Origin of the sequence: Bacillus sp. EKM202B, from assembly GCF_011066025.1 — a bacterium.
In the GTDB taxonomy this organism is placed as follows: Bacteria; Bacillota; Bacilli; order Bacillales; family Bacillaceae_G; genus Bacillus_A; species Bacillus_A toyonensis.
Window position 1 is genome coordinate 1 of the sequence record NZ_JAAMNK010000002.1, and the last position, 115,343, is coordinate 115,343.

The 115,343-nt window shown below is 35.5% G+C and carries 126 protein-coding genes, 1 pseudogene, 4 riboswitches and 2 other annotated features (1 of these 133 running past the window's edge); of the genes and pseudogenes, 24 read left to right on the forward strand and 103 right to left on the reverse strand.

The genetic code is table 11. The features are described from left to right. Window positions 1-89 precede the first annotated feature (89 nt). The 28 genes from G9F74_RS03200 to G9F74_RS03335 all read right to left on the reverse strand — a co-directional run bounded on the left by G9F74_RS03200 (window position 90) and on the right by G9F74_RS03335 (window position 24,144). Complete coding sequence (locus G9F74_RS03200) at window positions 90-770, reverse strand: zinc metallopeptidase (RefSeq protein WP_000499539.1); 681 nt, start codon at window positions 768-770, stop codon at window positions 90-92. 255 nt (window positions 771-1,025) lie between these two features. Further along, the gene (gene ypjB, locus G9F74_RS03205; RefSeq protein ID WP_000831603.1) at window positions 1,026-1,814 is read right to left on the reverse strand and encodes a sporulation protein YpjB; all 789 of its coding nucleotides are present in this window, start codon (window positions 1,812-1,814) and stop codon (window positions 1,026-1,028) included. Window positions 1,815-1,921: 107 nt separating this feature from the next. Next, entirely contained in the window at window positions 1,922-2,605 is a 684-nt protein-coding gene (gene lit, locus G9F74_RS03210; protein ID WP_000830607.1) for a lipoprotein intramolecular transacylase Lit, read from the reverse strand. Between the two features lie 25 nt (window positions 2,606-2,630). Further along, window positions 2,631-3,221, reverse strand: a complete 591-nt coding sequence (gene lhaT, locus G9F74_RS03215) for a lipoprotein heptaprenylglyceryl N-acetyltransferase LhaT (protein ID WP_000262817.1) — start codon at window positions 3,219-3,221, stop codon at window positions 2,631-2,633. A 111-nt stretch (window positions 3,222-3,332) separates the two neighbouring features. Beyond that, the gene (gene qcrC / locus G9F74_RS03220) at window positions 3,333-4,100 is read right to left on the reverse strand and encodes a menaquinol-cytochrome c reductase cytochrome b/c subunit (RefSeq protein ID WP_000554601.1); all 768 of its coding nucleotides are present in this window, start codon (window positions 4,098-4,100) and stop codon (window positions 3,333-3,335) included. 43 nt (window positions 4,101-4,143) lie between these two features. Further along, window positions 4,144-4,818, reverse strand: coding sequence for a menaquinol-cytochrome c reductase cytochrome b subunit (gene qcrB / locus G9F74_RS03225; protein ID WP_000932700.1), 675 nt, complete (start codon window positions 4,816-4,818; stop codon window positions 4,144-4,146). Continuing rightward, window positions 4,819-5,331 (reverse strand): menaquinol-cytochrome c reductase iron-sulfur subunit, encoded by a 513-nt coding sequence (gene qcrA, locus G9F74_RS03230; protein WP_001290419.1) that lies wholly within the window; start codon window positions 5,329-5,331, stop codon window positions 4,819-4,821. A gap of 143 nt (window positions 5,332-5,474) precedes the next feature. Next, window positions 5,475-5,930 (reverse strand): YpiF family protein, encoded by a 456-nt coding sequence (locus tag G9F74_RS03235; protein ID WP_016108082.1) that lies wholly within the window; start codon window positions 5,928-5,930, stop codon window positions 5,475-5,477. A 153-nt stretch (window positions 5,931-6,083) separates the two neighbouring features. Continuing rightward, on the reverse strand, window positions 6,084-6,620 hold the full coding sequence (locus G9F74_RS03240) for a ReoY family proteolytic degradation factor (protein ID WP_001095919.1): 537 nt from the start codon (window positions 6,618-6,620) through the stop codon (window positions 6,084-6,086). Window positions 6,621-6,693: 73 nt separating this feature from the next. Then, window positions 6,694-7,956 carry a tetratricopeptide repeat protein gene (locus G9F74_RS03245; protein WP_001168690.1) on the reverse strand — a complete coding sequence of 421 codons (1,263 nt, stop codon included), beginning with the start codon at window positions 7,954-7,956 and terminating at the stop codon, window positions 6,694-6,696. 450 nt (window positions 7,957-8,406) lie between these two features. Further along, window positions 8,407-9,519 carry a histidinol-phosphate transaminase gene (gene hisC / locus G9F74_RS03250; protein WP_001264040.1) on the reverse strand — a complete coding sequence of 371 codons (1,113 nt, stop codon included), beginning with the start codon at window positions 9,517-9,519 and terminating at the stop codon, window positions 8,407-8,409. 133 nt (window positions 9,520-9,652) lie between these two features. Continuing rightward, window positions 9,653-10,738 (reverse strand): 3-dehydroquinate synthase, encoded by a 1,086-nt coding sequence (gene aroB, locus G9F74_RS03255; protein ID WP_016108081.1) that lies wholly within the window; start codon window positions 10,736-10,738, stop codon window positions 9,653-9,655. Further along, complete coding sequence (aroC, locus tag G9F74_RS03260) at window positions 10,738-11,910, reverse strand: chorismate synthase (protein ID WP_001269353.1); 1,173 nt, start codon at window positions 11,908-11,910, stop codon at window positions 10,738-10,740. Before aroC ends, aroB begins: the two co-directional genes overlap by 1 nt. Before the next feature lie 273 nt (window positions 11,911-12,183). Further along, window positions 12,184-12,630, reverse strand: a complete 447-nt coding sequence (gene ndk, locus G9F74_RS03265) for a nucleoside-diphosphate kinase (protein ID WP_000415890.1) — start codon at window positions 12,628-12,630, stop codon at window positions 12,184-12,186. A gap of 124 nt (window positions 12,631-12,754) precedes the next feature. Continuing rightward, window positions 12,755-13,717 (reverse strand): heptaprenyl diphosphate synthase component II, encoded by a 963-nt coding sequence (gene hepT / locus G9F74_RS03270; RefSeq protein WP_000776088.1) that lies wholly within the window; start codon window positions 13,715-13,717, stop codon window positions 12,755-12,757. A 31-nt stretch (window positions 13,718-13,748) separates the two neighbouring features. Beyond that, a complete protein-coding gene (gene menG / locus G9F74_RS03275; protein WP_001187664.1) occupies window positions 13,749-14,462 on the reverse strand; it encodes a 2-heptaprenyl-1,4-naphthoquinone methyltransferase in 714 nt (237 codons plus the stop codon). 29 nt (window positions 14,463-14,491) lie between these two features. Continuing rightward, window positions 14,492-15,241, reverse strand: coding sequence for a heptaprenyl diphosphate synthase component 1 (locus G9F74_RS03280; protein ID WP_000332836.1), 750 nt, complete (start codon window positions 15,239-15,241; stop codon window positions 14,492-14,494). Between the two features lie 183 nt (window positions 15,242-15,424). Next, a complete protein-coding gene (gene folE / locus G9F74_RS03285) occupies window positions 15,425-15,994 on the reverse strand; it encodes a GTP cyclohydrolase I FolE (RefSeq protein ID WP_001151479.1) in 570 nt (189 codons plus the stop codon). A gap of 120 nt (window positions 15,995-16,114) precedes the next feature. Beyond that, entirely contained in the window at window positions 16,115-16,387 is a 273-nt protein-coding gene (locus tag G9F74_RS03290) for an HU family DNA-binding protein (protein ID WP_001043860.1), read from the reverse strand. A 298-nt stretch (window positions 16,388-16,685) separates the two neighbouring features. Further along, window positions 16,686-18,164 (reverse strand): stage IV sporulation protein A, encoded by a 1,479-nt coding sequence (gene spoIVA, locus G9F74_RS03295; RefSeq protein ID WP_000416518.1) that lies wholly within the window; start codon window positions 18,162-18,164, stop codon window positions 16,686-16,688. Between the two features lie 243 nt (window positions 18,165-18,407). After that, a complete protein-coding gene (locus G9F74_RS03300) occupies window positions 18,408-19,121 on the reverse strand; it encodes a hypothetical protein (protein ID WP_016108080.1) in 714 nt (237 codons plus the stop codon). A gap of 64 nt (window positions 19,122-19,185) precedes the next feature. Further along, window positions 19,186-19,389 (reverse strand): DUF2768 domain-containing protein, encoded by a 204-nt coding sequence (locus G9F74_RS03305; RefSeq protein ID WP_001289001.1) that lies wholly within the window; start codon window positions 19,387-19,389, stop codon window positions 19,186-19,188. Between the two features lie 227 nt (window positions 19,390-19,616). Beyond that, window positions 19,617-19,868: a stage VI sporulation protein F gene (locus G9F74_RS03310; RefSeq protein WP_000369753.1), complete on the reverse strand. Its 252-nt coding sequence runs from the start codon at window positions 19,866-19,868 to the stop codon at window positions 19,617-19,619. A 120-nt stretch (window positions 19,869-19,988) separates the two neighbouring features. Beyond that, window positions 19,989-21,011: an NAD(P)H-dependent glycerol-3-phosphate dehydrogenase gene (locus tag G9F74_RS03315; protein ID WP_000161758.1), complete on the reverse strand. Its 1,023-nt coding sequence runs from the start codon at window positions 21,009-21,011 to the stop codon at window positions 19,989-19,991. An 18-nt stretch (window positions 21,012-21,029) separates the two neighbouring features. After that, complete coding sequence (gene der, locus G9F74_RS03320; RefSeq protein WP_001125887.1) at window positions 21,030-22,340, reverse strand: ribosome biogenesis GTPase Der; 1,311 nt, start codon at window positions 22,338-22,340, stop codon at window positions 21,030-21,032. Window positions 22,341-22,464: 124 nt separating this feature from the next. Next, entirely contained in the window at window positions 22,465-22,650 is a 186-nt protein-coding gene (locus G9F74_RS03325; RefSeq protein WP_000979055.1) for a capping complex subunit for YIEGIA, read from the reverse strand. Further along, window positions 22,647-23,540 (reverse strand): YIEGIA family protein, encoded by an 894-nt coding sequence (locus tag G9F74_RS03330; RefSeq protein WP_000141591.1) that lies wholly within the window; start codon window positions 23,538-23,540, stop codon window positions 22,647-22,649. Before G9F74_RS03330 ends, G9F74_RS03325 begins: the two co-directional genes overlap by 4 nt. Further along, window positions 23,533-24,144 (reverse strand): YphA family membrane protein, encoded by a 612-nt coding sequence (locus G9F74_RS03335; protein WP_000349114.1) that lies wholly within the window; start codon window positions 24,142-24,144, stop codon window positions 23,533-23,535. The genes G9F74_RS03330 and G9F74_RS03335 overlap by 8 nt, the downstream gene beginning before the upstream one ends. Before the next feature lie 117 nt (window positions 24,145-24,261). Here G9F74_RS03335 and G9F74_RS03340 point away from each other — a divergent pair, with 117 nt between their 5' ends. Next, a complete protein-coding gene (locus G9F74_RS03340; protein ID WP_000513901.1) occupies window positions 24,262-24,396 on the forward strand; it encodes a YpzI family protein in 135 nt (44 codons plus the stop codon). A gap of 351 nt (window positions 24,397-24,747) precedes the next feature. Here G9F74_RS03340 and G9F74_RS03345 read toward each other — a convergent pair whose 3' ends face one another. From G9F74_RS03345 to G9F74_RS03360, 4 genes are all read right to left on the reverse strand, one after another. Further along, window positions 24,748-25,797: a type 2 isopentenyl-diphosphate Delta-isomerase gene (locus G9F74_RS03345; protein ID WP_000251049.1), complete on the reverse strand. Its 1,050-nt coding sequence runs from the start codon at window positions 25,795-25,797 to the stop codon at window positions 24,748-24,750. 12 nt (window positions 25,798-25,809) lie between these two features. Beyond that, window positions 25,810-26,958: a 30S ribosomal protein S1 gene (gene rpsA, locus G9F74_RS03350; RefSeq protein ID WP_000229553.1), complete on the reverse strand. Its 1,149-nt coding sequence runs from the start codon at window positions 26,956-26,958 to the stop codon at window positions 25,810-25,812. A 334-nt stretch (window positions 26,959-27,292) separates the two neighbouring features. Next, window positions 27,293-27,970, reverse strand: coding sequence for a (d)CMP kinase (cmk, locus tag G9F74_RS03355; protein WP_000361259.1), 678 nt, complete (start codon window positions 27,968-27,970; stop codon window positions 27,293-27,295). Window positions 27,971-28,100: 130 nt separating this feature from the next. Beyond that, on the reverse strand, window positions 28,101-28,274 hold the full coding sequence (locus G9F74_RS03360; RefSeq protein WP_000754950.1) for a DUF5359 family protein: 174 nt from the start codon (window positions 28,272-28,274) through the stop codon (window positions 28,101-28,103). Window positions 28,275-28,454: 180 nt separating this feature from the next. On the opposite strand from G9F74_RS03360, the gene ansA reads away from it, so the two are divergent. Continuing rightward, window positions 28,455-29,429, forward strand: a complete 975-nt coding sequence (gene ansA / locus G9F74_RS03365) for an asparaginase (RefSeq protein ID WP_000822002.1) — start codon at window positions 28,455-28,457, stop codon at window positions 29,427-29,429. Between the two features lie 32 nt (window positions 29,430-29,461). On the opposite strand, the gene G9F74_RS03370 is transcribed toward ansA, so the two are convergent. The 12 genes from G9F74_RS03370 to G9F74_RS03425 all read right to left on the reverse strand — a co-directional run bounded on the left by G9F74_RS03370 (window position 29,462) and on the right by G9F74_RS03425 (window position 39,438). After that, entirely contained in the window at window positions 29,462-30,442 is a 981-nt protein-coding gene (locus tag G9F74_RS03370; RefSeq protein ID WP_001168501.1) for a YpdA family putative bacillithiol disulfide reductase, read from the reverse strand. Between the two features lie 109 nt (window positions 30,443-30,551). After that, window positions 30,552-31,082, reverse strand: a complete 531-nt coding sequence (locus G9F74_RS03375) for a peptidoglycan recognition protein family protein (RefSeq protein ID WP_001240651.1) — start codon at window positions 31,080-31,082, stop codon at window positions 30,552-30,554. A 79-nt stretch (window positions 31,083-31,161) separates the two neighbouring features. Continuing rightward, window positions 31,162-31,398, reverse strand: a complete 237-nt coding sequence (locus G9F74_RS03380) for a DUF3961 domain-containing protein (protein ID WP_002038314.1) — start codon at window positions 31,396-31,398, stop codon at window positions 31,162-31,164. A 93-nt stretch (window positions 31,399-31,491) separates the two neighbouring features. Then, a complete protein-coding gene (locus tag G9F74_RS03385) occupies window positions 31,492-31,701 on the reverse strand; it encodes a hypothetical protein (RefSeq protein WP_000426778.1) in 210 nt (69 codons plus the stop codon). A 78-nt stretch (window positions 31,702-31,779) separates the two neighbouring features. Beyond that, a complete protein-coding gene (gene gudB, locus G9F74_RS03390; protein ID WP_000225171.1) occupies window positions 31,780-33,066 on the reverse strand; it encodes an NAD-specific glutamate dehydrogenase in 1,287 nt (428 codons plus the stop codon). A gap of 321 nt (window positions 33,067-33,387) precedes the next feature. Beyond that, the gene (locus G9F74_RS03395) at window positions 33,388-33,996 is read right to left on the reverse strand and encodes a genetic competence negative regulator (protein WP_001235404.1); all 609 of its coding nucleotides are present in this window, start codon (window positions 33,994-33,996) and stop codon (window positions 33,388-33,390) included. Window positions 33,997-34,073: 77 nt separating this feature from the next. Next, entirely contained in the window at window positions 34,074-34,949 is an 876-nt protein-coding gene (locus G9F74_RS03400) for a MerR family transcriptional regulator (RefSeq protein WP_001142655.1), read from the reverse strand. Next, entirely contained in the window at window positions 34,949-35,725 is a 777-nt protein-coding gene (locus tag G9F74_RS03405) for a metallophosphoesterase (protein ID WP_000637912.1), read from the reverse strand. The genes G9F74_RS03400 and G9F74_RS03405 overlap by 1 nt, the downstream gene beginning before the upstream one ends. Window positions 35,726-35,792: 67 nt before the next feature. Continuing rightward, entirely contained in the window at window positions 35,793-36,272 is a 480-nt protein-coding gene (locus G9F74_RS03410; protein ID WP_001231536.1) for a LysM peptidoglycan-binding domain-containing protein, read from the reverse strand. 22 nt (window positions 36,273-36,294) lie between these two features. Then, the gene (locus tag G9F74_RS03415) at window positions 36,295-36,858 is read right to left on the reverse strand and encodes a CPBP family intramembrane glutamic endopeptidase (RefSeq protein WP_001025774.1); all 564 of its coding nucleotides are present in this window, start codon (window positions 36,856-36,858) and stop codon (window positions 36,295-36,297) included. Then, window positions 36,858-38,387 (reverse strand): RecQ family ATP-dependent DNA helicase, encoded by a 1,530-nt coding sequence (locus tag G9F74_RS03420; RefSeq protein WP_016108079.1) that lies wholly within the window; start codon window positions 38,385-38,387, stop codon window positions 36,858-36,860. The genes G9F74_RS03415 and G9F74_RS03420 overlap by 1 nt, the downstream gene beginning before the upstream one ends. Continuing rightward, window positions 38,377-39,438 carry a YpbB family protein gene (locus G9F74_RS03425; protein ID WP_001176982.1) on the reverse strand — a complete coding sequence of 354 codons (1,062 nt, stop codon included), beginning with the start codon at window positions 39,436-39,438 and terminating at the stop codon, window positions 38,377-38,379. The genes G9F74_RS03420 and G9F74_RS03425 overlap by 11 nt, the downstream gene beginning before the upstream one ends. Before the next feature lie 298 nt (window positions 39,439-39,736). Here G9F74_RS03425 and G9F74_RS03430 point away from each other — a divergent pair, with 298 nt between their 5' ends. After that, a complete protein-coding gene (locus tag G9F74_RS03430; protein WP_001151993.1) occupies window positions 39,737-39,985 on the forward strand; it encodes a ferredoxin in 249 nt (82 codons plus the stop codon). 123 nt (window positions 39,986-40,108) lie between these two features. On the opposite strand, the gene G9F74_RS03435 is transcribed toward G9F74_RS03430, so the two are convergent. Further along, the gene (locus tag G9F74_RS03435; RefSeq protein WP_000810844.1) at window positions 40,109-40,687 is read right to left on the reverse strand and encodes an ECF transporter S component; all 579 of its coding nucleotides are present in this window, start codon (window positions 40,685-40,687) and stop codon (window positions 40,109-40,111) included. A 162-nt stretch (window positions 40,688-40,849) separates the two neighbouring features. Next, a riboswitch (FMN riboswitch) is annotated at window positions 40,850-40,989 on the reverse strand. 248 nt (window positions 40,990-41,237) lie between these two features. Between G9F74_RS03435 and G9F74_RS03440 the strand changes: the two genes are divergently transcribed. Next, window positions 41,238-41,924, forward strand: coding sequence for a hypothetical protein (locus G9F74_RS03440; protein ID WP_000710843.1), 687 nt, complete (start codon window positions 41,238-41,240; stop codon window positions 41,922-41,924). A gap of 28 nt (window positions 41,925-41,952) precedes the next feature. Here the strand turns inward: G9F74_RS03440 and G9F74_RS03445 are convergent, their stop codons facing one another. The 14 genes from G9F74_RS03445 to G9F74_RS03510 form a co-directional block, all read right to left on the reverse strand. Next, entirely contained in the window at window positions 41,953-42,567 is a 615-nt protein-coding gene (locus G9F74_RS03445; RefSeq protein ID WP_000866135.1) for a peptidoglycan DD-metalloendopeptidase family protein, read from the reverse strand. Window positions 42,568-42,650: 83 nt separating this feature from the next. Beyond that, on the reverse strand, window positions 42,651-43,232 hold the full coding sequence (locus G9F74_RS03450; protein WP_000781257.1) for a cob(I)yrinic acid a,c-diamide adenosyltransferase: 582 nt from the start codon (window positions 43,230-43,232) through the stop codon (window positions 42,651-42,653). Between the two features lie 136 nt (window positions 43,233-43,368). Continuing rightward, a complete protein-coding gene (resE, locus tag G9F74_RS03455) occupies window positions 43,369-45,144 on the reverse strand; it encodes a sensor histidine kinase ResE (protein WP_000964658.1) in 1,776 nt (591 codons plus the stop codon). Continuing rightward, complete coding sequence (gene resD / locus G9F74_RS03460; protein ID WP_000426665.1) at window positions 45,144-45,860, reverse strand: DNA-binding response regulator ResD; 717 nt, start codon at window positions 45,858-45,860, stop codon at window positions 45,144-45,146. The genes resE and resD overlap by 1 nt, the downstream gene beginning before the upstream one ends. Before the next feature lie 303 nt (window positions 45,861-46,163). Beyond that, on the reverse strand, window positions 46,164-47,321 hold the full coding sequence (gene resC, locus G9F74_RS03465; protein WP_000250098.1) for a cytochrome c biogenesis protein ResC: 1,158 nt from the start codon (window positions 47,319-47,321) through the stop codon (window positions 46,164-46,166). Between the two features lie 14 nt (window positions 47,322-47,335). Further along, window positions 47,336-48,961, reverse strand: a complete 1,626-nt coding sequence (resB, locus tag G9F74_RS03470) for a cytochrome c biogenesis protein ResB (protein WP_000910514.1) — start codon at window positions 48,959-48,961, stop codon at window positions 47,336-47,338. A 121-nt stretch (window positions 48,962-49,082) separates the two neighbouring features. Continuing rightward, complete coding sequence (gene resA, locus G9F74_RS03475; RefSeq protein ID WP_000742208.1) at window positions 49,083-49,604, reverse strand: thiol-disulfide oxidoreductase ResA; 522 nt, start codon at window positions 49,602-49,604, stop codon at window positions 49,083-49,085. 106 nt (window positions 49,605-49,710) lie between these two features. Then, a complete protein-coding gene (gene rluB, locus G9F74_RS03480; protein ID WP_000440550.1) occupies window positions 49,711-50,439 on the reverse strand; it encodes a 23S rRNA pseudouridine(2605) synthase RluB in 729 nt (242 codons plus the stop codon). A 289-nt stretch (window positions 50,440-50,728) separates the two neighbouring features. Then, window positions 50,729-51,259: a spore maturation protein SpmB gene (gene spmB, locus G9F74_RS03485; RefSeq protein ID WP_000029515.1), complete on the reverse strand. Its 531-nt coding sequence runs from the start codon at window positions 51,257-51,259 to the stop codon at window positions 50,729-50,731. Next, complete coding sequence (gene spmA / locus G9F74_RS03490) at window positions 51,256-51,852, reverse strand: spore maturation protein SpmA (RefSeq protein WP_000247802.1); 597 nt, start codon at window positions 51,850-51,852, stop codon at window positions 51,256-51,258. The genes spmB and spmA overlap by 4 nt, the downstream gene beginning before the upstream one ends. After that, window positions 51,845-52,969: a D-alanyl-D-alanine carboxypeptidase DacB gene (gene dacB, locus G9F74_RS03495; RefSeq protein WP_001252633.1), complete on the reverse strand. Its 1,125-nt coding sequence runs from the start codon at window positions 52,967-52,969 to the stop codon at window positions 51,845-51,847. The genes spmA and dacB overlap by 8 nt, the downstream gene beginning before the upstream one ends. Before the next feature lie 112 nt (window positions 52,970-53,081). Beyond that, entirely contained in the window at window positions 53,082-53,993 is a 912-nt protein-coding gene (locus tag G9F74_RS03500; protein WP_000082676.1) for a superoxide dismutase, read from the reverse strand. A 105-nt stretch (window positions 53,994-54,098) separates the two neighbouring features. Continuing rightward, a complete protein-coding gene (locus tag G9F74_RS03505; protein WP_000067559.1) occupies window positions 54,099-54,590 on the reverse strand; it encodes a YpuI family protein in 492 nt (163 codons plus the stop codon). Window positions 54,591-54,612: 22 nt separating this feature from the next. Then, window positions 54,613-55,002, reverse strand: coding sequence for a hypothetical protein (locus G9F74_RS03510; RefSeq protein ID WP_000583780.1), 390 nt, complete (start codon window positions 55,000-55,002; stop codon window positions 54,613-54,615). A gap of 185 nt (window positions 55,003-55,187) precedes the next feature. Between G9F74_RS03510 and mprF the strand changes: the two genes are divergently transcribed. Further along, window positions 55,188-57,767 (forward strand): bifunctional lysylphosphatidylglycerol flippase/synthetase MprF, encoded by a 2,580-nt coding sequence (mprF, locus tag G9F74_RS03515; RefSeq protein WP_000010883.1) that lies wholly within the window; start codon window positions 55,188-55,190, stop codon window positions 57,765-57,767. A gap of 4 nt (window positions 57,768-57,771) precedes the next feature. Here mprF and G9F74_RS03520 read toward each other — a convergent pair whose 3' ends face one another. Further along, the gene (locus G9F74_RS03520; protein ID WP_000232581.1) at window positions 57,772-58,560 is read right to left on the reverse strand and encodes a hypothetical protein; all 789 of its coding nucleotides are present in this window, start codon (window positions 58,558-58,560) and stop codon (window positions 57,772-57,774) included. Window positions 58,561-58,736: 176 nt separating this feature from the next. On the opposite strand from G9F74_RS03520, the gene deoD reads away from it, so the two are divergent. From deoD to G9F74_RS03540, 4 genes are all read left to right on the forward strand, one after another. Beyond that, window positions 58,737-59,444, forward strand: a complete 708-nt coding sequence (gene deoD / locus G9F74_RS03525; protein ID WP_000110704.1) for a purine-nucleoside phosphorylase — start codon at window positions 58,737-58,739, stop codon at window positions 59,442-59,444. Window positions 59,445-59,602: 158 nt separating this feature from the next. Beyond that, on the forward strand, window positions 59,603-61,414 hold the full coding sequence (locus tag G9F74_RS03530; RefSeq protein WP_000797528.1) for a sensor histidine kinase: 1,812 nt from the start codon (window positions 59,603-59,605) through the stop codon (window positions 61,412-61,414). A 107-nt stretch (window positions 61,415-61,521) separates the two neighbouring features. Further along, window positions 61,522-62,052, forward strand: a complete 531-nt coding sequence (locus tag G9F74_RS03535) for a tyrosine-type recombinase/integrase (protein ID WP_000806240.1) — start codon at window positions 61,522-61,524, stop codon at window positions 62,050-62,052. 125 nt (window positions 62,053-62,177) lie between these two features. Next, complete coding sequence (locus tag G9F74_RS03540) at window positions 62,178-62,372, forward strand: DUF3924 domain-containing protein (protein WP_001094863.1); 195 nt, start codon at window positions 62,178-62,180, stop codon at window positions 62,370-62,372. A gap of 211 nt (window positions 62,373-62,583) precedes the next feature. Here the strand turns inward: G9F74_RS03540 and G9F74_RS03545 are convergent, their stop codons facing one another. Further along, on the reverse strand, window positions 62,584-63,432 hold the full coding sequence (locus G9F74_RS03545) for a DUF72 domain-containing protein (protein ID WP_000465099.1): 849 nt from the start codon (window positions 63,430-63,432) through the stop codon (window positions 62,584-62,586). Window positions 63,433-63,592: 160 nt separating this feature from the next. Here G9F74_RS03545 and G9F74_RS03550 point away from each other — a divergent pair, with 160 nt between their 5' ends. From G9F74_RS03550 to G9F74_RS03560, 4 genes are all read left to right on the forward strand, one after another. After that, on the forward strand, window positions 63,593-64,864 hold the full coding sequence (locus G9F74_RS03550; RefSeq protein WP_000938020.1) for an ATP-binding protein: 1,272 nt from the start codon (window positions 63,593-63,595) through the stop codon (window positions 64,862-64,864). 220 nt (window positions 64,865-65,084) lie between these two features. Next, window positions 65,085-65,459, forward strand: coding sequence for a collagen-like repeat preface domain-containing protein (locus G9F74_RS30510; RefSeq protein ID WP_002047645.1), 375 nt, complete (start codon window positions 65,085-65,087; stop codon window positions 65,457-65,459). An 88-nt stretch (window positions 65,460-65,547) separates the two neighbouring features. Then, window positions 65,548-66,033 (forward strand): Gly-Xaa-Xaa repeat protein, encoded by a 486-nt coding sequence (locus G9F74_RS30515; RefSeq protein WP_370114585.1) that lies wholly within the window; start codon window positions 65,548-65,550, stop codon window positions 66,031-66,033. A gap of 196 nt (window positions 66,034-66,229) precedes the next feature. Then, window positions 66,230-66,658 carry a hypothetical protein gene (locus G9F74_RS03560; protein WP_001265580.1) on the forward strand — a complete coding sequence of 143 codons (429 nt, stop codon included), beginning with the start codon at window positions 66,230-66,232 and terminating at the stop codon, window positions 66,656-66,658. A 123-nt stretch (window positions 66,659-66,781) separates the two neighbouring features. Here the strand turns inward: G9F74_RS03560 and G9F74_RS03565 are convergent, their stop codons facing one another. After that, window positions 66,782-68,824, reverse strand: a complete 2,043-nt coding sequence (locus tag G9F74_RS03565) for a transglycosylase domain-containing protein (protein WP_000769258.1) — start codon at window positions 68,822-68,824, stop codon at window positions 66,782-66,784. 312 nt (window positions 68,825-69,136) lie between these two features. Between G9F74_RS03565 and G9F74_RS03570 the strand changes: the two genes are divergently transcribed. The 3 genes from G9F74_RS03570 to G9F74_RS03580 all read left to right on the forward strand — a co-directional run bounded on the left by G9F74_RS03570 (window position 69,137) and on the right by G9F74_RS03580 (window position 71,685). Continuing rightward, window positions 69,137-69,757, forward strand: coding sequence for a DUF47 domain-containing protein (locus G9F74_RS03570; protein ID WP_000231444.1), 621 nt, complete (start codon window positions 69,137-69,139; stop codon window positions 69,755-69,757). A gap of 11 nt (window positions 69,758-69,768) precedes the next feature. Further along, on the forward strand, window positions 69,769-70,767 hold the full coding sequence (locus G9F74_RS03575; protein ID WP_000380277.1) for an inorganic phosphate transporter: 999 nt from the start codon (window positions 69,769-69,771) through the stop codon (window positions 70,765-70,767). A gap of 117 nt (window positions 70,768-70,884) precedes the next feature. Then, entirely contained in the window at window positions 70,885-71,685 is an 801-nt protein-coding gene (locus tag G9F74_RS03580; protein ID WP_000455752.1) for a sulfite exporter TauE/SafE family protein, read from the forward strand. A 291-nt stretch (window positions 71,686-71,976) separates the two neighbouring features. Here G9F74_RS03580 and G9F74_RS03585 read toward each other — a convergent pair whose 3' ends face one another. Further along, the gene (locus G9F74_RS03585) at window positions 71,977-72,204 is read right to left on the reverse strand and encodes a hypothetical protein (RefSeq protein WP_000883004.1); all 228 of its coding nucleotides are present in this window, start codon (window positions 72,202-72,204) and stop codon (window positions 71,977-71,979) included. 170 nt (window positions 72,205-72,374) lie between these two features. Here G9F74_RS03585 and G9F74_RS03590 point away from each other — a divergent pair, with 170 nt between their 5' ends. Further along, window positions 72,375-72,887, forward strand: coding sequence for a Crp/Fnr family transcriptional regulator (locus G9F74_RS03590; RefSeq protein WP_000600584.1), 513 nt, complete (start codon window positions 72,375-72,377; stop codon window positions 72,885-72,887). A gap of 30 nt (window positions 72,888-72,917) precedes the next feature. On the opposite strand, the gene hmpA is transcribed toward G9F74_RS03590, so the two are convergent. The 3 genes from hmpA to G9F74_RS03605 all read right to left on the reverse strand — a co-directional run bounded on the left by hmpA (window position 72,918) and on the right by G9F74_RS03605 (window position 76,017). Continuing rightward, a complete protein-coding gene (gene hmpA, locus G9F74_RS03595) occupies window positions 72,918-74,126 on the reverse strand; it encodes an NO-inducible flavohemoprotein (RefSeq protein ID WP_000947322.1) in 1,209 nt (402 codons plus the stop codon). A gap of 160 nt (window positions 74,127-74,286) precedes the next feature. Continuing rightward, window positions 74,287-74,805 (reverse strand): hypothetical protein, encoded by a 519-nt coding sequence (locus tag G9F74_RS03600; RefSeq protein ID WP_001228785.1) that lies wholly within the window; start codon window positions 74,803-74,805, stop codon window positions 74,287-74,289. A 114-nt stretch (window positions 74,806-74,919) separates the two neighbouring features. Continuing rightward, window positions 74,920-76,017: a site-2 protease family protein gene (locus tag G9F74_RS03605; protein WP_016108078.1), complete on the reverse strand. Its 1,098-nt coding sequence runs from the start codon at window positions 76,015-76,017 to the stop codon at window positions 74,920-74,922. A gap of 151 nt (window positions 76,018-76,168) precedes the next feature. Here G9F74_RS03605 and G9F74_RS03610 point away from each other — a divergent pair, with 151 nt between their 5' ends. After that, window positions 76,169-76,366 (forward strand): hypothetical protein, encoded by a 198-nt coding sequence (locus G9F74_RS03610; RefSeq protein ID WP_000776284.1) that lies wholly within the window; start codon window positions 76,169-76,171, stop codon window positions 76,364-76,366. Between the two features lie 70 nt (window positions 76,367-76,436). Here the strand turns inward: G9F74_RS03610 and G9F74_RS03615 are convergent, their stop codons facing one another. Continuing rightward, complete coding sequence (locus tag G9F74_RS03615) at window positions 76,437-77,288, reverse strand: YhfM domain-containing protein (RefSeq protein WP_000865656.1); 852 nt, start codon at window positions 77,286-77,288, stop codon at window positions 76,437-76,439. 108 nt (window positions 77,289-77,396) lie between these two features. Between G9F74_RS03615 and G9F74_RS03620 the strand changes: the two genes are divergently transcribed. Then, window positions 77,397-78,173, forward strand: coding sequence for a class I SAM-dependent methyltransferase (locus G9F74_RS03620; protein ID WP_000026266.1), 777 nt, complete (start codon window positions 77,397-77,399; stop codon window positions 78,171-78,173). A 39-nt stretch (window positions 78,174-78,212) separates the two neighbouring features. Here G9F74_RS03620 and G9F74_RS03625 read toward each other — a convergent pair whose 3' ends face one another. After that, window positions 78,213-78,422, reverse strand: a complete 210-nt coding sequence (locus G9F74_RS03625) for a hypothetical protein (RefSeq protein WP_000880630.1) — start codon at window positions 78,420-78,422, stop codon at window positions 78,213-78,215. 272 nt (window positions 78,423-78,694) lie between these two features. Beyond that, window positions 78,695-78,953: a binding site (T-box leader), on the forward strand. 59 nt (window positions 78,954-79,012) lie between these two features. On the opposite strand from G9F74_RS03625, the gene brnQ3 reads away from it, so the two are divergent. Beyond that, window positions 79,013-80,368, forward strand: a complete 1,356-nt coding sequence (brnQ3, locus tag G9F74_RS03630; protein ID WP_001099155.1) for a branched-chain amino acid transport system II carrier protein BrnQ3 — start codon at window positions 79,013-79,015, stop codon at window positions 80,366-80,368. 24 nt (window positions 80,369-80,392) lie between these two features. On the opposite strand, the gene G9F74_RS03635 is transcribed toward brnQ3, so the two are convergent. The 9 genes from G9F74_RS03635 to gltP all read right to left on the reverse strand — a co-directional run bounded on the left by G9F74_RS03635 (window position 80,393) and on the right by gltP (window position 88,300). After that, window positions 80,393-80,731, reverse strand: a complete 339-nt coding sequence (locus G9F74_RS03635; RefSeq protein ID WP_131202359.1) for a DUF3922 domain-containing protein — start codon at window positions 80,729-80,731, stop codon at window positions 80,393-80,395. 228 nt (window positions 80,732-80,959) lie between these two features. After that, window positions 80,960-81,592 carry a response regulator gene (locus G9F74_RS03640; RefSeq protein ID WP_000598709.1) on the reverse strand — a complete coding sequence of 211 codons (633 nt, stop codon included), beginning with the start codon at window positions 81,590-81,592 and terminating at the stop codon, window positions 80,960-80,962. Continuing rightward, entirely contained in the window at window positions 81,589-82,644 is a 1,056-nt protein-coding gene (locus G9F74_RS03645) for a sensor histidine kinase (protein WP_000744314.1), read from the reverse strand. The genes G9F74_RS03640 and G9F74_RS03645 overlap by 4 nt, the downstream gene beginning before the upstream one ends. After that, window positions 82,644-83,384 (reverse strand): cell wall-active antibiotics response protein LiaF, encoded by a 741-nt coding sequence (liaF, locus tag G9F74_RS03650; RefSeq protein WP_000745642.1) that lies wholly within the window; start codon window positions 83,382-83,384, stop codon window positions 82,644-82,646. Before liaF ends, G9F74_RS03645 begins: the two co-directional genes overlap by 1 nt. Window positions 83,385-83,490: 106 nt before the next feature. Continuing rightward, complete coding sequence (locus tag G9F74_RS03655; RefSeq protein ID WP_000814140.1) at window positions 83,491-84,153, reverse strand: PspA/IM30 family protein; 663 nt, start codon at window positions 84,151-84,153, stop codon at window positions 83,491-83,493. A 58-nt stretch (window positions 84,154-84,211) separates the two neighbouring features. Next, on the reverse strand, window positions 84,212-84,568 hold the full coding sequence (locus tag G9F74_RS03660; protein ID WP_000808637.1) for a lmo0954 family membrane protein: 357 nt from the start codon (window positions 84,566-84,568) through the stop codon (window positions 84,212-84,214). A 231-nt stretch (window positions 84,569-84,799) separates the two neighbouring features. Beyond that, a complete protein-coding gene (locus tag G9F74_RS03665; protein ID WP_000665472.1) occupies window positions 84,800-86,116 on the reverse strand; it encodes a Na+/H+ antiporter NhaC family protein in 1,317 nt (438 codons plus the stop codon). Between the two features lie 94 nt (window positions 86,117-86,210). Continuing rightward, window positions 86,211-86,316, reverse strand: a riboswitch (SAM riboswitch). A gap of 120 nt (window positions 86,317-86,436) precedes the next feature. Next, window positions 86,437-86,955: a ribonuclease FAU-1 family protein gene (locus G9F74_RS03670; RefSeq protein ID WP_000824639.1), complete on the reverse strand. Its 519-nt coding sequence runs from the start codon at window positions 86,953-86,955 to the stop codon at window positions 86,437-86,439. A gap of 70 nt (window positions 86,956-87,025) precedes the next feature. Continuing rightward, on the reverse strand, window positions 87,026-88,300 hold the full coding sequence (gene gltP / locus G9F74_RS03675) for a glutamate/aspartate:proton symporter GltP (protein ID WP_000821124.1): 1,275 nt from the start codon (window positions 88,298-88,300) through the stop codon (window positions 87,026-87,028). Between the two features lie 492 nt (window positions 88,301-88,792). On the opposite strand from gltP, the pseudogene G9F74_RS03680 reads away from it, so the two are divergent. Next, window positions 88,793-90,062 (forward strand): annotated as a pseudogene (locus G9F74_RS03680) (murein hydrolase activator EnvC family protein). Window positions 90,063-90,163: 101 nt separating this feature from the next. Then, on the forward strand, window positions 90,164-90,328 hold the full coding sequence (locus tag G9F74_RS03685) for a hypothetical protein (protein WP_000380940.1): 165 nt from the start codon (window positions 90,164-90,166) through the stop codon (window positions 90,326-90,328). A 27-nt stretch (window positions 90,329-90,355) separates the two neighbouring features. On the opposite strand, the gene G9F74_RS03690 is transcribed toward G9F74_RS03685, so the two are convergent. From G9F74_RS03690 to G9F74_RS03745, 12 genes are all read right to left on the reverse strand, one after another. Further along, the gene (locus G9F74_RS03690; RefSeq protein ID WP_016108077.1) at window positions 90,356-91,711 is read right to left on the reverse strand and encodes a sodium-dependent transporter; all 1,356 of its coding nucleotides are present in this window, start codon (window positions 91,709-91,711) and stop codon (window positions 90,356-90,358) included. Between the two features lie 111 nt (window positions 91,712-91,822). Beyond that, window positions 91,823-92,071: a binding site (T-box leader), on the reverse strand. Window positions 92,072-92,132: 61 nt separating this feature from the next. Next, complete coding sequence (locus tag G9F74_RS03695) at window positions 92,133-92,750, reverse strand: NAD(P)-binding protein (protein WP_000283324.1); 618 nt, start codon at window positions 92,748-92,750, stop codon at window positions 92,133-92,135. After that, the gene (locus G9F74_RS03700; protein WP_000644376.1) at window positions 92,725-93,477 is read right to left on the reverse strand and encodes a sirohydrochlorin chelatase; all 753 of its coding nucleotides are present in this window, start codon (window positions 93,475-93,477) and stop codon (window positions 92,725-92,727) included. Before G9F74_RS03700 ends, G9F74_RS03695 begins: the two co-directional genes overlap by 26 nt. Window position 93,478: 1 nt before the next feature. After that, window positions 93,479-94,255, reverse strand: coding sequence for a uroporphyrinogen-III C-methyltransferase (gene cobA / locus G9F74_RS03705; RefSeq protein ID WP_000521277.1), 777 nt, complete (start codon window positions 94,253-94,255; stop codon window positions 93,479-93,481). An 86-nt stretch (window positions 94,256-94,341) separates the two neighbouring features. Beyond that, on the reverse strand, window positions 94,342-94,542 hold the full coding sequence (locus tag G9F74_RS03710) for a DUF3906 family protein (protein WP_000424930.1): 201 nt from the start codon (window positions 94,540-94,542) through the stop codon (window positions 94,342-94,344). Between the two features lie 10 nt (window positions 94,543-94,552). Then, window positions 94,553-96,175: a nitrite/sulfite reductase gene (locus tag G9F74_RS03715; protein WP_016090952.1), complete on the reverse strand. Its 1,623-nt coding sequence runs from the start codon at window positions 96,173-96,175 to the stop codon at window positions 94,553-94,555. Between the two features lie 92 nt (window positions 96,176-96,267). Then, window positions 96,268-96,879: an adenylyl-sulfate kinase gene (gene cysC, locus G9F74_RS03720; protein ID WP_000380522.1), complete on the reverse strand. Its 612-nt coding sequence runs from the start codon at window positions 96,877-96,879 to the stop codon at window positions 96,268-96,270. A 12-nt stretch (window positions 96,880-96,891) separates the two neighbouring features. Beyond that, on the reverse strand, window positions 96,892-98,028 hold the full coding sequence (sat, locus tag G9F74_RS03725; RefSeq protein WP_000213327.1) for a sulfate adenylyltransferase: 1,137 nt from the start codon (window positions 98,026-98,028) through the stop codon (window positions 96,892-96,894). Between the two features lie 38 nt (window positions 98,029-98,066). Continuing rightward, a complete protein-coding gene (locus G9F74_RS03730) occupies window positions 98,067-98,771 on the reverse strand; it encodes a phosphoadenylyl-sulfate reductase (protein WP_000959007.1) in 705 nt (234 codons plus the stop codon). 86 nt (window positions 98,772-98,857) lie between these two features. After that, window positions 98,858-99,001, reverse strand: coding sequence for a YezD family protein (locus tag G9F74_RS03735; RefSeq protein WP_000116159.1), 144 nt, complete (start codon window positions 98,999-99,001; stop codon window positions 98,858-98,860). A 72-nt stretch (window positions 99,002-99,073) separates the two neighbouring features. Beyond that, window positions 99,074-99,182, reverse strand: a riboswitch (SAM riboswitch). A gap of 164 nt (window positions 99,183-99,346) precedes the next feature. After that, complete coding sequence (gene lysA / locus G9F74_RS03740; RefSeq protein WP_000280670.1) at window positions 99,347-100,663, reverse strand: diaminopimelate decarboxylase; 1,317 nt, start codon at window positions 100,661-100,663, stop codon at window positions 99,347-99,349. A gap of 180 nt (window positions 100,664-100,843) precedes the next feature. After that, window positions 100,844-101,025: riboswitch (Lysine riboswitch) on the reverse strand. Between the two features lie 89 nt (window positions 101,026-101,114). Continuing rightward, window positions 101,115-101,510, reverse strand: coding sequence for a DUF3888 domain-containing protein (locus tag G9F74_RS03745; RefSeq protein ID WP_001228518.1), 396 nt, complete (start codon window positions 101,508-101,510; stop codon window positions 101,115-101,117). Window positions 101,511-101,772: 262 nt separating this feature from the next. Here G9F74_RS03745 and G9F74_RS03750 point away from each other — a divergent pair, with 262 nt between their 5' ends. Then, the gene (locus tag G9F74_RS03750) at window positions 101,773-103,659 is read left to right on the forward strand and encodes an LTA synthase family protein (protein ID WP_016108076.1); all 1,887 of its coding nucleotides are present in this window, start codon (window positions 101,773-101,775) and stop codon (window positions 103,657-103,659) included. A 181-nt stretch (window positions 103,660-103,840) separates the two neighbouring features. After that, entirely contained in the window at window positions 103,841-104,542 is a 702-nt protein-coding gene (gene pssA, locus G9F74_RS03755; protein ID WP_000285424.1) for a CDP-diacylglycerol--serine O-phosphatidyltransferase, read from the forward strand. Between the two features lie 98 nt (window positions 104,543-104,640). Here the strand turns inward: pssA and G9F74_RS03760 are convergent, their stop codons facing one another. The 14 genes from G9F74_RS03760 to leuC all read right to left on the reverse strand — a co-directional run. Beyond that, window positions 104,641-105,612, reverse strand: a complete 972-nt coding sequence (locus tag G9F74_RS03760) for a 2-hydroxyacid dehydrogenase family protein (RefSeq protein ID WP_016108075.1) — start codon at window positions 105,610-105,612, stop codon at window positions 104,641-104,643. A gap of 144 nt (window positions 105,613-105,756) precedes the next feature. After that, window positions 105,757-105,924, reverse strand: a complete 168-nt coding sequence (locus G9F74_RS03765) for a YozQ family protein (protein WP_001118878.1) — start codon at window positions 105,922-105,924, stop codon at window positions 105,757-105,759. 67 nt (window positions 105,925-105,991) lie between these two features. Beyond that, complete coding sequence (locus G9F74_RS03770) at window positions 105,992-107,011, reverse strand: histidinol phosphate phosphatase domain-containing protein (protein WP_016108074.1); 1,020 nt, start codon at window positions 107,009-107,011, stop codon at window positions 105,992-105,994. Window positions 107,012-107,023: 12 nt separating this feature from the next. After that, window positions 107,024-107,347, reverse strand: coding sequence for a phosphoribosyl-ATP diphosphatase (gene hisE / locus G9F74_RS03775; protein WP_016108073.1), 324 nt, complete (start codon window positions 107,345-107,347; stop codon window positions 107,024-107,026). A gap of 10 nt (window positions 107,348-107,357) precedes the next feature. Then, a complete protein-coding gene (hisI, locus tag G9F74_RS03780) occupies window positions 107,358-107,663 on the reverse strand; it encodes a phosphoribosyl-AMP cyclohydrolase (RefSeq protein ID WP_000803970.1) in 306 nt (101 codons plus the stop codon). Next, the gene (gene hisF, locus G9F74_RS03785) at window positions 107,660-108,418 is read right to left on the reverse strand and encodes an imidazole glycerol phosphate synthase subunit HisF (RefSeq protein WP_016108072.1); all 759 of its coding nucleotides are present in this window, start codon (window positions 108,416-108,418) and stop codon (window positions 107,660-107,662) included. The genes hisI and hisF overlap by 4 nt, the downstream gene beginning before the upstream one ends. Further along, window positions 108,412-109,131 (reverse strand): 1-(5-phosphoribosyl)-5-[(5-phosphoribosylamino)methylideneamino]imidazole-4-carboxamide isomerase, encoded by a 720-nt coding sequence (gene hisA / locus G9F74_RS03790; RefSeq protein WP_016108071.1) that lies wholly within the window; start codon window positions 109,129-109,131, stop codon window positions 108,412-108,414. Before hisA ends, hisF begins: the two co-directional genes overlap by 7 nt. Continuing rightward, window positions 109,104-109,733 carry an imidazole glycerol phosphate synthase subunit HisH gene (gene hisH / locus G9F74_RS03795; RefSeq protein WP_016108070.1) on the reverse strand — a complete coding sequence of 210 codons (630 nt, stop codon included), beginning with the start codon at window positions 109,731-109,733 and terminating at the stop codon, window positions 109,104-109,106. The genes hisA and hisH overlap by 28 nt, the downstream gene beginning before the upstream one ends. Next, window positions 109,734-110,318 carry an imidazoleglycerol-phosphate dehydratase HisB gene (hisB, locus tag G9F74_RS03800; RefSeq protein WP_016108069.1) on the reverse strand — a complete coding sequence of 195 codons (585 nt, stop codon included), beginning with the start codon at window positions 110,316-110,318 and terminating at the stop codon, window positions 109,734-109,736. Further along, window positions 110,318-111,607, reverse strand: coding sequence for a histidinol dehydrogenase (gene hisD, locus G9F74_RS03805; protein WP_000402922.1), 1,290 nt, complete (start codon window positions 111,605-111,607; stop codon window positions 110,318-110,320). Before hisD ends, hisB begins: the two co-directional genes overlap by 1 nt. An 11-nt stretch (window positions 111,608-111,618) precedes the next feature. Beyond that, complete coding sequence (hisG, locus tag G9F74_RS03810; RefSeq protein ID WP_001244463.1) at window positions 111,619-112,254, reverse strand: ATP phosphoribosyltransferase; 636 nt, start codon at window positions 112,252-112,254, stop codon at window positions 111,619-111,621. Further along, window positions 112,230-113,492 carry an ATP phosphoribosyltransferase regulatory subunit gene (locus tag G9F74_RS03815; protein ID WP_016108068.1) on the reverse strand — a complete coding sequence of 421 codons (1,263 nt, stop codon included), beginning with the start codon at window positions 113,490-113,492 and terminating at the stop codon, window positions 112,230-112,232. The genes hisG and G9F74_RS03815 overlap by 25 nt, the downstream gene beginning before the upstream one ends. A gap of 308 nt (window positions 113,493-113,800) precedes the next feature. Then, window positions 113,801-114,382 (reverse strand): 3-isopropylmalate dehydratase small subunit, encoded by a 582-nt coding sequence (gene leuD, locus G9F74_RS03820; RefSeq protein WP_000433199.1) that lies wholly within the window; start codon window positions 114,380-114,382, stop codon window positions 113,801-113,803. Beyond that, on the reverse strand, window positions 114,360-115,343 hold the 3' portion of the coding sequence (leuC, locus tag G9F74_RS03825; protein ID WP_016108067.1) for a 3-isopropylmalate dehydratase large subunit. Its footprint extends 411 nt past the window's final position; the window shows 984 of its 1,395 coding nt (coding positions 412-1,395); the start codon falls outside the window, past its right edge — the gene reads right to left on this strand; the stop codon is at window positions 114,360-114,362. Before leuC ends, leuD begins: the two co-directional genes overlap by 23 nt.

Here is a 115,343-nt window from a genome sequence, read left to right on the forward strand (position 1 = left end):
TCTTTTGAAGAAAATTTAGCCATAAAAAATGCACCTCCAATTGTTAATTATGTGTCTAACAATTGGGGTGCACTTCAAATTGATAGTCTTTAGTCGTCGCTACGCTGCATACCAGTATATATTAATACAAGACGTAATAATTCAAATACAGCTACAGCTGCAGCTGCTACATATGTTAATGCTGCCGCATTTAATACTTTACGAGCTTGGCCGTACTCATCTGTCGATACGATACCAAGTGCTTCAATTTGTTGCATTGCGCGTTTTGATGCATCAAACTCAACTGGTAATGTAACAAGTTGAAAAACAACACCTGCTGCCATCAAAATAATTCCTAGCAACAATAAACCAGACATTTGTGCAAACACACCAATTAAGACGAAAACCCAAGACATATTCGAGCCAAAATTAGCAACTGGCACTAATGAATGACGAACACGCATGAAATTATAATCTTTTGCATCTTGAATCGCATGCCCTACTTCGTGTGCTGCTACTGCTGTACCAGCAACTGAATGGCCATAGTAGTTATCTGTTGATAATCGAACTGTTTTGGCAGTTGGATCATAATGGTCTGATAAATGACCTGGCGTTTCTTCTACAGCTACGTTGTATAATCCGTTTTCATCTAAAATTTTCCGAGCCACTTCTGCTCCTGTCATACCTGATGTTGAATAAACTTGTGAATACTTGCTATAGGCACTACGTACTTTTGACTGTGCATACAACGGTATGATCAAAATGATCGCGAAGTAAATTAAATAAAACATCATGAACCTCCATTGAAGTTTTAATTATAGTACTTCTCATTCTATTTTTTTCTGCCACCATTGTCAATGAATAAACCTTACAATCCGTATCTTTATTTATCCCGCTATTTGTAGACAGTTAGACTCCCACCTCAAAATTCTGCTGGAGCAAAGAACTTAAGCGGTATATCCACTGCCCGTAAACGCCCGATTGATGAGGGCTAATAATCAATGAGGTATGAACCTCCCCACTGATTAAAGTTTCACTTTATCGCATTATCTATTTTTAGAATGTACATTACTTTTTCTTTTCTCTCGCTCACCTTTATACTTTCTCCATCCAACATAAGTTAATGTGAATAAAATAAGTCCTCCAGTAATTGTCATAAACCAAATGAGAGAGGGGGCAATTTCATCTTTTTTTACTGTGTGAAATATCTTTTGCAAATCTCCTTTAATGATTCCTAATTGCATTTGCCCACCTTTCGTTTTTAACATAACGTTACGAAATTCATCCAAATAAGATAAATGAGCATTTACACGTTGCACCTCGTTTTCTGGCAAAGCAATCATTAGGCTTGGGTAAATAATATTAAATTCATTTAAGAATGTATTTAACGTTTGCTGAAACTGTCCAGTATCTTCTTTTTTCATCGCTTTTTCCATTTGAGAAAAAGCATCCATTACTTTCCCTTCTCTTTCCATCCAAAGCGGTTGATATTTCGATACTTGCGCATCAACAGCAAGTTGTAATGCTATCACATTATCAATTTTAACTTGCTTACCTAAATCTTCTTCCGAGAGAGATTGTTTCGCTTTGTCGTAAGCTAAAGAAATGACTCTAATTTGATCTGGTGTTACTTCTTGCTTCTTTTCATTCCCCTTCACTAAAAACTGCTCCGAGAAATATTGTAATACTTGTACTGCTTTTTCATCTTCATTACGCTTCACTAACTGTAACGAGTCGTCTAGCAACCCCGTTAGTTCACTCCACTCTTCAGCATATATACGTAACGGAAACATTATAATTAGAAATGCTATCAATCCAATTAATGTTCTCTTCATCCCGGTCCCCCCTATAACTACTAGTACAAAATATGTGGAATTGGACAAGAATAGAACAGAACTGCCCCGAAAAATATATTATCGTTTTACAAACAAAAAAATTCTCTTTAAGCAGAGAATTTTTCCTTTGAAATCCTTTTCTTTTTTACGAAATATCTATACAAGCTGTAACAAAGTATACTACCACCTAAAATGAATAATAAAATAGCACACGCCGCATGCATAAAAAATTCTTCTGGTAGCATTAAAATAATCGGATCCGATTCAATATCAAACATCCAATAATCGTTACTGAATAACAGCTTATGGAATAATACAAAACTCTTTTCAAAATTAATAGCGATTGGCAACACCAGTGCTATCGGAAATATAATTGTTACAATCGATCCATGCAGTAAAAATTTTTCGTTTTTTCTTTTTAATAAATAAACGCCGCCTATCACTACAATCATAATTGTCGCATACATCACATATTGAATCTTTACTATAATATTTTTAACATCTACAAAATGAATACGACCATTTGTAGACATATCTAATGTCGGTAAATGTAATGCTCCGTCATAAAACGGAGATAAATATGTAATTAGCACATCATAATTTCTCTTAATTTCATCTTTTGTCATATCCGCTAAATCTGGAATGTTTAAAAAATCAATTTCAAAATAATACAGCCATTTTCCATATATAACTGCCATTGTTGCAAGTGCAAAAATAGAAAATGCTATGCTATATGAAACAACTAACGTAATCAATCGATCCAATATTTTTCCACTCTTACTTCTCTTCATTTTCTCCCCCTAAATGTTCACACCATCATAAAGAAAACTGTTTTCGGCGCTCACGTAAGCAATAATAGTATGTGATGCACAGTACGACAATACTTAACCAAAATGTAAAATAACCAATTTTCTCTACAAACAAATGCATAATTCCGTATCTCGGCATTTGCCAAAATAAATAATCAATTGCGTCATTATGTAATGTCCATATACCTGCTACTACAAAATGCCATTTTTTTATACGGTAAAACGGAGCATATAACACTCCCTGCACTGCCATTGCAAAATGCGATAGCATTAACATATACCCCATCAAGCCAATAGGACCTTTTACATAAATCATAACCACATTTACAACAACAGCCCATATACCATATTTTATTAAAGTTACAATTGCCAGCGCCTCTATTAATCCCCAGTTTCGCTTTACCAAGAAAGCAATTAAAACAAAGACAAAAAAGAGAGTCGCCATAGGACTATCTGGTACAAACGGCCAAAATATAGGTGACGTTTCTTTTAATTGATTTCCATACCATATAAATCCGTAAATTGTACCTAGTATGTTAACAATCAATAAAAATAATAATACTGAGCGTTGTCTTAACATTGCATACAAGTAAACCAAGCTGTATGTCCAACACCTTTCATTCTTTCCTCAAACTCTACTCTATTATATAGTAAACTTTCTGTCATCAAAATAAAAAGCTGACCACAAAATTTGTAGTCAGCTTTTCTATTATTTTTTATTATACTTTGCAACGAATTCCGAAAGCTTTTTCAGTTCTTCATCCGTACCTTTAAATACACCTTTAGGCATGGAACCTTTTCCATCTTTCGCAATTTTAGCGATTTCTTCAGGTTTTAAAGTTAAGTTCTGCAAAGCTGGTGCTGCCGCCCCGCCTTGTAAATTATCACCATGACACGTTAAACAAGTATTTTTTTGCATTAACTTGTAGCCGTCATCATTTTTATCAACTGGTGCTGTTTTTACAATTGCGCCTTGTTTCTTTGCAGCTTCCCAGTCGTGGTGTGCTACAGATTCCCAAGTTAAAAAGATAATCGATGCAATTGCTAAAAGCATAAATCCAGTGGCTACAGGACGCTTCAACGGGCGTCTTTCTGGACCTCGATCGAGAAATGGAGCTAACAGCAATGCTCCGAACGCAATCCCTGGCATAATAAACGCTCCAATTACAGTAAATGAACCAGAAGCATAAGAATACTTTAGTAACTGATACAAAAATAAGAAATACCAATCTGGAAGTGGTATATATCCGGCATCTGTCGGATCCGCCATTCTCTCAAGCGGTGACGGATGTGCCACTGTTAAACATAAATAACCGATTAAAAAAACTGCACCAACCATCCATTCTTTTAACAAGAAGTTCGGCCAAAATGCTTCTGTTTTTCCTGGGTATTCAGAATAATCTTTTGGAATATTTGGTTTCCGAGCTACTGGTACTCGAGAATCTCCTACAAATTTCATTCCTTTGCCGCGATGCATAATCTCCCTCCTTTAGTTCTTTCCCCTTTAATTTAGCAATCTCTTATAGTGGACCGGAAATACCTTGTTTGCGAATCATGATGAAGTGGAAGGCCATTAAACCTAGAAGTGCTGCTGGTAAGAAGAAGACGTGAATAGCAAAGAAGCGAGTTAATGTTTGAGCGCCAACAATTTCGGAATGACCAGCGAGTAATGTTTTAATATAAGGACCAATGAGCGGCGTTTGCTCTGCGATTTGAATCCCTACTTTCGTAGCAAATAACGCTTTCATATCCCACGGTAATAAATATCCGGTAAAACCAAGACCTAACATAACAAAGAAAATAAGAACACCAACAATCCAGTTTAACTCACGAGGTTTTTTATACGCACCTTGGAAGAAAACTCTGAGTGTATGTAAAAACATCATTACAATTACGAGACTAGCACCCCAGTGGTGCATACCACGAACAATTTGCCCGTACGCAACTTCATTTTGTAAATAGTAAACAGATTCCCACGCATTTTTAATATCAGGCACATAATACATCGTCAAAAACATTCCAGATAAAATTTGAATTACAGTAACGAAAAAGGTAAGTCCTCCAAAGCAATAAACGAATGCAGAAAAGTGATGTGCCGGGTTTACATGTTCAGGTACTTCATGATCAGCGATATCGCGCCATATCGGTGTAATATCTAAACGTTCATCTACCCAATCATAAATTTTATTTAGCATCTACTTTGCACCCCCTTTTGGCTTCGCTTTTCCTAAATACAGCGTTCCATCTTTCACTTTAGACTCGTACACATCAAGCGGAGCAAGTGGCGGTGTGCCTTTAATGTTCATACCATCTTTTGTATAACGTCCTCCGTGACAAGGGCAAAAGAATTGATTCGGATGTGCTTTGTCCGAATTCCAGTTCACTGTACACCCTAAATGTTTACACACTGGAGAAAATGCAACGATGTCTCCGCTTTCATCTTTATGCACCCAAGCAGATTTTGGCTCTTCAGACTTGTACCATCCGTCAACCTGTTTCACCTTAAAGTCGAAACGCTTCGGCTCTGTTGTAATATCCTTTACTTGCGCAACAGCAACCATATCTGTTCCCGCTTCTTTTCTTAACACCGGATCAAGCGCAAATCGCGTCATCGGCATTAAAATACCCGCTGCCATAAAGCCTCCTACTCCTGTAAGTGTGTAATTTAAAAACTGTCTTCTTGACACACGATGTTCTTTCTCGCTCACGAAAATTTCCCCCCTCTATCAGAAATTGTCCCCTCGTGAAAAATAATATAAAAAATAAATACTAGGACACTATCATGATATAATACCCTCAAGCACAGGTCAATATCATACTACTCATAATAATAAGAACTTTCTGTTTATTACTATTTTCCCCATTTTTCTTCTAACATTACCATTATATTTTTTATATGAGCGTGAATGACTTCTCTCTTCGCTTGATCACTAAATTGTTCTAACGCTAATGAGGGTAACCAAAATAAATCCCCCTGTAACTCTTGCATATCTTCTTTCCATGAAAAATCACTTGTAACATAAGCAATATGTTTAAAGCCTTGACTTTGTAAATGATCTGTCCATTCTTGCAAACGAGCTTTTTCATTCTTTTGACTTTCTACTAAATACGTAAATGCAGGTAGTAAAAGCACTCTTCCTTTATATTCTCTTTCCAACTCCATACTCAACAATTCAATAAATTCACCTTGTTCTACTACCGTTTTCATTTCTTTTGCTGCTGAAATTGACAAAAGAGGTATTACCCCTGTATCTATATACTCCCTTGCTTGCTCAAACTGTTCCACGTCTTTTACAATCCATTTCACATTTCTTCCCTCCCTCCAGCTAAAATGACAGAACTTTCACTTTATATATATTAAACCATACTAAAAGGGGTAAAAAAAGAAAAACCACCCAAGATAGGTAGTTTTTCTTAAAAAAGTCCGAAATTTGTAAAAATTTAATAATTCAAATAAATCCTATAAAGTCTTTAACTCCGCCGTTAACCTATGAAACGCTTCCTTATCTTGCTTATCCAACGCTTCATCAATTTGTTTCAAAAGACGTTCTCTTCTAAATGAAAATACACTCTCTTCTAAAAATCTCTCTGCAAGTAAACGATCTTTTTCATTTACTTCAATATGCTTTGGTAAATATGGATTGTCTTCTAATACAGCTACATAGTTTGCGTTTTGGAACGATGATTTAAAGTTGAGTTGAATATAAATATCCTCATCTCGATTTAAACGAATATCATGAAACGATTTTTCAGCATCTGTTGTCATAACATTTTGTTTAAAAAAGTGAAACGGTGTGTCTTTCACGCAATTTGCTGACATCACTAAGCCACGCGGACAATATTTTGCATGCTCTACGAAGTGGACTTTATGCATTAATTGGTCGTGACTCATTAAATAATTCAAAATCCATACACATTCACGCTGTTTCAGTTGGTAATTATTCAAAAACCATTTCACAAAATCCTTCTTCTCGTTTACAGAAACAGGGGTATTCATAGCAATTAAGTCCCTCCTCTGTCTTTCTCTTTTCTTTTTAGATTCAAGAAGCGGCATTCAGTTTCCTTCCAACTTATGAAAAATCCTCTAAATTATATAACAACTCTTCAATATGAATTTGTGTCGGGTCTAGTTGTAATAACTGAGTAAACACTTCTTTGGCCTCTTTTCGCATTCCTTCTTCCAATAAGAAATAACCGTACTCTTCCAAGAAGTCTGGATGATTCTTAAAAGAAGTATATGCACTTTCATAGTGCTTTAATGCATCCGAATACATTTCTAATTGTTTTTTTGCAAACGCAAGATCCCAAAGTAGTTGTGTATCTGGCTCTCCGCTATCAATAGCACGCTCTACAACTGTGATTAACTCTTCATACTTTTCTTGTCCTTTTAAAATATATGCATATTTTAATATTGCACCTAAATGTCCTGGATCTAACTCAAGCGCTTTTTGAAGCACTTCCTCTGCCTCTGCTACTTTTCCTAATTTAGCTGCAATGCTCGCTAATTCTACATAAAACGGAACAGCAAGCTCATCTACTTTAATTCCTTCTTGAAGTGTTTCATAGCTTTCTTGCAGCATTCCTTCTTTTTCATAGCTTTTCGCTAAATACATGTATAGTGATGCGTACTCAGGATCTAATTCTTTTAGTTCTTGCCAAGCACCAATTGCTCTTTGATATTCTTCTCCTTGATATAATGTGAAAGCATATCCAAATAAGGAGTGAATATCTTTTTGCTCCTCTAAGCCTGCTTCATAGTAAGAGATCGCTTCTTCCCAGTTTCCAATTGCACTTAACGTTTCTGCGAGACGAAGTGCAATGACAACACCCCCCATTACTTTATGTTCCGCTAATAGCGACTCGTAATAAGTAATTGCCTTTTGTTCTTCACCTTTACTACTATATAATTCTGCTAATCCAAACGTAATAACAGGTTCGTCAGGCATCAATTCTTTCGCCTTTAATAGTTTTTGCTCTGCTACATCATCAAAACCTTGCATTTGGAATAAATCTGCAACAAGCAATAACGATTGAACATATAAATCATCATTTTCTGGAATATCATGAAGTACTTCAATCGCTTCATCTTCTTTATCTAAATCAATATATAATTCTGCTAAAAATACCGTAAATTCACTCTCTTCCGGATATAGCAAACGTAAATCTTCTGTTATTACTAGCGCCTCATCCGTAAACCCAAGTGTATGATAGTAGCGAGCGATATCATACTTCTCTTCATCATTCGCAACTTGTAATTGTTCTTTTAATAATTGTAATCCTTTTTCCGCTTCACCATTTTCAATATATGACACAGCTTGTTCAAACTTTTGCATAAACGTCTCCTTTAATTCTAAAAAATATTCTCTTCTGTTCATTTATCCCGCTATTAACGGGCAGTCAGACCCCCACCTCAAAATTCAGCTAAGGCAAAGAAGTTAGTTTGGGGATCAACTGCCCATAAAAGCCCGATTGGTTCAACTAATAATTAGCGGGGGATAAACATCCCCCACTGATTAAAGTTTCACTTTATCATAAGCAACGCACTATTATAACGCAACCTTTAGAATGGGCATGCTCCTTCTTGTACTTTTTCTTATAGCGTAGCTACTTGTTCAAAAAGTTCGGATGTGACACCGATCCCTCACTACTTTCTATTGTACCGTTTTCTTTCATGACCGTGCAAATAACTTCCCTTATTAATTATGAAGCAACACCAACCAAGCTTTTAGGAGCTGTTCATGCGGGATAAAAAAGACTCCTATAAAAGGAGCCTTCACAATTTCTTAAGAATAGGTTTCTTCTTTCTTAACTTGCTCATTTACAAGCTCTTTCAGTAATTCTATAATTTCATCATTTTCTTCTTTCAATCCGACGGTAATACGAATGCCATCATGTATTCCAAATGCAGCACCAGAACGAACAATATATCCTTTCTTCATTAATCGTTCGAAAGCTTCATTACCAGAAATACCAAGTTTTAAGAAAATGAAATTTGTTTGAGACGGATAATAGAATACGTTATATTCCTTACAAAATGCATAGTATTGATTTAACCCTTCAGCATTTTTTTGCACACAGTCTTGTAAAAATGTTTGATCTTCTAATGCAGCTATTGCTACAGCTTGGGCTACAGTCGATGTATTGAACGGTAACCTTGCTACTTCCAACTGCCCGATTAACTTCGCATCACCAATCGCATATCCAATTCGAAAAGCAGCTAAGCCATATGCTTTTGAAAATGTACGTAATACCATAAGATTTTCATATTTTTCAAGAAGTGGCAATGTTTGCGGATAGTCTTTTGCTTCCGCATATTCATAATATGCTTCATCCATAATAACGAGCGCTGACTTAGGTACTGATTCTAAAAATGAAAGTAATTTTTGTTTCTCTACATATGTACCTGTCGGGTTATTCGGATTACAAATCCACACAATCTTCGTTTTATCATCTACTTGTTGTAACATTGCATCTAAATCGTGAATGCCATCTTTAAGTGATACTTCACGAACTTCTGCCCCTTCAATAACAGCATGGTGATGGTATTGCGAGAATGTAGGATTCGCCATTACAACATTTGTTCCTTCATGTAGTAAGGCACGGCTAATCATTTGAATAACTTCATCTAACCCACTACCAAATAACAGTTGTTCCGCTTTTACACCTAAATGATCAGCTACTTTTGTCCGAAGTTCAAAAGCATATCCATCTGGATAAAGAGCGTATTGACTCACTAATGATGTTAACGCTTCTGTCACATTTGTAGAACAACCGAATGGATTTTCGTTCGATGCTAATTTCACAATTTTTGATAATCCATATTCTCTTTTTACTTCTTCAATATTTTTCCCAGGTACATATGCTCTCAAAGTTAACAATTGCTCTTTCACTCTCATTTTTCTTCCCCCAGTCATTTTATTGAATTCGATTACAGTAAGGGATTATAATCCCTTACTGTAATCTTTTATCATAACCGTCACTATTACGAAAACACCTCTAAATAAGCACTTCATAACTGTCCCTATATTTTTAAGCCATATCCTTTTGAAATGCTTCTAACGCAATATGAACAGTCTCATCAGGAATAGATACGACGTTCACCACCCCATATTCCTGCATAAGTACCATATGAATTGTTCCAGCATTCGCTTTCTTATCTTGTTTCATCAGTTGAACGAGGCGCTCTACATTCAAATCGCTTGGCATTTTTGGATAGCCGTATTGCAAGAACCACTGCTTTATCTCTTCATAAGCAAGATCAACTTTATACACTTGCTCACTTAAAAATAAAGCAAATAACATCCCAACTGCTACTCCGTCACCGTGAGTAATATTTCCATATCCAATCTCTTTTTCAAGAGCATGCCCTAGCGTATGTCCAAAGTTCAAATGAGCACGTACACCTTTTTCTGTTTCATCTTGTGATACAATATTTGCTTTTACAGGAATCGCCTTCATTAATATGTGAATTAACTTCTCATCACGAAGATCCGCCAATGTTTGCACTTCTTCTTTTAACCAATGACACAGTTCAACATCACCAATCAAAGCATGTTTTATCACTTCTGCAAAACCTGAACGCCATTCTTTTTCAGGAAGAGAGTATAAAAATGGTGTATGATATACAACCGCTTCTGGCTGATGGAATGCACCAATCATATTCTTCCCTAACGGATGGTTAATTGCTACTTTCCCGCCTACTGCACTATCGTGAGCTAATAAAGTCGTTGGAACTTGGACAAAGCGAATGCCACGCATAAACGACGCAGCAACAAAACCAGCCAAATCTCCAATCATTCCGCCTCCAAGTGCGATAATTAAAGAATTTCTATCTAATTTATTTTCAAGAGCTGACGTATGAGCCGCATAGAAATTTTCAAAAGACTTCTCTTTTTCACCACTCGGTACAACGAATGAAAATACTTCTTGCTCTACTTGCAATGCATTCACAACTGTCTGTAAATGTAAAGATGCAACAACTTCATCTGAAATGATCATTACGTTAGATACAACTGGCTGCATATTTTGAACAAATGTTGTCAAATGTAATAATGCCTCTTTCCCAACATGTACATCATATTCTTTTGATTTCGTTTGAATATGTATGTTTTCCATTAAAATCCCCTCGCATATTCATTATGTTTCTCCATATTTTCACGAATAAGATCCATACGATCTAATCCAAATTGTTCTATTAAAGCAGTCGCTAATTCCCAAGCCACAACAGCTTCTGCAACGACACTAGCTGCTGGTACAGCACAACTATCTGAACGTTCAATGCTTGCTGTAAAAGGTTCTTTCGTATCAATATCCACACTTTGAAGAGGTTTATATAGTGTAGGTATCGGTTTCATCACACCGCGCACAACAATTGGCATTCCAGTCGTCATACCGCCTTCTAATCCACCTGCATGATTCGTTCTTCGTGTATATCCACGTGCTTCATTCCACAGAATTTCATCATGAACTTCACTTCCGGGTCTATGCGCTGCTTCAAAACCAATTCCAATCTCAACACCTTTAAAGGCATTAATGCTCATAATCGCGGCTGCTAATTTCGCATCCAGTTTTCGATCATAATGCACATAACTTCCTACTCCAATTGGCATTCCTTCCACAATTACTTCAACGATGCCACCGATTGAATCACCATTTGCTTTCGCATCATCAATTGCTTTTATCATTTGGTTGCCAGCTTCTTCATCTAAACAACGTACAGGTGATGCTTCTGTAATACTTTTTAATTCTTCAATTGAACGATACGTAATCTCCTTAGCTTGTACACCGCCAATTTCAATTACATGGCCTGCCACTGTAATACCAAGTTCCGCTAACACTTTTTTAGCAACCGCACCAGCAGCAACACGCACTGTCGTTTCGCGTGCTGAAGAACGTTCAAGTACATTTCTCATATCTCTATGACCATATTTAATCGCACCATTTAAATCAGCATGTCCAGGTCTTGGTTTTGTTACTTTCCTCTTCATTTCTTTTTCTTCTTGTTCCGTTAACGACTCTGCACCCATAATTTTTGTCCAGTGTGCAAAATCACGATTTTCAACAACAAGTGCAATTGGAGAACCTAATGTCTCTCCATGTCTAACACCACTTGCAATTTGCACTTGATCTGTTTCAATTTGCATGCGTCTACCACGCCCATATCCCTTTTGCCTTCTAGCTAACTCTTCATTTATATCATCCGCTACTAAAGGCAGCCCTGCTGGAATACCTTCTATAATCGTTGTAAGTTGTGGACCATGAGATTCACCAGCTGTAATATATCGCATACGTTATTCCTCTTTTCGTATATGTATTTATCTCGCTATATTAAGCAATGATATTATCTTTCATTACTCTAAAAATATGAAAGAAATTATATGATTGATCAGCCATTCGCTTATTCTCCGATAGGCCTTTTACTTTACATATCAATATATCATAACCGCTCTAACTTCGTAACTAATCCAAATAAAAAAAGTGCAAGAAGAATACCCCTATTCTTCTTGCACTTTTTACTATTATCACAGTGATTAAAGCGTTTACAAATTATTTCAAAATAATTAGTAAATCCATTCATTCATTAATTTTGAGTAGTCTACCAATTCTTCTTCTTTAAAGAAAATAGCAATCTCGCGCTCTGCGCTTTCTAAAGAATCAGAACCGTGGATAATGTTTTTCGCAACAGTTACACCGAAATCTCCACGAATTGTTCCAGGAGCCGCTTCATGTGGTCTTGTTTTACCCATCATATTACGAGCTGTATCTACTACACCTTCACCTTGCCATACCATTGCAAATACAGGTCCAGATGTAATAAAGTCTACTAATTCACCAAAGAAAGGTTTTTCCTTATGCTCACCGTAGTGTTGTCCAGCAATTTCCGGAGTGACTTGCATTAATTTTGCACCAACTAATTGAAAGCCCTTTTTCTCAAAACGAGCTACAATTTCCCCAATGAAGGCACGTTGTACACCGTCTGGTTTTACCATTAGAAATGTTTTTTCCATAAAAAATCTCTCCACTTCTGAATTATGTATGTAATTGTATATCCCCACACACATATTAACACCCTTATCACAATTGTGCAATAGTTTTGAAATAGAGAGATTATTTTATTTTTTAGAATAAACACTAAAATTTTCGTTTTCCAATATACTTTGCAACATTTTGTAATGCATACTTTGCTTGCCCACGTGGGAGTGGTTTTATTATTTCCAATGCTTTATGTAAATAACGTTCGCTAAACGCAAATGCTTGATCAATAGCTGTACTATTTTTTACAGCATCAATAATTTCTTTCATTTCACTTGCTGTTGTATTTTCATGTACAGAAGTGATTTTCTTGCGGAGTATTGGATCTTCCATCGCATATAAAGCAGGCAGCGTAATATTTCCTTGTAGTAAGTCACCACCAGCAGGTTTTCCAAGTTTCTCTTCTGTTGAAACGAAATCTAAAATGTCATCAATAATTTGATAAGACATTCCTACGAAATACCCATACCAAAACAAACGATTTACCATATCACGATTAGCACCAGCAGCAATCGCCCCTAGCTGACAACTCGCAGCAATTAATAATGCTGTTTTTCGCTTTATCCTTCTTAAATACGTTCGTAAATTTTGGTCATAGTTATATTTATCTTTAATTTGTTCAATTTCACCTTTACATACTTCTAAAATTGTATGCGACAGTGCCTGATGCGCCTCTGGAATTTCGATATTTGTTACACATTCAAGAGACTTAGCAAACAGATAGTCTCCTGTATACATTGCAATACGATCTCCCCATTTCGCATTCACAGTCGCACTACCGCGTCGTAAAAACGCTGCATCAATAACGTCATCGTGAACGAGAGAAGCCATATGAATAAGTTCCAACGCAACAGCGACGTGCTTAATTGCGTCTAACTTATAATCCCCAAATTTCCCTGCAAGCAACACGAATACAGGACGAATTCGCTTCCCACCAGCTTCAATGAGTTGTAATGCCGCCTCTTCTACTAATGGCTGTTCAGAAGCAACTGTCTTTTTTAATTCTTTTTCTATTACATTAATATCCGATCGTAAAAAAGAGTACATAAGTTGTAACTTCATATTGTTCACCTTAACCTAAAACTTCTTTTTTCTATTTTGATTCTGGTTTCATACCTAAATGCATCGCTGCTACTCCAAAAGTAAATGGTTTCACTTGTACACGTTCAAGTCCAGCTTCCTCAAACATTTGAGCCAATTCTTTCATCCCTGGGAATGTACTAGCGGATTCTTGAAGCCATGAATATTCTTTATAGCTTTTCGCAAACATCTTTCCAAATAACGGCATGATATATTTAAAGTATAAAATATACCCTTGTCGAAAACCAATCATTGTTGGTTGCGATGTTTCTAGGCAGATTACTTTACCACCTGGTTTTACTACACGTGTCATTTCTTTTAATACGTGTAAATAATCTGGTACGTTACGCAAACCAAATCCAATCGTTACATAATCAAATGTATGATCTTCAAATGGAAGTTCCATTGCATTTCCATGTAGAAGTTCTACTTGTTTTAATTGTAACGCCTCTACCTTTTGTTTACCGACAGATAACATGTTTTCACTGAAGTCTAGGCCAACAACCTTCCCCTGCTCACCTACAGCTCCTGCTAGCGCAATTGTCCAATCCGCTGTCCCGCAGCACACATCAAGCGCTTTACTGCCAGGTTTTACATCCATAATACGCATCGTCTCTTTACGCCATGCTTTATGTCTTTGAAAACTAATTACAGAATTCATCACATCGTATTTATCTGAAATTTTCTCAAATACATCATGTACTCTTTCTTCTTTTGATTGTTGCATGCTCGTACCTTCTTCCAATGTAAAATTGCTTATGTCTTCGATTTATCTCTTAACACAGAATTTATTTCACTTATGTCTGTGTGATCTTCTAAAAATTGATCTTCTTTCTTTCGTAATTCCATCATCCATTCATTAATAACTGTTTCTGCATCAGCTTTATCCCCTAAAGCCTCTTGCACTGCTTGAAAAACAGGTGAATGTTGTTTATCAGCATACAGTTGACATTCTTTTTGGAGACGATTTTTCCCTAATACATACGTTATAAATGGTTTCCAATGTGATAAATGGAAATGATCACATGTTTTTTGAAGGAGCGCAGATTCAATCGTTACTACACTCTCCATTATGTTATCCATCTTGTCATGCGCTTTTTGGTATAGCATAATTTTATGTTCATTAATCTCTTTAATTCCTTCAGCAAGCGCGCGAATTAAAACAATATCACGATTCATAGACAATAAGTAATAATATAGCCCACTATAGTAATCACCTGCAAGTACTGTTAACTGGCGGCGTTTATGCGATTCAATCGCTTCTTCCCCCGCTTTGTTTGATACTCTTTCATGTGTATCAAGCGCAATTTGCACAAGCATAATCGTTACTACATAATGCTCAATTTGTTCTATATGTAAATTTTCACTTTTTAAAGCTCCATATAACAATGCTATTTTCTCTTCATCAATACATGGTTCTTCAATATAGTTTATGAAATAAGGATGGCGTAATTTCTCCATCAATTTCTCTTTTATACCCGCATACCCTCCGTAGATGTCACACACAAAAAATCACCCTTGTTTTCTAATTCATAAAACTTATTATAACACATACATTCTATTTTCTATAACCAAAACTTGGCTACACCTTCCATTGATGTAAGCAATCTTTCTATTCTCACTCTGCCCAACTAACACTATATCATTTATTTACTTGTAAAAAAAAGAAAAGCAGTTTCCCGCTTTTCTTTACTTCGTTTTAATAAAAGATAAAATTTCACTACGCGCTGCAGCATCATTTTCAAGCACACCACGTACTGCCGTCGTTATCGTTTTCGCACCTGGTTTTTTCACACCACGCATCGTCATACACATATGTTCTGCTTCTACTACTACCATTACACCATGCGGCTCTAGTACTTCCATGATAGAATTAGCCACTGTTGATGTAATACGTTCTTGTAGTTGTGGACGACGTGCAATTGTATCTACAGTACGAGCTAATTTACTTAACCCCGTCACCTTTCCGCCTTGCGGAATATATGCAACGTGAGCAACTCCATAGAATGGAACTAGATGATGCTCACACATCGAATAAAATGGTATATCTTTTACTAGTACAAGCTCTTCGTGATCTTCTCCGAATACTTTATGCAAATGCTCTTTTGGATCTTCATGCATCCCCGAGAACACTTCTGCGTACATTTTTGCAACGCGCTTCGGTGTATCAAGTACTCCCTCACGATTTGGGTCATCTCCGATTGCCTCTAAAATAAGGCGTACTGCGTGTTCAATTTGTTCTAAATTAACTTTTGCCATCCGCTAGCCCTCCCGAAAACCTAAAAGTGATACGAACACATTCTAGCATATTTATGTTTTTAAAAGCAAAAAGAAGAGTTCCCAAAAAGGAAACTCTTCTTCCCTGTTAATATGTAAGGATTATTTAACCGCATCTTTTAACGCTTTACCAGGTTTGAATGCAGGTACTTTACTTGCAGCGATTTCAATCTCCTCACCTGTTTGTGGGTTACGACCTTTACGAGCCGCACGCTCACGAACTTCGAAGTTACCGAATCCGATCAATTGTACTTTATCACCTTGTTTTAAAGCTTCTAAGATAGAATCAAAAACAGCGTCTACTGCTTTTGTTGCGTCCTTTTTAGAAAGGGAACTTGCTTCTGCAACAGCATTGATTAAATCTGTCTTGTTCATGCCATTCACCTCCTCCCAAAGATAAGACTGTATAATGATCATAAAATGAGTCTTACTTTCATTTGTAGGCAATTTTTACAAATTCTATACTACAAAGATGTAGATAAATCATTATCAACGCCTATATTATACGATTCTCCTTTATAATTCAATATTTTTAAGGAAATTGTTACTCTTAAAATGTGAAAATCTGATGAAACTTGACAATTTACAACAATGTATTAGATAATGACTGTTTATTTTTCTATTCCATACGTAAAAAATAAAAAAATCCCTCTACAATGAGAGGGATTTTTTCTTATAATATAATCGCAATTAATCCGCCAGATCCTTCATTAATAATTCTTTCTAGTGTTTCTTTTAATTTATATCTAGCATTTTCTGGCATTAAAGATAGTTTTGCTTGAATTCCTTCTCGAACAATAGAGCTAAGCGAACGTCCGAATATATCGGAATTCCAAATTGATAATGGATCATCTTCAAAATCTTGCATTAAATAACGAACTAATTCTTCACTTTGCTTTTCAGTACCAATAATCGGCTCAAACGTCGATTCAACATCTACTTTAATCATATGAATAGATGGAGCTACCGCTTTTAATTTCACACCAAACCTTGAACCGTGACGTATGATTTCCGGCTCATCTAAGCTCATATCAGCTAGTGCAGGTGCTGCTACACCATATCCTGTTTGCTTTACCATACGCAGGGCATCCGCCACTTGATCATATTCTATTTTCGCATGAGATAAGTCGAGCATAAGCTTCAGTAAATGATCTTTCCCTCGAATTTCTACCCCTACTACTTCTTTTAAAATTTGATCGTACAATTCATCTGGCGCATATAAATCAATCTCTGCCACACCTTGCCCCATATCAATGCCAGCTAGACTTGCCCGATCAATAAATTCATATTGACTAAACTGCCAAACGACACGGTCCACATCACGAAGACGTTTTATATCCTTCACAGTCTCTTGAACTGCTTCTTGATAACTTTTGCGTAACCAATGCCCTTCATTTAGCACCATTACCCAACTAGGAAGGTTTACATTCACCTCTAATACTGGGAACTCAAATAACGCTTCTCGAAGTACATTATATACATCTGTTTCTCTTAAACTCTCTACACTCATCGCAATTACTGGTATATCATATTCTTCAGATAAACTTTGGCGTAATTGCTCTGTATCCGGATGATACGGCTGTACAGTATTGATAATCATAATGAAAGGCTTTCCAACTTCTTTTAACTCATTTACAACGCGTTCTTCTGCCTCTATATAATCTCTTCTTGGTATTTCGCCAATCGTTCCATCCGTTGTAATTACAACACCAATTGTTGAATGTTCTTGAATTACTTTGCGCGTGCCAATTTCTGCAGCTTCATGGAATGGAATAGGCTCTTCATACCAAGGGGTATTAATCATACGCGGGCCATTCTCATCTTCATAGCCTTTTGCTCCTGGAACCGTATATCCAACACAATCTACTAATCGAATATTTACTTCAAGTCCTTCATCTACTTCGATAGAAACCGCTTGGTTTGGAACAAACTTCGGTTCCGTCGTCATGATTGTACGACCAGCAGCACTTTGAGGCAGTTCATCCTGCGCTCTTTGGCGGTCAGATTCATTCTCAATGTTCGGAATAACAACAAGTTCCATAAATTTTTTAATGAATGTTGATTTCCCTGTTCGAACAGCTCCTACAACTCCAAAATAAATATCACCGCCTGTGCGTTCCGCAATATCTTTAAAAATATCTACCTTTTCCAAGTGATTCCCTCCCTCAAAATTTTTGGGAATAATTCCGTGTATATAGTCAACTAATACCTTCTCTAACGTTGCCTATAATATCTGATATAATATAATGGTATTCTAGAAGTTCGGACAATATATCAAATAATTTTGTCCAATTTCATATGACTATTTAAAAAATACTTTTTGTTTGCATCACAAGTTGTATAACATAAAAAACCTTTCTTCTAGAACTTATTCGCTAAAAGAAAGGTTCATGACTTATGATTTAAAAAAAATTGGTTCTCCGTCCTTCACCGTATACGGTAAAGAATATGCGGGAACAAATGGGGAGTCTTTCGATAGTATATTTCGAATATCTTCTCCTTCCTTAAATTGCCCTTCATTTTTTTTCAACACTTCATATAAGTCGATTCTGTAGTCAACAAATACTTCTCCTTTTTCATTGATTACAAAAGGAAGTCCTTTACCAGAATACGGACTTGTCACTTGCGGTACATCTTTATATCCTAGTTTTTTGTAATCCAATTCATATACCCCGTCTGAAATTACTTTTTTAAACGGTGGATATCTATGTTCATCACGGTACATCCTTAGTTTTAATGATAATTCCTGAATTTTTTCAACCATCCTTATATCAATTAACTTTACGGTCGGATTTGTTTCAACATCTATTAATACGTATTGGTATACCCCTCCACTTTCATACGCATTCCCTGGTGCTTCTTGTATGTAGCGCGGAGCAATTTTTTGAAAATCGATTGGATACTTTTGATAAATAGGTGTACTCATATCACGCGTTTTAATTGGCAATATCCCACCATTTTGTTCCTTATATGTCGTAATAGCTTTTTGAACAACTTGTAACTGATCTTCATAAGGAACAGCATTTTGTTTCATATTTTCTTTCGGATACATACACCCTGTTAAAACGCTGATGCAACAAAATATTAAAATAATATGGATTTTTTTCACTAACAATCACCTTTTCACGCTAGTATAACTTACTCCTTATGTAACATTTTGAGATACACTCCTCTTACTGCTCCACAGGTCCACTAAATACAACAAGAAAAATAACAATACCCGACACAATCATGAGGGTGTACGCTACTAACGCTGTAATCCCTTTCAGAAATTTATTTTTCATTTTATGCCTACTTAATAAAATAAAAACTACTGCAACAAACATAAATCCCATTGCCCCTAAGGAAAACCACATTTTTATAAGCCCTTCTGACATATATACACCCCTTTACTTTCAATCTATTTTTATACTATTTTAACAAATTAAAATCTTTAAACAAATACAATTCATCATTTTAATGTAAATTAACAAAATTTATGTACAAAAATAAAACCGAAGCGCATTATTTTGCGCTTCGGTTGACCAAATATGCCCTTACCAGCTCTATTCCCATTCTTTCATGGCTATCATATGCAATCTACAATCTCTTTGTTTCTCATAATTTATTTTTTAAACATTTTGCTTAACGAGCCAAAATCTGCTGGCATATTATTGTTAATAATCGCTTTTACAATTTGATCCTCTTGCTCTTTCGGCACCTCACGTCCTGCCATAAGAGCTACTTGATGAATCAATTGACGAAGCACAGTTTCATCACGTAAATTCGCATTTTGTACAGATGACGCTAATTTAAAAATATCCTCTTTGTTCACTTTCGCTTCCTTCTCAATATTATTAAAAATGTTATTATCCATTCTTTTCACCCTCTCCTCAAGTTACACTTCATCCTATGCAAAAATAAAAAAATGGTGAAAAGACCCAATCAAAAAATAAAAAAGCGACAGGAGTACAAATTGTACTTCTGTCGCTTTTATTTAAAGTAAATCAGGTATAGCTTCCACTTCATGTTTTCGAACGCGTCCCATCAATGAGCCTACTGCATCCTTTACATCATTCCCATTGAACAACACGTCATATAAAGCAGCTGTAATCGGCATTTCAACTTCCATCTTCTCTGCCAATTCATGAGCAGCTTTCGTTGTTCTTACGCCTTCTACAACCATCCCCATACTTTCTAACACTTCTTCTAAAGAGTGCCCTTTTCCGAGCATATTTCCAGCACGCCAATTTCGGCTATGAACACTTGTACAAGTTACTATCAAGTCTCCCATACCAGTTAGACCAGCGAACGTTAAAGGATTTCCGCCCATTTTTCTTCCTAAACGAGCAATTTCCGTTAAACCACGTGTCATTAATGCCGCTTTCGCATTATCACCTAATCCAAGACCATCCGTTATCCCTGCAGCTAATGCGATAATATTTTTTAAAGCACCACCAAGCTCAACTCCAACAATATCAGGATTTGTGTATACACGGAAGTAGCTATTCATAAACAAATCTTGTACTTCCTCAGCCGCTTCCATACGCTTCGCTGCCGATGTAACAGTTGTCGCTTGACGTAAGCCGACTTCTTCAGCATGACTCGGTCCAGACAGTACAACAACATCTTTAATCAAGTTCTCTGGAATTTCTTCCTCAATCACTTCCGAAATACGTTTTGACGTACCTGGTTCGATCCCTTTACTTGCATGAATCCACGTAACTGGTTCTGTAACAATTTCTTTCATCTCTTGTAATACATCTCTGTACGCTTTCGTCGGTACTACTAACAGTACTGTATTTACATCTACTAATGCTTCTTCTAAAGAAGAGTAGGCTACGATTGTGCTTGGCAATGTAATTCCTGGAAGATATCGACTATTCTCATGTTTCGCATTAATCTCATCCATAAGTTCAGAACGATTTCCCCAAATACGTACATCATGTCCATTGTCAGCTAATACCATCGCTAACGCTGTTCCCCAGCTACCTGCTCCTATTACTGTGATTTTTGTCATAAAATCACATCCTCTCCATTAGTCTCTTGCTCTAGCGATAATGTGAATCGGTGTTCCTACAAAACCGAACGCTTCACGTAAACGATTCTTTAAGAAGCGCTCATATGAAAAGTGCATTAATTCTGTATCGTTTACAAACACAACAAATGTCGGTGGTTTTACCGCAACCTGTGTCGCATAGAAGATCTTCAGACGGCTACCATTATGAGTCGGCGTTGGATTCATCGCTACAGCATCCATAATTACATCATTTAATACATTCGTTTGTACACGGATACTATGACTTTCATTTACTTCATTAATAACTGGTAACAATGTTTGTGTACGTTTTTTCGTTTTCGCAGATAAGAATACAATCGGTGCATAGTCCAAGAATTGGAAATGAGCACGAATATTTTCTTCAAATGCTTTCATTGTTTTCTCATCTTTTTTCACTGCATCCCATTTGTTTACAACGATAATAACAGCTCGTCCTGAATCATGAGCATATCCAGCAATTTTTTTATCCTGTTCAATAATTCCTTCTTCTCCGTCTAAAACGACTAAAACAACGTCAGAACGTTCAATCGCTCTAAGCGCACGAAGTACACTATATTTTTCTGTGCTTTCGTATACTTTCCCTTTTTTACGCATACCAGCTGTATCGATAATTACATAATCTTGACCATCTTTGCTATATGGTGTATCAACAGCATCACGTGTCGTTCCTGCTATATTACTTACAATTACACGTTCTTGACCAAGAAGTGCATTTACAAGTGATGATTTCCCTACGTTTGGACGTCCAATTAAAGAGAAACGGATTGTTTCATCGTCATACGCTTCTTCTTCAATCTTCGGAAAATGATTTGCAGCTTCATCTAACAAATCACCAAGTCCTAAACCATGTGTACCTGAAATCGGGAATGGCTCACCGAATCCTAATGCATAGAAATCATAAATGTCACTACGCATTTCTGGATTATCAACCTTATTTACCGCAAGTACAATAGGTTTTTTAGAACGATATAAAATTTTAGCAACTTCTTCATCTGCTGCAGTTACACCATCGCGACCATTCGTCATAAAAATGATAACATCTGCTTCATCAATCGCTACTTCCGCCTGTTGACGAATTTGTGTCAAGAACGGCTCGTCTCCAATATCAATTCCACCTGTATCAATAATGTTAAACTCATGATTTAACCATTCTCCCGCACTATAAATACGGTCTCGCGTTATACCTGGTATATCTTCTACGATTGAAACTCTTTCTCCAACAATTCTATTGAAAATAGTAGATTTTCCTACGTTCGGGCGGCCTACTATTGCTATTACTGGTTTCGGCATATACTTTCATCCTTTCAACTTGCTTCTGTTTATTATGTAAAAAACCCTTCTTTGTGCAAGAAGGGATTTGCATTCCAGAATATTTCTCAACGTATCAAAACACCTCATATTATAACACACGTTGCTAATGTTTCACAATAATATATACATTCTCTTGTAAGCGATGCGCAATACCATCTAATATCGCCTCTAAATTATTTGCAACAAATTCTAGTTCCTCTTTCGTCTCACAAGTAAATAAGGGAGCTCCGCCTGCAAACTTTTCCGGTGTCGTTGTAATTACCGCGAGAATAACACTTTCTAACATCATCTTTTATCTCCCCTTCCTTTCGGGGCTTCCGATGACATATGAACGGCACTTTCTAGCGTTGGCACATTCCCTATGACACCTATCGCTTTCTCGGCATCTTGGTCTTGCGGCAAGACAAAGATGCCAACTCTTCCATCTTCTAAATCACGCTTTGCTAACGGTACAAGTGCTGGTGTACCTGAATCCCTATATATCCCTAGAGCAACAGAGACATCATGTAAAATAGCTTGCCGTTGTCCTAAATTTGCAATTGTAACCATCGCATCAATTGATTTCGGTTTTAAAATAAAACCCATTCCATATTTCATAATTTCTTCTTGCCTTGCCGGCAATCCAATATTCATAATATAAATATTATCAATATAAAGCCCCGCTCCTTCAAAGCGAAGCGGTACATGCTCGATATCAACAAGATCATGTAACCTTTTGCCTGACATTAATTTTTTCGCAATAAAAAATGCTATTATAGCCATAATTACTCCAGCAATCCATGAATGGAACCCTATATACGCAAACGTCGTTGCAAACGACGTTAACATCGCCAAATAGTTGCGACTTTCAAAAACTAATGCAATTCCTTCAATGTATGTATTTCCACGCGGTACGAGCTCATATCCATCTAATTGTTGAAGCGTATTTCTTTCCATATTACGCACATCACGAAATTGCGTCGCTGCTAACGTAAGAAATGTAATGGCAGAAAAATCTTTTTTCAAAATAGACGGGATTGCAATCGCTCCTAAAGCTGCGGCAATTAACCCCATCGCAATATGAATAATTTTCCCATGAAGCCTCGTTGGATATTGCCGCGTATCCGTGCGAAGCATTAACACTCTCGTTACCGTCCCTGCTATTACGCCACATAAAATGGCTGGTGTATATTCAGTCATGTATTACCCTCGCCTTTCTTTTACGTGTTTTCCGCTTAAACTGTTCCATGTATACTGATACTTTTGCAATCCAAAATAAAATTGTCATAAACAATGTAGAAACGGCGATGATATCAAAAAACGCTAAACTACCGTAATCATAAGGGAAGTTTAGTTTTCGAAAAATAAGTGTCACTAACAACTCTCCTTGCAACATCCCTATATATAAAGAACATAATCGCAGGAAACGATCTCCATGCAATAAAACTGATGCATACACAAGGGCACCACTTAACAGAAACAACCTATCCACCACAATCCAAATCGGGTCATATACTTCTAACAAATGAAAACTTGTATATAACATTGCAATAATAAGCGCCGAAAGTAAGGTATATATTTTTTTCCAAATAGAATATAGCGTAATCCCTATAAAAGAAATAATACAAAGTAAAAGAGCATTTATTGATACCGTGAATGAAGCAATCGTTACATGTAACGGAGAGCAAATTATAAAAATCAATATACAAGCACTTAACTTCCATCGAATAGATTCCTTTTTCATAAAGAAAGTTACGATAACCCACCCTATCCAAGCTACAAAATAAAAAGTACTCCCATCCATCATTTCACCTCCTATGTTTTCCATTATGGGAACTTTTTATGAAAGTTAATCCCCCTTTCTTTACGCATAGTTTTTTCATATAACAGCAACACTTTTAATAAGGAGGTGCTATTCACAATGGGTAAAGATCGCCAAGAACGAAAACTAAGAGAATCACGCCGCGTTGAATCGGATCGCGACCAATCACTTCAATATCCTGGTGCAACAAGTCTTGATACACCGGAGCAAGCTCGCAAGCAAAATCAGCACTAAACATACAAAAAGACGGTTTCCATATTGTCCGAAACCGTCTTTTTTCATAATTATTTTAATGATTTTTATTTATATTGAAATAATATTTTATATACTAATTTTCCCATGACTTAATTTCACCTTCACCTATTTCCCATAGGAAATTTAAACTCTCTCTAATAATTCAGCATCACCTCTTCTATATTTTCTCATTTTTGCAACCTCTTTTTCAATTGCAAATTCCGCCGAATAATATTTTTATATACAATTAATCTTATTAAACGTCTGTTTTTTATAGAATACTAATTCCGTTCCCTACTTTATATTACAAAAAAGAATAGAAAACAAAAAACCAACCGTTCGGTTGGTTTTTTATCTCCTACTATAATGCGTTGTATCAATACCACGCTGCATTAACCAATGATACGTTTCGCCCTTTACAACAAGAGGTACAGATTGCAACTCTTCTATCGTCTTCGCACCAAGAGCTGTCATAATAAATTTTAAATCTGTATGTAAAAGATCAATTTCATCCACTAACTTCTCGATACCATCTTGCATTAAAATACGTAAAAAGTATCCAGCAAATGCGGTTGTATTCGCCCCTAATGCGATTGCCTTCGCCACGTCCAGCGCTGTTTGTATGCCCCCAGATGCAATAAAAGAGAGGTTGTTATTTGTAGAGGTTGCTTCAATAATCGAGGTAGTTGTTTGTATGCCCCAGTTATTAAAATAAGAAAGCATTCGCTGTCTTCTTTCATTTTCAACAGCAGCAAAATTTGTACCACCTTGTCCACCAATATCAATTGCCGTTACACCTATACTCACTAACTGTTGCACTGTTTCCTTACTCATCCCAAATCCAACTTCTTTTACAATGACAGGAATTTTACTCTTTAAAACAATTTGTTCAATCCGCTGAAGTACCCCCGTAAAATCACGATCTCCTTCAGGCATCGTTAACTCTTGTATAACATTTAAATGAATTTGTAGTGCGTTTGCTTCAATCATATCAACGGCACGCTCTGCCTGTTCGACAGTTGCCTCACTACCTAAATTCGCAAAGAAAATCCCATTTGGATTTATCTTTCTAACGACCTTATAAGAAGCCGCCTCACGCTCATCTTTTAACGCTGCCATTTGCGAACCTACAGCCATAGCGAGATTATGATGTTTCGCTACATATGCTAGTTGCTCATTAATATGTAACGTTTGCTCTCCTCCACCACCAGTCATCGCATTGATAAAAATCGGCGAACTTAGTGAAAGTTCGCCGATTTTTGTTTCACATGTTATAGTATCATAACTTGAATTTGGCAAGCTTTGATGCACAAAATCAATATCATGAAAGCCATGCGTACGAGACTGACCAGTAGAAAGAGCATATTCAATATGATCTAATTTACGTTTTGCCCTTACCACTCGTACCCCTCTTTATTTCTTTAATTTTTTCAGTTGTTCACCAATAATATCACTTAATTGGAAAGTAGCAGAATCAGCATTTGGCTCATATTTGCTATAATCTTCTGTTACATTATTTTCTTCAAGTGCTTCTTTTATACTTAAAGAAATACGTTTTTCCGCTACATGTACTTCAAGTACTTTCACTTTTACTTCTTGTCCCATTTCCAATACTTCATTTGGATTTTTCACGTGACGATTTGCAATTTGAGATACGTGCACAAGCCCTTCAACGCCAGGTAAAATTTCAACGAAAGCACCGAATGTAACTAGACGTTTTACTACTCCCTCACGAATATCACCAGCTTTTATTTCACCAGCAACATTTTCCCAAGGTCCCGGCTGAGCTGCTTTAATTGATAAAGAGATACGTTGCGTATCAGCATCAACAGATAGCACCTTTACCTTTACCTTTTGACCTTGCTCTAGCACTTCAGATGGTTGCTCCACACGTTCGTGTGAAATTTGCGAAATGTGAACTAAACCGTCCACACCACCAACGTTAACGAAAGCACCAAAATCCGTTAATCGTTGTACTGTTCCTTCAACAATATCCCCTTCTTTTAATGAAGAGATTGCTTCTTTTTTCTTAGAATCTAGTTCTAATTCTACTACCGCTTTATGCGAAAGGATTACACGATTTTTTTCGCGGTCTAATTCAACAATTTTTACCGCTAATGTTTTTCCTTTATAGTCAGAAAAGTCTTCTACATAATGTACTTCTACAAGTGAAGCTGGGATAAAACCACGAACGCCTAGGTCCACAACTAATCCACCATTCACGATATCTTTTACAGTAACATCAAATACATGACCAGAAGTAAATTTCTCTTGTAATTCTACCCATGCTTTTTCTGCATCAACAGCACGTTTAGATAAAACAAGATCATCTTCTTCTAATTTAATAATTTTCAATTCTAGTGTTTGATCTAATTCTACAACATCGCTTGCTTTTTCAATATGAACGTTAGCTAATTCACTAATTGGAATTACGCCATCTGTTTTGTATCCAACATTTACAAGCACTTGTTTTTCTTCAACCTTCGTTACAGAACCTGTAACAACGTCACCAACTTGTAATTCTTTTGAATCCATAACTTCTTCATTCATTTTCTCTACCATGGAAATACCTCCCTACAGAATTGACAAAGCATTTTTATGTATATACGAAATGAAAACAAATGTTTTCATTTGCATGTTTAAGAATTTATCATCACATACTCTTTTTCAATAGCATTCATAAGAAAATATATTAATCCTATATAAATAGTATACAGCAAAATCATCTTGAAGAAAGTATGTTTTGAAATATAATAGCGAATATATTCTGACAGTTTTATTCCTCTTTAACTAACTTCTTATAAATCGGCTCATTTGTCAAGGAAAGAGACTCACAATTCACGTATCCTTTACATTTCTATACAAACAAAAAAAGAAAGAGGATAATCCCCTTTCTTTATTTCGCAAATACTCCTGAAACAATACCCATAATTTTTTGGACGACTTCTTCAATTGATAAAGAAGTTGTATCTAATTCCAATGCATCATCAGCCTTTTTTAGAGGAGAAACTTCGCGTTCTGAATCCAATTTATCACGCTGAGCAATTTCTTCTTGTAACTGCTCTAAATTAGAATCGAAACCTTTATTTATATTTTCTAAATGTCTTCTTTCCGCTCTTTCTTCTACAGAAGCAAGCATAAAGATTTTCACTTCAGCATCTGGTAACACATGTGTACCAATATCACGGCCATCCATTACAACGCCGCCTTTTTCCGCTAATTCTTGTTGACGACGAACCATTTCTTCACGAACAAGACGATGCTTTGCCACAATAGATACTCGATTCGTCACATCAGGCGTACGAATAACTTCCGAAACATCTTGTCCATTTAAAAATACAAGTTGTGTATTTTCTCCTTGTTGAAATTCAATATTCACATTTTTTACAACTTCCATTAGCTTTTCTTCATTTTCAATATCCACTTTTTGTTCAAGGGCTGCATATGTAATAGCACGGTACATTGCGCCTGTATCAATATAAACGTAAGAAAGCTTCTTTGCCACAACTTTTGCAACTGTACTTTTCCCAGCAGCTGCTGGACCATCTATAGCAATTGAAATTCGTTTATCCATTGTAACACCTCATTTTTTCACTTATAAAACAAAACGAAAAGCAGGTATTCATCCCTGCTTCTTCTCATTTGCTTCACGTCATTAAATCCTCAATTATTGTAGCATAATCCTTCCTAGAAGAAAACGAAAACTACCTACTCACCTGTAAGATTTCTTCTTTATTTTTCGCGACGACACCTTCATAATAAACAATTTTAGATAGATATTTTATTGATGACTTATGTATAAATAACAATTGCACAACACAAAGACAAATAAATTGAATTATTAATATACGAATGATAATTTTCTCCACCTTCTTCAAGATATCCACTCCTTCCCACCATATACTTACACATTACATTTCATGATTTTATACAACGTACATAGCGCAATTAAATTTATTGTCATATTCCAAGCATGCTTTTATACATTTTCATTGTCGAATTTACTCAAAACATGTTATGTTCTAAATGTATTTTTCAACTTGAAAGGGGTATAAGCATTGAAAAGAATCCTAGTTTTACACACAGGTGGAACAATTGCAATGGAGGAAGATAAAGAAACTGGGGTCGTACAACCAGGAGAAAAAAATCCTCTTTTAAAATTCATTCCTGATTTAGAAGGCGATGTTGATTTAATCGTTGAAGATGTGTTCCATCTACCATCTCCTCATATGACACCAAGCGAGATGTTACAATTACAAGTCATCATTGATGAAAGAGTAAAACAAGACAACATTCATGGCGTAGTCATTACGCATGGTACGGATACATTAGAAGAAACCGCATATTTCCTAGATTTAACAGTCAAAGCAACTATTCCAATCGTAGTAACAGGCGCAATGCGTTCTAGTAATGAATTAGGTGCTGATGGTCTATATAACTTCTTATCAGCTGTAAAAGTAGCTAGCAGTAATGAAGCTGCAGAAAAAGGTGTTCTAGTCGTATTAAACGACGAAATTCATTGCGCTACAAATGTAACGAAAACACATACAAGTAATGTTGCAACATTCCAAAGTCCACAATATGGACCAATTGGAATGGTAACAAAACGTGGTGTTGTTTTCCATCACGCTTTAGTACATCATGAAACGTATACAGTAAATAACATCTCTAAAAACGTAGTTGTTCTAAAAGCATATGCTGGTATGGATGATACATTGTTAGCAGCAATTGAAAACCTTCCAGTTGACGGAATTGTCATTGAAGCGCTTGGACAAGGTAATTTGCCTCCACGTACACTCCCTAGTTTAGAACGATTAATAAGCAAAGGAATTCCAGTCGTATTAGTTTCACGTTGCTTCAATGGTATCGTTCAAGACGTATATTCATATGAAGGTGGCGGCAAACAATTAAAAGATATGGGCGTTATATTCACATACGGCTTAAACGCTCAAAAAGCACGTATTAAATTACTAGTCGCATTAGAGAATACAAAATCACATGAAACAATCCAAAATATGTTTATGCACGAATAAAAAAAGCTGTCGAATTTTTCGACAGCTTCTTTTTATTTTTCTCTCGACGCAATGGTTTGCGCAATCGCATCTCCATGAAATCTACCGTTCTCGATAAATATTTCATTTGCATTATTCCCAGCGGCAATTACACCTGCAATGAAAATATTTTCAGTGTTTGTTTCCATTCTATCCTCTGTATAAATCGGACGCCCAGTTTCTTCATCAATTCGAACGCCCATCTCCGTTAAGAAACTATGATCAGGATGGTAACCCGTCATCGCAAATACAAAATCATTTTGGATTGTAAATGCCCCGTCATCAACGGTATACGTTAATGTATGTTCAGTAATTTCTTTCACATGAGCCCCAAAATGCATTTGAATTGTACCGTTTCGTACTAACGCCTCAAATTCCGGTAAAATCCACGGCTTAATGCTCGGCGAGTACTCACTTCCACGATACAGTACCGTTACACGCGCTCCTGCTTTAACAAGTTCCAACGCAGCGTCTATACTTGAGTTTTTTCCACCTATAACTACTACATCTCGATCAAAATAAGGATGTCCTTCTTTAAAATAGTGAGCTACTTTCTTCAGTTCCTCACCTGGAACATTCATATAATTTGGATTGTCATAATATCCAGTGGCTACAACAATATATTTCGCTATATATATTTCTTTATGTCCGTCACGTTTCGTCGTCTCAACCTTAAAAACTTCTCCATCTTTTTGAACTTTCTCTACTCGTTCGAAAGCATTTATGCGTACAGATTTACGCTTTACTACTTCGCGATAATACGCAAGTGCTTGATTTCGAACTGGCTTACGGTTTTCGGTAATAAAAGCTACTTCACCAATTTCTAATTTTTCACTAGAGGAGAAAAATGTTTGATGAGTTGGATAATTATAAATCGCATTTACAATGTTTCCTTTTTCAATTACTAACGGATTAATCCCTACCTTTTGCAACGAAATTGCTGCTGCTAATCCGCACGGACCGCCTCCAATTATGATAGCTGTTTCTTTCTGCATACTCGGTTCACTCCTAGTCTTCTACCTCTGCACTATTTATAAAAACAAGAAAAAACCTACTTACAACAGTAGGCACCTATCTTTATTGTATTCATTTTTCATACGTTTGTCATCTAAACGAAACGTACATCCGATAGACATCTGCTAAAAACTGTTGAAATTTAATACCTTGTTTCCCTAATACATTTTCAGGATCAATCTTTCTAGCTGGATCAAGTGTTTTATGTGATACGATATCTTTTTTCGGATTCAAGCCAAAGTTTTGACATAAATAAGCATGATACCATGTAAAACGCGTATACGCTTCCCAAAAGTTAACATCACCGCCATAACAAAGTTCCACACCAATGGCAGCCTTATTCGCATCATAACCATATAAGTCATTATCCGTCGACACACCATATCGAACATGATACGCAACTTCATTTATAGGAACAATTTCCAATATTGTTTTGTCATCTATAAATGTATGCGCCGAAGCTTTCGGTTGTATTTCATTAAAGTAATCCCGATTTCCTATTGCATTGCTACCAGGATTCCCTGTATCATGACTTACAATAAACCTTACTTTAGAAAGAGGAATTCCCGGTCGTGAACTTCCATATCCAATATAGTTACGCTCTATAGGAAACATCGCCATTACTACCAACTCCCGCTTTAGAAAATTACCTTACTTCCTTATATATGTATTCGGTAGCAATGTCCTTATCGCATATTTCTTACACGAAGAGAAAATCGAAAATATTTGATGTGAACACCATAAATAACAAAATACTTACAGCGACTCCATAAAAACCGTAAAACCAAACACAATCTTCTTTCGTATCTAAGCCGAAAAATTTATTTACTGATTGTAATAATGTGCCACGCTTACTTTTTTTGTTTCGTAATACTTCCACTCGTTCTACAACATCTGCTGGCATCATAAATCTTTGGTCTACTGTCATTTTCATCATTTATCTCTCCTTAAAATCATTTCCGTTTTGTTTATCTAAGGAGAGTATAGCACGTTTGTTCGTACAGAACAAGCGTTCTTTTATTTTTTTATTTTATTTTTCAACAAGCCAAGTAATAATCGTGAATATAAAAGCGATAATCGGCCCTACTACAACCACACCAAATATTAAAAACAATAAGCCTTCTCCGAACATCCGAACGACACTTGTTTTTCGGGCTTTCGTCGTTCTTGAGAGTTCTCCCTCTAAGCTCTTAACCTTTTCTTCTAATTGTTCTACTCGTTCCATCATTTCATTTTCCATATACAACACCTCACACTAATACTCCAACAAAAAAACGTGATTCCCTCGAAAGGAATCACGTTTTTTCACGATATAATATTATACCCAACCTCTGAAGCGACTTGCTTCAGCCATTTTACGAACACCAACCATATAAGCTGCTAAGCGCATGTTCACTTTACGAACTTGTGCTGTTTCATAAATAGAATCAAATGATCTTACCATTACTTTTTCTAAGCGTTGTTCTACTTCTTCTTCTGTCCAGTAGTAACCTTGGTTATTTTGTACCCACTCAAAGTAAGATACTGTAACTCCACCAGCACTTGCTAATACGTCTGGAACAAGTAAAATTCCGCGATCTGTTAAAATTTTAGTTGCTTCTAAAGTTGTTGGACCATTTGCAGCTTCAACAACAATTTTTGCTTTAATATTATTAGCATTTTCTTCTGTAATTTGGTTCTCAATTGCAGCTGGAACTAAAATATCGCAATCAAGTTCTAACAATTCTTTGTTTGAAATTGTATTATTAAATAGTTTTGTTACTGTACCGAAGCTATCACGACGGTCTAATAAATAATCAATATCTAATCCATTTGGATCATGTAATGCACCGTAAGCATCTGAAATTGCAATTACTTTCGCACCTGCATCATGCATAAATTTAGCTAAGAAGCTACCCGCATTACCGAACCCTTGAACAACAACACGCGCACCTTTAATATCAATGTCGCGTTTTTTTGCAGCTTCGCGAATACAAATTGTTACACCTTTCGCTGTTGCTGTTTCACGTCCGTGTGATCCACCTAATACAAGTGGCTTACCTGTAATAAATCCTGGTGAATTAAATTCATCAATACGGCTATACTCATCCATCATCCATGCCATAATTTGAGAGTTTGTAAATACGTCTGGAGCCGGAATATCTTTTGTAGGACCAACGATTTGGCTAATTGCTCGTACATAACCGCGGCTTAGTCTTTCTAATTCACGGAATGACATTTCACGTGGGTCACAGATAATTCCACCTTTACCTCCACCATACGGTAAATCAACAATACCACATTTTAAACTCATCCAGATCGAAAGTGCTTTCACTTCATTTTCTGTTACATTCGGATGGAAGCGAATTCCACCTTTCGTTGGACCAACAGCATCATTATGTTGCGCACGATATCCTGTAAATATTTTAACAGTCCCGTCATCCATACGAACTGGTATTTTCACTGTCATCATACGAATTGGTTCTTTTAATAATTCATATACTTCGTTTGGATAACCCAATTTTTCTAATGCTTCACTAATAACAATTTGTGTCGAATTCAATAGTTCAAAATGTTGTTCCCTTTGTTGTTGTGTTTTTGTTTGAGTTCCCTTTTCGGCTACCATAGTAAGTAAACCCCCTGTAATTTCACTTGTTTAGTAAACCTTCATTGCCTAGTATACACCGTTAAATTTGGAATGCAATAGAAAACGCTAACAAATATATACAACTTATTTCGTATTGCAAGCGTTTTCACTATTATTATAGTCCTTTTATTGCTTTTAGAAAAGTAAAATACTTAAATATTTAAATATTTTTTATCTCACTCGAATACAGCGTCGCGAAACGGTATATTTAATTAAGAAAACGTTTGTTTAAATATTTATAATTGACCCTAGCCTTACTCCTCTTATCCAAATAAAATACAAAACCCCAGCTATGTTATATTAGCTGAGGTTTTGCTTTTTCACAAAGTAATTGTATACTTGTTCAATTGCTTGAGAAGCCATTAATTCTTTACCATACTCCATTACACGGTAAATGGTTGCCGTAGACGGATTACCGTATTCTGCTAAAATAGCTATAAAATCCGCCTTCAATAATTGTATTTGCTCTTCTTCTTCCATCCAAAGATAGAAACGCCCATCCCATGTATATAACTTTCCGCCAGTTACACCAAGGTTATATAAGCGATTCGACAGGTTAATTACGTCGTCTAGTGTAGCAAACTCATAAAGTATGTGCTCGCTCTCATCTAGAGTCACTTGCATTTCAATAAACTCGTCACGGAACTCATCATCTGTATCCACTTCTTGATTTTCCTTCGTTACTATTACAACCATGCCTTGTGCTTGTAGAGAAAATACTTCAACTGCAATCGGACCATCTGCTTCAAATCCTAATTCTTTATTTGCTTCTTGCATCATATCACGAAATAGTTGCTGTACTTTCGGTGCATTTCTCCATAAATCCTCTTTCGTTAATCCTCGTTCAGATAAATCATCAAATGTTAGGAAAATTTTTATCTTATTATAATTTAATCGTTCCAGCCTCATCTCATACCCTCCCTACGTAACCATTGAATCTAATTTTTATTATATGAAATAGAAAATAGATGGTTCTTTCCGAACAACTATTCTAACATTTTTAACCATTCATCCCATTCTTCTTTCGTATCGCCGATTAGGATTGTTTGAATGTTCAACTGATCTCGAGCGCTTATTTCCCCTATAACCCCAACAGAAAGGTTCTCATTTTTTTCTTGCAATAAATCCCCAACATTCATCGCCCTTTTCAGTTCTAGGCCATTTTCAAAAGAGACAAATAAATGTTTTGGCTGTATTTGCTCAACCGCTAATAACATGCCATCTCCCTCTAAACTTGTCCTAATATGTATCGCCTCATATCCTTTTAAACGTAAATACATTGAGAAAATAAATCCTTTCAATGTATTATTTTCTAACACAATTACTTTGTGTATGGAAGAAAACGTTGAAGCATTATGATACACCATTCCTAGACGAGTTTGTAAAAATGATACGGCATATTGGAATTGCGTCATTGCAATCTCATTGTTATTTTTTAGTGTCAACAATTTGTTTGTCACTTGAAGAATAATACCGGTGATAACTTTTTCTGTTGAATAAATACTAAAAGCCTCATTTATTAATGCAGAAGTTGTAATTTCATCAAATTCTAACAAAGCTTGTAGTAAATCGTCCACTAAAACAACTTCTTTATCGTAATGTATTTCTTTTTGGGCATTACTCTGCAAACGATTCCCTTCTAATAACTGCACTGCTTGTCCAATCATCATACCGGAAGAAACCTTCTCCATTAACCATTTCAAAATTCGAATATGCTCTTCTGTATATAATCGATGCCCAGCTTGATTCCGCTTTGGGGCAATAATCTGATATCGCCTTTCCCATGCACGAAGCGTACTCGGTTGAACTCCAATAATATTCGAAACAGCTTTTATATTATATTTTCCATTTAGAGTTGGCATCATTTCCCTCCACATAACGTAATAATATGTGTTTGAGCAGGTGCTCGAAAACGAAGTGGAATCAATGTTGTTCCGTATCCATTACTAACAAAGAGAGTCGTATTTGAATGATTATATACGCCACCTTTTAAATATTTTTCAGATGGGAATAATCGAATCTGTCCTCCATGTGTATGTCCACTTAACACAAGTGAAATTTGTTCTTTTCCAGACATTTTTTTTATTATATCAGGGTTGTGACTAATTAAAATACGAAATCCCTCTTCTTTACAATCAGCCAATGCTAAGTCTAAACGATCACGTTCCAATCCAACATCATCTACACCGAGTAAGCAAATTTTCTCTCCTAACTCAGATTCAAATACAACTCTTGTATTATCTAAAACTTTCACATTATTTTCTAATAGCAACGCATCTAATTCATGGTATTCAATCTCATAGTCATTATTTCCCCATACAAAATATACAGGAGCTATCGCTCTTAACTTTTGAATATTTGCAGAGATTTTTGATAAAGGTACGCCCTTTTCCGCTAAATCACCACCAATAATAACGAGATCTACTTTTCCCTTTATTCGCTCAATTAACGAATCTGAAACGACTCTTCTATGAATATCAGAAATAAAAAACATATTCATCTGTTGAAAACTTTGCGGGAATTCTTTAAATTCTAAAGTATGTTCCAATACCGTATTACGCATCGCTTCTTTATACATTACAAGAAGAAATATTATACCTATACATATGAGAGTACTTAATATTGTAATCCATATCATATTTTTACTCCCCTACTCATAAAGATAATCCTCAGTTTTTATAACAAGCTACGAATTGCTTAATTTACTAGCTCTCTTGTTTTACGGACTTATCTTTTATCGGAATTTTTAATTCTTGACCTGCACTCACTTCATCTTCTTCTAAGTTATTATACTTTTTAATAACTTCAATCCCACTTTCATCTGAAAAATATTGCTTCGCTATACTTTCTAAAGTTTCTCCCTTTTTCACAGTATGCGTTACCACCTTCTCAGATTGTTTCTGAGTTTCAGATTTGGCTGAATCAAAAAAAATTACTTCAAACGCACTTTTACCAGCATTACTACTATCACTTTTCACCTGAATATATTTATCCGTATACCATAAAATACTAATTGGTAGTAATATGAATAGACACGTTAATACTCGGACAAAAATGTGATTCATTTTAAACTTTTGCTTTTTCTCTTTATTTCTATGAAGTTCACTTCGCGGCGGTAAACTTTCATCTTCTTCCACTTGCTCAACTTCTAATTCCTCTTCAAAATCAGGAATTCGTTTCCTCATGTTGTTCACCACCACCTTCCATTTATTTTCTTAGTTGGAGTCCCATTATAAAATCAACAAGAAAGTGTGCAAAGATTGTTATAAATAAATTCCCTGTCCATTCAAATACATAACCAAAGACAAAACTAATAAAACATACGAAACAAAACAAAAATGGCTTTGTTATATACCGAATATGTAAGACTGCAAATACTAAACTTGCTATTATAATTCCGAAATGAGTCTGCATTACACCTCTAAATAAAAATTCTTCTGCAAAGCCAATAACGAACGTAATAACGAGTAAATGCATAACTGACATTCCTTGAAACATCTTATCGTTAATACCACCATCATCAAACCAAGACTCTGGAAATACTCGCATTGCAACATAATCTAATAACACAATACCAATCGCTAATAAACTACCTACTATAAGTATTCGTACAGGTTCCCACTTCCAAAGACTAAAAACTTCTTTTGTATCTCGAAATAATATATATGCTAGCAAACAACCAATACCAATAATAATTAGCTGTGTTATATACAGATTCAGCCTTATTTCTTTCGGACTCATATCTTCAACATTATGCCTTTGAATGTTCATCATTCCTCCATCTTCTCTAGGCCGAAAAGCTTTTGTAACTCTGTTTCCCAATTATAGTCGAAATCGGATTGTTGCGCTCGTCTTTTTTTATACTCCGTTTTTGTAATACCACAATAATCGCAGCAATTTTTCAGCTCTGTCTCTTTTCTATAACCGAACTGTTGAAGCACATATTCACGCCTACATCCTTTAACTTGTATCCATGACTTCATGTTTTCTAGCTCACTATATTTATTACGCAATCTTATTTCTACTTCAGCTATTAATCTGTTCATGATTTCATCTGACAAGCTCTCTAATATTAGTTTTCTCCGTTGTATGATCCCAAGCCGTTCGAGATGATAGCGGATGAAACGCCAATATTGTTCATTAAATCTTGCTGCATTATAACAAATTTCTTCTACATCTTCTATTGGTAATTCTTTCGTTTGAAACATTCTTTCTTGTAGTAAAGAAAATAAAAATTGTATTTGCGACTTACTTGGCAATTCATCTTCAATAATTGAAATTGGCAAATCGTGATCCAACGGACTACATAATAAAAAGGCTATACTCGGTTCGCCATCTCTTCCAGCTCTTCCGATTTCTTGTAAGTAGGAAGCTATATTAGTCGGATAATGGAAATGAATAATATATCTCGTATTCGACTTATTTACTCCCATACCAAAAGCACTTGTGCATATTACAATTTGCAATTGGTCATTCATAAATTGCTGCTGAATTAACATACGCTCTTCATGTTCCATACCACCATGATAAAAAGCCACACCAGTACAGCCTTTTCCTCTTAAATATTCCGTTAAACGTTCTGTCCATGCTCTACTTGAACAATATACAATCCCTGGCCCCTGTAAATACATCACATGTTCCAAAAGTGCTTCTTTCTTCTCTTCTATCGTCTCTATAAATTGCACTTCCATTGCAATATTTGGACGATCAATAGAGTATGCATGCTGCGAGACATTCTTTAAACTTAAACTCTCTGCTATATCTTGCAGTACATCCTTTGTCGCTGTCGCTGTTAATGCTAGTACCGTAGGAGATCCAATGTTCTCAATTACTACGTTTAATTTTTTATAATCCGGTCTAAAATCATACCCCCACTGCGAAATACAATGGGCCTCATCCACAACAAACATTGAAATATGAATTTTCTTCAATTCTCTTATTAATAAATCCGATTGCAACATTTCTGGAGACACAAAAATAAATTTATAAAAAGCCAATTTTTTCATCGCTTCTCTTTTTTCACTTAATGTCCGAAAACTATTAAATGCAATCACTCGATTTTTCACAACATACTTTAATTGTGTAACTTGATCTTCCATTAAAGATAATAGTGGTGATACAACAAGCACTGTTCCTTCTTGCATTAGCCCTGGGAGTTGATAGCACATAGATTTCCCTCTTCCAGTCGGAAGCATCGCTATAACATCTTTTCCTTCTAATAAGTCTGTAATAACTTCTTTTTGTCCTTGACGAAATTCAGAATATCCAAACCACTTATATAAATATTCCTCAAGTTTCATTTATACCCTCCATCCGTGCCAATACAAGACGGACTTCAAAATAAGATATCTCTTCCCCAACCGCTTGTTTCAAGACACGTAACTTACGTGTTTGTAATGTCTCAATTACTTCTTTTACTTTATCTATTTTGTCTTTCTCCATAAACATCTCAATTGAAAATTCTTTTTCTCGTAAAGCGATTTCTACAAAATGATCTTCTATCGTTGCAACCTTCAAATTCCGAATTGTTGCTATTTCTTCCAGAAAGCGTCCTTGTCTCCAAAGATTATATGTTTTTTTCGTAGATATGCTAAATAAATCAGCCTTCTCATTTGGATAAGATATAATTTCAGCTAATAACGGAAACTCACTTTCTTTATTACGAACTTCTTGAATAATGAAATGAATTGTACCCCAAAATAAAAAATACACTCGAAATACATCTTGTTTCGTAATTTCCGCTAATTGTTGCAACGTACAACCGATGCGTTTATAGCCCGTTAAGCGATATGTTACGATTGTCGCCTCTAATGGTTTATTTTTTTGTAAAAGAGTATACATCTCCTTCCACAACCTTTTAGCCAATTCACTTCTCATATATGGTATTCCAGTGAGAAAACGTTTCACCCACATCATTATTTCTGTATCTTGCTGAATTGGAATAAATTTCGTATTCACCTGTTGTAAATTCGAAATGGTTTGAACGATTAATGATAATCTCTTCCAAAACGTTTCACCTATTTCACCATAGTGTAAACCATGTAAACACGTCGGAAAAGCAAAGTCATCTTTCCATTTGTTTAATTGCATGTTACCAGCAGTCGTTACTACGTATGTATTTTCATGTATAGATTGAACTAAATCCGTTTGTACCAACTTTGCAACTTCTTGATCATAATCAGCTCTATTCAAAGATTTATAAATCCCAAACAAAAAAGAAATTTGAAACATATTCCCATCTTGTAATGTTTGCGATGACCTCTTTCCTTTTAATAAATAATAAATAGAAGAAACGGTCCTTTCGCCATTCAATTGTTTTAAACAATACAATAAAGTATATTGTAGTTGCATTACCGCTTCCCCTTTCCAATTTAACTTAATTCTTTTTCAATATGATTACAACGTCTACTGTTACTCATTAACCTTATCATATCGGTACCATATGCTTGTACATACTCTATTGTACCAAACGAAATAACATTTACGTATTTTGAAAATCTTATGACATAATTCAAAAATAAGTTGACACTCTAATTGATAAGCATTATCATTATAATTTTATGTTGAAAAGTTTTACAAACCGTTTTACAATAAGGTTATAATTTTTATGGCGAGCTTTTCACATACATATTATCAGGAGGGAAAAAAGATGGCAAAATATACAATCGTTGATAAAGATACTTGTATCGCATGTGGTGCTTGCGGCGCTGCTGCACCAGACATTTATGACTATGATGATGAAGGTATTGCATTTGTAACATTAGATGATAACCAAGGTATCGTTGAAATTCCAGATGTATTAATTGAAGATATGATGGATGCATTCGAAGGTTGTCCAACTGACTCAATTAAAGTTGCTGACGAATCATTTGACGGCGACGCTTTAAAATTCGAATAGTCTTTTATTAACTTCAAAAAATGCCCCTCATATTGATGAGGGGCATTTTTTGTTCCCTATTTTCATTCTACTTAACAAAAAACCATTAGTAGTTTCACACTACTAATGGTTTTATTTTATATGTTATGCATTTTTCATTTTTGCAAACACCCATACTTTCAGGCGTGAGAATAATGCTACAAATACAATTGTTACTACAATTCCTTTAATTAAATTAAACGGTAAGATCGCTGTTACAACAGTCGTTCTTATAGCCTCACTAGACATAGCAGGTGCATTTAAAAACCAAGTGTAAGCTGGGAATATGATGATATAGTTTAATACACTCATAATTAGCGCCATTGTAATTGTCCCTAACATTAGTCCTGTCGTTAAACTCTTTACAGTACGATACTTTCTAAATAAGAAAGCTGCTGGTCCAATAAATAAACATCCTGCAATAAAGTTTGCAATTTCTCCAACTGGCACTCCTACTAAACTACCTTGAATCCCGTAATGTAAAATATTCTTTATTCCCTCTACAATTATCCCCGCAATTGGTCCAAAAATAATTGCAGCAATTAGAGCTGGCACATCACTAAAATCAATTTTTAAAAATGGCGGAAGCCCTGGGAACGGGAAATCCAACATCATTAGTAAATATGCAATACTACTTAGCATTGCTACACTCACCATCTTTACTACACTGTTTTTTTGTTTCATCGTTCTCTCTCCTTTTCCATCGATCATCTCATGGAAAGTGGAAAGGTTCTGCTATGCCTATTTTTTCATAGAATGAAAAAACCCTTTGTGTTTTACACAAAGGGAGAATTTAAGGCACATCAAACAGACGTTCAAATTCCTATCTTTTTTGAACGCTTGAACCTCCATCTTCTCCCATCCAGACTATACTGTCGGCTTTGGAATCACACCAAATCCTGCCTTAACGGCTCGCGGGCTTAGAACGAAATCATAAATAGTTCATCACCGCCGGTCGGGATTTTCACCCTGCCCCGAAGATAGACCGATATTCTATTTTCCCCTTCATTATACAACAACCTAATAACATTGTGAACTAAAAAATTGTAACTTATTTAAAATTAGTTATTTATTTTTTATAACCCATTAATAATTGCAAAATATTTTACAATACACCCCATATTTTTTATTATTAGGCATTTCTCTTTTGAATTCCCTAGTCATATATAATGAAAAGTGATAAGATGTTGAATTGTTAAGATAAGAACATTTTCTGAGTTATGGAGGAAATGTCATGAAGAAAGATAAAAGACACTCTATTCGAGAAGCAATGAAAAAAAACTTAAGAAAAGAATACTTTTACTTAAAAAAAGAATTACTTTTCTACTGTCCAATTGATTTAGGCACATTCTCAAGCGAGACATACTATGCTGCTTTCGATGAAGATGGCATCAGTATTTATCAGTATGATAAAAAAACAGAAAGTAAATTAAAATTGTGCGAGCGTCATCCATGGAAGAGTTGGAATAAAGTGAAGGTTGATCACTATTTGACAACTTCTCAATTTATTTTTCAAGGTGAGCGTAACTGGATATTATCCCTTTTCCAAAAAGGAAAAGAAGCTCAAAAAATTATCGAAGAGCATACATCTTTACAAACAGAAGTTGTTTCTCGCTCTTTCTTAAAAAAACTTCCTGGTTTTCGTTCTAATACACCGTTGAATAAATACATCGGCAGCATTTGTTACACTGCACTTATTGCATTTTTATTAAAATGGATGATTCCATTTCAAGCACCACAAATCGCCCTGTACTCTCTTTCGATTGGTTGTATGCTTCTTGGCTTACTTTGTTTGACAATCGGTTTAATTGAACCGACTATTGTACTGTTTCGAACAAAAGAAAAAACAAGAACAAAAGTTTTTTACTTATATAGCTACTTAGCTATTTCTGGATTTATATGTGTCTTTATTTTTTGGTAAAAGAAGAGCTAGTTAAACTAGCTCTTCTTTACTTTACGTATAATTGTTGATTTGGATAAATTCGCTCTTGCTGCAATCCATTTTTTGCTTTTATTTCCTTAAGTGTCATACTAAATTTCCTTGCAATATTAACTAAAGTATCCCCTTTTTGTACAACATATAATGAGGAAGAAACAACTTCATTTCTTTGTTCATTTAAAACAAGTAATGGATTCATCGCATTCTTTTTCGCCATCGTCCATCTTCCTTGATGAAGTTCTAAATGTAAATGTGCACCTCGTGATTCTCCTGTGTTTCCTACTTCTCCAATTATTTCTCCTTTTGAAATATAATCCCCTTGAACTACGTGTCTCTTATTTAAATGTGCATACACAGCCTCATATTCTCCATGTTTAATAAATACAACGTTCCCATAACTATTTGAATAATAAGACTTTGTCACCTTACCATCTTGAATAGCTGCCACAGGTACTCCGATCGGTGCAGCTATATCAATACCGTAGTGTTTTCCATGCCTTGTCCCAAAATAATCACTTATCTGTCCTTCCACAGGCCATGTCCATCGATTTTCTTCTGCGTAAACATGTAATTGAGATAAAAACAGTACAGTCAATAACATGACGCTACATTTTAACACTTTCATATACATCCTCCGTTTTCTAATTACCACCATACCTTCTCTATTTTGGTATATTACAGAAAAAAGTATACAAAAAAGAAAGTGAATTACTCCACTTCCTTCTCTTTCTTATCACGAAAAACTAATGCGCTACGGTTATACTCCACATCTTTTACTTGTAATCGAGTATTTATTACTCTAGCTACTGCAAACAAATAATCAGATAATCTATTTACATACTTTAGAACAACTTCATTTATTTCCACTTCTTTTTTCAACGACACGATAGAGCGCTCTGCTCTTCTTACAACAGTACGTGCAATATGAATGGTAGCCGATGCCTCGCTACCACCTGGTAAAATAAAGCGTTCTAATGGTGGCGCTTCTTCTATATACAAATCAATCCTTCTTTCCAAGCTTTCGACCATTTCGATCGTTACTTTATAAGGGATTTTCTCCTCCACTATCGCCAAATCTCCCCCGCAATCAAATAGTTCATGTTGAATATTTTCAAGGTCATTGTAAACATCTCCAAATGCCCCGCCTTGTAGCTTAGTCATCGCATATCCAATATGAGAATTCGCCTCATCTATCGTGCCATATGCTTCTACACGAATATTATCTTTATCCACCCTGCCACCTATTACACTTGTTTTCCCTTTATCTCCTGTTTTCGTATATAATTTCATTTCTTCACAGCACCTCTCTCGATATTCTTAATTCGACTAAGATAGAAAAAAGTTCTACTATAATTTATTTAATTGATTTTACAAAAAAATAAAAAACAGTAGAACTTTATTTATTATTAACTTTAAAAACATATATCTAAATTATACGATTCGGCAAATATACAGAGAATGTAGTTCCTTCTCCAACAACACTTGAGACAGAAATTTTCCCATCATGGCCTTGAACAATATTTTTAGCAATCGCAAGCCCGAGTCCTGTTCCACCCTTTTTCCCGCGTGTTCTTGCTTTATCAGCTTTGTAAAAACGATCAAACAAGAATGGAATATCTTCTTCTGGAATACCAGCACCTGAATCTTGCACTTCGAAAGTAAGACCATTATTTTCCGTATGAATTACAAGTGCAACATGTCCACCTGCATTCGTATGACGAATTGCATTATCAATTAAATTCGTCAACACCTGTTCCATACGGTCTGCATCAAACGGATATTGTTCAATTGGACTTTGGAAATCTACTGTTAGTTCAACTTCTTTATCCTTTGCAATCCCTTGGAATTTACGGCCAATCTTTTCGACAAATGGATGAATATCTACTTCACCAATATGTAACTCTACGTGGCCACTTTCCATACGAGCTAAATCTAATAATTCATTTACAAGTTTACCTAAACGAACGGATTCATCATAAATGATTTGAACAAACTCATTAATTTCCTCTTTCGTTTGCACAATATCATCTAAAATCGCTTCACTATACCCTTGAAGCATGACCATTGGTGTACGAAGTTCATGTGATACATTGGCAATAAAGTCTTGACGCATCTTCTCAAGACGGCGTTCTTCCGTCATATCACGCAACACTGCTACAGCCCCACGAATTTTCGTTTGATTGTAAAGCGGCGTCATAAGCACTACGTAGTTACCTTTTTGCAAATTAATTTCAACAACTTGTTGTTGCTCACTTTCTACAACGCGATGGAATAGTTCCACAAGTTCAGAAGGTAGTTTTTTACTTAGCTCTATCTCTTTTTCTTCTTGCCAAACTTGTAAGAAATTTTCAGCCGGTGGATTAATAACTACGACTTCACCTTCTTGATTTAACGTAATAACTCCATCTGCCATACTACTCAAAATACTAGCTAACTGTTCTTTTTCTTGCTGCAAAGCATTCATATTAAACTTCAACTGTTTACCCATTTGATTTAAGGCCGTTGCAAGCTCACCAATTTCATCCTGAGATACCATAGGGGCCTTTGCATCAAACTTCCCACGTGCCACCTCAAAAGCAACCTCACGCATTTTACGAAGCGGTGCGGTAATTCGAGTAGATAAGAAGAACGCAAAGAAGGTTGTTAATATAATCGCAATCCCAGCCGATAAGAAAATAAAATCAGTCGTTCTCTCCATACCTTGTATTGGTACTTGTAAAGATTCATATACGAACACTGCACTTTGATTTTTTGATTGCACCGGTTTTCCGACAATCATAATATCATTTTCAGTATTTTTATTCTTCCTACTATTAGAAGCTTTTCTTATGTTGTTTTTAATTTCTTTTTTATCTTTAAAAACAGCAGCTAATTCTTTATCTTCTTTTAAATCATCTATTGTTAGCGTAACTAATCCTTCTTGTTTCGGAGAAGATGAAATCTCCTTACCATCTTCTACAATAATGATTCTTGAAAGTGGGTCAGAGAATTTATACGCGATATTCTCAATCGTTTTTACATCGGCACCTTCTTCAATTAACTCTGAAACACTTGTTGCAACTTTCTGAAGCCTAGCTTCACTCATATCAACATAATACGTTCTAAAAAACTGTGAAAGTAAAATCGCAACAAATCCAAGAACAAACGAAACGAGAAGTAATATGGTCATCCATAACTTCCCTACTACACTTCTCCAAAGCATCAGTCGTTCACAACCTCAAACTTGTAACCCACGCCCCAAACGGTAACAATCATCTTCGCAGCATCTGGTGATTTTTTACTTAATTTCTCACGTAAACGCTTTACATGCGTATCCACTGTACGTAAATCTCCGAAGAATTCATATTGCCATACTTCTTTCAACAATTGCTCTCGATCGAATACCTTATCAGGAGCTTTCGCTAAGAATAATAGTAATTCATATTCTTTCGGCGTTAAGTTCACTTCATTACCATCTGCAGTAACACGATGTGCATCGTTATCAATTGTTAAGTGCGGGAACACAGTAACATCTTTCGTCGTTGTATCTTGTGTAAAGAATGTTGTTGGTACAGCACGACGTAACACCGCTTTCACACGAAGCACTACTTCACGTGGGCTAAATGGTTTTACAATATAATCATCCGTTCCAACTTCAAATCCTTGTACCCGATTTACTTCTTCACCTTTTGCCGTCAACATAATAATTGGTGTCGCTTTTTTCTCACGAACCCCTTTGCACACTTCGATACCATCTTTACCAGGCATCATAAGATCCAATAAGATTAAATCATAATCATTTTGCAACGCCATTTCTAAAGCTGTATCACCATTATCTGCTTCCTCAATTGTGTATTGCTCTCTTTCTAAGTACATTTTCAATAAACGACGAATGCGATCCTCATCGTCTACAATTAAAATTCTAAATTCATTTTCCATTTCTACCCGCTGCATATTTTCACATCAGCGGTTCACACCTACCCTTCTACACTATTATATTGCGCTATTCTCGGTTATTTAAGCACTCCTCTAAATGTTTCACTTCCCACTATTATGCTTCACAAGAATAATAAAGTTTGTTCAATTTTTTTCCAAAACTATGTATTTTATTTGAACAGTATATTATGTCCTCGACATCATTTTACAAAATCAACCGCTACTTTGTCATGTTTTTCTCAAAAAAGAAGAAAATTTGACAAAAATAAAATAGGAAAGTGACATACACTCTCCTATTTTATTTCTCTATGCATATGAATGTAAACCCGCAATGATTAAGTTCACTACAATAAAGTTAAACATAATGATCGCAAAACCAATTACTGCAAGCCACGCTGATTTTTCCCCATGCCATCCTTTAGATAATCGTAAATGTAATACTGCCGCATAAAAGAGCCACGTTATAAGTGCCCAAACCTCTTTCGGATCCCACCCCCAAAAACGCGTCCATGCTATTTGAGCCCAAATCATCGCAAAAATTAGCGCACCTAATGTGAAAACTGGGAATCCAATTGCAATAGATCGATATCCGATTTCATCCAGTAAATCACTATTCGTATTCTTTACTAGTGGCTGAAGTGCCGCTGATACTCGTTTGCGTAAAACAAGTCTTAATACAACATAAAGTAGTGTTCCAACTATTACTGACCAAATAACAGTATTTAATTTTTTCGCATTTACAATCGCTGGAACTTCGACTGTCGGTTCTAATTTATTTTCTGTCAGTAACTTCCCTTCATGTGGTCCAACTAAAGCTGGGAGATTATACTTCATCTCGACTTGTTGTTCATTTTTATCAATCCATTGAAACTTAGCTTCATATTTCATACTGGAGAATACTGTCGTTACCGCAATAAATCCAACTGTACAAACAAGTGTGAACACTACCGTTTCTAACCAAAATGTACGTTTACTTCTCGTTGATTGATCTACATTTTTCAATAAATACATAACGCCCGTAATAAAACTAATTGCTAAAATTGCTTGTCCTGCTGCTGCAGTCGTCACGTGAATGTGTAACCAGTTACTTTTTAAAGATGGGATAAGCGGGGATATTTCCCTCGGGAACATACTTGCATAGGCAATTAATAAAAGAGCAACTGGTAATGCAAATAGTCCCATTATACTTACGCGGTACATAAAATACATTACAATAAATGCTCCGACAAGCATCATACCGAAAAACGTACCGAATTCGAAAAAGTTACTAACTGGCGCATGACCTGATGCAATCCACCTTGTAACAAAATATACTGTTTGTGCTATAAATCCTAAAATTGTAATCGTTATTCCTACATTTGCCCATTTATGACCCTTTTCTTTAATTGCTCCCCCAAAAAATAGAGTTGCTATTAAATATAAAATAAATGCGGTAAAGAGAAAGTTACTACTTATTTGCACCATATCGTTTCCCCACCTTAACTAATTTTTTTATCAATTACTTTATCATTTGGCTGTGGAATTGCTGTACCTTCTAGTATTCTTTCAATATCTTTCTTTAAACCGAACCAATTTTTATTCGTATGTCCTGCAATCCACCATTCATCATTAACACGTTGTATCCAAATACGGCGATGATTCCAATACATACCTTGAATGACACCAACCATAAATATAAATCCTCCAATACCAAGAATCCAAAGCGTTAAATCTTTCCTAACCGTTAGAGCTGTCGCATTTTGCATTTCAACACCTGCAAATGACATTTTATATTTGTTGTTTCCATCTGCTTCTATATTTTGCTGAATACCAACGAAACTCACTTCACCATCTGGCGTCTCAGGCGTAAACATTTTAAATACGAATGCAGGGTTGTTTGGTAATTTTGTTTTTGTATTCGGTTTTCCATTCTCATCAAAATAAAAATCTGGAAAATAGCTTAATAGTTCTAAAGAATAACCATTTCCTAAATCGTATTTTTCTGTAGGATTCGCTAAATCTACTTTAATTGGTCCCCACTTTTGATTATTTTCTTTGTTTTGCAAGTGGAAGGACATACTTTTAAATTCACTTTCTTTATAATCCACTTGATACACTGCAAATTGATCAAATTTCAATGGCTCATTCACGCGAATTTCCGCTTCTTTTACTTTTTCTAATTTCGGTTTTTGCCCTGCTATATTTTCGCCTACCGCTTTATATAATACTGCATTCGTTTGGAAGTTTTTCGCAATCATTTTATCCCCAACACGGTCTATCGCTTCATCAAAAACTTCCTTATCTTTACTTTTATCATAAACTTCTTTTATAAACTTCTCATTTTTTAAATAGTATTGACCATCCGTCCCTGGTACTTCTTTCGTTTCACCATCACGTAACCAAAGAGCTTCGTCTACGTACATACTCGGTAAAAAACGAAGCATCGCACCGAATAAAAAGATAATAAGGCCGATATGATTTACATATGGACCCCAACGTGAGAAACGTCCCTTTTCCGCTAAAACGTTTCCGTCTTCCACTTTCACGTTATAGTTTCTTTTCTTTAAATTCTTTTGCACTCTTTCCAAGTCACCATCTTGCGGAGTACCAGTCCCGTATAATCTTTGTCTCTTTAAAAAGCTAGGATGTCTTTTTACCCCTTGTTTTTTTAAAGCTTTATAAAGGGGAATAACACGGTCTAAACTACATATCACAAGTGAAGTACCAATAGAAGCAATTAAAATCATGTACCACCATGAACCGTATAAATTATTAAATCCTAATTGATAGTATAATTGCCCTAAAAATCCGTATTCCTGTTTATAATATTCAGCTGGTGCAATTCCTGGCGTTATGTACATTTCTTGTGGAAAAATTGTTCCTATCGCTGATGCAGCTAAAGTTATTACGATTAGCCATACACCTACTTTTACAGAAGAGAAAAAGCTCCAAATTTTATCGACTATCGTTTTTGTTTGCGTGAGAGATCTCCGCGCACTCCCCTCATAGCGCATATCCAATAGTTTTACATTTTCATTGCTTTCAAATGGTTTCCCACAAGCTTCACAAAAAATGGTTCCTATCGGATTAACATGTCCACACTCACATTTAATTTCTTTCAACACTCTCACCGCCCCTGTATCTATATGTACTATTGTATATTCTAACCTCAAGTTACCGCAATACTCAGAATTTTTAAATCAGAGGCGCTATAGACATGCACCTCTTATGTAAAGGCTTTCTTTATTACGGAGTAATTTTCTTCAAATAGCCTTCTAACTGTTCTTTCGTTTGTTCACCTATAATTTGCTCCACTACTTTTCCATCTTTATCAATCAAAAAGCTTGTCGGTAATGGACCTACTCCATATGTGCCTATGATTTTTGTTCCTTTATCAATGGCAACTGGGAATTTCAAATCATATTGTTTCACAAAGTTCTTAACAGCAATATCTGTTTCATCTGCATCTAACGCAATAATTTCAACGCCTTTTTCTTTATACTTTGGATATAATTCATTCATATAAGGCATTTCTTTTTCACAAGGTTTACACCAAGTTCCCCAAAAGTTTAAAAATACACCTTTACCCTTTAAGTCCTTTAATTCAATTTTCTTTCCTTCCAAATCCGTCACAACAAAATTAGGTGCTTCTTTCCCAATTTGCATTTTCTCTTTATCAGTGAAAAACCCTTGATAAAGGGTAAATCCTACAGCACCGCTTAAAATGAGCAGGATGATAACACGAAATAATAAGCGATTTTTCTTCATCTTGTCTCCCCTCTCCTCGGTAAATGGTATGTATTCTTTTCTGTAAATGTTATATTGAATAAATCACCAGCAGAGCACTCCACTGGTGAAATTTTAACTCTATAGCTTATCTTGGCTTTGTAGAAGCAAGCGCGCGTAATTGTTTTACCTCATGTGGTGTCAATTCTCTTGCATCACCAGGTCGCAAACTACCCACTTCTAAAAAGGCATAACGTTCACGTTTTAATTTCACTACTTTACAGTCTAACGCTTCAAACATACGACGTACTTGACGGTTACGGCCTTCGTGAATTGTTAATTGTACAATCGCCATCTCTTTACGCTTGTCCCAAGAAATAATTTTCACATTTGCTGGTGCTGTCTTTCCGTCTTCTAATGTAACACCTCGTTCTAACATGCGAATTTTCTCACCTGTTAATGGCCCTTTTATTTTTGCAACATATGTTTTTTCAACTTTATATCTCGGGTGCATTAATACATTAGCGAAGTCCCCATCGTTTGTCATTAATAATACGCCAGACGTATCATAATCTAAGCGTCCGATTGGGAATAAACGTTGTGTAATTTCAGGGAAAAAGTCTGTTACAACATTTCTTCCTTTATCATCTGATACACTTGAAATTACGCCAGTTGGTTTATATAGTAAAAAATAAACAGGTTCTTCTTTTTCAAGAGGGATGTTATTTACTTCTACTTTATCTTGAGGAGTTACTTTTGTTCCTAACTCCTTCACTATTTTTCCATTAACTTTCACTTTTCCTTGCTGAATTAATTCCTCAGCCTTTCTTCTCGATGCAATACCTGCTTGTGCAATCACTTTTTGTAATCGTTCCATTTCTTTTTTTCACCTCGAATTTATCTTACCTTACATTAGAAAGACTTGGCAACCGCATACGTTTTACGACTGTTCGCCTCGTCTCACTTAAACAACATAGCGATGATATTAAACATATAAAGGGCAAATCATGTTTTTATCCTTTATTATTGTCCATATTTTTCATATTTCTCACAATAAAAGTTCATCATTTTGTCAAAAATACTGCATAAAAAAACCACTATTAAGCTACACCTTAATAGTGGTCGTATACGTATTATAAGCGAAATAGCCTAAAAAATGAATAGTATTACTGAAACAATAAAGAAACAAACACAATTGAGCAAATAATCCCGATTAAATCTGCAAAAAGTCCTACTTTTAATGCATCCCCCATTTTTCTAATCCCAACAGCTCCGAAGTATACTGTTAAAATATAAAAAGTCGTATCTGTACTCCCTTGCATCGTAGAAGCTAATCTCCCAATAAACGAATCTGGTCCATATGTTGCAATTAAATCAGTCGTAATACTTAAACCAGCAGAACCCGAAATTGGACGTATAAGCGCAAGTGGAACGATTTCTGCTGGGACATGAATTAAATCTAACATCGGCTTCATTACAGATATCATCGCATCTAAAGCACCTGATGCCCGAAAAATAGAAATGGATACAAGCATTCCAACCATAAACGGTAAAATGGAAACTGCAATTTGAATCCCTTCTTTTCCTCCCTCAACGAACGATTCATACGTTGGGACTTTCTTTATCGTGCCATATAAAAGGATAAAACCAATTACACAAGGGATTACCCATAATGAAATTGTATTTACAATACTCATTTTTTCCGCCCCTTTCTACTCCTTCTTCGGTAAAAATAGCGGTCAATCCAAATTGCCCCAATCATAGAGAGCACTTGTGCAATGAATGTTACCCCAACAATTTCAGTAGGATTTGCTGATTCATAAGTCATTCGAATCGAAATGACGGTAGTAGGAATTAAAGTAATAGCTGATGTATTTAATGCTAGAAACGTCACCATAGAGCGACTGGCCGAATCCTTTCCTCCATTTAATTCTTTCAGTTGTTCCATCGCTTTAATACCAAGAGGGGTTGCTGCATTACCTAGTCCAAAAAAGTTCGCCATCATATTCGATAGAATAAATCCCATTGACGGATGATCCTTCGGTATTTCTGGAAACAACCTTTTTACTATCGGCATAAAAAGTGTAACTAACTTTTTTAACAACCCTGCTTCCTCTGCAATTTTCATTAAGCCAAGCCAAAATACTAAAACGCTAATAAGTCCTATGCAAATCGTTACCGCATCTTTTGACCCGTCAAATACAGCTTTCGTTACTTCTTCCATCGTTCCGTTTATCATGGCATACACAATCCCTATGACCGCCATCGCTGCCCAGACGAGATTAACCATCGTTCCCAACACCTATCATGTAAGAAAAAATTTCTTTCACATTGTTCCAGTACATACCCGTTGCAGCTACTAACTTCCGTTTACTATAAAATAAATTCCGTTCTCCGACTTTTTCATTACCAACATAAATGTCCGTCTTCCCAACCTTTACTCCATCCGTAAGTTTTGCACTTTTATCGAGTTCAACTTTTAATACTACGTTCTTTTTTTCTTCTTCAGTTAACGGTACCGAAAAACTATTTTTCGTATAAACATGATTGGCATATTTCTTTTCATTTATTTCAGCAAGCGCTCCTTGTCCTAAAACTTTTGTTTGCTTAAAACGTTCAAACCCTTTGTCAAATAGATTCATATGATCATCCCAATCACTAGAAGCACTCAAAGTTACGACAATTAAATCTAGTCCATCTTTTGATGCCGTTGTAACAAGCGTTCGTCCTGCTTTTTTCGTAAAACCTGTTTTCCCACCTGTTGCAAATTCATAATAGGATGTCACAAGCTTATGTTTATTTTTCCACGGATAATCCCATGAATTTGATTTATACGTTTTTGTGCCAAAAATTTTCTTAAAGGTCTCGTTCCCCATTGCATATTTCGTTAACAGTGCCATATCATAAGCCGAAGAATAATGAGAGCCATCTCCATCCAAACCATGAGGATTTGAGAAGTGAGTATCTTTCATTCCAATTTGTTTCGCCTTTTCATTCATTAAATATACGAACCCCTCTATACTCCCTCCTACATTTTCAGCAATTACTTGCGCTGCGTCATTACCTGATCTAAGCATAAGTCCGTATACTAAATCCTCTAGCTTCACTTTCTGTCCAGGTTTTAAATAAATCGCCGATCCTTCCACCCTGACTGCTTCATTACTAACTGATACCATTTCTTTCATTTTTCCTGATTCAGCAGCTAACAAGGCTGTCATAATTTTTGTTATACTAGCAATTTTTTGTGGCTCATGTTCTGCTTTTCCGTATAATACACGACCAGAACTTTGCTCCATTAATACAGCATTTCGAGCGCTAACATTACTGTTCATCTTTGCATATGTAGGAATCGGCATAACGCTTGCGTACATAATAAGAAGCGTAATGATTACACAAATTCGTCTCATATTTCCCCCCACGTCCTTTTGGCACTTTTTGTACAAGTGTATGCTTGGCCTTTTAAAATATGAACGAAATCTTCCTTCTGCTCCCATTAAAAAAGACGCAAAGAATTTGCGTCTAATATGGTGTCCATTCAATTTGTTTCGCAGTTTCAAATCTTTTTTCTACATCAGGCCAATTCACAACATTCCACCAGTTTTTAATATATTCATCTTTTCGATTTTGGTATTGTAAATAATACGCATGTTCCCATACATCTAGTACAAGGAGCGGTATCGTATCCCATTGTGTAAACAATTGATGAAGTGTACTCTGCAAAATTTCTAACCTTCCAGATCGGGGGACCCAAACGAGAATCGCCCAGCCCGAACCTTCTACTTTAGAGGCTGCTTCCGTAAAATGTTTTTGAAAACGTAAAAAGCTCCCAAAATCTTGTTCAATTTGTTGTGAAAAAGCCCCTCTTGGACTTCCACCACCATCTTTTTTCATGTTATTCCAAAATATCGTGTGTAAATAATGTCCTGATCCATGAAAAGCCGCTTCTCGTTCCCAATGCTTAATTAAATCAAATTGATTGGTTTTTCTCGCTTCCTCCATCATCTTCTCTGCTTTATTTAACCCTTCTACATAACTACGATGATGTTTATCATGGTGTAACATCATAATTTCTCTAGAAATATACGGCTCTAACGCGTTATATGGATAAGGTAATGGCGGGAGTGTATGCCCTCCAATTGGAACAGCTCGTTCACTATCCCCTCTTTCATATAGTTCATATTCCTCTTCTTGCATAAATACTTCCTGCAGATGATGTTGAATATGTTCTACATCATCGCTTATTTCATACATAAACTCCGCATCCGTTTCGTACTCATGCTCTTTCATACGCTCTAATAATGTCTGAATTTTATAAGCAAGCATATGGACATCATACACTTCCATTGCGCGGCTATCTAATACGTGAAGAACACTTTCACACCAACTTTCTACTTCATGAAAGTAATCTGTAAATACACCTTGCTGACTCATGTTACACCTCCTTATTGCTATCCACTTAAATATATTCAATGAAAATCCCTTATATAACTGTACAAAAGGAAAAGAAGCTAAGTCTCCTTAGCTTCTTTTCCTTAATTAGTATTTGTGTAACATCTTCGTTTGGTAATCTGTCTCATAATATTCTAGTTCTTCACGCATCAATTGAAATTTACCTTCTAAATTCTTCATCACTTTCTCTATAGATGAAGGTGGTGTTTGTTGAAAAACGATAGAATTTTTTCCTGTATATGCAGATCGACTATTTTCATACCAATGATCACTCTTCGGGGAAAAAAACTCTGCAATTACTTGATGATATATCTTATATAAAATTTTTTCAGCTGCTGTTTTTCGAAATGGCTGGCTATTCAGCAAAACAAAACATGCATCATGTCCTTCTTCGCAAAAAACGAGAAGACGTCTCATTGATGCTAATAACCCTTTATAATATTGCTCGTTCCCAGCTGGTGTCTCTTCTAATAAAAAAGGCAACGTATGATAATTTACATAATTGGTTATCAAAGTAATCGCATCTTCTAAAAATATAGAAACTTGTTCTGTTTGATTTTCAACCATCAAATTAGACATTTCTTCCCTCTCCCTTTCCATTTCACGCTATTTCTATTCTTTTATTTTTATGTAATTCAGCCAATATTTCTTGTACTTTCAACACTGTTCTCTCATCAAAATATTGTTGAAATTCTTCTATATTATTTAAATATAAACGTTTTTGCGCACGGAGCTCCTTATCTTTCACTAAACAACATATCGCTACAATATCCCGTAAATATATGTCTTGTTCTTCTACTTTACACACTGGATTTCCTTCAAAAGGAGTAATTTCTTGTATAACTTCTTCAAAATAGCGAACGTATAAAACTGAAAAAGTTTTCTCTTTATCATTTAATATATATGTCACTTCAGATCTGTTAAAAAAATCTTCTGATGTATTAGGTTTTGCTTTCTCTAACTCATGCCCCGCATAACCTATTATAATCATATACTTCCCCTCTCTTCCTTCTTTCAATCCATTTTAACTTAACTTTCTGATAAACGAAATATTCTTTTAAATATACCTATATAAAAAATAGCTTACCTATACAGGAATTTACCTTTTTATTTTTCTTGAAGTTTGTCATAATAATATTATTGTCTCAGTTTTCTTATACAAGGAGAGTTGTATTTATGTCGTTTTCATGGAAACGTTTCTTACAAATCGGGAAAATTATCTTCCCATTTGTTGTATTAACAGTTGTATTCTTTCAAGCAAAAAAAGAATTAGCGGGCATTTCTTTTTTAGAAGCGATTGATACAATTAAAAACATTCCAACTGGAGGAGTCTTTTTAGCAATTACACTTGGTGCATTCGCTGTATCAACGATGTTCTTTTATGATTATGTTATGCTTCGTTACTTAAAAGCTGATATACCTGTCCAAAAGATTTTCCGTATCTCATGGATTGCGAATACTTTAAATGGTTTTATTGGATTTGGTGGCCTCGTTGGAGCTGGTGTACGAACAATGCTTTATCGTCCATACATAAAAGAAAATGGAAAACTTATTAAAAGTATTGCCTGGATGACGACTGCCTTTATTAACGGATTAGCCATACTTTCATTCCTCGGTCTTATCGGAATATTAGACACAAGATTTATTTTGCATGAAAAACCGTGGTTATGGCCTGTCCTTATCTTCTTTGCCCTTTTCGTCCCTATATACATCGGCTTTTCTAAACTTAAAAATAGAAAAACAACGCAAACCGAAGGACAAGAAGAGGAAGAGAAAAATCCAACTGTTTTATACTCATTAGTTTCATTAGTCGAATGGGTATCTGCTGGTATCGTTATGTACGTCATTTTAATACTGTTTGGAATTGAAGTTGACTTTCAAAAGTTTTTAGGTGTATATGTAATTGCTGCCTTAGCTGGCGTCGTTAGTCTTGTCCCTGGTGGGCTTGGTTCATTTGACCTTGTCTTCTTAACTGGACTAGGACAATACGGCATTGATACAGGTGTTTTACTGCCTGCTATGTTACTATATCGCCTCGTCTATTACATTTTACCATTCTGCCTTGGTCTCATTTTTGCGGCTTTCGAAATGACAGGAGTGGCCATTAAAAAGTTTGAAGATAAACCTTTTATTGCGCCTGCATTAGAAACCACTGGCGTTATATGGACTTTGCAGCGTGACTTTCTAGGGAAATTAGGTTCATGGGCATCTGCTGCTTTAACAGTATTTGCTGGCTTAATGGTTATTTTATCGACTATTTTACCAACAAGTATAAACCGGGCACACGCCTTACATATTTTAGCTCCAAAGCATCTGATTCAGTTTTCTTTTAGCTTATCGCTAACATTCGGTATTCTCCTTCTAATCCTTTCAAGGGGAATATATTACGGAACAAAACGTTCTTATTATATGACAATTATTTCTTTAATTGGAGCCGCTATCTTTAATACGCTAAAAGGAATTGATATTGAAGAAACATTTATTTTGTTAATCGTACTCGCTGTATTATATATGCTTCGTAAAAGATTCGTACGCGAGAAAATGGAAGTCTCACTTTCTGATATCGTAAAAGTTTTTATATTCTTACTTGTAACGTTATATTTATATAAAAACTTAGGTATTTTATTTGCAGGTGCAAAAGAAGCTTTTAAACCTGATTTCGTCGTTCGTAATATTACCCAAGTGAAACGAAGTGCATTAGCAGCTGCCTTTTTCGTTCCTACTTTTTTACTAATTGGCTCACTCATTGCCAATCGTTATCGAAATGAATTTCCCGGGCAACCAGCAAATGATAAAAGGTTACAAAACTTCTTAGATGAACACGGTGGAAATGTACTTAGTCATTTAGGTTATTTAGGAGATAAACAATTCTTCTTTAGCAGTGATGGGAAGGCGCTCCTTCTCTTCTCCATAACTGGAAAACGTCTTGTTGTATTAGGTGATCCAATTGGCAACCCTTCCTCCTATCGTAATGTGTTGCAAGAGTTTTTAGCTGAAGCTGATCGATTCGGATACATTTGTGTATTTTATCAAATCGAAAGTAAATGGATGAGTTTATATCATGATTTTGGTTATAACTTCTTTAAACTTGGTGAAGAAGCTGTCGTTGATTTAAATACATTTACAATAACAGGAAAGAAACGCGCTGGTATGCGAGCGACTTTCAATCGTTTTGAAAGAGAAGGCTATACATTCTCTATTCATCAGCCGCCATTCTCAGACGAATTATTCGAAGAGTTACGGAAAGTTTCTGATGCATGGCTCGGTGGAAAAAAAGAGAAAGGTTTTTCACTCGGATACTTCGATCGTGAATATATTAGCCGTGCTCCTATCGCTACATTATCTGATGCGGATGGAAAGATTATCGCATTCACAACCTTTATGCCCGTATATCAAAACGGATCATTGTCTGTTGATTTAATGCGCTATTATCCAGATGCACCTAGTGGAATTATGGACGCAATTTTCATCCACTTATTCCAATGGGCAAAAGAAAATGAATATCACTCCTTTAATATTGGTATGGCGCCACTTTCCAATGTTGGGTTATCAACACAATCATTTTGGTCTGAAAGAGTTGCTGCTGCAATCTTTAATAACGTTCGTTATACGTATAGTTTCAGCGGATTACGACATTTTAAAGAGAAATACAAACCAGCATGGAGCGGTAAATATTTAGCATTTAGGAAGAATCATTCTTTACCAATTACGATGCTCTCTGTAACAAAACTAATAGGAAAAAGAAAAAACAGCTAAAAATTTAGCTGTTTTTTCTTTTTTGAACTTGTACGATAAAATCCTTCTCATATTTCTTACCATTTATATAAAAAGTTCCCCACAGTTTATACGTGCCTTGGGCAGGAAATGTAATACGATACTGTAATTGCTCATCCGTATCAACAGGCATAGCGTATAAAAAGTTTTCCCTCGTTTCATCTACGATATAAAGAGTTTCCTCTTCTCCTCTCTCTGAATGTAATTTCAATTTTTCACCCTTTTTTGCTTGAAACTGAAATGTTAACGTCACCGGCTCATTCGGATGTAATGCACCGAATAAAAGAGAAACTTCATGCTCTCCAATTTTTTTTGTAAGTACACTATCGACTGGCAGGTTCACCTTCTTCTTATTTTTTTCTTCTTTTTCTCTCCCAAAATCTGTCTTCGCGAATGATTCTACTGACTTATTTTTGTTTTCATATAAAAATATTGTATACGCTTCATCTTTCGCTATTTTGGAAGATAACTTATATGATCCATTCCCTGCAAATGTAGGTTTAATCTGTTGTATATGTTTTAACTGTTCATCTACAATAACTGCCCGAATTTGATCATTTACACCACGAACCTCATTATTCTTTTTATTTAGTAATTGAAACAAAATATCTACTTTATCATTTCCTTTTCCATTTGATACATCCCATTTTACTTCTTGAACATCTCCTACCGTCTCTACGGTTTCCTGATATTTTTTTATGTAAAATCCTCCCGCCACAATAAGTACCAAAGCTACAAGTCCAATGACAAGATTTTTCAAAAAATCACCTACCATTTTTATTGTCTCTGTTTATACAAAACTTCTTTCATATATATTCTAGATTATGATTTATGAAATCCTCCTCTTTTGCACATATTACAAATAATTAAAAAGATTTTAATTGAATGGATTCGTAGTGTATAATGCAAATGATATTGATTTCTATCAATACATTATAAGGAGGACTTTTCATGAGTGTACATATTGAAGCAAAACAAGGCGAAATCGCTGAATCTATTCTATTACCTGGTGATCCATTACGCGCAAAATATATCGCTGAAACATTTCTTGAGGACGTTACTTGCTATAATAACGTGCGTGGTATGTTAGGTTTCACTGGAACTTATAAAGGAAAACGTGTATCTGTTCAAGGTACAGGTATGGGTGTTCCTTCTATTTCTATTTATGTAAACGAACTAATCCAAAGCTACGGAGTTAAAAATTTAATTCGTGTTGGGACTTGCGGTGCAATTCAAAAGGACGTAAAAGTACGTGACGTTATTATTGCAATGACAGCTTGTACTGATTCGAATATGAACCGTTTAACATTCCCAGGTTTTGATTTTGCACCAGCTGCAAACTTTGACCTTTTAAAGAAAGCTTACGATGCAGGAACTGAAAAAGGATTACACGTTCGTGTTGGTAACGTTTTAACAGCAGATGTTTTTTATCGTGAAAGCATGGACATGGTTAAAAAACTTGCAGATTACGGTGTATTAGCAGTAGAGATGGAAACAACTGCTCTTTACACATTAGCAGCGAAATATGGTGTAAATGCATTATCTGTATTAACAGTAAGCGATCACATCTTCACTGGTGAAGAAACAACATCTGAAGAACGTCAAACTACATTTAACGAGATGATTGAAATCGCTTTAGATGCAGCAATTCAACAATAATACATTAAAGAACTCGTCATACGTCTGTCGAGTTCTTTTTATGTGACTTTTTATAAAAAACTACTTTAGAAAGAGACAGATTTCTCCCTCTACTTTCTTGTCACGTTTGTTATAATAAAGTGAAATCATTTACAGTATTTCTCATAAGAGGTGAAGCAGTGAAAAACAGAAGTATCGTCTTTAAACTATTTTTATTAACATCAACATTATTTACAATCATATTCCTCCTCTTTTTCCTAGGACAGTCTCTATTTTTAGAGAAATTTTATATTAATAAAAAAGTAAAAACCGTTCAAACTGCCTTTGAAAAATTCGTAGATAATTACGAAAAAAGCGGCAAAAGTTATGAGGAAATTAGAAAACTAAAACAAGAATTTCATGATAAAACAAATGCTGAAATGCAATTTTTAGATTCTAATGGCATTATTAAAAGTGAAAACAATTTCTACATTGATGTTATTGATTCTAAAACTCAAAGTACGTATTCCATTCCACTTAATAATCTTTTAACACCCGAAGAATATATTAAATTCGAAAATTTAGGTTTAAAAAAAGATGGACCAATCAGCGTCTTGGGGTTCTTACAGGGGAATATTATAACACCAATAGAATTGTCAACACATTATAATCGATGGCGAAACGAACATTTCAATTCGGATTTCCAATCAATTAATAGTAATCCTCCTAAAAATGGACTTACAAATCGATACAAAACTACAACTAATATCCGTCTTACTGGTGTTATATCTAAGTTACAGCTCCCATCCAAAGCTGAGGTTCGGCTTGCAAATGACATTGAAACATTACGAGCCGTTCAATATTTTACATACACAATTAGGCAGGGTACTTCTGATTCAAATAAATTAACTATATACCCATTAGGCGTTGAAGAAAATTTACAAAGCCGCATCTTTGTAAAACCTATTATGGAAAACAATATGGTTACAGAGTACGCCTTTGCGATAGTATCTTTGCAACCTGTTAATGAAGCGATGCTCGTTTTAAAAGATTATTATGTCTATGCCTTAATCATTGTGTTTCTCGTGATTATTTTATTATCCTTCTACTATTCAAAAATTATTGTGAAACCATTAATTAAGATTAATCGCGTTACAAAGAAAATGGCTAATTTTGATTTTAGCGAGAAACTACCTGTTACAGCAGACGATGAAATTGGCGGGCTTTCCGGCAGTATCAATACATTATCTGTAAACTTAAAAGACAGAATTGATCGATTAAATGTTGCCAATACAAAATTACAACAAGATATTGAACGTGAACGTCAATTAGAGAAGACGAGGAAAGAATTCATTTCTGGTGTATCCCACGAATTAAAAACACCACTTAGTGTAATTAGAAGTTTCGCAGAAGGGATTCAAGATGGTGTTAGTAAAGATACAACGTATTATACAGATGTTATTTTAGAAGAAACAGAAAATATGAACAGACTTATTGTTGAAATGTTAGAATTAGCAAAACTAGAATCGGGTACGTACAAACTAGAAATGACAACATTCTCAATCGGTGAATTAATTCAGCAAGTCCATACAAAGTTATTATTTAGCATGGAGGAAAAGCAGTTACAAGTGGACGTCGATGCAGACACTTCTATATTTGTTAAAGCGAATCGTAGTCGTATTGAGCAAGTAGTTGTGAACTTACTTAGCAATGCAATTCGCTATACGCCCGATGGAGAAAGAATACAAGTCTCTGTTATAGAAACCGAAGATACAGTAAAAGTCGAAATCGAGAATACAGGAAATCCTATCCCAGAAGAAAGTCTTGAAAAAATTTGGGATCGCTTCTATCGTTTAGATGCATCACGCAGTCGTCATACTGGTGGTACCGGTCTCGGGTTATCTATTGTAAAAAACATTTTAGATCTCCATCATGCCAAGTACGGTGTATATAATACGAATAATAGCGTTGTATTCTATTTTAATTTACCAAATGTAAAAGAAGTCAAATAATTTGTCTTAATTTCACTAGGAGTTCACATGAAATTCACACTCTCCCTTTATAGTAAGAAACAAGTTAATCCTTTCCTTTACACATATAAAAGAGGAGAGTGCGTGAAATGAAACAAGCAGGACAACCTATTCAAAGTGAAAAACAATTAGAAACTATCAAAAATATACTTTTACAATCTTCGAAACGTGATGGCTTATTATTCGTATTAGCCGTAAATTCTGGCTTAAAAGTAAGCGAAATCTTACAATTAAAAGTTAGCGATGTCATCGATGAAAACGAAAATGTTCGCCATTCCATTTTATTTTACAATGAAAAAGTAAAGAAACATAAATGGTTTGCTGTAAATGAAGACTTACAGCACGCAATCGAAGACTACATGAAAGAACGTAAAACTTGGAAACGCAATGAGCCATTATTAAAGTCTCAAAAAGGAACAAAATCTATTACGAGACAACATGCATGGTACATTTTAAACAAAGCTGCAAAAGAAGTTGGATTAGAAGGGATTAGCTCACATACACTTCGAAAAACTTGGGGCTATTGTGCATACAAATCAGGTGTTGACATTGCATTTTTACAACACTTCTTTGATCATAGTACTCCATCAAAAACTTTAAAGTATATCGGTATCGCTTAATACCTCTTATACATAAAAAAGGTTACCATTTAAAAAATGGTAACCTTTTTTATGTTTCATATTCTCTTTTCTTTTCTTGTCTCTCTTATATTGTAGTGGTACTCTAATAATAAGGGGGAGAAATTATGAACACACTTACAATTGAATTACCGCAAGAAACGGCTGAAAAACTCGATTTATTAAAACAAGCTTATGAAAAGAAAACAGGTGCTAGCATTTCTGAGAGCACTCTCGTTCAAACACTTATCTCAAAAGAATTTATCCAAGCGATAACTCCTTTTGATTTACAACAATTTATTAACGGAAAAGAACAGCATTAATGCTGTTCTTTTTTTATTGCTATTTAAAATACAAAAAAATTTTACTTATTTTCCGAAAAATCATTGACAATGATAATGATAACCATTATCATTTATTATGAAGCCAACAATTGATGAATCAACCAAACGCTCAGTAACATTGTTACCCCTCTTTTTCATATAGAAAGGCACTGTACATTCCCCCTGTTTGTACAGTGCCTTTCTTGTTTTATCATCGTTCAAATAAATTTAATTGCTCAGGCTTTGGCTCACCATATGTAATGTTCATCATTTTCATAAGTTGTTTCGCATTATCCGCTGCATCCCCGCCCGAATTATTATTAAATAATACGTATATGTCCTTTGTCTTCTTTTTTAGTTGCTCTAGTCGTTCTACCCATTCTTCCAATTCTTTATTGTTGTAGCGATATAAACAGCGAACCGCCCTCCAATTTTCCCCTTTATCCAGCCAGCCATGAACGTTTCGACCATGAAAGCGGATTAATGTTATATCCGAATCCGTCGCCTCTAATACGAGTGGAACCGAACCAATTCCCGCTTGCGGTTCATCACAAATTGTATGAATCCATTTTTCTTTCTCTAAAAATTGTAGCGTTTTATCTCTCATTTCTGGATAAAACCATGTTTGATTTCGAAACTCTATCGCACACGGTAAACCTTCCATTTTCTCTTTCGTATATCGAAGGAAATCTACATTTTTCTTTTTGCAATCAAACCATGGTGGATATTGAAATAAAATTATTTTTAATTTATTCGCTTCTATTAAAGGAAGAATCGATTGTTTATACACATCAAACATCTCATCAAACGTAGAAAAAGGAGTTTCTCCTTTCATATGCCCTGTCATTCCTTGATACGCTTTTACGACAAAAGAAAAGTCTGTCGGTGTTTCCATCGCCCATTTCGTATAATTTCGTGCCGGTTGCATCGCATAAAATGAACTATCCACTTCGACAATAGGAAAATGTTCACTGTATGTTCGTAATTTATTTTTATTTTCATAGGGATCTATATATAAAGAATCATGATCTCCCCACCCTGTCACTCCAATGAAAAACAATCATATTCCTCCCTTTCAGTTTTCATCTTATATTCATTCTACTGATTTCCCAATCATCTTGGACAATCAAATTCATTAAGTAACTCTTTCTTTAAGAGTATCCGTATAAAAATATGATATACTAAATGGAAGAATTTTTAAATTGAGGGGTTATTTATTTATGCTTCCAACCGATGATATTTTATCTCATGAAAAACGAATAGAAGAACTAGAAAATAAAGTACGTTTTTATGAAGAACTTGTGAATCAATTGCCGCATCATTTCACATATAAAAATCCACATATTGGTTTGCAAATAAAGAAAACAAGAACAAATCATTCCATTCAAAACATACGAAAAGAGAATAAAGAAGCTGATTTTCAACTTACTTGCGATTCATTATTTTTATTTGAACAACTTGAAAAACACTTTGTTCATATTTTTGATGCTTTTTCACATCATGTAACCTTTATTGATAATAAGGGGAATATTACATTATGTAATCAAGCTGCTGCAGATGATTTTGTTGTAATACGAAACGAAATAATTGGAAAGCCAATTCAACAATTACTTAACTTACCTGAAGAAAAAATTAAAGCTATTGAAACCTTAAAAACAGGAACCGAAATATATAATGAAGAGGTTTTAGACAAAAACTATGGCATTATTAATAATCGAATTATTCGCGATTATAATGGAGAGATTTTTAGAGTTATTAGCGTTTTTCATTATTTAAACACAGAACGTGATGCAGAGAAATTTTCATTAGCAGGACGAATTGCCGCCGGGATTGCACATGAAGTACGCAACCCACTTACAACAGTACGGGGATACTTACAGTTTTTACAAGAGAGTGTATCTCCATCCAATAAAGAATTATTTAAACACTTACTTATTCCTGAATTAGATCGTGCAAATAGTATTATTACAAAATTTTTATCTATATCGAAAACACGCGAATTTAAAAGAGAACCGTTTCCCATCAATATATTTTTACGTGAATATATTCAACAGCTACTAGCAAGTGAGGTCTTTTTGCATAACATTTCAATTGATTATAATTTTTCTAATGAATTAGATGATATTTTAGTCCATATTGATCGCCATGAACTTGTTCAAGTGTTTTTAAACCTATTTCAAAACGCCGTTGATGCTCAAGGTGAAAAACCTCTTTCTATTCAAATCACTAGTTATCGCCTAGATAACTTCGTTCGGATTACTTTCACAGATAATGGAACTGGTATTCCTCCAGCTATTCAAGAATATATCTTTGATCCATTCTTCTCAACAAAAGATTCAGGAACAGGACTGGGCCTATCAGTAACAAAGAAAATTATTCAAAATCATAACGGCACATTAAAAATGACTAGTAATCAAGCTGGTACAACTTTCACTATTTCTATTCCAACTTTATCTAAAACAAACCATGAAAGAATGAATGAATACAAATGAGGTATTCCTCCACAAACCGCATGCCAATTGTTAGATACTCTCAACAATTGACATGCTTTTTTATGTTGAACTAATCTTCTTTAATTTCTATAAATCTTTCTCCATAACTTAATTGTTTTTGCTTGGTAGGCAAACTTCTTATTTTTTTAGAAATAGTAGTTTGTCCATCACGAATTTAGTATAAATCTCATCTTAATATATAGTAACGACTATTGATTCTATGAAAGAAAGGAATGAAAAGATAAACAATATAAATAAAGGAAAAGTATTTTATGGTAATGATTGTTGCGAAGTAAGAGCTTGCAGTCATATTAATATCTCTAAGTCCGAACTGAAAGAGTTTGTTAGACTTCTTCAAGCACTTGGTCAAGCTATTCAAGCTGTCTTTCAAACCCCTTCTCAAAATAATATAGATAATCTAATTGATGCCCTAAATAATCTACAAAAGTTCCTCAATTGCTTAGATTTATCTCCGGCACAAAAACAAATCGGAAATTCTATTATCACTAATCTATTAACTATTTTAAGAACAACACCTTTCTCATGCGGAGCATTGTACGTTGAGCTACAAAGCTTGCTAAGTTATTTAAAGTAGATTGTTGTACTATCGACAAATTAGTTAAACTCATAACAGAGATCCAAACTATTCCTAGTTCAATACGGATCAGATTGCCTTGGAGGAGGTGATAGTAGGACTCAAGGGGCTTAACTGGTGTCCAAGGACCGGCGGGCGCTCAAGGTGCTACTGGTGCGACAGTCCAGCGGGTACTCCAATTCCTGTAACTATCGCGTCCATCGGAAACTCCAACGCACAAACTATATCTCCTGGAACAAACATCCAATTTAATCAAGTTTTTGAAATAAATACTATCACTTTTAATGACACTTCAGACACTTTAACAGTTTTAGAAACAGGCGTATATGATATTAATTTCTCAGCGTCTACAACTTTCCCAGGCTCTTCACCGTTTGGGTTCGGTATTTCCTTCAATGGTCAACCACCTACTCGTAATTTTTCAACTAACGTTATCAGTAGTGCTGTTTCTTTCTCTACAATCGTTACTTTACAAACTGGTACAACAATCGCTGTACAACCTACAGCAAATACTATTTCTATTCCTAACACAGGTGATACAACAGCAACACTATCTGTTTTCCGAATTTACTAATTTCACTAAATAAGCGTATTTATAATAATATGCATCATTTGACTGTAAATTAAATTTCTCTTTTTATATAGAACGGGGCACTTATTTGGGAGGATAAGTGCTCCTTCTTTACGTTTCTTTACCTCAAATTTACTCTATCTTAATCCTCATTTTGTATGATAAATAGTGAAGTCAAAGATATGAAAGAGGGATGAAAATGAGAGTTATGTCACTGATACGCATCTGGGTTGCTTTTATGGTATGCATTATTTTATGTGTAGGATTTTTTTTAACTCTAAAATATTCCACTATATCAAAAGCAGAGAGAAAAACAGTTCCATACAAGCTTTTGTATACAAAACAAAGTAACATCCCTTATTCCAATGCAGCAAATAATGAAAAAAAGGTTATAAAAGGAATGCTTATTACGAAAGCTTCTAGTTACGAAACGCTACTTCAAATTGCTGAAACGATTAAAGATCAGTATATAAATAAAGAAATTGATGAAATCACGCTTTCTATCCATAATGAAAATAATGGTAGTTATGAAGAAGAATTACCTTACGAACCTATTAGTAAAGGCAAAATCATTATCACATATGATTCTCAATCCTCTGGCAGTACGAACATTATACTAAACGAGTAATATCATTTCCCAATTGGTATGGGCTAATCATTAGCGGTGAATAAACATCCCTTAATGATTGAAGTTTCACTTTATTTTTCATACGAAAAAGAGGCGGATTTCGTTATTCGCCTCTTTCTTCTTTTACCAAAGTGATGGAATCCACTCTTTCACTTTATCAAACCACTCTTGCTGCTCTTGTTTTCTTTGTTGTTCCTGTTCTTTCCTTCTCTTCTCTTCTTCTTTTCTTCGTTTTTCCTCTTCGATTGTTTGCAATTGTTTTTTGTAGTCAGCCTCTGGTATTAGTGATAACTGGAATGCTTTTTGAGCTGGATTTGCATTTGCTTTTTTCATGATATCCCGGAACATCGTCGTCGTAATTTGACTCCCTCCTGGAACATAATGCTCGCTATCTGTTTTATCATATCCTACCCAAATCGCACCTACTAAATCTGGCGTATATCCAACAAACCATGAATCCTTTGCACCATTGCTTGGACCATTTACAATTTGAGTAGTACCTGTCTTACCCGCCGTATCAACATTATTAACTTTCGCTTTTTCACCTGTTCCCTTTTCGACAACACCTTTTAATAAATATGTCATCTTTTGAGCAATTTTTTCACTCGTCACCCGCGTCTCTTTCTTATACCATTTCCCAATCGTTTCACCTTCAGCGTTTTGAATTTCTCTAATTGCATGAGCCTCCACTTGAACACCATCATTTGCAAATGTACTATATGCTTGGGCCATTACAAATGGAGATGTACCTACATGCATTCCGCCTAAAGCAATCGGATACGTACGATCTTCTGGCACTATTGGAATACCAAATCTCTCTAAAGATTTCAATCCTTTATCTAATCCTATTTGTTCTAACAGCCAAACTGCTGAAACATTATACGACTTTGCCACCGCTTCATACATTGTCACATTACCATGGAAGGTAAGATCACTATTTTTCGGTTCGTATTCTTTAATACTAAATGGTTCATCTTTTAATATATCGTATACTTCATACCCTTGTTCTAACGCTGGTACATATACAGCAAGAGGCTTTAACGTTGAACCTGGTTGCCTTTTTAATTGAGTAGCATGGTTAAATTGTAAAAACTGATACGGCCCTCTGCCTCCAACTAAAGCTGGAACACCACCAGTTTTTGGATTCACAAGGACCACTCCTGTTTGCATGAGCTGATCTGAACCACTATCTTTAAAATAGTTATCATTATTCACAACATCTTCTACAGCCTGTTGTTTTTTCGAATCAAGCTCTGTATAAATACGATAACCACCTGCTAAAATCTCATTTTGTGTTAATTCGTACTTGTCCATTGCTTCTCTAACAATATAGTCTACATATTGAGAATATTTACCTTTGTATTTATCATCAACACCACGTTTTAATACAAGACCGGACTCTTTTTCTTTATTGTACTGTTCTTCAGAAATATACCCTTGCTCTTTCATTAAACTTAATACGACATTACGTCGTTCAATTGATTTATTAAAGTTTTTATAAGGCGAATACGCAGACGGCGCTTTAATCAAGCCCGCAATCGTTGCAGCTTCTGAAATTGATAAATCTTTTACATCTTTATCAAAATAAGATTTAGCTGCTCTTTTTATACCCCAAGCCCCTTCACCAAAATAAATTTGATTCATATACATTTCAATAATTTCATCTTTTGTATAAGTACGTTCTATTTTTTTAGTTAGAAAATATTCTTTTATTTTACGTGAGAACGTGCGGTCTTGTGTCAAAAATACATTTTTCGCAAGTTGTTGTGTAATTGTACTTCCCCCTGCTACAACTTCTCCTGCTGTAATATTTTTAAAAACCGCACTTATAATTCCACTATAGTAAATACCGTGATGGTTAAAAAACTCCTTATCTTCTACTGCAACAATTGCCTGAACCATAATGTTAGGAATATCTTTCCTTTTTACGCCTTCTGTTTTAGAAGAAGCCAATTTAGTCGCAACTTCATTGTTTGCATCATAAATTAAAGTCGGTTGCGGAACAGCTTGTTTTAATTCAGATATGTCTTGAATGGAAATTATTATATTTATAGCAATAAATAGAGTAACGAGTAAACTGCCCAATACGATTAATGAATTGCGTAGTTTCTTCCTCTTATTGAACCACTCAAGCGTTTTTTTAAAGTGAGTGTTCTTCAATTTCATTCGTTCACTTCCTTCGTTTGTTTACACTCTTCTTTTCAAAAGGAAGAATATACCTCCTTTTAAATTTAATATAATAACGTAGTCCTTCCTATAGTGTAAAGCTTTTCTTTCACATTCATACTTTTTGCAAGAAAAGGACATTCTACAAGTAAGATATTCAATATCGATTATTAATATAATTAATACAACAATGAGAGTTATGTTAAGTTTTTGTAAACTTTTCGATAAAATGTTTTAAAAAACGACAGTTTTTTGTTAGAATTGACTAGCCAATATATTTTACATATATTACTTTTGTGGGGGTAACTAATAATGGTCTTTAAATCAAAAAAAGATAAATTTTCTGAAATGTTAATGAATGTTTCTGAAAATTTAAAAGAAGGCGCGCAATTTTTCGTGGAGTATAAAATTAAAAATGCTAGCGATTTAAAAGAGTTTTCTATGCGCATGAAAGAATATGAGTCAAAAGGTGACTCATTTATTCACGAAATCATTATGGAGCTAAACAAAGCGTTTATTACTCCTATTGAACGTGAGGACATCCTACAACTTGCAATGAGTATGGATGATGTATTAGACGGATTAGATCACGGTGCTGGTCTGTTCGAAATGTATTCTATTACAGAAGCTGATGAATACATGATTAAATTCGTAGAAGCAATTAATCAATGTGCAATTGAAATTGCAAACTCTGTTGAACTACTGTCTAAAAAGAAGTTGGTCGACATTCGTACGAACGCGATTAAGATTAAGGATTACGAATCACAATGCGATGATATTCGTCGTCATGCGATTAAACACTTATTCTCTCGTGAAAAAGATCCGATTAAGATTATTCAATACAAAGAGATTTACGAAGAGCTTGAAGAAGTAGCTGATAGCTGCCAAAGCGTTGCAAACGTATTAGAAACAATTATTATGAAGAACGCGTAAGGAGTTTGATCATGGATACACTCTTGATACTGACCGTTTTAGTAGTCATTTGCGCTTTAGCTTTTGACTTTATCAATGGATTTCACGATACAGCAAACGCTATTGCAACGGCTGTTTCAACGAAAGCTCTAAAGCCTAGACATGCAATTATTATGGCAGCTATTATGAACTTTTTAGGTGCAATGACATTTACAGGTGTAGCAAAAACGATTACAAAAGATATCGTTGACCCATTTGCTTTACAAAATGGTTCTCTTGTAATTTTAGCTGCTTTACTTGCGGCGATAGCTTGGAACTTAATTACTTGGTACTACGGTATCCCAAGTAGTTCTTCGCATGCAATTATTGGCTCAATCGCAGGTGCAGCTATTGCTGCTGCTGGTATTAGTTCATTAAACCTTAAAGGATTCATTAAAATTCTTGAAGCTTTAATCATTTCACCGATTATCGCTTTTGTTATTGGTTATATCGTATACAGTATTTTTAAAGTGGTCTTTAAAAACTTTAACTTAACGAAAACGAATAAAAACTTCCGTATATTCCAGATTTTCACTGCTGCATTACAAGCTTATACACATGGTACAAATGATGCACAAAAAGCAATGGGAATCATTACGATGGCTCTTATGGCCAATAACTATCATACTTCTAGCGACATCCCGTTCTGGGTACAATTATCTTGTGCAATTGCAATGGGTCTTGGTACTTCTGTCGGTGGATGGAAAATTATTAAAACTGTCGGTGGACAAATTATGAAAATTCGTCCTGTAAATGGTGTAGCTGCTGATTTATCATCATCACTTGTTATTTTCGGTGCAACATTCATTCACTTGCCAGTTAGTACAACGCACGTTATCTCTTCTTCTATTTTAGGGGTTGGTGCTTCTCATCGTGTGAAAGGTGTAAAATGGGGAACTGCAAAACGCATGTTAATTACTTGGGTTATTACACTTCCTATTTCAGCTTCATTAGCTGCGTTATTTTACTACTTATTACACTTAATCTTTTAATCAAAAGTCGTCTTCCTTATTTTTCTAGGAAGACGACTTTTTTGTGAACAAGCCTATTTCTTATTAAAAAGCGTGTATAATAATTGATGGACAAGTTATATAGAGGAGTTGGCAATTTTGGAATACATCATGTTACTTTTCATCGGATTAATCGCCGGGACCGTCGGGAGCCTAGTTGGGCTTGGGGGCGGAATTATTATCGTTCCGTTATTAATTGGATTACACAGTTTATCACCACAACTCGCAGTAGGAACTTCTATGGTAACAGTCGTTTTTACAGGACTGGCTTCCACCCTTACGTATATGAAGCATAAACGGGTGGATTATAAAAGTGGACTTATTTTATTTATCGGGAGTGGCCCTGGTGGTATTATCGGATCATGGGCAAATAAATTTTTAAACCAAGATACATTTTCTTTATATTTTGGGATTTTCCTTATTTTCGTCTCCATTCTTCTTATGCTACGAGACAAATTAAAACCTCTTTCCTTATCAAATATGTCTGTCATTAAGCGGTCTTTTACAGATAACAAAGGAAATACTGTACACTATCAATTCCCACCGTTTCTTGCTATCTTTATCGCCTTTATAGTTGGGTTTATATCTGGATTATTTGGAATTGGTGGCGGTGCCTTACTTGTTCCAGCGATGATGCTTCTTTTTGCATTCCCAGCACACATTGCTGTGGCAACTTCGATGTTTATCGTATTTTTATCAGCAATTGTAAGTTCTGCAACTCACATCTCTCTTGGAAATGTTAGCTGGACTTATGCATTAATTCTTATTCCTGGTGCATGGATTGGCGGAAAAATCGGGGCTTATATTAATACAAAATTAAGCGGTAATGCCGTAATTAATTTATTACGTATCACATTAATAATTCTTGGAACTAGATTAATCATTACTTCACTTTTATAACGCGTTCTTTCTAGAATGCGTTTTTTTATACACATGAATATAAAAAAGCTCCTAGGAGAACAAATAAAACTAAACAAACACTTAATAGCATAAAATTTGAAATATGTACCTTCTTCAAGTTGATCACTCCTATAGCTGCGACTGTTATCTTTATGATAGCGAAAAAACAGTTCGCATGCAGTTACAAAGTGCTAACAATGCAAAATCATTTATTACAAATTTTATCCTTTTATTTCATTTCCTTGTATAATCTATCGATTCAATAAAAAAAGATGTCATATTGACATCTTTTTAGTGAAGAAGTGACCATCCCATAAAGTCTTCATGTACTTGGCACGCCCTCTTATCGTTTCGATCATATAATTCAGCATAACTATCTGTTTCTTCATCATAGGCCATCGTATAAATAATTTGGCCGTCTATTTCAACGGATAGAACGACTCCACCTTTCATCTCTTCTACATGAATGATAGCATTCGCCGGTATTCTCATATCCGTCATCTTCATCGCATCTAACAATATACTAAACCCCCTACAGCGTATTCATTGCTAGTACTATTACACACTAAATAGTATACTACTGTAATAGCATACATTTCGTCAATGAAATTGCTGTTTAAATAGCATATTGTCTTTATACATATACGCTAAAATAGAAGAACTAGAAATGTTTAAATGGGGGGCTAATATTGATTCTACACAAAGGAGATGTACTATTCCGTCAAGGCGAGGACGGTCCTTTATATTTTATAAAAACAGGTTTATTAAAAGTGGTTCGACTAGAAGAAGACGGAACACCATTTCTATTCAACATTATCGTTCCAGGTGAAACGATACCTCACCATTCTTTAATTTCGCCGAAGGAATATCACGGTACTGCTATTGCTTTAATAAAAACAGAAGTTGAACCGATTACTAGTAGCGAATGGTACGATAGACTTCAAGCAAACCCTAAATCATATGCCGACATCGCTATGCAATTACAATCGAAACTAAGAATGATGCAACAGCGGATTGACCAATTGTCAACTGTCTCTCCGAAAGAACGTCTTCATCGTTTACAAGAGTGGTTCACACTATATTTAGGTGACATTCCTATATATGAAATATTAACGCAAACTGAAATTGGTCAACTGATAGGTATACGCCGTGAAACAGTAAATCGGCTGTTAAGAGAACAAATAAAAAACGAGGTAAAATAATACCTCGTTTTTTGCTTATTCAAACTCACCCTATTGTAAGCTTGCTGCTGGACCAAAAAATTCATAATGAATATGCTCTTGTTTCACACCTAAATCAATTAGTGCAGTATTTATATGCTTCATAAATGGCACTGGACCACAGAAATAAAATTCTGCTTCAGTTGTCGGAATAATAGTTTGTAACCATTCACCTTCAATGAATCCTTCTTTATCAAAGTTTTTTATTTCCAAATCTTTTTCAGTCGGCGCAGAATAGCAAGTGTATGCTTTAACTTGTTCGTATTCATTGTCTACTGCCTTAACGTGTTCTTTCATCGCATGTGTAGTACTATTTATCGCTGCATGAACAAAATATACATTACGTTTTGAGTCTTGTTCAATTAACGTATTTAACATACTCATCATCGGTGTAATACCTACTCCACCACTAATTAGTACAACTGGTAATGTTGAATCCATATTTAATACGAAATCTCCCGCTGGTGCACTTACTGGCAGAATATCTCCTTCCCCTACATGATCATGTAAGTAATTAGATACTTTACCACCTGGTGTATCTACACCTTCTTCTTTTTTTACACTAATACGATAATATTCTTTTCCAGGAGCATCAGATAAGCTATATTGACGATTATGTGTATATGTTTCACCTTCAATATTTATTTGAATTGTTACATATTGTCCTGGGATGAATGAAGAAACTTTCCCGCCATCTTCAGGTTTTAAATAAAATGATGTAATAACGTCACTTTCTTTCACTTTTTTAACAACTACAAAGTTTCGGAAATCTTTCCATCCACCTTCTTTATGTGCAGCCTCTTCATACATCTCTGCTTCAATGCTAATGAATGCATCAGCAATGACTCCATACGCTTCTCCCCATGCATTTAAAATTTCATCAGGTGCACCTGCGACCTCTTTAATCGCTCGTAGTAAACATGTACCCACAATCGGATAATGTTCCGCTTTAATACCTAAACTTCTATGCTTATGACCAATTTGTTTTACAACTGGAATAATTGCTTCTAAATTATCAATGTACATCGCAGCTGCATAAACAGCATTTGCTAACGCTTGTTGTTGTCTTCCCTTTTTCTGATTCGTGTGGTTGAAAATATTCAATAACTCCGGATGTTCCTCAAATAAAATTTGATAAAATCTCGTTGTAATTTCAACGCCTTTTTCTTGTAATAATGGTACTGTTGATTTTACGATTTCAATTGTTTTTGCACTTAACATTGTATCCCACTCCTCTATTTCCTTAACTGTTTTTAGTTTAACTGAATTGTATTATACACATTGTGATTTTAATCACTATTAACACGGTGTTTTTGTGAAAAATATATGAACATTGCACTTACAAAAAGAAAATAAGCCAACTAGAATGCTAGCTAGCTTATTATTTGGACTGTATTGCTTGTTCAATTACCCTTATATCTTTCCCATCTCCAAATTCTGTATACCCCCAGATGTTCGTTTCGCCTCTATATTTATTTACGATAATATCTAAGTCATGGTATACACGATGGGCATAAACTACATACTCAATATTTTGAAGCTCCACACCTTTTTTTACAATTTCATAACTTCTATTTACATCACGTTTGATCTTTTCATTTTTTATTTCTGTATGTATGTTTTTTAAAGATGATTCTTGTTCTTGAAACCATTTCTTTAAATGGTTCCAGTCCCCGTCTGTATAATTCTCTGCCTTACCATAATTTAAGAAATTATTATAACTTTCATGTGTCGTACGAATAAAATCAAGCACTTTTGTCTCTTCTTGTACCGCTTCTATTTGAGCTATTGTATTTACCCCAGCGGGCTTATTCGCATAATGTAATAGCACTTTCATAAGACTATAACTCGCAATGATCATCACGATTATAATGCTGAACACACTTAGCAATTTCCTCATATACAGAACTCCTTTTCTACTATGAATATTACAATAGAGTGTTTCACTTCTATCATTCGCTCGTAGAAATACAATTCCTGTTTAAATTCTTCCTATCATTTCGACACTATTTTTCTACACATTTCGCCTTGGCAAATGCTCCTGTAAAACAATATAACCTTCATAAGCTGTATAACCAAGTATAGCTATTAATCCGATATAACAAGCGAATACTGTCCATTTCGTTTTCGCATCAACTTTATAATAGTTTTCTTTTTGTACTTTTTCTTTTTCCCATTCATTTAATTGTCTTTCCGCTACTTCAAATGCCTCCCTGATGTAAATTGTATACTCGTCTTTTTCATCCTCATATGGAACATAGTCTAGCGGCTCAAACTTCGGCAAAAGATGCTCTAACACTTCCATTCTTTGAAGTTCCCCTGTTTTTAATTCTTTTGCATGCTCTCTTTGTCTTAATACATTCATCTCATGATGCATCATGTATATAGTCCGATGCACAGCACCAGTTTCTTTTAGTTCCTCTTCAAGCTTAGCAACATATTCTTTCATTCCATCAATTCTATAACCTAATTCTTTAATCGGCTCATCTCTCTTTATTACTCTATATAGTTCCATACAGCCGATAATGAAAATAAATCCTCCCAAAATACTTTTAAAGTAAATTGAATAGCCTAGCAATAAAACAAGCCCTGCTCCCCAAATTTTCGTACTTACAACTGAAATAATCCGGCCACCATCTAGCGGTGAAACGGGAATTAAATTAAAGAAATTAATCATACTTCCAAGCAAAATAACAAGTGCCCAAAACGGCTCTTTCGTGATCATATAAAGTGGAATAGCCGGTAAAAATGAAAGTAATCCGAAAAGAGGCCCCATATAAGCAATATACGCTTCATCTTTTGCGTTTTTCGGCATCTCTTTCATTCCAATAAGAGCCCCCATAAATGGAATGAAGATTGCCGGTGATGTAGGTATCCCTTTTCTTCTTGCCGCCCATAAATGACCCATTTCATGAACAAATAACAAATAAACAAGTGCTACTCCAAATTTCCAACCATATATAACTGCGTATGCACCAAGTGATAGAAACATACTAAATACAGTTGAAAACTTTGCTAATTTAAAGATTGCGAATACCCACTTTAGCTTAGATAGTAAAAATAACCCTATTGCAACAATAATTCCCCATAATCCTTTTTTATTATTTCTCATGTCCCTCTCCTTTATCTTATTGAAATGAGCTATATGCACCCATTTCAGTTTATTCTATTCTCTATTATGACACATTTTTTTCTTTTCTTAGAAATAATGTTTATATCATCCATTTTTAGACAAAAATACAAATGAAAGGAGGTAGATACAAATGAAATTACAATCTCTCATTATAGGTGCTCTCTCTTTCTTAGCCTCAACTCTTATTTTTTATACCGTTAGCTACCTATTATTATTAGATTGGTTGCCAAATCACTTATTCATCGCTCTTATGATTCTATCCGCTCTTATGATTTCATTTCTTATTACACGAAAATCCATAAATGAGCCATCTGCAAAAGCAAAGTAATAGAGAGGGGATTCTCTCCCCTCTCTATTATCATTTCCTAGGAAAGTCCATATAGACTTTCCTATTCACTTTATCTTTGTAAATCCATTTTTTCACCATACTCTTTAACAATTTGAATGATATTTTGAAAAACGCCTATTTTTTCTTTTTTATTATTTAATATTTTCAAATCATAATTTTCATAATATGTTTCTAATGCTTTTAATTGTGATAATGAAGCATCTTTTATCGGAACAGTAACATTCAATTCATACTGTTTATACCCCTCCTTTACTTTTTCACCTGAAATCATTTCACTCTCTTTTGCTCCAATTAATTTTTGAACCTTTTCCGGGAAAATCAATTGCAAATAATATTCTTGTTCCTGTGCTAACTTGTTGTAAAGTGATTGCGAAATCGTATAACGTACCTTATAATTCATTTTTTGATCCCCTGCTTTAATATGAAACGCTGTAATCTGCAAATCTTTTTTCGTTACTTCTGTTAAAGGATCAACCTGTATCTCGTCTTCTTTTTGTTCTGGAATCTTTGGAAATATAGACAAAAGTTTTTCCGTATCTTTTTCGTTCAACATGTACATAGCCTTCTTATATTGCAGCCACCCTCGTCGATCTTCTCCTCTTAACCATGCATAATACTTTTCTTTTTTCCCATCTCTACTAATTTGTATTTCATATTCAGGTTCACCAAAGCTACCTGTTATTTCTTGTTTTTCCGCATTATTTATAATATCTATTACGGCCTTAACTTCTGACTCCTGTAACTTTTTCTCTTTATGTTTTTTTTGTATAACAGTTATCCCTATTGTTTCTTCCACTTCATTCACCGTCTCCTCTACTTGTTTCGTTTCTTTCTTTTGTTCTGCTTGACCACACGATGCTAGTAAAATCACACATAAAACCATTACATACTTCACTTTCAACTCAATCCCTCTTTTCTAATAAGAAATCCTTATAACCTTCATATAAGAAACAAAAACATGAGATCATATTAAATAAGCTATACTATACACTGAAGGGAGGATTTTACAATGTCCATTAATTTTCATGATGCAAATAATAAGTACACATATGCAACTAGAAATGCCCATGTTTCTTGGGAGGAAATGATAAAAAACATTACAGATATACAAAACAAACAAATAATTGACATAGGCTGCGGCGGTGGTATTTACACAAAAGAACTTGCTCTTATGGGAGCCAAAAATGTTGTTGGACTTGATTTTTCAAAAGAGATATTACAAGCTGCAAAAGAAAATTGTAGCGGCTTTCCAAACATTTCATTCATTCACGGTGATGCACATAGCATCCCATATCCTGATGAAACATTCGACATAGTTATTTCGCGCGCAGTTATTCATCATTTACAAGACATTCCTACATTTTTACGTGAAGCTTCTCGTATATTAAAGAAAAACGGTGTACTTATTTTACAAGATCGAACCATTGAAGATTGTACAATTCCAGGAAGCCCTGAACACATTCGCGGATATTTTTTCTCGGTATTTCCAAAACTCATTGAAATCGAATCAAAAAGAAGACCAAAAACTGCTACTATACAGCAAGAATTACAAAAGCATTCTCTTCACGTGTTCCCTTCGCAAACACAATGGGAAGTACGAAAAATACACGATTCTGTAGCAGCATTACTACAAGACTTATCCCCTCGAACCGGACGATCCATTCTATACGAATTAACAGATCATGAGCTTGCTCAACTTCTACATCATATCCAAATCGCATTACAAAACATCTCTCCTATTATTGAAAGAGATCGGTGGACAATTTGGAGCGGCAGGAAATTGTAAGGAAGGAAGCCTCACAAATGAATGTGAGGCTTCCTTCTTTCATAATCTAATTTTGCAACACTCTTGATATCCTCCACTTCTGGCCTGTGCACTCCCACACTTCGGACATACTAAATATCTAGACTGATTTGTCAACAAACTACCTTTTTGAAAGAGTAAAACTTCTGCTTGTTTAAACGAACGCGAATAATATAACCACATAAAACCAATTATAGCAATAATGCCAAATAATACTCCCATCGCAAGCATTTCAGTCACCTCTTTTGGTTTGTTCTTTCCAGCAAGTGGATTGTTTTATTATTCTCTGTAAATTCTATTAATACCTTCTTTACTCCTATAAATATCAACTTTCTCTACAAATTTTACAATTCTCTACAACTATTCACTCCCGTTTTACACTTCATCATTTCCTTCACAATAACAAATATCATCTTCGATATTTCCGCATATAAATATATCTTCCAAAAAACATATTGACTTTCAAAAAAAAACATGCAAAAATACTGTCAGAATACTTGAACTAAAATTCATTGACGAGAACGAGTACGTTATAAGACTGTTCCCCAGAGAGTTGGCGATTTGCTGAAAGCCAACGTTCAGTGCGTAGCCGAAAATCATCTCCGAGAAGTAGAACCGAATGTTACAGTAAGTTCTTACCGGCTGTCCCCCGTTACAAGGAACACGTATCATGTTGTACGTTGCAAAGCCGTATACATATAGATTTATTTCTACATGTATAAATTAGGGTGGTATCGCGGGTAAATATAACTCGTCCCTTTCTTTAGGGGCGAGTTTTTTGTGTTCTTACAAATGAATTTTAAAAAAGGAGGAAAAAAACAATGAACACTGTATCAAAAAAACATATTTTTTTCACAGGTCTTATGCTATTTTCTTTATTTTTTGGGGCAGGTAATTTAATTTTCCCTCCCATGCTTGGACAAAATGCAGGTGAAAACTTTTGGCCTGCAATGATTGGATTTTTACTAACAGGAGTCGGCTTACCTTTATTAACTGTTATTGCAATTTCTTTATCAGGAAACGGTATGCAACAACTTGCAAGTCATGTTCACCCATTATTCGGAATTTTCTTTACCGTAGTTGTATATATTGCAATCGGTCCATCTATGGGGATTCCGCGCGTCGCTAACGTCGCCTACGAAATGGGTGTTAGTTCTTTCTTACCAGAAACAATTCGCTCTAGTAGCCTAACGTTATTTTTATACACAGTCATCTTCTTTGCTATCGTATTTTGGCTTAGTTTAAATCCATCTAAACTTGTTGACCGTATCGGAAATATATTAACACCTATTTTATTACTCTCTATTTTCTTATTGTTTGTTAAAAGTGTATTTACACCACTTGGGCAATCCGGACAAGCAATGCAAGAATATCAAACTTCCCCAATCTTCAAAGGTTTTATGGAAGGATATTTAACGATGGATACTATTTCAGCACTTGCATTTGGGATTATCGTTGTAAATGCCATTCGCTCTAAAGGTGTGAATGATCGTAAAACCATTGCCATTGCAACAGCAAAAGCAGGATTTATTGCTGCTACCGGACTCGTACTTGTATATGGCGCACTTGGCTGGCTCGGTGCGACTAGCGTCTCTCTCGGATACGCAAAAAATGGTGGACAGCTACTTACTGTTATCGTACAACAACTATTCGGTCCATATGGTCTTCTTCTATTGTCTCTTATCGTTACACTCGCTTGCTTAACGACATGCGTTGGACTCGTATCTGCATGCAGTCAATATTTCGCAACATTATTGACTACATTCTCATATAAAGCATTCGCGAGTATCATTTGCGCATTAGGGTTACTAGTTGCTAACTTAGGTTTAACAAAAATTATCGCCATCTCTGTTCCAATTCTACTTGTTGTATATCCAATTGCGATTGTACTCGTTCTCCTATCTTTACTACATAAATATTTCGGCGGTTATCGATCTGTTTATGTAGGTGCTTTATTCGGGGCAGCAGTTGTGAGCGTATTTGACGGATTAAAACAAGGCGGTATTCCAGTTTCATTTATCACACCCTATTTTGAATTTATCCCTTTATATAATGAAGGAATAGGCTGGCTAGTACCAGCATTAGCCGGAGCTCTTATCGGCCTTACTATCGCTAAGCTAAGCGGTGCGAAAAAAGTTCCCCTACTAACCGAATCCAGCGAAGCAAAAGCATCCTAAAAAAACTCCCGAAAGGGAGTTTTTTTACATTTGATAAGCAGTATGATTAAAACTGCTTATTTTATACGCTTTCGTATAATATTCAATATTTGTATCAACTGTCTCTACTTTGACAACATCATAGCAATCTTCTTGCTTTACTAAAAATAAATAATACTCTTCTGTCGCCTCAATAATTGCAATTTTATCTGTTTCAACATTATATTGTTCACAAAGCGCTTGTAATGCGTTCACATAGTCCCCTAATTTTTTAGACTTATCCATTCCGAATATAGTTTGAACTAACATATACATTCTCCCCTCTGTATGTACTGTTAACAGCTTAATGATAACGCTTACATTATTTATCGTCAATAAAAAGATGCAACGATTTTACTGCCAAATCCAAATTGATGCAAGCTAATAATCAGCGAGGAATCTCCCCCGCTGATTAAAATTTCACTTTCCCCCGCATTAACGGGCAGTAAGACTCCCCCTCAAAATCCAGCGAATACGAGGAAGGTAAGCGGGAGATAACTGCCCGTAAAAGCCCGATTGGTGAAGGCTAATAATCAGTAGGAATAACCCCCCACTGATTAAAGTTTCACTTTATCATTTCGTTAATTGATGTCTAAATGCATAAATAACCGCCTGTGTACGATCACTTACATTTAGCTTATTTAATATGTTACTCACATGTGTCTTTACTGTTTTGAGGGCAATAAATAACTCATCTGCAATCTCTTGATTACTTTTCCCCTCTGCAATTAATAACAAAATTTCAGACTCTCTTTCTGTTAACTCCTCATGTAAAGGTTGTTCTTTTTTCTGGCGCATACGAGACATCATTTTGCCAGTAACTTTCGGCTCTAATACCGTTTCTCCATCATAAGTAGCTCTTACAGCGTCTGCAATATCACTTGCTCGGGATGTTTTTAATAAATAACTTGTCGCTCCTGCCTCGATAACAGGATATAGCTTTTCATCATCTAAAAAGCTCGTTACAACTACAATTTTCGCTTCTGGCCATTCTTGAATAATAGCACGTGTCGCTTCAACCCCGTCCATTTCATCCATAACAAGATCCATTAAAATAATATCTGGTCTTAATTGCAACGCTAGCTCTGAACCTTTTCTTCCATTTTCAGCTTCACCAACTACTTCAATATCTGGCTGCGTTGATAAATATGCTGATACTCCCATTCGAACCATTTCATGATCATCAACTAGTAATACTTTTATCATGATTCTCCCCCTTTCTCAATCATAATTGGCACTTTCACTTCAATTTGCGTACCTTTTGCCGGAAAGCTAAGTACTTTTAATGTTCCACCAATTTCATGAACACGCTCTTGCATTGATCGTAAACCGTATGAACCCGCTTTATTCACTCCCACTTCAAAGCCAACACCGTCATCAATAATTTTTAAAATCGCATATTGATCTATTTTACGAAGACGTACTTCCGTTTTCTTTGCCTTCGCATGTCGTAACGTGTTTGATAGAGCTTCTTGTACAATACGGAATAAATGATCTTCTACACCTTTTTTTAATTCAATTGGCTCAATTAACCATTCAATTTTCATATGTTGCTTTCTAGACAGTTCTGTTAATAATTCTTCTATACCCTCTGTTAACTTCTTACCTTCTAACTGTACTGGGCGTAGATGTAAGAGCAATGCTCTCATTTCTGATTGTGCATTTACGACCATATTTTCAACAAGTTGTAATTGTTTTTTTGTCGTGTCTGGAATTTCAGCTACTTGTTCATTAATGGCTGACATCATCATCGACATTGCAAAAAGCTGCTGACTTACTGAATCATGCAGTTCCCTTGCTAATCTATGCCTTTCTTGAGAAATCGCCTCTTGCCTCATCTCTTCATTCCAATGGGCTCGTTCATTCGTTACTTTTTGAAATAATCCCGCTTGCTCCTCTAATCGACGAGCAAGGCCGATTACTTTTCGTTCCACTTCATGGAATTCATCATCCGCAGTAAATGAAACATCGTTCGGAAAATTCCCTCGTTCTACTTCAAATAGAAACGTATTTAATCCTTGTATACGCTGCTCAATATAATAGCCGATTGCATATCCTATAATCCCCCCGATAAGGAGACTTGTGCTCATAATAAACAAGCCAATTGGAACAGAAGCGATGGATTCTTCCCATAATAAATCATAAACTTGTTGCTCGCTTTTCCATACATACACAATTGTACAAATAAGTGCGATACTCACTGAGGATAACATCGAATAACGAATATACATCCACGAAATATTTTTTTGTTTTTTCATTATACTTTCCTCACTTCCGTATCACCTACTACAAGTGAAGAAATGATTTTTATACGACGAGGAGCTTCTTTATACTGTTCTGTTCTAAATGTAACATTACGATTAAAACCTGTTTCTTCATGCCCTGGCAGGAGTACTCGCCCAACAATTACAGAATGATTTAAAGACAATTCAATATCATACGGTACATATAAACGAATGTTACCAACGACACCTCGAATAACAATTACCGTTTCTCCCTCCGGAATCATAGCAGTTGTTAAATCAATCTCGACATCACAAGCACCATATTGGACGTTAATATCTTCAAGTTCATAAATATGATCCATCATTCGTACATTGCCTACGAACATATTTTTTATATACGGTTCTGTACGATATATTTGTTTTTCTTCATCTATATATCCCTTTTCTTTAATTTCAACTTTCATTACTTTTTGCTGATGTCCTTGTTGAATCAGTTGATAACCAATTAAAGCTAAACAAGCAAATACGACAAGTACAAACGCTGCTGATGAAAATAAGAAGAATAAGAATACTATACCACCGACAAATAAAAATACATTCCCTCTTACGTAACGATTCTTCTTTCGATAATGTCTTCCAAACATAAGCATAATAAATGCAAAAATTAGACCACCTGGTTCAAAATGTCCAAGTATCATATCAAGAAATAGACCGAATCCAAATATGATGAGGAGCATCCCCATTAATTGTGTTTTTGAAAAGCGCTTCTTCATTTCAGCTCCCCCCTCCTTGTCACATATACATAGAAGAAAAGGCATTGCTTTCCAACACCTTTTCTCCTATCACTATATCATAAGCCTGTTTTATAATATACTACAATTATTTTGTTACTTCTTTCGTTAACGATACTTCATTTTTCTCTTTCATTTCACGCTCAAGCTTTGCAATTTTCATATCAAATGTATCACGCTCATGCTCTTCATTTATACGAAGCTCTATGTCACGAATGTGATCTTCAATTTCTTCGAATCGTAAGAACGGATTATTTTCATCCATTTTATGAATAGCAGTATTCATACGGCGGTTTGCATGCGCCATATTTTCACGAGCCATTAATTCCATACGCTTTGCGTTCATTTCTTTTAATTTATTTTTCATTTCTGAAAGACGACGCTCTAACTCATCAATTTGCTCTACAACACCAGCATACATTTCTTCTAAGCGAGTTACTTGCCCTTCATAATACGCCACTTCTTCTAATGCACGTTCATGCAGTTGTAATTCGCCTGCTTCTTGAGCAATGATAGCTTGCTTTGATCTTTTGTTAACAAAATAGCGTGCTTGCTCAAGCTCACGAGCGAAGTTAGATTTTAATGTTTTATGACGCTGAATTAACTTCTCAATTTTTGTTATTTCACGCTCACTATCGCGTAAATATTGGTTTAACATTGCAATTGGATTTTTTCTTTCTTTCTCATCTAACACATTATGAAAATCAGCTAAAATTGCATCGCGTACACGTCCGAATAAAGATTGTTTCATTATAAATCTTCCTCTCTTCTACTTTATTTATAATTTATTGTTTTATTGGTTTATTGTTTTAGTTTTTCATTAATTTGTTCCACTCATCTTCAAAGTTGCTATATGGTTTAGAACTTTCTGAAGCTGAATCAACAACTACATCTTTTTCTTTTTTCCATTCACGGTATCCGTAGTACAAAACTACCAATGCAGCGATACCAATTAATGCTGGTGAATGAGAAAGTGCAATGGATAAACCGATTAAACCAACAATGCCCCAAGCTAGCTTTCCAAAAAATGATTTAGCTCGCACAAATGATTTATAGCTCCAGTACACAACTCCTGCTCCGATTGCGAATCCTACAATACCAGCAAGACTACCAAGAGCAATTAAAGCCAAAATACCGGCCGCGATAAACGCTAGAAATTGTTTCATCTTGTGCTTGCCTCCCTTCGATTTGATACTCTTATCTTAACTATTTTTTCATTTTTCCATAACGAGCTTAAGAACCGTTTTCAACTCAGACTTAAGACCGAGATACATTCAGCCTTCTGTAAAAAACATAAGGTAGAATAGGATGATTCACTCTTTTACCACACATAAAAAAACCGTGCAGAGAATATTCTCTACACGGTTTCAATTACTAAAGTTATCATTCATATTAAATTATGCTGTTTTATGATACTCTTTTTTCTCCGCCACTTTCGAAAACTTCGGAAATCCAATCAAAATCGAAACAATTCCACATACCCCAACTAAAATTGGATAAAATGCATACGGTAACAGTTCAATCGGAGATAAAGCAGCAAACCCTGCCGCAGTTAACATTTGAGCACCATACGGAATTAATCCTTGCACACAACATGAGAAAAGGTCTAATACACTTGCTGATTTACGGGGATCAATTTCATATTGATCTGCAATGTTTTTCGCAAGCGGGCCTGTAAAGATAATTGAAATCGTATTATTCGCTGTACACATATTCGTCATACTCACTAAACCAGCAATACCGAACTCTGCGCCTTTTTTCGAACGAATATTACGCGTTAAAAGATTCATTAAATATTGAATCCCACCATTATATTGAATTAGTTCAACCATACCTCCGATTAAAATAGCAAGTAATACTAACTCCATCATACCGCCCATTCCAGTCGTTACACTTTTAAAGAAACTCTCCAACGTGTAACTTCCATCTATAAGACCGATAGCGCCAGATAATACAGTTCCACCAGTTAACACAATAAGTACATTCCAGCCAAGTAGCGCGGTAATAAGTACTCCTGCATACGGTAAAATCTTTATCCAATCAAAACTATGAGCTTTAACCTGCGTATCACTTCCTGAAGTAATTATTACTAATAGTACAATTGTAATAATAGCAGCTGGCAATACAATTAAAAAGTTCGTTTTAAACTTATCTTTCATTTCTGTTCCTTGCGAACGAACAGCTGCGATTGTTGTATCTGAAATAAATGATAAATTATCACCAAACATCGCTCCACCAACAACAGTAGCCATCGTAAGTGCAATTGAGATATCAGTTTGTCCACTAATACCTACAGCAATCGGTGCTAACGCTGCAATTGTTCCCATTGAAGTTCCCATCGCTAATGAAATAAACGCACCTATAACAAAAATTCCAGCTACGATAAATCCTGGTGGCAAAATAGTTAACGCTAAATTAACAGTTGAGTCTACTCCGCCCATTCCTTTTGCTGTTTCAGAAAATGCACCTGCAAGTACAAAAATTAATACCATAATCATAATATCCGGATTTCCTGCACCTTTAGCGAATCTTTCTACTTTCACATTAAAACTTTCTTTACGATTCATCACCAAAGCAATTCCTACAGCAATTGAAATCGCTACAAGTATCGGCAATTTATAGAAATCACCCGTAATAATTCCAGAACCAATAAATAGCGCTAAAAATATCCCAAGTGGTAATAAAGCTAAACCATTTCCTCTCGTTTCTTTCAAAGTACCATCTCTCCCTAGTTTCAACCTTTTTTTAATGAATAACAAAAGACCTCTTCCAACGAGAAGAGGTCTTATACATCTATAAGGAACGCTCTTCTCATCTTTCAAGCACATGCTTGCTGGATTTGGCACAGCACTCTAAAATCGAGTCCGCTGCCGAGGCATCGTAGGGCCAGTCCCTCCGCCTCTCTTTATAAGAAGGTTTCATATTTATTTTTTAATAATAATTTCTTCCCTAACTTTACTCGCTTACAAAACAAAAGTCAATTATTTTTTGTATAGATTTTTTTGGTAATTATACAAAAATATGAATACACCAATCATTTTAACTTTTTGATTTCTTTATCTAATATTGAAATCCAATAAAATTCACTATTGTTTATGGCTTCCATGATCCATTTCGTTGTTTGCCAGGCTAATTCATATTCTTCCTTTGTAACATCACCATTTTTATAAGCGTCCTCTAACTCATCTTCATCCAATACATACATCTTACCATTCGGCAATAGCACTACATCTAAATATAAATCATCAAAATACGGTAAACCCCGGTCGTCTATTTCGTATTCTTTCGTCACATCAATATAATATTGTACTAAATTCCCCTTATTATCTAACATAGCTGTAATCGCAAAGTTTTTCCCTTTTATGAAATACTGAATCCACGTATACTCATTACCTGCGACACAAATTTCTTTACCATCATATTCTTTATAACTAGGTTCTCTCACCTTTTTTATGTCCAGTATTCCTAGCATGCCCTCTTCTACTTGCTTAACCATATAATCCTTCTCTATTAGTCGCTTCCACGAAGAACCGTCACCATATTTACGTTTCATTACGCCCGCTCCTCTTCTATATATAGAAAAGCTCCCACATATATTATGTGAGAGCTTGTTCATATTATAATTAAGCTGCTTGACCCTTTTCAGATATCTCTTTTAAATAGGCTTGTCCTTTTTCAGCGTCATATTGACCTTCCCACTTAGACATAACTACAGCTGCTAAAGAGTTACCTACAACGTTAACTGCTGTACGAGCCATATCTAGAATACGGTCAATACCTGCAATAAAGGCTAAACCTTCTGCTGGAATACCTACTGTACCAAGCGTTGCTAATAATACAACGAATGATACGCCCGGTACACCTGCGATACCTTTTGATGTAACCATTAATACAAGTAATAATGTAATTTGTTGAGAAATAGATAAATCAATACCGTACATTTGTGCTAAGAAAATAGCCGCAATTGCTTGATATAAAGTTGATCCATCTAAGTTAAATGAATAACCTGTCGGAATAACGAAAGATGTAATTGCTTTCGGACAACCGAACTTTTCCATTTTCTCCATGATTTTCGGTAAAACTGTTTCTGAACTTGCTGTAGAATACGCTAAGATCAGCTCGTCTTTTAAAATCTTAAAGAATTGGAAAATGTTAATTCCAAATATTTTCGCTGTAAGTCCTAAGACAACTACAACGAAGAAGATCATTGCTCCGTATACTACAATTAGTAATTTCCCTAACGGAATTAATGAAGCTAAACCGAATGTAGAAACTGTAACACCAATTAATGCGAATACACCAAATGGTGCAAACTTCATAACTTGGTTCGTTACGTAAAACATTGCGTCTGCTACACCTTGGAAAAATTGTAGAACTGGTTTACCACGTTCACCAATTGCTGCTACACCTAAACCAAATAATACAGAGAAGAAAATAATAGCAAGCATATCACCATCAGCTAATGATTTCATAATGTTCGTCGGAACAATATTTACAAACGTATCCGCAAACGAATGACTTTGTACTTGCTCTGTCGTATGTGTATATTTAGAAATATCTGTTTTTGTTAACTTATCCATATCAACGCCTTTTCCAGGTTGGAAAATGTTCGCTATTAATAGACCAACAACAATTGCAAGTGTTGTAATAATTTCAAAGTAAATAATTGTTTTTCCGCCTAGTCGACCTAACTTCTTAACATCGCCAACACCAGCAACCCCAACAACAATACTTGCTACAACAATCGGTACAACGATCATTTTAATTAATCGGATGAAAACATCACCAATTGGTTGTAAGTACTTCGCAACTGCTGGATTATCAAAGAAAATCGCACCAACTGCAATACCTAACGCAAGACCTATTAATATTTGCCATGCAAGTCCTATTCTTTTCATATTTGTTGTAACCCCCTCTTCGATGTATCACTCTATCCCTCATTCTATCTCTATAAAACTAAGAAATTAAGAGTATTATATATTATTCGACAATTCACTACATTTTGTCCCTGTTAAAAATCATAAATCAAAAAATTAAATCTGACAACAAAATAACTTTTCCCGAACGTAAATAATTTTCTTGACAAAAATAAAACCCATGTCAGAAAACCTAACATGAGAACGATTCCTTACTAGTGTTTAATTGACTCCCTACATAATTTTTCGCTATATACAATAATTCTGTTTATTCCTTTATTTTATAAAAATACCTAAATATACCTTTATTTCATATGTAAAAAAATATAACTTTCATGACAATTACTGTTGAAAAATGATAAATTCCGACAAAACTTAGCAATTTTATAAAATTTTCTTTACATTATGATTACAACGATAGACACACTTCTTCTTATGATATATAACATTCATAGGGAAAGGAGCCAGACAACCATGAAAAAGAAATTTGCAGCGTTTAGTGTTTTAGCAGCAGGAACGATTTTTGCTTCCCCATTACTTTCACCCGTATACGCTGAAACAAATCAAGATAAATTATCGAATATACAATCAGAATTAGACGGCAAACAAAATGACTTACAAAATAAATCAGCTGAGAAAGAACAAATAGAAAAAGAAATCCAAGATTTACAGAAAAAAAATCGACGAATTAACTACTTCTATTAATAAAAACGAGGCTGAATTAAACGATACAAAAAAAGAAATTAGCAAAACACAACAAGTAATTGCTGACAAAAAGAAACATATAGAACAATTACAAACAAACATAGATACACGTCAGGAAGTTATTAAACAACGATTACAATCTATGCAAGAAAAACCACGTACAAACATCATTACAGAGGTATTAACAAACTCTGCAAACATTGCTGACCTTATTGATAATATGTACTCCGTCAGTTTAATTTTAAACAATGATACAGATATTGTGAAAAAACAAACAACCGATCAAAATGCTGTGGCGACAGAAAAAGAGGCTGTTGAGAAAAAAGAACAACAACTAAAAGAGGCCGAACAAAGATTAATCCAAAAACAACAAGAGCTACAAACAAACCAGCAACAGCAACAATCATTTATTAATGATCTACATACGAAAGTAGCAAAAGTAGATTCAGAGATTGAAGGACTAGAAGAATCAAAAGGCATTTTAGAAAATCAGCGTCAAGCTGTTCAAAAAGCAATTGAAGAAGAAAAACGTGCAGAAGAGGCTCGTAAAGCCGAGGAAGCCCGCAAGGCAGAAGAAGCTAAACAAGCTACTACATCTGCTCAAAAAGCTCAAGCAGCTTCACCGCCACACGATACAAATACTGGCGGCTTTATTAAACCAGCAGCTGGATCAAAAACTTCTGGGTTTGGTACACGTTCTTTAGATAACCATAAAGGTATCGATATTGCCGCTTCGGGAACGGTTCCAATTATTGCTGCTGCAGATGGTGTAGTTATCCGCTCGGAATTCTCATCTAGTTACGGAAATGTTGTGTACTTATCTCACCGTATAAACGGAAAGACATACACGACAGTATATGCACATATGAGTAGCCGTTCTGTATCAAATGGACAAACTGTAAAACAAGGCACTCAACTTGGATTCATGGGGAATACTGGCCAATCATACGGGCAACATTTACACTTCGAACTTCACCTTGGAGAATGGAATGTCGGCAAGACAAACGCAGTTGATCCATCTTCATATATCGGATTATAAAAAACTCGGTGCATACCGAGTTTTTTTCTTTACACTTCACACACTATAGGCATTCTACATAGACTATAACTAAATGCCTATCGTTTACGGGGTGATCAAAGATGGATACACAATTACAACAAAAAATAGAAGAAGCTAGAGAAACGTATATTGGCCGGTTATTTACATTTGGCGGCTCAGCATTGTTTTTAATCGGTTCTTTCATCGCAGTCGTTACAGCCTACAAAGCATATAATCGTCTATTACATTCATCAATGTCAGCATAAAAAAAAGACGGGGGACCCCCGTCTTTTTTATGCAAACATTTTAAATACGCCTATCGCATTTAAAAATACGATAATTACAGTTACTGGAATAACATAACGAAGCAAGAAGAACCAAATGTTAAATAACGTCTTCCCTTTCGTTTCCGTAACTTCTAATTCTTTCATTAATAACTCTTTACTCATTTTATTTGGTACAAATAGCGAAATAGCTAGTACCCCTAGCGGCAGCAATACATTACTTACCGAGAAGTCAACGAAATCAAAGAATGTTTTCCCAAATATTTTCACATCACTCATAATTCCAAACGATAATGCTGACGGAATTCCAACTGCAAAAATAAGAATACCAATTAATAATGATGCTGAAGGACGCTCCTTTTCATTACCTTTCGCAACAGATGCTACTACAATTTCAAGCATTGAAATAGCTGATGTTAAAGTCGCAAAGAAGAATAAAATTAAAAACATAATAAAGAAAAATTGTCCAAATGGTATTTTTGCAAATACGGCTGGAAGGACGATAAACAGTAATCCCGGTCCTTCCGTCGGTTTAACTCCTAATGCGAAAATCGCTGGGAAAATCGCTAATCCCGCAAGTACTGTAACGAAAACAGTTAAACTTACAATAGATGTTGCTGATTTCGCTAAATGTTCTTCTTTCTTTAAATACGAACTATACGTTACCATTACCGAGGCACCTACTGTTAGTGAGAAGAAAGATTGTCCCATCGCATATAAAATCGTATCTGCTGTAAGCTTTGAAAAGTCAGGTTTTAAGAAGAACTCTACTCCAGCAAAAGCACCATCAAGTGTCAACGCACGAATAATAATCGCGATAAATAAAATAAATAATAATGGCATCATATACTTACTTGCCTTTTCTATACCTTTCTCTACACCTTTACTTACGACAAAAATAGTACAAAGCATAAAGATAAATTGCGCTCCAATCGCACTTACTGGATTTGAAATCGCCTCACCAAACACACTCGCATAATCGACAACACCATTCCAGAAACTACCTGTAACACTGTAGTATAAATACAGTAAAATCCATCCACCTACAACACTATAGAAAGAGAGTACACTAAAACATGTTACAACTCCCATACGACCAATCCAAGGATATACTTTACTATTTGGCACTAATACTTTATACGCTGTAACTGCCTCTTTTTGTGTACTACGACCAATAACAAATTCTGCTAGTAATAGCGGCATCCCAATAAATAAAGTTAATAGTAAGAAGACTAGGAAGAATGCGCCTCCCCCGCCATTACCTGCAACATATGGAAATTTCCATATCGCACCAAGACCTACTGCTGCTCCGGCTGCTGCGAGTACAAAGCCTATTTTCGACGTCCATTGCTGTGTTTCTTTCATCATAAATTCCCCTTTTCTGAATATTTAAACTTTTAACAATTATACACTTTCATTTCATACTCGCACACCTCCTTTAGAAAATAAAAAAGTCCCCTACACGCAAATATGCATGTAGAGGACGATATATGTAATGTAAATACCGTGGTACCACCTCAATTGGACTGATAAATCCCACTTGTTCAAGTACAGGAATCATTCCGATACTCTATCCTTTTAACGGCGGAACCCGGGTTGCCTACTACAATGTTCAACATACCTCTCGCAAGCCCATTCTGTATATTTTATCGTACCGGGCTCACACCTTACCCCAGCTCTCTGAACGCATCAAATATACGTACTCTTCTTGCTCATCGATTTCATCTATTGAAGTTACTTGTGATTATAAATTATATTTTTATACTTGTAAAGCGCTATTTACTTTTTATCTCTTTAGAACTCTCTCCTCTAATTCTTGTAAAAACTGTTCTCTTTTTCTCTCATTTTGCACATATGCTGATTTCAATACTTCTTGTAGTAATATATGCCGTTCTTTCTTTTCTAACTGTAAGTCTTTTAACTTCACCCTTACTTCATATAAAAAATCTAAATATATTTCGTATGTTTCATCGTATTTATTCGCGATATCATCTCGAATTTTTTTTGCGAGTTTTGGACTTGCTCCTCCGGTAGAAACCGCTATATTAAGTAACCCACGATGAATCGCTGCCGGAAAGTGAACATTGCCACTTTCCGGGTTCGTAATAACATTTACCAATTGATTCTTTGCAGCATCTTCAGCAACTTGTTCATTTAATATAGAATCACTACTCGCCGCAACAACTAAAAAAGCATCTTTAATATCACTTTTTTCATACTCTCTTTGATACCAACGAATTTTCTTCTCCTCCACAAGTTTCACTAAATTTACATCTAATTCTGGACTTACTACTACTATATCCGCACCTTGTTTGAGTAAAGGAATTATTTTAAATCCGGCAACTTTTCCTCCACCAATGACAACAACCCGTTTCTTATTAACTTGCACTGTAAGTGGATACATATGAATCTCCCTTCAATAACTCCTTCGTTTTCTGAATTAACATATCTTGAACCACTTCATTTTTTCCTAAATACGGACTTATTTTTATCTCATCCAACTCATATTGACGCACTTCTTTCTCAATATGTTTCATAAGTAAGCCTGTAAATAACAAATAAGGTAATACAATAATACACCCTTCTTTTCGCTCTACAACTTCCTTTAATTTCTCCTCAAATTTCGGCTCCGCAGCTGCTAAAAAACAAACTTCTACTTTAGCAATTTTTTCTTCTGCTTGAAATAAAGTAGCGATCCGATTTATATCTTGTAAAGTTTCAGGATCGCTACTACCCCTTGCAACGAGTAAAAGTGTTACTTCATCTTTATATTCTTCAATACCACTTCCGTTATATACCGACTTTATAAGCGTCTCTGATACACCAAACGGATTACCATACGTCACTTTAATATTAGGGTATTGATTATTTAACTTTTGTAATTCAAAAGGAATATCATTCTTCACATGGCCTGCTGCTAATAAGAAAACAGGAATAGCAATAATCTCTGTCGCACCACGCTTCGCACATGTACGAAATCCTTCTTCAATAGAAGGATTCGCCAGCTCTAAAAAACAAACTTCTTGAATAGCCGCTTCTATACGGCTCATACATGTCGTAATAAATTGAATTGCCTCTTCTTTCGCTGCCCTCAAACGACTTCCATGACATATATATAAGATGGCTTTCATTTTATAACACTCCGCTTACTTGATAAGTCTGTTCCGTTTGTTTTTCAAACCAATGAATTTTCTCTCTAAAACGGACAACTTCTCCAATTACAATCATACTCGGATTTTGAATTTGTTCTTTTCTCGCAACATCTACAATTGTCCCTAACGTCCCGACAACTGTACGCTGCATAGACGTCGTTCCCCGTTCAATAATAGCAGCAGGTGTACCTTTATCTTTTCCATGCTTCATAAGTTGTTCGCATATGTAGGGCAAATTACTAACTCCCATATATACTGCCAAAGTCTCTACACCTTTCGCTAAATTTTCCCACTTCACTTCCTCTTCAGCACCTTCTTTTCTATGCCCTGTCACAACCGCAAAACTCGCACTTGCATCACGATGCGTCACCGGAATACCAGCATAAGCAGGTGCAGCTATTCCAGCTGAAATTCCAGGAACGATTTCAAATGGTACACCCTGCTTTGCTAACGCTTCAGCTTCTTCCCCCCCTCTACCAAATACAAATGGATCACCGCCCTTTAACCTCGTTACAACTTTTCCTTTTTTCGCATATTTAATAAGAAATGTGTTAATTGTCTCTTGCTTCATCGTGTGATAATTCGGGAGTTTCCCGCAATAAATTAAATCCGCTTCAGGCTTTGCATATGAAAGCAATTCTTTATTCACGAGACGGTCATATAAAATAACATCTGCCTTCTCAATACATTTCAATCCTTTAACAGTAATTAAATCCGGATCGCCAGGACCCGCTCCAACTATATACACCTTCCCCATCATCTCTCCTCATTTCTACTATTAAAATGAAACTTCCATCCTTATGCATGAATGGAAGTTAGTATACGTTCGTATTTCAATGTTATTTACTCATGAACAACAAATGCCGCACCTTTTCGAATCTTCTTTTTTTCAAATAAGGAGATTTCCTTTACTTCTGGCAACGGTAAAAAATGCTTTTCAAGCTCAATCTCCGCAAGCTTAAATGCCTGCTCTTCACTTTGAGCAACAACAACAATCGGAACGATATTATTCGCTAACACAGCTTCAAATCGATATAATTCCATATTGCCCCTCCTAAGACGCTATTACTTCTTCTAACACGTTATTTAAAGCTATTTGCAATGTATCTACACCGATACGTCCGACAAAATCATAAAATGTTTCGGCAGGTAACTTATTCTCTTTAAAATAACTTATAAATGATGCGAGTACATCCGGTAAATCCTCGCCATCTATTTTCCCTTTTAACTTTTGATTATAGGCACCGCCATCTAACAACGTTCCACCTACATATATTTCAAATGCTTCAACAATCCCTTTTTCCTTCGTTTTCATTTTTATCCCTTGTAATCCGATGTCAGCAATTTGACGTTGACCACATGAATTTGGGCATCCTACCATATGAATTCGAACTGGAACATCAAGTGCAATTTCTGTATCTAAGTATTCTGCAATTTTCCGTAATCTTTCTTTCGTTTCTACTAGAGCAAGATTGCAATATTCAATACCAGTACATGAAACCGCATGACCAATAAATGATTTCGGACTTGCAGATATCGCTTCAAACAACGGTTCACTTAATAAACCCGTTACATTTTCTGGTGGAACATTCGGAATGATGAAATTTTGTGAGTTACACGTACGAATTTGTCCATTTCCATACTGCTTTGCAATTCTTGCAATCTCAAACATTTCTTTTGCATGTAAACGACCTACCGGCACATTAAAACCGACATATTTTAATCCATCTTGTTTTTGATCTTGAACACCATAAAAATAGCCTGCATTCCATCCTTTAAGTGCACTTTCTCCTTTACTTTGCAATGGTCCTGTATACTCTATTAGTTTCTCTTTAAATTTCTCTGCTCCCCAGTCTGCAACAAGAAATTTCAAACGAGCTAAATGACGTTTCTCGCGATATCCAAAATCACGGAATATAGTAGCAATCCCAATTGCTACCGCCTTCACTTCTTCTGGTAAAACGAACACATCTAATTCATCAGCTAAATATGGACGGGCTGATAATCCACCGCCTACTTTTATATGAAAACCAACTTTTTTCTCACCATCTATTTCTTTCGTAGCAGGTGTAAATGCAACACAGTTAATCTCTGCGTTTGCCGAGTTATAAACGTTAGAACTAATAGACATTTTAAATTTACGTGGTAAGTTAGAAAACTCTTCATTATGTTGGAAATAGTCATATACCTCCTTCACAATATGCGTTGTATCAAACAGTTCATTCGCATCAATTCCTGCAAGTGGATTACCTGTAATATTACGTGTTATATCACCACACGCCCCTGCTGAAGATAACCCAACTCTTGCTAATCTTTTAAAAATATCTGGCATTTGCTGAATTTCTAACCAGTGAAACTGAATCGCCTGTCTTGTCGTAATATCTATTACATCACGTCCATAATCCTCAGCGATAGAAGCAAGCACTTCCGCCTGCGCATTTGTAATAATCCCTGAAGGAATATTTACACGCATCATAAAATAGCCAGCTTCTTTCGGTCTTTGCAAATACAATCCTGCCCATTTAAATGCGTCCCACTCTTCTTTCGGAATAGATTCGAATCCATTTTCCGCATAGTAAGGAATATCATTAAAAATTTCCAAACCATCTTTTGCTAATTTATTTTTCTCAGTCTGATTTAATTTTTCATTATTAGCCCATACTTTTTCATAACTCATTTTTAAATCCCCCTATATAAAGTGAAACTTTAATCAACCCTCACCAATCGGGCATTTACAGCCTGCTCCAGCCGAATTTTGAGGTGGGCGTTTTACTTCCCAGCAAACAACGGGACAAAACTACGCTCTTGTAAGTACTTCACGATTTGTTCTGCACATTCTTCAATAGAATACTTGTGCGTTTCTACAATTAATTCCGCTCGATCTGGTTCCTCATACGGTGAATCAATACCTGTAAAATCTTTAATATCACCTTGTCTCGCTTTTTTGTATAACCCTTTTGGATCACGTTTTTCACACTCTTCAATTGGACATTTTACAAACACTTCTATAAACTCATCTGCCGCTAATAGATCCCTAACTTGTTTTCGATCTACTCGAAATGGTGAAATGAACGCTGTAAGAACAACAGTACCTTGATCTACAAATAGCTTCGCCACTTCGCCAATACGCCTTATATTCTCCATACGATCACTTTCAGAAAAACCTAAGTCTTTATTTAAACCATGGCGAATATTATCCCCATCTAACACATAATTTCCAATATTCTTTTCAAATAGTTTACGAGCAACCGCATTCGCTACTGTAGATTTACCCGAAGCTGATAAACCAGTAAACCAAATTACAAAACTATGATGCCCATTCTTCACTCTTCTCTCATTTTTCGAAACAGAAGCTGTGTGCCAAGTAATATTCGTATCCATCTCGTTCTCTCCCTATTCTGTTACTACTTCTTTTTTCAAACCTTTAATTAACACTTCCACTACTTCTTTACGACTAAATGTACTTGGCGGAATCTCACCATTTCTTAACATTTCTCTTACTTTTGTACCTGATAAAATGACACGGTCCTCTTTTCCATGCGGACACGTTTTCGTTGAAGCCATCGCTTCACATCTCGTACAGTAAAAGCTATGTTCAAAAAATAGCGGCGTAATCCCTAACTCTTCCACTGTAAAGTTCGTAAAGATTTCCTGCGCTTCGTATGTTCCGTAATAGTCTCCTACCCCAGCATGATCACGTCCTACAATAAAGTGGGTACACCCAAAATTCTTTCTTACCAATGCATGAAATATCGCTTCCCTTGGTCCTGCGTAGCGCATCGCTGCAGGAAATACACCTAAAAAGACACGATTTTTCGGATAATAGTTTTGAAGCAACACTTCGTAGCTTTCCATCCTTACATCAGCAGGAATATCATCTGACTTTGTTTCCCCAACGAGCGGATTTAAAAAGAGACCATCTACAATTTCAAGAGCAGATTTTTGAATATACTCATGGGCACGATGTACCGGATTTCTCGTTTGAAATCCAACTACTGTTTTCCAGCCACGTTTTTTAAATTCTTCTCTCGTTTCAATTGGGTCTAAATGATAAGAAGGAAATTGCTTATTTTCCAAGCGTTTTATAAGCGTAATAGCTCCTCCAACATAAACATCTGGTCGTTCATATAATTTTTTCACGCCTGGATGAGCCTCATCCGTCGTTTTATATACAAGTAAAGCTTCTTTTTCTTTATCAGGTGCAAAAATATCTTCTATTTGAATGACACCATATATATTTCTGTCATTAACAAGTTTTACTTCCTCTCCAGCTTTCAGTCCCTCTGCTACTTCTTCTGTTACTGGCAATGTAATCGGTATACTCCATACGCTTCCATCTGCTAAACGAAGCGTTTCTACGACCGAATCATAGTCTTTTTTCCCTAAAAAACCAGTAAGCGGACTATATCCCCCTGTCGCTAGCAGTTCTAAATCACTTAATGCAATGTTGTCTAATTCAATTTCTTTTTCAATTTGTGATACGTCGTATGTCTCATCTACACGGTTTATTAATTCGTTTCTTGTAGTCATTTTCTATATCCCCTCTTAGCTTTATTTCAAGATACATCTTATTGGTAATGAAGACCGCATTCGGTTTTCATTTTCCCGGTCCACCTACCATCTCTTGAATCACCACCGGCACCTACAGGTAACGTACACTTCTCACACCCGATACTTGGATATCCAATATCATGTAATGGGTTGTATGGCAAGTTATGTTTGTATACATATCGCCATACTTCTTTCCACGTCCAATGAATAAGCGGACAAACTTTAATAGATTGAAAACGATGATCTTGATTTATAAACTTTGTATGCTTACGCGTTTCTGATTGTTCCCTTCTTAAGCCCGATATCCACGCTTTTTCCTCTGTAAGTGATTTTTCTAACGGCAAAATCTTCCTAATCTTACAACAGAGATTCGGATTGCTTTCCCATAGTTTCTCACCGTGCAACTTTGCTTGTTCATCGAGTGTAAGTTCCGGCTGTTTTTCTATAATATTTAATGAAGGAAATCGTTCTCTTACTTTTTGAATTAATTCATACGTTTCTTGAAAATGAACATTTGTATCCAAAAATACAACTTTAGCAGATGGATTTACTTGGTTTATAAGATGCAGTAAAACCATGCCTTCCACTCCGAAGCTACACGCGTATACAATTTCATCTTTATATTCTTTATAAGCCCAACTTAATACGGATAGCGCGCCTTTCGTTTCATCTTCCTCTGAAAATGAAACACGATTTTCTTCCCACGTTTCATACGTCAACATGTTTTTTCCCCCTGTAAAAGCAAAAAGACGGTTTTAATCTATTAAAATAGATTAAAACCGCCTCTAGTTTTTCTAGTCAGCGCTTTTCACTTTAAACGTACTTTTTCACTTTTCTCTAATTGAATTACTTTTCCATCTTGCACCACAATTGTAATTGAACCATATTTCATATCAGCAAGCATCGCTTGAATTTTCTCAGATACTTCATCAAAATGTTCCCGTACGCTCACGCGAACTGCCCCCCTTTTTATTCATAAAAAAAATCTTTCCCATTTCGAAAAGACTGTTCGGTAATATATTTTACCTTATCTTTCAAAATGGATTCCATTTTGCTGGATTTAGCACCTTGCTTTCTATAAGCAGGTTGCCGAGCTTCTTCGGGCCAGTTCCCTCCGCTTCTCTTGATAAGCTTTGTATTTGTATTTTATCACAATTCTGATTTTTTTCAATCCTAGTTTTCCGATATATTTTAATTATTTTATTTTATCCCGCTATTTGCGGGCAATACCCCCCACTGATTATAGTTTCACTTTATAAAAAAGGAATTGCCCATTCGAACAACTCCTTTTCCTTATTTAAACAAGCTCTTTAATACGTATGCGATCGTTCCCAATAATATTTTCGTACGTTTCACGTTCCACAACAATTTGCGATGTGCCACCTTTCGCAAAGACGACGGCTGGTCTCCGAATTCGATTATAATTATTCGCCATCGAGTACCCATATGCTCCCGTACAAGAAATTGCTAGTAAATCAGAAGAAGCAACTTTCGGTAGATTAATATCCCAAATTAGCATATCTCCACTCTCACAGCATTTCCCAGCAATTGAAACGAGTTCCTCATTCTCATCATTTCCTCGATTCGCTAACATCGCTTCGTAACGAGCGCTATATAAAGCCGGTCTTAAGTTATCTGTCATTCCACCATCGACGGATACATATTTCCGAATGCCAGGAATTTCTTTCACAGATCCAACTGTATAAATTGTCGTTCCCGCATCACCTACAATACTACGACCTGGTTCAACCCATATTTCTGGCAATGGATATTCACATACTGTAAATTGTTCTCTCACTGCACTTGTTACAGCTCGCACATATGTCTCAAGAGTTAATGGTGTATCTGACTCTGTATAGCGTATTCCAAATCCTCCGCCTACATTTAATACTTTTACTACATAGTTCGTTTGCTCTCTCACCTCTTCTAAAAATTTACGAAGAACTTCAATCGCTCGAACAAAACCAGCCGTTTCAAATATTTGTGATCCGATATGTGAATGAATCCCTAACACATTATAATTTGATTTTTGTAAAGCAAGCCCAATTGCCTGCATCGCTTGACCATTTGAAACGCCAAATCCAAATTTTGAATCCTCTTGGCCTGTCGTAATATATTCATGTGTGTGCGCCTCTACTCCAGGCGTTACACGAATTAATATGTTTACAAATTTCCCATGTTGCATTGCTAAATCGTGTAAAACTTCTAATTCCAAGAAATTATCTACTACAAAACAACCGATATTCGCCTGAAGAGCCATCACTATCTCTTCTTCTGTTTTATTGTTTCCATGAAAATGAATACGTGATGCTGGAAATCCTGCTTGGAGCGCAGTATATAATTCCCCACCCGAAACAACATCTAATGACATGTTCTCTTCACGAGCTACTCGGCACATCTCCATGCACAAGAACGCCTTGCTTGCATATGCTACTTGATAAGAGAAACCACTTTCTTTAAAAGCACGATGAAACGCACGACATTTCCCTCGAATAGACTCTTCATCGTATACATAAAGTGGTGTTCCGTATTGTTTTGCTAGCTGCGTCGTATCGCACCCTCCAATTTCTAAGTGTCCTTGCCCATTGATTCGGCTTGTGCCGTGTAAATACATTTGAATTCCTCCCTTATTTCCTCTAAAACTCATAACCCCAATCTTCTATTCATTGCAGCACGCTTTTAGATAGACAAAAAACGCGCGGAACAATGTTCACACGCGTTTCTTATTAGGAAAAATATATATTGAAAAAATAAACAAGTTGTTATCTTCTCAAAATAAGAAACCGCATCAACATCTCCAAATAGCTCTCCATAAAATAAATCTTATGACAGTACTACATTTATTCAATGCAGTCCCAATATATGAATAAGGTGGTTATTCTTATATTTCGGCAATAGTCCCTTTCAACCCATGGTCACAGATTCCACTAAATCTCCCATAGCTTACTCTTTCCTATCGCGGCCTCTACCTTTGAGAGTAGATGAGGTAAGTCTATTTAATTTTCAAACATCTAATTGTTGCTATTAACAATACCAAAGGACCATTTTATTTGTCAAACAATTTTTTATATTGTTTTTTTACAGTTTAATTTCGTATCATTTGGTAAGCGCTTTACTATTATCTTCGTTACTTCCCATTCGCCTTCTTCATTATTAAACGTAATAGTTACTTTTTCAAATGGTGGAACAATTTTCCCACCAATCTGTTCGTACTTCGTCACTTCAATAACCGTTTGAAATAAATATGTACCACTATACACTTTTTTTAAACTAATAATTTTAGGACATTGATAAGGTTTCAAACTCCCATATTGTTTTTCAATTGCTTTATTTATTTTCGGAAATAAAACAGAATAAAGTGCATCTTCCATAAGAGGTGCATCATACTGAGCTACTGATACACTCGGTGAAGCAAAGAGTATAAAAATACTGCACATTATAAGATAAAATAATTTTCGCATTATAACCTCCGCACCATTACGCGATACTTTCTATGTTTAATGAATTACAATAATCGCGCATAGAAATTCTATTTTATTGTCTCCTACTTCTCTTTTTCTACTCAATTGTTACAAAAAAAGCCCACAACCCTCTTTAATTTTCGTATAATGATACTCATAGTATAATAATCATAATAACAAAAGACTGTTCGTATATATAAAGTGAGGCGCTAATCAAACCGGCTCGCAAGAACTGTCATGCTTTCTAGGAGAGGAGTATATTATGCTACAACATCTGTTTCCAAAATTACGATTTGCACTCGTTGCAGTCGTTTTATTATGGATTAAAACATATATTGTGTACAAGCTAGCGTTTGATATTAAAATTGATAACTTCTTTGAAGAATTTATGCTGTTTATTAATCCACTAGCTGCGTTACTTTTATTTTTCGGTTTAGCTTTATTTGCATCTAAGCATCGAAATCGAATTATAATTGGAATTAGTTTTATACTGTCATTTATTTTATTTGGAAATGCAATGTTTTATGGGTTTTATAACGATTTCGTTACCTTCCCGGTTTTATTCCAAACAAATAATATGGCTGATTTAGGGACGAGCATAAAAGAGCTCTTTACGTACAAAACATTACTTTTATTTGCAGATGCAATTATTTTAATGTTTATTTCACGTGAATTCCCATCATTTGGTGATAAAACACCACTTTCACGATCTGAGAAGAGAACTTTCTTTAGCGGTGTAACTGCGTTATTAGCACTACAAATTGTTGTTTCAGTTATTTATAAGCCACAAATGTTCTCACGCTCATTTGACCGTCAAACTGTCGTGAAAAATTTAGGGTTATACACATATCATCTATTTGATATTACGCTTCAATCTAAGTCTTCGGCTGAACGTGTATTCGCAAGTGGCGACGGATTCTCTGAAATTAAAAACTATACAGATGCAAAAGATAAGCAAGTTGATAAAAACTTATTTGGAGCTGCAAAAGGTAAAAATGTAATTTTAATTTCAATGGAATCTACACAAAGTTTTGTTATTAATAAAAAAATAAATGGAAAAGAAATTACTCCATTTTTAAATGAATTTATTAAAGATAGTTTTTATTTCGATAACTTCTATCATCAAACGGGACAAGGTAAAACTTCTGATGCTGAATTTATCGTTGAAAATTCACTTTATCCGTTAGACCGTGGTTCTGTATTCTTTACTCATGCAACAAATGAGTATACTGCCACACCAGAACAATTAAAGAAATACGGATATTCTTCTGCTGTCTTCCATTCAAACGATAAAACGTTTTGGAATCGTGACGTAATGTATCCTGCGCTTGGTTATGACCGTTACTTTAATTTAAATGATTACGTAGGTACGGAACAAATGTCTGTTGGTTGGGGATTAAAAGATAAAGAGTTCTTTGAACAATCTATTCCAAAGTTAAAATCTTTACCGCAACCGTTCTATACAAAATTTATCACTTTAACAAACCATTTTCCATTTCTTCTAAATCCAGAAGATCAATATGTTGATGAGTTTAATTCGGACAGTGGTGTTTTAAACCGCTACTTTCCAACTGTTCGTTACACGGATGAAGCTCTTAAATTATTTATTAAACAGTTAAAAGATGAAGGACTGTATGATAATTCAGTTATTGTCATTTATGGTGATCATTACGGTATTTCTGAAAACCATAACGCAGCTATGGCCCAGTTCCTTGGGAAAGACGCTATTACACCGTTTGATTCTATGCAATTACAACGCGTCCCTCTCATTATTCATGTGCCAGGTCAAGAAGGAAAAACGATTTCTAAAGTATCCGGTCAACTTGATATTAAACCAACGCTCCTTCATTTACTTGGGATTAAAACAAATCAATCCGTTGAATTTGGAACGGACTTATTTATTAAAGAAAAAGATCCACTTATGGTAATGCGTGATGGTAGTTTTGTTTCGGAAGATTATGTTTATACAAAAAACATGTGCTATAAACGAAATACAGGTGAAGAAGCTGCTATATCACTATGTCAGCCGTATATTGAAAAAGCAAAAACAGAATTAAAATTATCCGATAAACTCATTTATGGAGATTTATTACGTTTCGATCCTAACAATCGATATAAAACCGGAACAATGACAACAAAATTTGAATAGTGCAAGAAGCAACTTTATAAAAGTTGCTTCTTTTTCTACTTATTTTCCAAATCATTCTCCCATGAAATCTTTCACAAATTGGTAATTTCTTTCGTATGAGGAAGAAATTTATGGTATGATAAAATAAGTAAACTTTCATACACTAATTAAGAATTTATTACAGAAAGCAAGGGATCAGATTTTGTATAGAGCAGCTATTCCAAACTTATTTACGCTCGGAAATTTATATAGCGGATTTTTATCAATCGGCTATGCATCTTTAGGATATTATAAATCAGCTGCTATTTTAGTACTTATCGGGATGATGTTAGATAGTCTTGATGGTCGTGTTGCTCGTTTATTACGCGTTGATTCACAAATGGGAAAAGAGCTTGATTCACTCGCAGATGTCGTAACATTTGGTGCAGCACCAGCTGTTTTAATGTATTACACATCTTTCTCAAACTACGGAATCATCGGATTATACATAGCGGGATTATTCCCTCTTTTCGGAGCATATCGTTTAGCACGATTTAATGTAACACCATCTTCTACTTCAATGAAATATTTCACTGGAGTACCGATTACAGCAGCGGGAGGGCTTGTTGCTTTCTTAACATTATTTTCACATACCATTCCCAAAATCGTTCTTATTACAGTCTTTGTAACGTTCGCATTTTTAATGGTGAGTCGTATTCGTATCCCAAGTTTAAAAGATGTACCAATTCCAAGATATAGCATCATTATTACATTATTTTTAGTTGGAATCATTATCACAATGTATCAAACAGGGATCGGTAATTTTTCTGTTTTCTTATTCATTGCTATTCCACTATATATTTTGTATATGCTATCTCAATTTATTAGACAAAGACCGTCTAAAAAAGCGAATAAAGAAAAATAAGAAAAACAAAAACCTTCCGTATTCGGAAGGTTTCTTTTTATCCCGCTATTTGCGGACAACCTGATTAATCGGGAGGCCTTACAAATGAAAGTCTCACTTTATTTTGTAACTAATACTTTTGGATTTACAGGTGTTACAGGGTCTTCACCGTTTAATACAGCTAAAATATTTCTTACTGCCATTTCAGCCATCGCATCACGAGTTTCGAATGTTGCATTCCCTACGTGAGGAGCAAGCACCACATTCTTTAATCCTTTTAGTTCTTCCGTAATTTTCGGTTCAAATTCAAATACGTCAAGAGCTGCTCCTTCAATTTCTTTCGTTTTTAATGCATAAGCAAGTGCTAATTCATTCATAATTGGTCCACGCGAAGCATTTATAATATATGCTGTCTTCTTCATCATTTTAAACTGTTCTTCATCGATCATATGATGTAATTTTGGATTATAGGCACAGTTAATTGTAATAAAATCTGCCGTTTGTAACAGCTCTTCTAATGTTACATATGTCGCTTCTAGTTCAACTTCAGCTTCAAGCTTACGATTTGGTCCTGTATATAAAACGTTCATTCCAAATGCTTTCGCACGCTTTGCAACTGCCTTCCCGATTTCGCCAAGACCGATAACTCCAATTGTCTTACCGTGTACTTCGCGGCCCAAGAAAAATAATGGCGCCCATCCGTTAAATCCAGTTGTACGACATAACGTATCTCCTTCAGGGATTCTACGTGCTGCTGCTAAAAGAAGTGCAAATGTTAATTCTGCTGTCGCTTCAGTTGATACTTTCGGTGTATTCGTTACCGTAATCCCTTTTTCTCCTGCATGCAAGTAATCAATATTATCGTAGCCAGCACCATAGTTTGCAACAATCTTTAAATTAGGTGCCGCATCTATAACTTCTTTCGTCACCTTTGTAGAAAGTAAGCTTAACAATGCATCTTTATCTTTTACACGCTCTGTTAATTCATCTAAAGAAATTAACTCTTCTTTATCATACATTTCTACATCATGATCTTTTAATAGTTCTAATCCGATTTCTGGAATTTTCCCTGCTACTAATATTTTTGCCACTACTAACACCTCTTCTATAGAAAATAAGATATCTCTTATATTTCATTGTAAGAAATCCACTTATAAAAACCAAGGAATTTGATTATAGTTTTGAAAATCGACACTTTCCCATGAAAAAAGAGGAGATGCAACTCCCCCCTCTTCTTACGCTTTTTCCTGCGATTCTTTTCCGAGCTTTACATCAATTGTTCCTTCTGCAACTGTATCGCTAATTTGCTCCTCAATAACTGATTGAGATGCAGCATTCGTTTCAGAAGTATAAGCTTGTTGCTGTGCACCTTGTACATTTTGTTTATTTTGTTGTTTCGCCATTTCTTACCCTCCTTTTTTTCTTTCTTATTTTGAACAAAAAGGAAGGTTTTCATCAAAAAATCGTGGGTCATTTTATAATTGTTACTTCTTCTTCAAGTAGTTTCATTACTCTTGCTCGTTTCGTAAATGTTGCGATATGAGTAATACCATGATTTCGTAATGTTTGCACATTTTCTTTTACGTATTTCCCTAAATCTTTCGGATAATGAGCATCTGAAGAAATAGTAATGGGAACATCATGTTTAGCTAACACTTGTAAATACAGTGGACTCGGGCACATTTCCCGTACAGGATAACGATAGTACAATCCCGCATTTATTTCTGTTGCGGTATTGGTTTCTACTAATGCACGGGCTATTTTCTTATAATAAGAAAGCTGTTCATTCTCATCCAACCTGTAATTAAATACTTTTATGTTATCAAGGTGGGCTATAATATCAAATAATTCGGAACGAACTGCACTCTCAACTGTTTTGAAAAACGTATCATATAGTATATGTAAATCATGCTCTTCAAAATATTCTTTCGTATCTGGATTATCAAACCCCCAGCCGTTTAAAAAATGAACAGACCCAATTACATAATCAAAGTCTCCTAGTGCTAACAATTCTTTTAGCTCTTCTTCACAGCCAATAAAATAATCCGCTTCAATTCCAAGTTTAAGTGTAACGCCTCTTTTACTCCATCGTTCTTTCGCCTCTTCAATCGACTTTGTAAAATCGTATAGTGAAACTACTCTTACTTGGTCTAACCATTCCTTCTGTAAACGCCCAAGCTTCGAATCACTAATATTCACATATTTTTCATAATATACTTTCGACTCATGAAAGCGGTATAAATGATCCACAATCCCAACTTCTTTTATACCTTTTCGCAATGCCTCTTCTAAATATAAATCAATCCATTTCGCTGTAAATGGTCCTTCCTTCACACGTCTTTGCAGGCGTTCTTGCGTCTTCATAAGCCATTCGATAGAATGTCTTTCTTCTTGAAGCGGCTCATAATATTGTAGCGTTTCATTTATTTTTGCAAGCCAACCTATTGAATAAGGCCCTTCTTCTAAATGAAGATGATAATCCACTTTCATACATATTCCCCCTTATAACGTATCTATTTCTTTTCGTTCCCCTACTCTCGAAAGCTTTCCATTTCTTTCTTTCACTTCTTCCATAACCTCTTCTAGTGAAATGTTTTTTTCGGCTAATAGAACAAAACAGTGATAAAACACATCAACCATTTCTTTTACTAGTTCTTTTTTATCATTATTTTTAGAAGCAATGATCACTTCAGAGCACTCTTCCCCAATTTTCTTTAAAATTTTATCTTCTCCTTTTGAAAATAAATAATTTGTATATGATTCTGGCACTGGATTTTCCTTTCGGTCTTCAATTGTTTCAAATAATAATTTAAGGACATCTTCCATCTTCATCCCCCTATATAACTTTATAATGAAAACATGTTTTCTCTCCCGTATGACAAGCAGGTCCTACTTGCTTTACAACAACTACAATTGAATCTTGATCACAATCTAAATAAAGGGATTGAACATACTGCATATTGCCCGATGTTTCTCCTTTATTCCATAACGATTGTCTTGAGCGAGAATAAAACCACGTCCTTTTTGTTTCTAACGTCTTTTCATACGCTTCTTCATTCATGTAAGCGAGCATTAAAACTTCTTTCGTATCTTCCTCTATCACCACTGCTGGTAATAACCCTTTTGAGAAGTTAGGCTTCATAGTCGCACCTCAACGTTTGCTTCTCTTAATTTTCTCTTTACATCCTGCACAGTCTCTTCACCATAATGAAAGATTGATGCTGCTAGCGCTGCGTCGACTGTTGTCTTTTTAAATACCTCTATAATGTGATCCGCATGACCACATCCTCCTGATGCAATTGCCGGGACGGAAACGCTACTTGAAATTGCTTCTGTTAACTGAAGATCGTATCCATCCTTCGTTCCATCTGCATCCATACTCGTTAGCAAAATTTCTCCTGCCCCTAATTGTACGGCGTGCTTCGCCCATTCGATTGCATCCATTCCTGTATCAACCCTCCCGCCATTTACGTATACATTCCATTTACCTTCTGCTACTTTTCTAGCATCGATTGCTACGACAATACATTGCGAGCCAAAATGTTCTGCACCTTCCTGAATTAGTTTTGGATTCCGTACTGCTGCTGAATTAATTGAAATTTTATCCGCACCGGCTCGTAGCAGATTGTATATATCTTGAACATTAGAAATCCCCCCGCCTACTGTAAGAGGAATAAATATTTTTGAGGCAGTTTTTTCTACAACATCTATCATCGTTTTTCGCCCTTCATGTGTCGCAGTAATATCTAAAAATACAATTTCATCTGCTCCCGCATCATTATATAAAGCCGCTATTTCAACAGGATCACCGACATCTTGTAATCCTATAAAATTTACACCCTTTACGACTCGCCCTTCTTTCACATCTAGACATGGAATAATTCGTTTCGCTAACATAGCTTTGTTACCTCTAGCACTTCTTCTAAATCAATTGTATTCTCGTAAAGAGCCTTACCAATGATAACACCATGTATATTCATATCATTTAACCTTTTCACATCTTGAATAGACGCCACTCCTCCAGAGGCAATGAGACGAATACCCACACTTTTTTGCAGTAACCCTAATTGCTCAAAATTTGGTCCTGCAAGTGTCCCATCTCTCGAGATGTCTGTAAATACAATCGTTTGAACACCTACACTCTCCATTTGCTTCGCTAAATGAATATAAGAAATTTCAGACACATCAAGCCAACCTCTAGTTGCTACGAAACCATTTTTCGCATCAATTCCAACAATTATTTTCTCTTTATATAGCCGAACTGCTTCCTCTAAAAATGACTTATCATAAAGAGCAGCTGTTCCTAAAATGACTTTTTCTACACCTACTAACAATAACTTCTCCACTGCTACAAGCGATCGAATCCCTCCTCCAACTTGCACAGGAATACGTACCGCCCTGCATATTCTTTCAATGATAAACAAATTTAAAGACTCTCCAGCAATTGCACCGTCTAAATCAACAATGTGTAATATTTTCGCTCCAAGCTTTTCAAATATGATCGCTTGCGCAACCGGATCTTCATTCATAACCGTTTCTTTACTAAACTCTCCTTGATAAAGTCTGACACATCGCCCTTCTTTTAAATCGATAGCTGGGAAAATTTCCATGCTTCTACCACCCCTTTAAAATTCTTTAAAATTTGTATTCCGACTTCCCCACTTTTTTCAGGGTGAAACTGCGCTCCAAATACATTTCCTTTCGCTACAAAACCAGGTACTTGCACCCCATACTCGCTTGCCCCATACACAATCCCCTTTGGACAAGCTGCATAATAAGAGTGGACATAATATACGAAAGAACCGTCTTCTATTCCATTCCAAAGTGGTATTTCTCCTTCTTTCTTCAATTCATTCCATCCCATATGTGGAATTTTATAAGGCACTTTTAATTTCCGAATAACACCTGGCAATAAACTTAATCCGCTACAGTCTTTTAATTCCTCACTTTTTTCAAATAAAAGTTGCATACCTAAACATATACCAAGGAACGGTTTCCCTAAATTCCCAATCTCTTTTAGCACAAATACTAATTTTTTTTCTTCTAGAACGTCCATCGCTTTCGGAAATGCCCCTACTCCTGGTAAAATAACGCCATCACTTCTCAATATTTCCTCTCTATCATCCGTTACGATATACTCTGCTCCAATATATTTTAATGCCTGTTCCACACTACGAATATTTCCCATCCCATAATCTACAATAGCAATCAATTACAACATCCCCTTCGTTGAATTTACACCAGTAATGTTGTCATTTTTTTCGACTGCCTCTCTAAGCGCTCGACCAAATGCCTTAAATAAAGCTTCAATTTTGTGATGTGTATTACTTCCGTATAAAATACGAGCGTGTAACGTAATATTTGCTGCATGAGCAACTGCTCTAAAAAACTCTTCCGTTAATTCTGTGTCAAAATCGCCTAATTTCGGATTTGTTAACTCGCCTTGAAACACAATATAGGAACGTCCACTTATATCAATTGCGACAAAACCTAAAGATTCATCCATCGGTACATATGCGGAACCGTACCTATTAATACTCTCTTTATTTTGCAATGCTTCTTTCAAGCAATTTCCGAGTACAATTCCAACATCTTCAACCGTGTGATGTGCATCGACAAACACGTCACCTTCAGCTTCAATTTGTAAACCAAATCGTCCATGCCTTGCAAATAAAGTTAGCATATGATCAAAAAAACCTACTCCTGTTTGAATAGAAACATTCGCACTTTCATCAAGCTGCAAACTTAATTTAATTTTTGTTTCTGTCGTTTCACGTACTTGACTCGACTGTCGCATTATTCTTCCTCCTCAAATCTCATTTGGACTGCTCTTGCGTGTGCATATAAACCTTCTTTATTTGCCAGTTCTACAATATGATGTTGTACATTTTTTAACGCTTCCTCTGTATAAGAAAGAAAGCTTGATTTTTTTACGAAATCATCGACTGATAACGGGGAGAAGAATCTTGCTGTTCCACTTGTCGGTAAAACGTGATTCGGTCCTGCCAAATAATCGCCGAGCGGCTCTGGTGCATATGGCCCAAGGAAAATAGAGCCTGCATGTTTCACATAAGCTAGAGCATTCATTGGCTCTTTTATATGTAACTCTAAATGTTCTGGAGCAATTTCATTTGATAACTTTAGTGCCTCATCTAAAGAAGAAACGATAAAAATGGCTCCATTTCTTTTGATTGATTCACGAGCGATTTCACTTCTTGGTAATGTTTCTAACTGTCTTTCTATCTCTCTTCCTACTTCTTTAGCTAGTTCTATATTCGTTGTAATACAAATCGCTGTTGCCCTCTCGTCATGTTCTGCTTGCGATAATAAATCAGCAGCGATATATTTGGCATTGCCTGTTTCATCAGCGATAACTACAATTTCTGATGGCCCAGCAATCATATCGATATTTACTATTCCGTATACTTCTCGCTTCGCTAAAGCGACGTACAAATTTCCCGGTCCAACTATTTTATCCACTTTCGGAATCGATTCCGTCCCATACGCTAAAGCAGCGATTGCCTGGGCACCACCAGCCATATAAACTTCATCTACACCTGCAAGACCTGCGGCAGTTAATATATGCGGATCAATTCCTCCTTGCCTTGGCGGTGTTACCATTACAATTTTTTTCACACCTGCCAGTTTGGCTGGCAATACATTCATTAATACTGAAGAGGGATACGATGCCTTCCCGCCTGGCACATATACACCTACATTTTCTAACGGTCTAATGAGCTGCCCTCTAATTATCCCATCACTTTCGCAATCAAACATAGATTGCCTCTTTTGCTTTTCATGATATGAGATAATGTTTTTCTTCGCCTCTTGTAGCGCCTCTAAAAAAGAAAGTTCTACAAACGCACTTGCTTGTTTTATTTCTTCTTCACTTACACGAAAATTTTTAACATCCGCACCATCAAGCTTTTTTGTATAGAAAGATAAAGCCTCATCTTTACTTTCTCTTACGTTTTGAACGATTTCCCTTACACTTCTTTGAACAGTTTCTTCTATTATATTAGCGTTTTCTCGCAACACTTTTATTTTTGATAATGCCTCCTTGAAGTCTTCATAAATGATCTCCATTGTAAGCCCTCCTATTTCCCTGATAAAATTTCTTGCTCCATCATATTTATAATACTGAATATTTCGTCTTTTTTAGTTTTTAAAGCTGCCTTATTTACAATCATTCGAGCGGATATAGAATACATTTCCTCAAATACAATGAGCCCATTCTCTTGTAGTGTTTTTCCTGTTTCAACAATATCAACAATCGCATCTACTAATCCAAGAAGCGGAGCAATTTCTACAGAACCTTCTATTTTTATGATTTCTACATCTTCTCCCTTTTCGTGAAAATAATTGGAAGTGATGTGTGGATATTTCGTAGCAATTCGTTTCTTTCGGTAACTCTTCGGATTATACGTAGGAATAGAAGCGACACAAAATTTACACATACCCACTCCTAAATCCAACATTTCATATATATCTTTCTCGTTTTCCATTAAAATATCTTTTCCAACGATCCCAATATCAGCTACTCCATGTTCTACATAAGTAGCAACATCAACCGCTTTTACTAAAATAAATGAAATATTTGTATTTTTACTTTGAAAGACAAGCTTTCTCCCTTTATCTTTAAGCTCTGAACAATCAATTCCAATTTTCTCAAACAGCGGAATAACATGTTTCTCTAATCTTCCTTTCGTTAACGCAATTTGAATGTTACGCATGAAGTCTCCCCTTCTTTCTGAACGACCCATTTCTCTTTCCATACATATTCCACCAATGATTCATTCCTTGCCTCAACGACCGTTACTATTTTATTGTTTCTTGCAAATTGAAATGTGTCGTTTAAATTAGAGAATAAAGATAACTGGGCATTCTTCCCGTCCTTTCGAAGTAAGTTTCTTAACCTTTCAGCTTCCTCTAATCTATTCAATTCATAATGTATCATCATATCTATTGGCTCTCGTTCATAAGATTCTTGTTGCTCTTGAAGTGCCTTGACTATTTGATTTACTTGCACCGCGAGGCCAACCGCTGACACCATCTCTCCAAAATTCCCAATTAACTCATCGTATCTTCCACCACTAACAATCTCTTCTCCAATTTCATATATATACCCTTTGAAAATAATACCCGTATAATAGTCCAAATGTTGAATCATGCCTAAATCAATGGATATGTAAGGTCCATAGCCTAGCCTTTCAACCGCTTCATATATTTCTTTCACTCTTGCAATGGCCATTTTCATTTCATTACTTGAGGCGAGTTTTTCTGCTTCCTCAATAACCTCTAAATTCCCAAATAACCTTGGTAATTTCTCAAGTAATTTTACTGTTTCATCGCACCGATCTAATTTCTTTTCTCCGATAAAATTTGAGAGAGCAGCATAATTTTTGCTTTCTATATACGTTCTAAGTACTCTCTCTTCTTCATCATGAATAGAGAGCTTTTTTACAATACATTTATATAACTCTACCTGCCCAATTTCGATTGTAAAAGATTGTACCTTCAACCTTTGTAGTGCTTGCATTACACTTATCACACATTCAATTTCAGCTCTTATATTATCAATCCCGATAATTTCAATACCACTTTGTACAATTTCATTATATTTTCCAGACAGAGACTCATTCGCCCGAAATACATTTCCACTATATGTCACCTTAAGAGGCGTATCCCACCTTTGCGTTCCAATTACTCTCGCTAAAGGAATCGTCATATCTGGTCGTAACACGATAATCCGTCCCTTTTCATCAAAAAATTTATACATCTTCTCTTCATCTATCGGCCGATTTTGAAAAGCAAAAACATCATAAAATTCAATTGTAGGTGTCCTTATTTCCTCATAGCCTCTCTCTAAAAATGTATGTCTTAATTTTTGTTCCACCTCTTCAATTAACGTACATTCTTCAAATAAGTAATCTCTCGTTCCATTCGGATTTGCCCGCTTCCACTTTGTCATCTGAATTCACACGCCCTTCCCTTTCTAATGTATGCCCACTCCATTCACCCAAACCGAAAATAAAAAGAGCCTTGTAGACAAAATACCTACAAGGCTCTTTAGTAGAGTGTAGGTACAACGGGAATAACCCTTGTGCCTACACGTTTTCACGTTAGGTTCAAGGGTTTCATGTATGATGATGTAGTTGTGTAAGCATTTTAATAGATTGTACGATATTCATAATACTTACTCCCTTTCTCCTCTGATTTTTCCATAGTATATAACAGTTAATTCTGAATGTAAATACATTTTTAATATTCCGTTATTTCTTAATATAAAGCTACTTTTCTTTCATACTCTTCAATTTCTTGTTCATATTGCATCGTAATGGCAATTTCATCTAGACCATTTAATAATTTTTCTTTCCACATTTTCTCGATTGTAAAATGAAACCTGTGCGTATTTGTAGTAATGACTTCATTCTCTAAATCGACTTCCATTTGATCTCTCGCATTTATTGTAGCAAGTTGTTCACGCATCTCTTTATCCATTACAATCGGTAACATACCATTTTTCATACAATTCATATAAAAAATATCTGCAAATCCCCCTGCGATAATAACGCGGAAACCATAATCAGCAAGGGCCCACGGAGCATGCTCTCTTGAAGAACCGCATCCAAAATTATCACCTGTAATTAATATACTTGCTCCCTTTCGTTCTTGTGCATTAAGGGGAAAATTAGGATTTTCATGGCGCTCATTATCGTAACGCCACTCATCAAATAAATACTTTCCAAATCCTGTCCTTTCAATTCTCTTTAAGTATTGTTTCGGAATAATTTGATCTGTATCAATGTTATCATTCATAAGTACTGCGGCAGTACCTTTATGAATACGAAATGGCTCCATCGTAACTCTCCTTTCTAATATCAACAAAATGCCCATATAATGCAGCAGCTGCTGCCATAGCTGGACTTACTAAATGTGTTCTTGCCCCTTTCCCTTGCCTTCCTTCAAAATTACGATTTGAAGTAGACGCACAATGTTCTCCTTCAGGTACTTGATCTGGATTCATCCCAAGGCACATTGAGCATCCAGGCTCTCTCCATTCAAACCCCGCTTCTTCAAATATGTGATGTAAGCCTTTTTGCATTGCCCGCTCTCTCACACTTTTTGATCCTGGTACAACGAGTGCCCGCACACCTTCTTTTACCTTTTTCCCTTTTACAACGGATGCAGCAATTTCTAAGTCAGATAAACGTGAATTTGTACAAGAACCAATAAAGACATGCTTAACAGGAATTTCAAACGTACTTTGTTCAGGACTCAATCCCATATATGAAAATGCTCTTTCATCATTTTCGTTATGCTTTTCTGGTAACTTTTCATCAATAGGAACACCCATACTAGGATTTGTTCCCCAAGTTACGTATGGAGCTAGACTCGTAACATCTATTGAAATATGTAAATCATAAATCGCATCTGAATCCGTATAAAGCTCCGAACATTTTTCCGTGAAAGATTCATAGTCTTTTGGTGCATATTTACGCCCTTTTACATAAGAAAATGTTTTTTCATCCGGTGCAATAATGCCTGCTTTCGCTCCTCCTTCAATTGCCATATTACAAAGTGTCATTCTCTCCTCCATTCCCATATCACGAATCGTCTCTCCGTAGAATTCCATTACATACCCAGTCCCAACCGCTACACCGTACTTTGAGAGAAGATGTAAAATAATATCCTTTGCATAAACGCCTTTCGGTAACTTTCCTGTTAATTCAATCCCCATCGCTTTCGGTTTTCGTTGCCACAACGTTTGAGTTGCTAATACATGTTCTACTTCACTCGTACCAATACCAAACGCTAGCGC

What these genes read in the sequence shown, in the direction of transcription:
- G9F74_RS03765 (WP_001118878.1), bottom strand. Translation starts at nt 105,924, where the DNA reads ATGGCGAAACAACAAAATAAACAAAATGTACAAGGTGCACAGCAACAA.
- G9F74_RS03380 (WP_002038314.1), bottom strand. Translation starts at nt 31,398, where the DNA reads ATGATGAAAATGACAGTAGACCAAAGATTTATGATGCCAGCAGATGTT.
- G9F74_RS03815 (WP_016108068.1), bottom strand. Translation starts at nt 113,492, where the DNA reads ATGACAAAGTGGAAGCGGGCAAATCCGAATGGAACGAGAGATTACTTA.
- G9F74_RS03375 (WP_001240651.1), bottom strand. Translation starts at nt 31,082, where the DNA reads ATGGCGATGTTTCCTATAGAGCGTAACTATATTGGATATGGAAGTTCA.
- G9F74_RS03685 (WP_000380940.1), top strand. Translation starts at nt 90,164, where the DNA reads ATGGATACACAATTACAACAAAAAATAGAAGAAGCTAGAGAAACGTAT.
- rpsA (WP_000229553.1), bottom strand. Translation starts at nt 26,958, where the DNA reads ATGGTAGAGAAAATGAATGAAGAAGTTATGGATTCAAAAGAATTACAA.
- G9F74_RS03710 (WP_000424930.1), bottom strand. Translation starts at nt 94,542, where the DNA reads ATGGAATTATATCGATTTGAAGCTGTGTTAGCGAATAATATCGTTCCG.
- qcrB (WP_000932700.1), bottom strand. Translation starts at nt 4,818, where the DNA reads ATGCTAAATAAAATTTATGATTGGGTAGATGAACGTTTAGATATTACA.
- cobA (WP_000521277.1), bottom strand. Translation starts at nt 94,255, where the DNA reads ATGGGGAAGGTGTATATAGTTGGAGCGGGTCCTGGCGATCCGGATTTA.
- folE (WP_001151479.1), bottom strand. Translation starts at nt 15,994, where the DNA reads ATGGCAAAAGTTAATTTAGAACAAATTGAACACGCAGTACGCCTTATT.
- G9F74_RS03200 (WP_000499539.1), bottom strand. Translation starts at nt 770, where the DNA reads ATGTTTTATTTAATTTACTTCGCGATCATTTTGATCATACCGTTGTAT.
- G9F74_RS03750 (WP_016108076.1), top strand. Translation starts at nt 101,773, where the DNA reads ATGCTACAACATCTGTTTCCAAAATTACGATTTGCACTCGTTGCAGTC.
- G9F74_RS03660 (WP_000808637.1), bottom strand. Translation starts at nt 84,568, where the DNA reads ATGAAACAATTTCTAGCGTTTATCGCGGCCGGTATTTTGGCTTTAATT.
- G9F74_RS03435 (WP_000810844.1), bottom strand. Translation starts at nt 40,687, where the DNA reads ATGAAACAAAAAAACAGTGTAGTAAAGATGGTGAGTGTAGCAATGCTA.
- sat (WP_000213327.1), bottom strand. Translation starts at nt 98,028, where the DNA reads ATGACTACAAGAAACGAATTAATAAACCGTGTAGATGAGACATACGAC.
- G9F74_RS03415 (WP_001025774.1), bottom strand. Translation starts at nt 36,858, where the DNA reads ATGAACATTCAAAGGCATAATGTTGAAGATATGAGTCCGAAAGAAATA.
- resE (WP_000964658.1), bottom strand. Translation starts at nt 45,144, where the DNA reads ATGCTTTGGAGAAGTGTAGTAGGGAAGTTATGGATGACCATATTACTT.
- G9F74_RS03500 (WP_000082676.1), bottom strand. Translation starts at nt 53,993, where the DNA reads ATGAGTCAGCAAGGTGTATTTACAGATTACTTTCATGAAGTAGAAAGT.
- G9F74_RS03655 (WP_000814140.1), bottom strand. Translation starts at nt 84,153, where the DNA reads ATGAAACAATCTTTATTCGGACGTGTACGCGATGCAATTTTAGCTGAT.
- G9F74_RS03540 (WP_001094863.1), top strand. Translation starts at nt 62,178, where the DNA reads ATGAACACACTTACAATTGAATTACCGCAAGAAACGGCTGAAAAACTC.
- G9F74_RS03505 (WP_000067559.1), bottom strand. Translation starts at nt 54,590, where the DNA reads ATGTCTAATTTGATGGTTGAAAATCAAACAGAACAAGTTTCTATATTT.
- resD (WP_000426665.1), bottom strand. Translation starts at nt 45,860, where the DNA reads ATGGAAAATGAATTTAGAATTTTAATTGTAGACGATGAGGATCGCATT.
- deoD (WP_000110704.1), top strand. Translation starts at nt 58,737, where the DNA reads ATGAGTGTACATATTGAAGCAAAACAAGGCGAAATCGCTGAATCTATT.
- ndk (WP_000415890.1), bottom strand. Translation starts at nt 12,630, where the DNA reads ATGGAAAAAACATTTCTAATGGTAAAACCAGACGGTGTACAACGTGCC.
- aroB (WP_016108081.1), bottom strand. Translation starts at nt 10,738, where the DNA reads ATGGAAAACATACATATTCAAACGAAATCAAAAGAATATGATGTACAT.
- spmB (WP_000029515.1), bottom strand. Translation starts at nt 51,259, where the DNA reads ATGAGTATTGTAAATACAATTTCATTATGGGTAATCCCTTGTGTAATT.
- gudB (WP_000225171.1), bottom strand. Translation starts at nt 33,066, where the DNA reads ATGGTAGCCGAAAAGGGAACTCAAACAAAAACACAACAACAAAGGGAA.
- qcrC (WP_000554601.1), bottom strand. Translation starts at nt 4,100, where the DNA reads ATGCATCGCGGCAAAGGAATGAAATTTGTAGGAGATTCTCGAGTACCA.
- G9F74_RS03520 (WP_000232581.1), bottom strand. Translation starts at nt 58,560, where the DNA reads ATGGTAGGTGATTTTTTGAAAAATCTTGTCATTGGACTTGTAGCTTTG.
- menG (WP_001187664.1), bottom strand. Translation starts at nt 14,462, where the DNA reads ATGCAACAATCAAAAGAAGAAAGAGTACATGATGTATTTGAGAAAATT.
- G9F74_RS03245 (WP_001168690.1), bottom strand. Translation starts at nt 7,956, where the DNA reads ATGCAAAAGTTTGAACAAGCTGTGTCATATATTGAAAATGGTGAAGCG.
- G9F74_RS03730 (WP_000959007.1), bottom strand. Translation starts at nt 98,771, where the DNA reads ATGTTGACGTATGAAACGTGGGAAGAAAATCGTGTTTCATTTTCAGAG.
- G9F74_RS03310 (WP_000369753.1), bottom strand. Translation starts at nt 19,868, where the DNA reads ATGGATAATAACATTTTTAATAATATTGAGAAGGAAGCGAAAGTGAAC.
- G9F74_RS03340 (WP_000513901.1), top strand. Translation starts at nt 24,262, where the DNA reads ATGGGTAAAGATCGCCAAGAACGAAAACTAAGAGAATCACGCCGCGTT.
- G9F74_RS03330 (WP_000141591.1), bottom strand. Translation starts at nt 23,540, where the DNA reads ATGACTGAATATACACCAGCCATTTTATGTGGCGTAATAGCAGGGACG.
- G9F74_RS03550 (WP_000938020.1), top strand. Translation starts at nt 63,593, where the DNA reads ATGCTTCCAACCGATGATATTTTATCTCATGAAAAACGAATAGAAGAA.
- G9F74_RS03565 (WP_000769258.1), bottom strand. Translation starts at nt 68,824, where the DNA reads ATGAAATTGAAGAACACTCACTTTAAAAAAACGCTTGAGTGGTTCAAT.
- G9F74_RS03450 (WP_000781257.1), bottom strand. Translation starts at nt 43,232, where the DNA reads ATGAAATTATATACGAAAACAGGAGATAAAGGGAAAACAAGTGTAATA.
- G9F74_RS03690 (WP_016108077.1), bottom strand. Translation starts at nt 91,711, where the DNA reads ATGAAAGAAACACAGCAATGGACGTCGAAAATAGGCTTTGTACTCGCA.
- G9F74_RS03570 (WP_000231444.1), top strand. Translation starts at nt 69,137, where the DNA reads ATGGTCTTTAAATCAAAAAAAGATAAATTTTCTGAAATGTTAATGAAT.
- hisG (WP_001244463.1), bottom strand. Translation starts at nt 112,254, where the DNA reads ATGCGTAACATTCAAATTGCGTTAACGAAAGGAAGATTAGAGAAACAT.
- spmA (WP_000247802.1), bottom strand. Translation starts at nt 51,852, where the DNA reads ATGGTTAATCTCGTCTGGGCAGCGATGGCGGTCATAGGGATTGTGTAT.
- hisE (WP_016108073.1), bottom strand. Translation starts at nt 107,347, where the DNA reads ATGGAAGATGTCCTTAAATTATTATTTGAAACAATTGAAGACCGAAAG.
- aroC (WP_001269353.1), bottom strand. Translation starts at nt 11,910, where the DNA reads ATGCGATATATTACAGCTGGTGAATCTCATGGTCCACAACTTACAACG.
- leuD (WP_000433199.1), bottom strand. Translation starts at nt 114,382, where the DNA reads ATGGAGCCATTTCGTATTCATAAAGGTACTGCCGCAGTACTTATGAAT.
- G9F74_RS03715 (WP_016090952.1), bottom strand. Translation starts at nt 96,175, where the DNA reads ATGAGTTATGAAAAAGTATGGGCTAATAATGAAAAATTAAATCAGACT.
- G9F74_RS03600 (WP_001228785.1), bottom strand. Translation starts at nt 74,805, where the DNA reads ATGAGGAAATTGCTAAGTGTGTTCAGCATTATAATCGTGATGATCATT.
- G9F74_RS03370 (WP_001168501.1), bottom strand. Translation starts at nt 30,442, where the DNA reads ATGCAGAAAGAAACAGCTATCATAATTGGAGGCGGTCCGTGCGGATTA.
- hisB (WP_016108069.1), bottom strand. Translation starts at nt 110,318, where the DNA reads ATGCGACAGTCGAGTCAAGTACGTGAAACGACAGAAACAAAAATTAAA.
- G9F74_RS03610 (WP_000776284.1), top strand. Translation starts at nt 76,169, where the DNA reads ATGAAATTACAATCTCTCATTATAGGTGCTCTCTCTTTCTTAGCCTCA.
- G9F74_RS03335 (WP_000349114.1), bottom strand. Translation starts at nt 24,144, where the DNA reads ATGGATGGGAGTACTTTTTATTTTGTAGCTTGGATAGGGTGGGTTATC.
- G9F74_RS03240 (WP_001095919.1), bottom strand. Translation starts at nt 6,620, where the DNA reads ATGAATACCCCTGTTTCTGTAAACGAGAAGAAGGATTTTGTGAAATGG.
- G9F74_RS03640 (WP_000598709.1), bottom strand. Translation starts at nt 81,592, where the DNA reads ATGATAAAAGTATTACTAGTTGATGATCATGAAATGGTTCGAATGGGA.
- G9F74_RS03315 (WP_000161758.1), bottom strand. Translation starts at nt 21,011, where the DNA reads ATGACAAAAATCACAGTAATAGGAGCAGGTAGCTGGGGAACAGCGTTA.
- cmk (WP_000361259.1), bottom strand. Translation starts at nt 27,970, where the DNA reads ATGGATAAACGAATTTCAATTGCTATAGATGGTCCAGCAGCTGCTGGG.
- G9F74_RS03670 (WP_000824639.1), bottom strand. Translation starts at nt 86,955, where the DNA reads ATGAAACGTAAATATGGTGACGGTTCTTCGTGGAAGCGACTAATAGAG.
- hisA (WP_016108071.1), bottom strand. Translation starts at nt 109,131, where the DNA reads ATGGAAATTTTCCCAGCTATCGATTTAAAAGAAGGGCGATGTGTCAGA.
- G9F74_RS03695 (WP_000283324.1), bottom strand. Translation starts at nt 92,750, where the DNA reads ATGTATCCACTTACAGTGCAAGTTAATAAGAAACGGGTTGTTGTCATT.
- G9F74_RS03745 (WP_001228518.1), bottom strand. Translation starts at nt 101,510, where the DNA reads ATGCGAAAATTATTTTATCTTATAATGTGCAGTATTTTTATACTCTTT.
- cysC (WP_000380522.1), bottom strand. Translation starts at nt 96,879, where the DNA reads ATGGATACGAATATTACTTGGCACACAGCTTCTGTTTCGAAAAATGAG.
- lysA (WP_000280670.1), bottom strand. Translation starts at nt 100,663, where the DNA reads ATGTATTTACACGGCACAAGCCGAATCAATGGGCAAGGACACTTAGAA.
- G9F74_RS30510 (WP_002047645.1), top strand. Translation starts at nt 65,085, where the DNA reads ATGAAAGAAAGGAATGAAAAGATAAACAATATAAATAAAGGAAAAGTA.
- liaF (WP_000745642.1), bottom strand. Translation starts at nt 83,384, where the DNA reads ATGAAGAAGCGCTTTTCAAAAACACAATTAATGGGGATGCTCCTCATC.
- rluB (WP_000440550.1), bottom strand. Translation starts at nt 50,439, where the DNA reads ATGGAACGATTACAAAAAGTGATTGCACAAGCAGGTATTGCATCGAGA.
- resA (WP_000742208.1), bottom strand. Translation starts at nt 49,604, where the DNA reads ATGAAGAAAAATCGCTTATTATTTCGTGTTATCATCCTGCTCATTTTA.
- G9F74_RS03700 (WP_000644376.1), bottom strand. Translation starts at nt 93,477, where the DNA reads ATGAAAGCCATCTTATATATATGTCATGGAAGTCGTTTGAGGGCAGCG.
- G9F74_RS03625 (WP_000880630.1), bottom strand. Translation starts at nt 78,422, where the DNA reads ATGCTTGCGATGGGAGTATTATTTGGCATTATTGCTATAATTGGTTTT.
- mprF (WP_000010883.1), top strand. Translation starts at nt 55,188, where the DNA reads ATGTCGTTTTCATGGAAACGTTTCTTACAAATCGGGAAAATTATCTTC.
- G9F74_RS03325 (WP_000979055.1), bottom strand. Translation starts at nt 22,650, where the DNA reads ATGATGTTAGAAAGTGTTATTCTCGCGGTAATTACAACGACACCGGAA.
- G9F74_RS03445 (WP_000866135.1), bottom strand. Translation starts at nt 42,567, where the DNA reads ATGAAAGTGTTAAAATGTAGCGTCATGTTATTGACTGTACTGTTTTTA.
- G9F74_RS03575 (WP_000380277.1), top strand. Translation starts at nt 69,769, where the DNA reads ATGGATACACTCTTGATACTGACCGTTTTAGTAGTCATTTGCGCTTTA.
- dacB (WP_001252633.1), bottom strand. Translation starts at nt 52,969, where the DNA reads ATGAGACGAATTTGTGTAATCATTACGCTTCTTATTATGTACGCAAGC.
- G9F74_RS03560 (WP_001265580.1), top strand. Translation starts at nt 66,230, where the DNA reads ATGAGAGTTATGTCACTGATACGCATCTGGGTTGCTTTTATGGTATGC.
- G9F74_RS03510 (WP_000583780.1), bottom strand. Translation starts at nt 55,002, where the DNA reads ATGATTATAATAGGTTATGCGGGGCATGAGTTAGAGAAAGCAAAACCT.
- G9F74_RS03410 (WP_001231536.1), bottom strand. Translation starts at nt 36,272, where the DNA reads ATGAGGAAACGAATTCCTGATTTTGAAGAGGAATTAGAAGTTGAGCAA.
- G9F74_RS03385 (WP_000426778.1), bottom strand. Translation starts at nt 31,701, where the DNA reads ATGGAAAATGAAATGATGGAACGAGTAGAACAATTAGAAGAAAAGGTT.
- hisI (WP_000803970.1), bottom strand. Translation starts at nt 107,663, where the DNA reads ATGAAGCCTAACTTCTCAAAAGGGTTATTACCAGCAGTGGTGATAGAG.
- hepT (WP_000776088.1), bottom strand. Translation starts at nt 13,717, where the DNA reads ATGAAGTTACAACTTATGTACTCTTTTTTACGATCGGATATTAATGTA.
- der (WP_001125887.1), bottom strand. Translation starts at nt 22,340, where the DNA reads ATGCCGAAACCAGTAATAGCAATAGTAGGCCGCCCGAACGTAGGAAAA.
- hisF (WP_016108072.1), bottom strand. Translation starts at nt 108,418, where the DNA reads ATGTTAGCGAAACGAATTATTCCATGTCTAGATGTGAAAGAAGGGCGA.
- G9F74_RS03620 (WP_000026266.1), top strand. Translation starts at nt 77,397, where the DNA reads ATGTCCATTAATTTTCATGATGCAAATAATAAGTACACATATGCAACT.
- G9F74_RS03645 (WP_000744314.1), bottom strand. Translation starts at nt 82,644, where the DNA reads ATGAAAAAACAAAAAAATATTTCGTGGATGTATATTCGTTATTCGATG.
- brnQ3 (WP_001099155.1), top strand. Translation starts at nt 79,013, where the DNA reads ATGAACACTGTATCAAAAAAACATATTTTTTTCACAGGTCTTATGCTA.
- hisD (WP_000402922.1), bottom strand. Translation starts at nt 111,607, where the DNA reads ATGGAGATCATTTATGAAGACTTCAAGGAGGCATTATCAAAAATAAAA.
- G9F74_RS03425 (WP_001176982.1), bottom strand. Translation starts at nt 39,438, where the DNA reads ATGCAACTACAATATACTTTATTGTATTGTTTAAAACAATTGAATGGC.
- G9F74_RS03290 (WP_001043860.1), bottom strand. Translation starts at nt 16,387, where the DNA reads ATGAACAAGACAGATTTAATCAATGCTGTTGCAGAAGCAAGTTCCCTT.
- G9F74_RS03400 (WP_001142655.1), bottom strand. Translation starts at nt 34,949, where the DNA reads ATGCCAACTCTAAATGGAAAATATAATATAAAAGCTGTTTCGAATATT.
- ypjB (WP_000831603.1), bottom strand. Translation starts at nt 1,814, where the DNA reads ATGAAGAGAACATTAATTGGATTGATAGCATTTCTAATTATAATGTTT.
- G9F74_RS03420 (WP_016108079.1), bottom strand. Translation starts at nt 38,387, where the DNA reads ATGAAACTTGAGGAATATTTATATAAGTGGTTTGGATATTCTGAATTT.
- hisC (WP_001264040.1), bottom strand. Translation starts at nt 9,519, where the DNA reads ATGAGAGTGAAAGAGCAATTGTTAACTTTGAGAGCATATGTACCTGGG.
- G9F74_RS03305 (WP_001289001.1), bottom strand. Translation starts at nt 19,389, where the DNA reads ATGTCAGAAGGGCTTATAAAAATGTGGTTTTCCTTAGGGGCAATGGGA.
- G9F74_RS03440 (WP_000710843.1), top strand. Translation starts at nt 41,238, where the DNA reads ATGAAGAAAGATAAAAGACACTCTATTCGAGAAGCAATGAAAAAAAAC.
- lit (WP_000830607.1), bottom strand. Translation starts at nt 2,605, where the DNA reads ATGAAGAGAAGTAAGAGTGGAAAAATATTGGATCGATTGATTACGTTA.
- G9F74_RS03395 (WP_001235404.1), bottom strand. Translation starts at nt 33,996, where the DNA reads ATGAGGCTGGAACGATTAAATTATAATAAGATAAAAATTTTCCTAACA.
- hmpA (WP_000947322.1), bottom strand. Translation starts at nt 74,126, where the DNA reads ATGTTAAGTGCAAAAACAATTGAAATCGTAAAATCAACAGTACCATTA.
- resC (WP_000250098.1), bottom strand. Translation starts at nt 47,321, where the DNA reads ATGGTGCAAATAAGTAGTAACTTTCTCTTTACCGCATTTATTTTATAT.
- G9F74_RS03405 (WP_000637912.1), bottom strand. Translation starts at nt 35,725, where the DNA reads ATGATATGGATTACAATATTAAGTACTCTCATATGTATAGGTATAATA.
- G9F74_RS03535 (WP_000806240.1), top strand. Translation starts at nt 61,522, where the DNA reads ATGAAACAAGCAGGACAACCTATTCAAAGTGAAAAACAATTAGAAACT.
- gltP (WP_000821124.1), bottom strand. Translation starts at nt 88,300, where the DNA reads ATGAAAAGAATAGGACTTGCATGGCAAATATTAATAGGTCTTGCGTTA.
- G9F74_RS03605 (WP_016108078.1), bottom strand. Translation starts at nt 76,017, where the DNA reads ATGAGAAATAATAAAAAAGGATTATGGGGAATTATTGTTGCAATAGGG.
- G9F74_RS03430 (WP_001151993.1), top strand. Translation starts at nt 39,737, where the DNA reads ATGGCAAAATATACAATCGTTGATAAAGATACTTGTATCGCATGTGGT.
- G9F74_RS03770 (WP_016108074.1), bottom strand. Translation starts at nt 107,011, where the DNA reads ATGAAAGTGGATTATCATCTTCATTTAGAAGAAGGGCCTTATTCAATA.